Here is a 115,343-nt window from a genome sequence, read left to right as displayed (position 1 = left end):
TTCTATTCAGTGGCTGGAAAAAGTCTTAAAGCGTTATGACGGAGCAGTGCTTCTTGTTTCCCATGACCGTTATTTCTTGGATAGGATTGTGACGAAGGTCATTGACCTGGAACGAGGAAAGGTCAGAATGTACCAGGGAAATTACAGCGCTTATGCGGAAAAAAAGAGACAGCTTCGAGAAGCCGAGTGGAAAGCTTTTCAAAACCAGCAGGCAGAGATCAAGCATCAGGAGGCCGTGATTGAGAAGCTGAAGCAATTCAATCGGGAGAAGAGCATTAAGCGCGCGGAATCTCGAGAGAAGATGCTTTTGAAGGTGGAAAGACTGGAGAAGCCTGAGGAACTCGAGAATGAGATGAAGCTTCTTTTTTCTCCGAGGGAAAGCTCCGGAAACGATGTCTTAATGGCGAAAGAGCTCGGAAAAAGCTATGACGGAAAGCGTCTATTTTCCCATGGGACTTTTTCTCTGCAAAAAGGAGAGCATGTAGCGCTTATCGGAGATAACGGGACCGGAAAGACGACCTTACTGAAGATTTTAAACGGGCTTGTACAGGCGGATGAGGGAGAATTTCGTTTAGGCTCGAAGGTGAAGATTGCTTACTATGACCAGGAGCACGCTGTGCTCAACATGGAAAAAACCCTCTTTGATGAAATTCAGGATAGCTATCCGGATATGAATAACACGAAGGTGCGAAATGTTCTTGCCGCTTTTCTCTTTACCGGAGACGATGTGTATAAGCGGATTCAGGATCTTTCCGGAGGAGAACAAGGCAGGGTAAGCCTTGCAAAGCTCATGCTCTCCGATGCGAATTTTCTTATCTTGGACGAGCCGACGAACCACTTGGATATTCAGGGGAAGGAAGTTTTAGAGGAAGCGATTCGAAACTATGAGGGAACCGTCCTCTATGTTTCCCATGACCGTTATTTTATCAATAAAACGGCAACGAGAATTATAGAGCTCTTTTCTAACCGTTTTGATAATTACATCGGAAATTACGATTATTATATCGAAAAGAAGGAAGATGTTCGTGCCTACGGAGATTCACTACAAAAGGATAAGATGCCTTTAGAAGCGATAGATCCGGAAGAAGCACAAAGATTGGAAGAAAAGGAGAGCAAGAGACTCGACTGGGAAAGCCAGAAGGAGCTCTCCGCAAAGAGAAGAAAGTGGCAGAATGCCTTGCAAAAGGCGGAGGAGAAGATTGCCAAGCTGGAAGAGCGAAAAGAAGAGCTCACTGCCTCCATGGAAGAAGTCGGGTCCGATGTCGGGCGCCTCATGGAAATTCATAGAGAGCAGGAAGCAATAGATAAAGAGCTGGAAGAGCAATACGCCATCTGGGAGGAAAGCTCCCTGGAGCTTGAAAATTTAGAGTAACATAATAAAGTATAGTAAAAGGATATTGGAACAGGGGCACGCTCTCGCTAACTTCGCCTGACTGAGCATGGGCTCGGTAGCCCATTGCTCACTTTGCTTCGCAAAGCAACTTCCTTCAGAAGTTGGTCTTGTACAGGACAACTTTTCTGATGAAAAGTTGTCCTTTCGTATCAGTACTAAGCCTCAAGCATCACTTCGCTCGCTTTTGGCAAGTACTGACGGGCTCAGATTACCCCTTATTCCAATATCCTTTTAAAAAACCTTTTCTATTTTTATCCTGAACCTTTTCTGTTTTTTATCCTAAATCTTTCTACTCTATGGTTAACTACTCCGCATCTTTCATACTGAGTGAAATCTTCTTCCTCTCCATATCCACGGAGAGAATTTTTACTTTCACGATATCACCAAGCTTTACAACATCGAGAGGGTGCTTTACGAACTTTTTGGAAAGGGCGGAGATGTGTACCAAGCCGTCCTGGTGCACGCCGATATCGACAAAGGCTCCGAAGTCCAGGACATTTCGGACTGTACCCTCGAGAATCATCCCCTCTTTTAAGTCGGAAAGCTCTAAAACATCACTCCGCAAAATGGGTGCGGGCACATCTTCACGAGGATCTCTTCCCGGCTTTGCAAGAGCCTCCACAATATCCTTTAAGGTAAAGCTTCCGATAGCAAGCTTTTCTTCTAAAGCTTTCATTCCTCCGGGAAGGGCGGAAATCATCTTTGCAATATCCTTTCCCTTTCCCTCGGCAATGTCTTTTTCATTCAAGTTTAGAAGGGAGAGGAGTTCCTTTGTTTTCTGATAGGACTCAGGGTGCACGGAGGTTCTGTCCAGCACTTCCTTACCCTCTCGGATACGGAGAAAGCCGGCACTTTGCTCAAAGGCCTTGGGACCGAGCTTGGCCACCTTTAACAATTCTTTTCTACTTTTAAAAGCGCCGTTTTCTTCTCTATACACTACGATGTTCTTAGCCAGTGTCTTGTTGATACCGGAAATATAGGAAAGGAGGGCTGCGGATGCGGTATTCAGGTCTACACCTACATGGTTAACGCAGTCTTCCACGGTATTGTTCAGCTGTTCCTCCAGCTTGTTCTGATTCATGTCGTGCTGATACTGCCCGACACCGATGGCCTTTGGCTCAATCTTTACCAGCTCGGCAAGCGGATCTTGAAGTCGCCTTGCCATGGAGGTTGAACTTCTTTCTCCCGTGTCAAAGTTCGGGAACTCCTCTGTCGCAAGCTTACTTGCAGAGTAGACAGAGGCACCGGCTTCATTGACAATCACATACTGCACCTTACTTTTTGTCTCATGAATATAGTCGCTGATGACCTTTTCCGATTCACGAGAGGCCGTGCCATTTCCAAGGGCAATGATATCCACCTTATGTTTTTCAATCAGCTTATGAATCGCAGCCATTGCTTCTTTCACCTGATTTTTAGGCGGAGTAGGGTAAATGACCGTCGTGTCCAGTACCTTTCCGGTCGGATCGACTACGGCGATTTTACAGCCGGTACGGAAGCCCGGATCCCAGCCTAGCACGACTTTCCCGACAATGGGCGCCTGCATAAGAAGCTGTTTTAAATTATCTGCAAAAATGGCAATCGCACCGTCTTCCGCCTTTTCGGTTAAGATATTTCGGATTTCGGTTTCGATAGAGGGGGAAATAAGCCTCTTGAAGCTATCCTGCACCGCTTCCTGTAAGAGCCGGAGATTTTCTCCCTGCAAAGCCTTTCCGGCCTGCTTTTCGAGGTATGCCAAAATCTCCTCCTGCGGGAAATTCAGCTTTACAGATAGAACCTTTTCCTTTTCTCCGCGGTTTATGGCAAGCGTACGATAGCCGGGAATGGTTTTTACCTTTTCCTCATAATCAAAATACATCTCATAGGTCTTTGCATCGGGATTTTCCTCTGTTTCCTTTTTGGAGGAGGAAATACTGCCAAGTTCCATGGTCTTATTGCGAATCCATTCCCTATAGGAGGCATTTTCGGAGAACTCTTCCGCAAGAATGTCCTTTGCATAATTCAAGGCCTCTTCCACGCTGCAGACTTCCTTTTCCTCGGAAAGATACTTTTCCGCTTCCTTTACAGGATTTACACCGGGGGTGAGAATGGCCTTCGCCAGTCCCTCTAAGCCCTTTTCTCTGGCAATCATGCCTCTGGTTCTTCTCTTTTTCTTATAGGGAAGGTAGAGGTCTTCCAGACGCACTGCGGTATCGGCCGCCTCAATCTGCGCCTTCAGCTCTTCCGTGAGCTTCCCCTGTTCCGCGATACTGTTTAAAATGCTTTCGCGCCTCTCCTCGAGATTCCGAAGATATTGCAGCTTTTCCTCAAGGCTACGGAGTTCCTCGTCATTTAAACCGTGCGTTGCTTCCTTACGATAACGTGCAATAAAGGGAACGGTATTTCCCTCGTCTAAAAGCTGTACCGCCGCTTCCACCTGCATTTTTTTAAGAGATAAGTCCTCAGCTATTTTTTGGATTATGTTCATCTTGCTCCTTTAATTCTTAAATGAGTAACACTCATAATGTCGCTATATTTTATCAATAAAAATATATTTGTTGGAAGGCCGAATTTGCCGTTTGCAAAAACGCCTATGAATGCTAAGAAAGCACTACGCTAACAGTATACTATAAAAAAGTACTATAGGGCAGGAAAATGAGGGAGAAGAAAACGGGAAAACATAGCGGAGAAGAGGATAAAGAAAAACACTCATGCAAATGTAGGAGGTATTCTCCGTTCCAAAAAAATATTGACAAAAAGAGAGGGATTCAGTATCATAATTCTGTTGCATTGAAAGCGACGCAGTTGAGATTCCATCTTAACTTGCCGGCGTGGCGGAATAGGTAGACGCACAGGACTTAAAATCCTGCGAGACACAAATCTCATACCGGTTCGACCCCGGTCGCCGGCAGCAAAGGAGAATAATCGGTGAGTTATCTCGCCGGTTTTTTTATACCTTTTGTATTGCCTTTATAAGGAGATGTACCCAAGTGGTTGAAGGGTCCGCACTCGAAATGCGGTAGGTCGGGCAACCGGCGCATGGGTTCAAATCCCATCATCTCCGCGATAAAAAAGACCTGAGTTTAAGCAATAGTTGCGAAGAACTCAGGTCTTTTTTTTTTCCCCGAGAGGGATAAAGCTTTTAGTGGTTTTATTTTGGTAATACTATTTTGGTAATACTATTTTAGCAATACAATTTTTAGCCATACTATTTTAGCGATATCTCGTAATGTTCGGGAATAGAATATATTCGTTATAAATAAATATTAAATTGCATATATATTTTTGAAAATATTGCCGATAATATAATGCGAGAGGTGGATTTGGGTCTCAAAGAGTAGGAAAGGAGGGGAGGCAAGATGAAAGCTAGGGAAGTGCAAAGAGAACTTGCGATTTTTCGTATATTGGCAGTTTGCTTTTTTGCCTTCTGTTTTCTGTTAGGAAAATGGATGAATACAGCTGTGGTTTTTGCGGCCCCCAGACCGGCATCTTTAGAAATACCGATAGTGGCTGAAGTGGAAGGAGAACAAGTTCCGGCGGAAGCATTCCGTTTTATTATTGAGAAAGTGAGCCCTTCCTCGGCATTGCCCGTACCGGATACGATAGAGGGCGTATTTTCCGCACAAAATAAAAAAAGGACTCTTACATTTCCCGCTATGCAGTTTCATGAGGAGTCGTTTGCGGGAAATGAGAAATATGTGTATACCATTCGGCAGATTGCAGGGACGAATCCGCATATGGAGTATGACAGCCGTGTGTATACCGTGAAAATAAGAGTAGGGTTACAGACGCAAGATTCGATGGGGCACAGTTATCCTCCGTACTTGGCGGCTGCCATTGTTGTGACGGAGAATGACAATCCGGATCCTGCAAAGCAGGATGTGAAGCAGGGAGAAATCCTTTTTCATAATAAATATACCAAACCGCCGGAGCCCACTACAGAAACTCCGCCTAATCCGACGAGACCGCCTGATCCGACAAAGCCGCCTAACCCGAATAGACCCCCGGATCCAAAGGTGCCGGAGACTCCGCCCGTACCTTCCACACCGGAAACACCGCCCGCACCGTCTACTCCTCCGGGAGAGGACCCAAAGATATACGAACATAAAGATAAGGGTGATGTACTTGCAGAAGTTCCGAAAATTATGACCAAATTTTTTACAGTAACCAGAAAGGTAGTTACGGGAGATGAAAGCGGAATGTTCTTTTTCGGAACCTCTTTCAGTCTTTCCGTCTTCGGCCTTTTCCTATATTATTTTAATCGCGAACAGAAAAGAGAAAAGCGGAACAAACATGAGTGGGACTAGAAATAAACAATTTCTAAAGAACTTGACACCCTGTATACAGGGTGTTATTCTTTTAAAAGTGTTAGCACTCTATATATTTGACTGCTAACAACAAATATAGCTTTATCGAAACGGCTATGGAAATCTGTAAGTTGGATTACCTGAAAGAGTCCTTGGACTTTTAGGGAGATACTTTACAGCTTTTTCGCGTTGTTGACGCTATACAGTGCGGGAAATAACTACTCCCGTATATCATTGAAGCTAAAACGGGGAAGAAGAGCAGAAGCTTCTTTTCTGTTTTTAAGAGGATGTGTATGAAAATGAATCAATTAGTGGACGCACTAAAAAAATGGATAAGAGGAAGGAAAGAAGAGGCAGAAAAAAAAGAGAAAAAGAAAGGGATGATTTCTGCCATTTCCAGAGAAATTCCGAAAGAGAAGGAAATTGCAGCTTCCGAGAAAGCAGTCGAGGAGGTGCATTTTCCTAAAGACAAGCTGGAGCATGCCGGTAAGGTGGAGGAGGCTTTAAAGGTATTTTCCAAAGAAAAAAATAAGGAACGAGGAGGACAGGCTATGCGAGTAGTACCGGTTTACAACATGATGATTTTGCCGAATTCCACCATCTATTTTCAGATTGATAATTTTAGAACTCTGGCAGGAAAGACAGTAGAAGAAGGGGACAAGCTTCTTTTGGCTGTTTTACATAAAAATGAAGTGGATACCAAGGCACTTCATAAAGAGGAAGTGTATCCTGTAGCGGTAGAAGGTACAATCAAGGAAATCAGTCAGGACGGCTATGCAGTTGTTGCAACAGGCAATAGAGTAAGTATTGAGGAGCTTTCTCAGGAGGAAGGACAGCCCCTAGTTTTAAAGACAATCCCTCTTTATGATGTGGAGGACTTGGATCAGGAAGAGGCTGACAGAAAGCTTGGAGAAATTAAGGAAGAGCTGAAGGACTTGGTAGGGCGTTTTCATGCAGGGAAGGTTATGGCGGGTATGATTGAACGCCATAAGTCGATTCAAGAGGTCGGCTGTGTTCTGTCCCCCTGGCTTAGCATTAACAACGAAGAGCGGTACCATGTCCTGCAGGAGGATCGACTTTCCGTTCGTACGAAGATGCTGGAGCAGATTATCTATGAATATATCGAGGTGACGAAGGTTACCACCGATGCGAGAACCCAGCAGCAGGAGGATTATCAAAAACTCTATAAGGAGCAGGCCCTCCAAAAGCAGATTGATTACCTCCAGAAAGAGCTCGATGAGATGCATCCGGAGAAGGTTTCCGACCTCCGTAAGTTTGAACTTCGTATTGAAGAAGCCGGCATGAATGAGACGGCGAAAAAGGAAGCTACGAAGATTTTAAATCGCCTGAAAAATGAAGGCACAAACGGCCAGGAAGCCGGTATGCTTTATGACTATCTGGATTTCCTGACCGGACTATCCTGGAAGAAGGAAGAACAGAAGGAAATAGACCTTGATGAGGCGGAGAAGATCCTGTCCGAGGATCACTTCGGCTTAAAGAAGGTTAAGGAGAGAATGATTCAGCAGATTGCGGTCATGAATCTGAAAAAGCAGCAGTCCGGGTCTATTCTCCTCTTTGTGGGTGCACCCGGTACCGGTAAAACCAGTATTGGAAAAAGTATTGCGAAGGCTCTCGGAAGAAAATATGTTCGTGTAAGCCTTGGCGGTGTGCGAGATGAGGCAGATATTCGCGGACACAGAAGAACGTATCTTGGTGCTATGCCGGGAAGAATCATGGACGGGATACAGAAGTCCGGCGTTTCCAATCCGGTCATGGTGCTGGATGAGGTGGATAAACTGTCTTCGTCCTATAACGGAGATCCCGCGGCAGCCCTTCTTGAAGTTTTGGATCCGGAGCAAAACAATACCTTCACGGATCACTACATGAATGTGCCTTATGATTTATCCGATGTACTCTTTATCTGTACGGCGAACTCCCTGGATACCATTCCGGCGCCCCTCTTAAATCGTATGGAAGTGATTCAGTATCAGGGTTACACTCCGAGAGAGAAATTTGAGATTGGAAAGCGTCATCTCCTTAGGAAGTCATTAAAGGGTGTAGGATTACAAGCGGAAAATGTAGAACTTACGGATGAAGCCTTGGAAAATATTATTTCCGATTACACAAGAGAAGCCGGTGTCAGAGGCTTAAAGAAGAGACTTGACACCCTCTGCCGAATTGCGGCAGTTCATCTTGTTAAGGGAAAGGGAGAGAAGATTTCCGTAGGGAAGGAAGATTTGAGAGAATATCTGGACATGAATCCGCTTCACAGAAGAGAAGTCAAGGAAGAGGGAAAGCCGGGTATCGTTACCGGTCTTGCTTGGACCGCAGTCGGAGGAGAGATTCTCTATATTGAGAGTATGTTCACAAAGGGAGAAGGAAAGCTGAACATTACCGGACAGCTTGGTGACGTCATGAAGGAGTCGGCGCAGATTGCCATCAGCCTTGTGAAGTCTATGTTCCCCGATAAAGCAAAACTTTTCAAGGAAAATGATCTGCATATTCATGTGCCTGACGGAGCAACCCCGAAGGATGGGCCTTCTGCCGGAATTACCCTCACCATTGCCCTTGCCTCCTTAGTGACAGGACAGGCAGTCAGTCCGCGTATCGCGATGACCGGAGAGGTTTCTCTGGAAGGCCTCGTTAATCCGATCGGCGGACTTCCGGAAAAGCTTATGGCAGCGGAACGCGCCGGCGTAAAGACCGTTTTGATTCCTAAAGCAAACGAAGACGATCTTCGGGACGTCCCGGATGAGGTCAAGGAAAAGTTGCAGATTCTTCCAATTAAAACAGTGGAAGAAGGAATGGAGCTTTGTGAAATTCACTATGTGAAGCCCGGAGTGGAAACGGTGTAAAAGTATGTAAAATAGGATAGATGCTGTATAAAAAATCAAATAAATAAAGGGATTCTTTGCAATATAGGTCTGAATGAGGGGTAGTCTGAGCCCGTCGGTACTTGCGAAAAACAAGAGAAACGCAGTTTTTCGCTTAGTATCCGTTACGTGGCGAAGCTAGCGAGAGCGTGCCCCAAGTTCAGACCTATATTGCATAGAAAATCATTTTTTTTATATAGGGAAAACCTTTCTTTTGGTATAGGGAAAAGGTAGTATGTATTTTTTGACAAAGAGTATAAAATAAATTAATGCCTCTGTTTTTCTCTCCAAGCAGCAATGCATTATAAATGTCCCAAAATGAGACAAATACTAAGTTGCCTTGCCTAATTCGCTAATAATTTACCAAAAAAATTCAGTATAAAATTAACGAAATTAGTGAAAATGCACGAAAATGATGGATAATATCCTCCGGATACCATAAGATAGAATCATGCAAATAAGGAGAAAACAGAGCATGTTTTACTCGTCGTAAAAAAATTAGGAGGTGTGTTGATGAAGAAAAGAAGTTTAATTGCCGGCTTACTCTGCGCAGCATTATTGAGTGCCTGCGGCGGAGGAACAGCGAAAACAGAGAGTAGCGATGCAAAAGCAAGCGGAGATAAGATTCAAATTGCAGTTTGCGGACCTATGACCGGCGATAATTCAGAGTACGGAATCGGATTTTACAATGCTGCTGTATTGAAGGCGAAAGAGTGGAACGATAATGGCGGCGTTTTAGGAAAACAGATTGAAATCGTACAGTATGATGATAAAAACACCGCTGAGGAAGCAACAACCATTGCACAGAAGATTATTTCCGATAAGAAGGTAGTCGGCGTGATTGGTCACTTCTCCTCCGGAGTATGTATGACAGCGGCTCCTATCTATCAGGAGAACAAGATTATCGAAATTTCTCCGTCAGCGTCTCACCCGGATTACTCCGGAATCGGAGATTACATTTTCAGAAATAATACCGTCATTTCCAAAGAGGCTGCAGCAAGCATTGATATTGCGGTGAATGACTTAGGAAAGAAAAAGGTTGGTATCATCAGTATCATGACAGACTGGGGAACCAATACTTCCTCCATCATTAAGGAATTGATTGCCAAGACCGATGCGGAAGTGGTTGCACACGAGGAAGTTATGGAAGGATCCGACGACTATACGCCGGCTATTACCAAGTTAAACGAGGCAGGTGCGGATGTAGTTATTTGCTGCGGAATGTACAATCTGGTAGCACCTGTTGCAAAGCAGTATAAGCAGATTAATCCGGATATTAAGGTTGTAGGATTCTCCAACGCATACAGCCAGCAGTTAATCGAACTTGGCGGAAGTGCAGTGGAAGGCGTATGCTTCCCGGTTATCTTCTTCTCCGAGTCCGATGATCCGACGATTAAGTCTTATGTTGATTCCTATAAGGCAGCTTACGGCAATGCTCCGTCCGCTCTTACCTCTCAGGCTTATGATTCAGTAGGTATCCTTCTTACTGCTATCAAGGATGCAAATACAACTGATTCCGAAAAGGTAAAGGATCAGATTTATAAGACTACTTACCAGGGTGTAACCGGAGAAATCAAGTTTGATGAGAACGGTGATGTAGATAAGCAGTTCGTAAAGGTAACCATTAAAGACGGTAAGTTTGTGAAGATGGACAAGTAATAAAAGTTAGAACGATTCAAGGGGGATGGGAAAGAACATAGCTTATGTTTTTTCCCATTCTATTCTAAAGAGTATTTGATATTGAAATAGGAGTAGCTATGGTCACACAGCAGATTATAAATGGATTAGCACTGGGAATGGGATATGCCTTGATTGCTGTAGGATATTCCCTTGTATTCGGAATTCTTCGTTTGGTGAATTTTTCCCATGGTGCAATTTATGCTTTCGGTGCAGAGATGGCTATGGTTTTTATAGGGATGCAATTCGGAATAGTCCCGGGAATCATTGCTGCGATGCTGTTGACAGGAATTTTGGGAATTGTAATCGATAAAGTGGCATTGGAACCTTTAAGAAAGAAAAAGTCACCGCCAATCGCCTCCCTCATTACCACGATCGGTATTTCCAATATAATCACGAACCTCTTAATCATCTTCCTAGGTTCGGAAAAAAGAAACTTCCCCTCCGTATTTGGAGAAGGAACGGTAATGCTTGGAAAATTCCCCATTTCTGTCACCCAAATCATGATGTTTGTAGTATCGGTTCTTCTTATGGGAATCCTGATGTTCATCGTGTTTAAGACGAAAATAGGACTTGCCATGAGAGCCTGCGAACAAAACCCGAAAGCTGCCAATCTTATGGGAGTCAACGTGAATTTTATTATCTCTTTCACGTTTTTCCTCGCTGGTGTTTCGGCAACAATAGCCGGAGCATTGGTAAGCGGATATTACCAGATTGTCTATCCCAACATGGGATTTATGGCGGGACTGAAGGCCTTTGCGGCAGCGGTTTTAGGCGGAATCGGCAGCTTGCCGGGAGCATTGATAGGTGGACTTATGGTCGGAGTTTCGGAAAGTATGGCTGCGACCTTCCTGGGGTCAACCTATAGAGATTCCATCGCCTTTATCATTTTAATTCTTGTGCTCTTACTGAGACCGCAAGGATTATTCGGACGGAAAGGAATAACGAAGGTGTAAGTTATGGTAGAGAATAAAGATAAGAACATTTCTACAGCAAAAGAAAAGAAGAGCTTTGCTATTTCTGAAATGTTGAACTTGCATCAGATGGAAAAATGGGTACATGAGAAGAAGCGGATTTTGCTTCCGGCTTTAATTCTTTTTCTGCTGGCTTTTCCGTTTATTTTATCTAACCAGTATTTACTGACTGTTACTATAAAAATTGGAATTTACAGCATTTTGGCACTGGGATTAAATGTGCTAACAGGATATACCGGACTCGTTTCTCTGGGGCATGCAGGATTCGTGGCTATCGGAGCTTACTGCAGTGCGATTCTTTCCATGAAAGCCGGGATGCCATTCTTCCCATCTGTTCTTTTAGGGATGCTTTTAGCCGGTGTAATCGGTGTAGTTCTGGGGCTTCCAAGTCTTCGTGTAACAGGAACCTATCTCTCGATTATTACTTTGGGGTTCGGAGAGATTATGAAAATGATTCTGATGAACTGGCAAAGTGTTACCGGTGGAACTTTAGGAATAAAGAATATTCCGAAGCCTGAGATTTTTGGAATGGAACTGACCGTGCAGAACTATGGATTATACTATCTTGCTTTATTTTTCCTCCTTCTCGTCAGCCTATTCTGCTTCTTCCTAGTTCGTTCCAAGACAGGTAGAGCATTAAGAGGAATTAAGGGAGATGAACTTGCTTCCACTATGATGGGAGTAAATGTTAATTTTTATAAGATACTGGCTATGGTCATTTCCGCTATGATTTGTGCTCTGGGCGGTTCCCTGTATTCCCGCTTAATCGGCTATGTGGATCCGAATACCTTCAACTTTGACGTATCTACAATGATACTCAGTATCGTGATTTTAGGAGGGATGGGAACACAGAGAGGAATGTATATCGGCGCTATTTTGCTGATTGCCTTTCCGGAAGTATCTCGCTTCCTTATGGAGTACCGTTTCGTACTGTACGGCGTGATTCTGGTGCTGATGATGCGTTTCCGCCCGGCAGGCTTATTGGGCTGGAAATCCAGGCTACCCTATCCTCTTTCTCGTCAGGCAAAGGAGGATTTGGCAAAAGAGAGTAAGGAGCTGGTATGAGTACGGAAGAAATGCTTTTAGAGGTAAAAAATCTGTCCAAGCAATTCGGCGGTATTAAGGCTGTCGATAATGTGAATCTGCAGATAAGAAAAGGAGAAATCATCAGTGTTATCGGTCCCAACGGGGCAGGAAAAACAACTGTTTTCAATCTGTTGACAGGAATTTATAAACCGGATCACGGAGAAATTTATTTCAGAGGGGAAGCAATCCACCATCTTCCGCCGATTGAAATTGTGCACAAGGGGATAGCCAGAACCTTTCAGAATATTCGACTTTTTCATGACATGAGAGTCATTGAAAATGTTCTTGTGGGAACCCATCACAGAACAAAATATACATTTTTAGATTCCAGCTTACGAACGAAACGCTTTAGAAAAGAAGAAGATGAGAGAGTAGTACAGGCGATTAGACTTTTGCAACTTTTAAAGCTGGATCACAGAAGAGATGAGTATGCGGCAAATCTTCCTTATGGAGATCAAAGAAAGGTGGAAATCGCAAGAGCCATCGCAACGGGAGCGAAGTTGATTTTACTGGATGAGCCTGCAGCAGGGATGAACCCACAGGAGTCCTTAGAGCTTATGGGATTTATCCGTGAACTTCGAGACATGGGCTATACCATTTTGATGATTGAGCATGATATGAGCGTGGTCATGAACATTTCCGACAGAATCTATGTAATCGATCATGGAAAGCCTATTGCAGACGGTTTGCCTAAGGAAATTGCAAACAATAAAGAGGTAATAGAGGCGTACTTGGGAGGGTTGCAAAATGCTGAAAATTCAGGGACTTAATACGCATTATGGGGCAATTCACGCCTTAAAGGGAATAGACTTGGAAATTCATAAGGGAGAGGTTGTTTCTCTGATAGGAAGTAACGGTGCGGGAAAGAGTACCTTGCTAAGCACTGTAACGGGAATTCAGAAGGCCAGTAGCGGAAAAGTCATGCTCTATGATGAGGATATTACCAATATTGCTCCCTACCAGTTAAGTAAGAAGAAAATCAGTATTTCTCCGGAGGGAAGAGAAGTTTTCCCGGATTTGACGGTGCTTGAAAATTTAAGGATTGGAGCCTTTTCAATCAGCAATAAAGGAGAGATTGAGAAAAACTACGATAGAGTATTCACTTTGTTTCCAAGATTAAAAGAAAGAATCAAGCAACAGGCCGGAACCCTTTCCGGCGGTGAGCAGCAGATGCTTGCTGTCGGACGTGCACTGATGTCTTCTCCGGAGCTCTTGTTCTTAGATGAGCCGTCTCTGGGACTTGCTCCCAATATTGTTTTATTGATTTTTGACATGATTAAGGAAATACAGAAGCAGGGTGTAACTATACTTCTTGTAGAACAGAATGCAAACCTGGCACTACAGACTTCTAATCGTGCCTATGTTTTGGAAAATGGACTCATTACCATGCAGGGAGATGCAAGGGAAATCGCAAACAACCCCAAGGTAAAAGAAGCATATTTAGGAATAGGATAAAGAAAGGATAAAGCATGAAAAAGATAATTAACAAGCCGGAAGACGTAGTAAAAGAGTGCCTTATGGGCTTACAGATGGCAAACAGCGATACCTTGGAGTATATTCCGGAAAAGGAAGTGATATATCGCAAAAATATGGATAAGAAGGTTGCGGTTATCTCCGGGGGCGGAGCAGGCCATGAACCTCTTCATGCCGGCTTTGTAGGAAAAGGAATGCTGGATGCCGCAGTTTCCGGAAATGTGTTCTCCTCTCCGAGTCCGGATCGTATTGAAGCTGCTATTGAGAAGGTGGAAAAGGGGCAGGGTGTACTGTTTGTAATAAAGAACTATTCCGGTGATATCATGAACTTCGGTATGGCACAGGATATGGCGGAAATGGAAGGAATCCAGGTAGAAAGTGTTGTTGTAAAAGATGATGTGGCAGTACCGGACAGCACCTATTCTACCGGTAGAAGAGGAATCGCCGGCACCATGTTTGTTCATAAAATTGCCGGTGCCATGGCTGAGACAGGCGCTCCTCTTAGTGAAGTAGCAGGAGTAGCCAGAGAGGTGGTGGAAAACCTTAGAAGTATGGGCATGGCGATGAGCCCCTGTATTTTACCTGCTGTGGGAAGACCGGGATTTACCCTTGGGGAAAATGAAATCGAAATCGGAATGGGAATTCATGGAGAGCCCGGAGTAGAGAAGACTACCATGAAGACTGCGAAAGAGATTGCGGCCATTCTACTTCAGAAAATTTTGGATGACTATGACTATGAAGGCAGTGAAGTAGCGGTACTGGTCAATGGCTTAGGGGGAACACCGCTTATGGAACTTTATATCCTGAACTATGAAGTACAAAAATTATTAAAGGAAAAGAATATTACCGCATACAAGACTTTTGTGGGGAACTATACCACTTCCTTAGAGATGACAGGTTGCTCTCTTTCTTTATTAAAGCTGAATGACAAGATGAAGACGCTGTTGGATGCATCCTGCGACACTCCGGCTTTGAAGATCGATTAATGAGGAGGAAATATGAATTTTACATTAAACAGTAAAGATTATATGGACTATATTGTTGCCGTTAATCAGGAATTAAATGAAAAAGAGGAGTATATTACCAATCTTGATCTTGCGACAGGAGACGGAGATCATTGGGCAAACCTGCACATGGGCTTCACAAAACTCACCGAAGAAAAGGAAAGATTGGAGGCCATGGACTTAAGCTCCGAGTTAAAAGAAATCGGAAAAATCATGATGGCGGTGATCGGAGGTTCTTCCGGAGTGCTCTACGGCAGTGCTTACCTGCATGCCTCCAAAGTGATGAAGGATAAGGAAGCTATCCATAAAGAGGAACTTTTTGAGATTTTAAATGCAATGCTGAACGCCATTATGGAAAGAGGACAGGCTAAGCCCGGATTTAAAACCATGATTGACAGTTTGTACCCTGCGGTAGAAGCCTATAAGGCTACTTTGGAAGAGGGAGCAAGTGTCGAAGAGTTGTGTAAGAGGGTAGCGGCTGCAGCGGAAAAGGGTGCAGAAGAAACCAGAAATATGGAATCCATTAAAGGACGGGCAACTTATCAGAGCAATAAGGGAATGGGACATTTGGACCCCGGTGCGGTTACCATGGCACTGCAAATTAAGGTCTTAATGAACAAGGCATTAGAAAAAAGAGGAAAGTAGATGCAAGAATCCAAAAGAAATCTAGTTAAAATGGCTTTTTCCGGGGAAAAAATGCAGGAAGTACCTGCAGGATTCTGGCATCATTTCCTCCCGGAAAAGGAGCAGTTTGCCAAGCCCGGTGATAAGGCTGCACAAGAAAGAGCCATAGAAGGGCATAAAAAGTTTTTTGAGGAAGTTAAGCCCGATATCATGAAGATTATGAATGATGCATTTATCGGGCATCCGACTGTGATGGAAAATCCTCTCAGAAATGGGGAGGACCTTCTCACTATAAAAAGCCTCCCGGAAGATCATCCTTGGATTACGGAGCAGGTGGAGCATCTTAAAAAGATGACGGAGCTTTTTTCCGACAAGGTAATGTGCTTTTACAATATTTTTTCTCCTGTACAGTGGATTCGAATCCGATTGGAATTTTTTGATTTGGACTTTGAACGCTTTGTGTATCTGGCAGAGAATTATCCTAAAGAGTTGCAGCATGCGGGAAAAGAGCTCGGAAAGGATATTCAGACACTGGTAAGAAAACTCCTTACTGAAACAAAACTGGATGGCATTTATTACTGTGTGCAAAATGTACAGAGCCCGAAATATGATCAGAAGACCTACAAAGAAATCGTGGGAGAAGACGAGCTTGCCGTGTTAAAACTTGCAAATGAATTAAGTCCTTATAATATCCTCCATATTTGCGGCTATGCACATCACAAAAACAATTTAGACTTCTATAAAGACTACGAAGCAGGGGCGTATAACTGGGCAGTACATACGGAAGGCGTCAGTTTGTCGGAGGGAAGGAAATTATTCCCCGGAAAATGCATTCTCGGCGGTTTTGATAACAATCCTAAAACTTTGATAACAGAAGGTGATAGAGCGGATGTAGAGAAATTTGCAGAGGATTGCATAGAGGAGAGTGAATATCGCTCCTTCATCCTTGGAGCGGATTGCTCGGTACCGAACAGCATTGCAAATGAACGTCTGCGTTGGATAACCTACTGTGCACAGGAAAAGAATAGAGAACAGGGAGAGTAAACATGGAAAACAGAAAAGAATTAATGAATGCTTTTTTGGCAAATGAAGAAGGTGAAAGAGTTATTGGCGGATTCTGGCACCACTTTGTGTCCTTTCACAACCACTATGGATGGGAAGACCCAAGCATCATGAGGACAGTTGTTGCAGAACAAAAAAAATACATCGATGAGGCAAAGCCGGACTTTATAAAGATTATGTCTGACGGTTTCTTTGGACATCCGTCTCTTTGCAAGTCTACCATTACTACACTGGAGCAGTTAAAGGAAGTACAATCTGTCGGAGAGAATCACCCTTGGATTCAGGCACAGGTGGATTATGTAAAGGAAATCTGTGCTCATGCAGGAAAAGATGTCTATAAATACTATAATATCTTTTCTCCGCTACAGTATATTCGTCTCCGCTTTGAGGAATATGATGAGGACTTTACAAAGTTTACCAGACTCTTTAAGGAAGATCCTAAGGCAATGATTATGGTTGCAAAGCGCATCGCCGAGGATACAAAGGCGCTTGTAAAGAGGCTGTTTACGGAAACGGATGTAGACGGAATTTATTACAGTGTGCAGTGTGTACAGGACAAGAGCTTTACCGAGGAAGTGCATAAAGAAAGAGTACAGCCATTGGATCTGGAAGTTTTAAACGAGATTCTTCAATATACGGATAATGTACTCCTCCACATTTGCGGATATGGAAAGTATACAAACCGTTTGGAATGGTATAAAGATTATCCCGTAAAGGCTTTCAACTGGGCGATTTATTCTGAGAATATTTCTCTTGCAGAGGGAAAAAAGATATTGAATAATAAGCCGGTTTTCGGTGGATTTGATAATGCGGAAGGAAGCCTTCTGTATACCGGAACAAAGGAAGAGATTAAGAAAGAAATATATCGTATTCTGGATGAGAGTGGAACTAAGGGTGTGGGACTTGGTGCTGACTGTACCATCCGAGAGGATATTGATCTCGAAAGACTCCAGTGGATTAAAGATATTTCCGAAGAGTATGCAAAGGAAAAGAGATAAATTCTGAGAGTTGTATACAGTGCTGTATAAAATGTCACAAAGAAGGGGCTGTAAAAAATCAAAATAGTTTTCTTAACAATATAGGTCTGAACTTGGGCACGCTTTCGCTAGCTTCGCCTGACTGAGCAGTGGTTTTGTTAACCACTGCTCACTTTGCTTCGCAAAGCAAGTCCCTGCGGACCTTGGTCTTGTACAGGACAACTTTTCTGATGAAAAGTTTGTCCTTACATAACGGATACTAAGCGAAAAACTTCGATTCTCTTGTTTTTCGCAAGTACCGACGGGCTCAGACTACCCTGCATTCAGACCTATATTGCAAAAATTACTTTATTATTTTGATTTTTTACAGCCCCTTTTTAGTATAATGAATATATTCCCGGAACAAAAATAAAGTGGAAGAAATACGGTTCAGCTCTGCTTTGACAATGAATTAAAGCAATAGGAGAGTGCGATGGCAGTCAAGTCTTATTTGAATCAATTTGCAAATGTAGTCTCGGATGTATTAAATATCGATGTGATTATCGTGGATTCAGATTTGAATTTGCTAGGGCAAAAGCTGGTCTTTTATGATATGTATCAAAAAATTGACTATGGCTCTCTTATTTATACGGTCATAGAAAGTGGAGAACAGTTCTATGTAAAAAACAGAGAGTCTGTTCCGAAATGCAAAGAGTGTAAGGGATATGCGCAATGTAAAATTGACGGTTTTGTGGGAGTTCCTATCCGCGATAAGACGGAGGTGATAGGAGCTCTTGCTTTAATTGTCAGCAAAAAGAGAGGAAAAAAGTTCTTTGAAAAAATAGATTCCACTCTTATGTTTATGGATAACATGGCGGAGCTTATCGGAAAAAGAATCATAGAGCATCAATCGAAAAAGAAATTAAAAGAAAAGCTAACAAGAGTAGAATCCATTATTGCAGCTTTGCCGGATGCCCTACTCTACTGCGATCATTTTGGAAATATTATTTACCAAAATGCTTCATTCCATTCTATTTTTTCATTGGAACAGTCTATCGGTAATATTCGGGAATTATCCGAGGAACTGGATAAATATCTGCAAAAAGGGAAAGTAGTGGAAGAGGCTAAAATCACCATAGAAAGGGGAATTTTTTCATTTTATGGGACCATCAGCATTATTCCGATTGTTATAGAAGAAGAAAAGAAAGAATTCTTATGTAAGTTTAAGCCCTATAGCCAGATTCAAAAAGAACTGAATATCTTCTCGAACAGCACTATGGTTACCTTTTCATGGTTATCAAAATATGTAGGGAAAGAAACAATAGAAGAATGTAAAAATAGAGTCAGCAAAGAGGAGTGTATATTAATTCAAAGTGAAGATAATGCTCTGAATGAGTTGATAGGAAAAGCAATTGTAAATTACTCGGAACGACGCTTAAAGGAACTCCGAGTCATTTATATGCAGAATGTGTATAGAGAATTAATGACAAGCTTCATGTTCGGCGAGCGCGGTATGCTTTGGCAGATGCAGGGAGGGAGCCTTATTATTGTGCAACCGGAAAAGATGCTACTATCTGTACAGGAAAAATTAGCGTGTTATCTGGAAAAAGAAGTGGAGAAGGTGAAAAAAAGAGAGCAGGATGAGATTTCTATCCAATTTATTTTTTGTACTAACGAAAACTTGGAGGAATTGGTTCATGCACACCTGTTTTCTTATCGCTTATACAGCATTATTACAAAAAATAGAATAGTGGATTTTCAGAGCGTATACAATAACAGAGCTGTATTTGAACGCTTTTTCAGAAGCGGAGTACTTTACTACAGTAAAATGTATGGAGAGAAGGATATTAAGGGGATTGAGGAGCTATATCAAAAGCTTTGGCGAATGATTGGAAAGAAGGACTTAAGTACTATAGAAACTTGTCTGGAAAGCTATTTTAAAAATAATACAGCCATGAATAGAAGCTTTGCGTCTTTGGAAAATGAGGGCAGTATAAAAGAAATGGAGAGAGCCGGTTTGGAACAATTGATAAAAGGGGATTATACGGTACAGCAAATCTGCCATAGGCTTGGTATTTCCAGAAGTAGCTTTTATAGGAAAATAGAGAAGTATCAACTGGAATATAAAAGGCGGAGAGGGTGAAGGAGGAAGAAAGGAGTCGTTATACTCGCCCGAGTGTTGTTGAGATTGATGATGCAGACTCTTCCGATGCTTTTACTAAGAGCGGATTTCTTAATAAAAAGCATTTTGGAATACTTGGGGCATTGGAAGAGACAACAGAGAAAAAAGTTATAAATATAAAAAAACGATAAGTCTGTACAAATCGGATTTATCGTTTTTTTATAGAGTTCACTATGTAGTTATCTTGGATCATTAATCGGTTATTTTGCATAAAATCTCTTGGTATTCTTGTCTGATTCTACGAAAATCTTTTACAGTAATTGACATTTTTGAATAATAAGAATAAAGTGTTCATGAAATAAAAATTACTGTATATTTATTTCGTGAAACAAATATACAAGAAAGGAACGGAACGATTGTGCGCCAATCAGTGATTACAGAAATAAAGTCATTATATCCTCAAATGAATGAAGCAATGCAGAAGATTGCAGATTATCTAATAGATACGGATGAGATAGAAGGTGTCGAAAGGGCTAGCGAGTTAGCGCAAAGAAGTGGGGTTAGTACTGCATCTGTAAGTAGATTTGTAAAGATGATGGGGTACAAAGAATTTCGTGATTTTCGTTTACCTATTGTATTAGAGAAGCAAGGAGAGGAGAAAAGACAAGCTAAGAGTGAGCTGAATTATAATGGGGAAACAATTAGTGGAGACGCTTATTCAATTTGTAAAACTATCTTTTCAAAGAGTGTAAGAGAGTTGGAAGAAACTTGGGGGATTTTGGATTTTTCACTGATACAGAAGGTGGCAGACTTAATCCATAAGGCCAGAAGGATTGCGGTCATTGGAGTTGGAAGATCTAAGATTACAGTGGAAGCCCTTTTTTCAAGGCTTTATCGAATTGGTTATCCCATTATGAAGTTTAGTGATTCGCATGAAATTGTGAATATAACCTCGATTTTGGAAGAAAAAGACTTACTGATTTGTGTGAGTAATTTTGGCTTAAGTAAGTCTGTAGTAGAAGGTGCAAAAAGGGCAAAAAAAAGAGGAATAAAGGTAGTGGGAATTAGTAGCATTAAGGAGTCTCCACTGTCAAAGGTGTCGGATTATACTTTGTTCAGTGCATATGACTATAATGCACAGGATGGGAACCTATTTGATCCGTCGAGTGAGAATCTTGCACAGCTTGTCATGGTGGATTGTATATACATGCTGGTGGCAAGGAAAAATGAGAAGAAAAATATCAGCTATTTTAAAACTTTTTCCAATGAAATTCATGCTGAGCATGTGAAATAAAAAGAAAAGCAGGGAGGAAGGAAATGAATCGTATACATAATGGAACCGATCAAGCCGTTGAAGATATGATTAACGGGTATACGGAAACTTATCCGACGCTTTTCGAACGTCTGGAAGGGCAAAAAGTAATTCTCTACAAAGGTAAAAAAGCCGGTGTTTCTATTTTGATTGGGGCAGGAGCAGGGAATGAACCTTGGCCGATTGGCTACGTAGGAGAAGGACTGGCAGATGCCTGTGTTTTAGGGGACGTTTTTACTGCACCCGCAGCGGGAAGTATTTTGAAGACGATTCGTGCGCTTCCCCATGAGAAAGGCGTTCTGTGTATCGCAACGAACCATGCCGGAGATGTATTGAATTTTGAATTAGTTAGTGAACTTGCAGAATTGGAAGGAATAAAAACGAGACAAATTTATGTTTCAGATGATGTAGATTCTGCTGTTGACAGAGAAGAAAGACGAGGAATTGCCGGAGTTACCATTGTCTTAAAGGTTCTTTCCGCTGCGAGGGATGCAGGACTTAGTCTGGATGAACTGGTTTCTCTTGGGGAAGAGTTAAACCGGAATCTGGCGACAGCAAGTGTCACAACATCACCTGCGTTTGTCTTTGAAACAGGAAAAGAAGCCTATGATTTACCGGATGGTTTTGTAGAATACGGCATGGGATTTAACGGAGAGATGGGAAAAGAAAGGACAGAGCTTCCCCTTGCAGAGGAGATGATAGAAAAGTTGGCGGAACCTCTCATTCATGACTTACAGATAGAAGAAGGAAGTGAGATTGCAGTTTTTGTGAATCCCTTTCAGGCAACTACCGTTTTAGAGGAGTGTGTCTTACTACATAGCTTGCAGGAGTTCTTGCAGAGTAAAAAGATAAAGGTGTTTGATACTTTTGTTCAGTCTCTTTTTCCGACACAGGGAGCCGGAGGATTATCGCTCACCTTCTTAAAAATACAGGAGCAATATAGAGATTTTTATCGGCAAGAGGCATATTCTCCACTGTTCTATAAAAGAAAGATTTGAAAATTCGGATTACTTTAGCGGATGTAGGGTAGATAAACTATGAACGAATTGAATAAAGAACAACTAAAAGAAATGATGAAGTCCGTAGCGAAGAGAATTGTGGAAGCAGAGCCTTATCTTACGGAAATAGATTTAAAGATTGGGGATGGTGACCATGGTACGGGCATGAAGCGAGGGTTTCTTGCCGTGGAACGAATGTTGGAGACCTTCTATCCACGATCTTGTGAAGAGGTTTTCCAAGCCGTAGGAACTTGTTTGTTAGATACTATGGGCGGTGCATCGGGTGTACTTTTTGGAACGGTGTTTATCTCGGGCATTGTGAAACGAGAGGAAAGAGATACATTCTCTTTGAAGGATTTTGCAGAAGTATTCTTCACTTCCCTTGCTTCTCTAAAGAAAAGAGGAAAAGCGAAAGTGGGAGACAAGACCATGGTGGATGCGCTGGAGCCGGCTGTGCTTGCTTTGAAAGAAGGTAGTGAAGACGGTTTGGATTTAACAGAAGGCTTACAGAAGGCGGCTGAAGCAGCAAAGAAAGGTATGGAATATACCAAGACCATTAAGGCACGTTTTGGAAGGGCGAAGTATTTTGGGGAAAAGGCAATTGGACTGCAGGATGCCGGTGCAACTTCCGTGTATATTATCTTTCAGGCCATGGCTGATTTTGTAAAGGGGGAAGAGCAGTGATTCTGACAGTAACGTTAAACCCTTGCGTTGATCGCACCATTGAAATTGAAAAATTTCTATATGGAGGAACAAACAAAGTTTTAAGAACGCAAGAGGATATTTCCGGAAAAGGAATCAACGTTAGTCTTGCACTACAGAATCTGGGAATTCAGAATAAGGCGGCGGGTTTTTCTTATCAGGAGGATAAAGAAAAATTAGAACGATTTTTCAAGGAAATTCATTGCCCGTATACTTTATATTCTGTTCCGGGAGCATTGCGTGTCAATGTGAAGATTTTTGACACGGAAAAAAGAGTGATGAGTGAGTTTAATGATAAAGGGAGAGAAGTTACAGAACAAGATGTAGAGGGATTTCTTGCTCTATTGGACAAAGAGTGGGATAAAACGGATATTCTTGTTGTAGATGGGTCAGTCCCGCCCGGAGTACCGAGAAGTATTTATCGGGATTTAATCCAAAAGGCCAATGAAAAGGGAGTGAAAACAATTTTGGATGCCAGTGGGGATTTACTTTCTTTGGCGCTTCCGGCAAAGCCGTTTTTTGTGAAGCCAAATAGAGGGGAGTTGGAAATCCTATATGGGAAAGCTTTCCGAGATAAAGAGGAGATGCTTTCTTTTGGAAAGACTTTGATTCAGGGGGGAGTCCATTATCTTTGTATTTCGCTTGGAGAAGAAGGCGCCGTGTTCTTAACAGAAAGTAAGGTTTATCAGGCAAAGCCAGTGAAGGTTTTGGTGCAAGGTGTGCAAGGCGCGGGGGATTCTATGGTTGCAGGTGCTTGTCTTGCTATGATGGAAGGGCTTCCGGACAAAGAGGTTTTTCGTTATGCGGTAGCTTGTGCAACGGGATCTCTTCTTCACCCCGGGACAGAGCTATGTGAAAGGCAGGATTTGGAAGAGATGCTTTCAAAAGTGGAAATAGAGGAGATAAAGTAAGATTTCATCATAGGTTAGAGAAAGGGGAACAGAATGAGTTTAGTCAGTTCAAAAGATATTTTGTTAAAAGCACAAAGAGAGGGATATGCAGTAGGCGCTTTTAATGCAGAGAACATGGAGATGGTGCAGGCAATTGTGTCTGCAGCAGAAGAGTCGTCCTCTCCGGTGATTATTCAAACAACTCCGGGAAGCCTGCAGTATGCAGATACGGACCTATTTTTTGGAATGGTGAATGCGGTGGCAGGGAAAGCAAAGGTTCCTGTAGCATTACACTTGGATCATGGGAACAGCGCGGAACTTTGTGCGAAGGCGCTTCGCTCCGGCTATACTTCTATCATGATTGACGGTTCGAAACTTCCTTTTGCAGAAAATGTTGAACTTACAAAGAAGGTTGTGGAGTTTACTCACGCTATGGGAGTTCCGGTTGAGGGAGAGCTTGGAACAGTCGGAGGTAAAGAAGACACGCATGAAGTGAAGGATAGTGAAAAGGCCTACACCGATCCGCAGGAGGCAAAAGCGTTTGCAGAGCAGACGGGGGTGGATTTTCTAGCGGTTGGAATTGGAAATGCACATGGTTTTTATCAAGGGGTTCCAAAACTACGTTTTGATATCTTGGAGAAGACGAAAGGTTTGGTAAGTATTCCTATCGTATTACATGGAGCATCCGGAATACCGGATGAGGATGTAAAGAAATCTACAGGACTTGGAATTTGCAAGGTGAATTTTGCAACTGAGCTAAGAGATGCATTTACAAAGGGAGTGAAAGCGTTTATAGCGGAGAATCCGGATGCCTTTGATCCTAAGAAATATAATGGTGCAGGTAGAGCGAAAGTGAAAGAGCTTGTTATGCATAAGATGCAGGTTTTGAATAGCGTAAATAAGGCTTAGTTTTTACAATTTGTATCAAAACGGAAATGCAATTTTACTGCATCCGTTCTGAATATTACCAATTTAATTTAAAGAGGAGGAAAAATTGATGAAAAAAGGTATTTCTTTTGCACTCGCAGCCTTAATGGCAGTGTCCCTTATGGCTTGCGGTGGCGGTGCTGCAAAGAGTACAACAGCAGCAGGAACAGAGAAGCAAACAGAGCAGGCTAGTGAGAAAGCTACTGAGAAAGCTGGTGAGACAGAAGCTGCAAAAGAGCAAAGTAAAGGAGAGGCGAAGACCATTGGTGTGAGCCTTCTAAACAGTACACATGTGTTCTATAACAGCATTGAATCTGCTATGGAAGAGCAGGCAAAAGAGTATGGCTGGACCTTGGATGTACAGGATGCAGCCGGAGATGCAAACAAGCAGCTTGGTCAGGTACAGGACTTCATCACCAAGAAGGTAGATGCTATCGTGATTGCTCCGACAAACTCAGCCGGATCCAAGTCCATGATTGATTTGGCTGATAAGGCAGGCATTCCGGTATTTACCATGGATATCGCTTCTGATGGAAAGCCGGTTACCCATGTTGCTACAGATAACAAGAAGGGTGGACAGCTTGCTGCTGAATATGTAGTGAACAATATTCTTACCGACAAGAAAGGAAATGCAGCAGTCATCACATACTCTGAAATCGAGAGCTGTGTAGATAGAGAAAAAGGATTTACAGATTATCTGAAAGAAAATGCTCCGGACATCAAGATTGTAGATGTACAGAACTACTCCGGAGACCAGCAGAAAGCTGCAGATGTTATGCAGAATATGCTTTTAAAGAATGACAACATCGATGTTGTTTTCTGCGTAGGTGACCCTGCAGCAACAGGAGCACTTTCTTCCATTACAGCTGCCGGTGCAAAGACAAAGATTATTGGCTATGACGGAAATCCGGAAGGTGTTGCTGAAATTAAGAAGGGTGGAAACTGGGTTGCTGATGTAGCACAGGATCCTGCAGGAATTGGCAAGTCCACTCTGGAAGCAATTAAGAAGCATTTGGAAGGAGAGCAGGTAGATTCCGAGATTTTGATTGCGCCGTATATCATTGATGCGAAGAATGCAAAGTAATAAAAGACTGTTTACAAGGAGGCGTCCTTCTGGAAGGGCGCCTTTTTCAAAGAGTATGGAGTAAACGATGATGGATGAGAAAAGAGAGGCTTTAGTAGAGCTGAAACATATTCATAAAGAGTTTCCCGGCGTGAAAGTTCTGGAGGATATCTCCATTGCCTTTTATCCTGGAGAAGTACATGTGCTTTTAGGGGAAAATGGTGCAGGAAAGTCTACAATCATTAAGATTATTTCGGGCATTTATCAGCCGGATAAAGGTGAAGTGCTGATAGAAGGAGCACCCGGAGCGAAAAATATTCGTGAAGCCCAGCATCGCGGTATCAGTGTTATTCACCAGGAGTTAAGTGTCATCCCTGATTTGAAAGTTTACGAAAATGTTTTCCTAGGAAGGGAAAAGAAAAAATCCGGTTTTTTGGATAAAGGGAAGATGATTGCCGAATGCAAAAAAATTCTAGATGGAATGGATGTAGCGATTGATCCGACCACACCGGTCCATAAACTAAGTAACGGTGAGAAACAGATGGTGGAAATTGCCAGAGCCGTTTCGCAGAATAGTAAAATGGTTATCATGGATGAGCCTACGAGTTCCCTATCAGATCATGAAGTGCAGTCTCTTTTTCGCGTCATCCGTCAGCTGAAGAAAGACAATGTAGCAGTAATCTACATTTCCCATCGTTTAAAAGAAATTCTAGAGATGGGAGATACCCTTACAGTTCTTAGAGATGGTACAAAGATTGCAACGGTACCTGTTTCTACAGTAACAGAACAGAAAATGGTTGAAATGATGGTGGGTAGAGAAATTTCTCAATTCTATTATAAGGCAGAAGTGCCAGAGAAAAGAGAAGTTGTTTTAGAAGTAAAAGAGATATCTTCTGCTCATCGCTTTAAAAATGTTTCGTTCCAATTATATAAAGGTGAAGTTCTTGGTGTTGCAGGTTTAATTGGTGCAGGAAGAACAGAGTTAATGCGTGCTATTTTTGGTGCAGACACTTATGAGCATGGTGACGTGCTATTGTATGGAGAAAGTATTAAAGGGAAGAGTCCTAAAGAGATTATCCGAAGAGGAATTGGACTTATTCCGGAAGATAGAAGAGGACAGGGGCTATTACTGGAGAAAACAGTTCGTGAGAATACCAGTTTAGCTTCCTTAAAAGAGAATAGTCATAACGGTTTTATTGACTTTTTGTGGGAAAAGCAGGAAGCCGTATCTTATATAGAAAAGTTGAGAATCAAAACACCTTCCGATTTGGCGGTCACAAAGAATCTTTCAGGTGGAAATCAGCAAAAGGTGGTTATTGCAAAGTGGCTTCTTGCAAAGTCTAAAATTCTGATTATGGATGAGCCGACGAGAGGAATTGATGTCAATGCGAAAGCAGAAATATACGAACTTATGAAGAATTTCGTAGAAGGTGGTGGAAGTATAATTTTAGTCTCTTCGGAGTTACCGGAAGTGCTTGGTTGCTCGAATCGTATTATGGTGATGCGTGAAGGGTATGTAACAGGATTTTTAGATAGTGCAGAGGCAACGGAGGAAAATGTTATGCTCTTTGCAAGCAAGGGAAATGAGGAGGTAGCGTATGAATAAACAGAAAAATGGTATTGCAGGAGTCTTAAAAGGGGAAAATACCATGCTCCTATTTGCTGTTGCACTCTTTGCAGTTTGTTTAATTTTTGTTCCCCGTTTTGCAACTGGGGGAAACATCAAGAATATTCTGATTCAGATTTCCATCAACGCTTTAATTGCTTGTGGAATGACTTTTACCATCTTGTCAGACGGAATTGATCTTTCTGTAGGATCCGTTGCTGCCATTGCAGGTGTAGCAGGAGCATCTCTTGTAAAAACCATGCCAAATGCATCAGTACCGATGTCCATTCTGATTATAATTTTAACTTCCCTTGTGATTGGAACGATTTGTGGGGCAATCAATGGATTTTGTATTGCGAAGTTAAATGTGCCTCCTTTTATTGCAACGATGGCAATGATGAACGTAGCAAGAGGCTTAGCATATGTCTTTACTGACGCAAAGCCGGTTTTTGGACTTCCGGAAAGCTTTGGGTTCATTGGATTAAAGGAAATTGGTATTATTCCGGTTTGTGTTATCTTAATGGTTCTTATTATCTTACTAAGTTATGTTCTTCTGACTAAGACATGCTATGGCAGATATGTTTATGCAGTCGGGAGCAATAAAGAAGTTGCAAAGTTAACCGGAATCAATGTGGATCAGATTCGTTTTTCCGTGTATGTAATATCCGGCATTTTGTCTGCGCTTGCCGGTTTGGTTCTTGCTTCTAAGCTTCAGAACGGACAGGCTACTGCTGCTGTCGGTTACGAATTAAATGCGATTGCAGCCGTGGCTATGGGGGGAACGAGTATGTCCGGAGGCCGTGGTGGAATTCCACAAACGGTTATTGGACTTATTGTAATAGGAATTATAAATAATGCTTTAAGTCTACTAGGAGTTTCTGCTTACTGGCAGACAGTTGCCATGGGTGTAATTATTTTGATTGCGGTAGTGATTGACCAGGTAAGAAAGTAGAATTTAGATAATATAAGAAAGCAAAGTCTTTGGAATAGATAAAGAAAGGCCTTCTATGATGTTTTTTCATCATGGGAGGCCTAAAAAAGTGTAAATGGTAAATAACCTGTCATCTTTTTTCCATCTATTTGGTTGGAGTCCCTGCCGTAGACTCTCTGATTATTAATTCTGTAGAGAGAATCATGGAGTGCGGGGAAAGGCCGGAACTCAAAATATTTTCCACGAGAATCTCGCAAGCGGTAAATTCCAGTTGTTGCTTAGGCTGATTAAAGTAGGTTATGGTGGGGCTGGCTTCCTTTTTCTGGATAGCTATGAATGCTTCTTCCGATCCTGCGACTACCGGATCCAGCTTTGAAATGTATGCTATTGCAGCGGTGGTTTTAGGTGGAATCAGTATGTCGGGCGGAAAGGGAAAATGTCTGGGCATCTTATTCGGCTCTCTTTCTTATACGGTAATCGATAAAATCATTATCGCCTTAAAGATGAATTCTTTAATCAATGATGCGGTAAAAGGAATCATCTTGATTGTTGTAATTTTAATTCAAGTTGCCGGTCCTCAAATTAAGCAACGAATGGAAATTGCAAAAAGTAGAAAGAGGGAAGGATAGTATAATTCAGTAGGATTTTTATAAGAGAAATTCATGTTATGACAAAGCGGCTCCGGTTAAAAGGGAAGGTGATTCCATTTTGACCGGAGTTTTAGTGTTCATGGAATCTTGTCAGTATCTAGCTTGATATGAAATGATACACTGAGCCTAAAATGAATCTTCTAAAATCTCTCCACAATTATACACAAAATCACAAATCCATTTTTATAGGGAATAAACAAAAATGTTTATCTCTGTCATTATATTCTTGACACTTGTGCACTATATGTTTATATTCACGTTAATGGAACATAAATGAACAATTATGAACTATGCTTTTACATGTAAATTCAAAAATCGCGACAAAGAAATCGTTTTATAAAGGGGAGAAAGAATGGCAAAGTGCATTGTCATTGCAGATGATTTAACGGGAGCCAATGCCACGGGTGTTTTACTGCAAAAGATGAATTATAGCGCTTACACAGTGCTCAATACGGAACGCTTGGAGCTATCCATGCTGGAAAGTTGCGACTGCCTTTTATATCCCACAGATAGCCGTGGGATTGACAAGGACCTAGCCTACAGAAGAGTTTCCAATGTTTGCAACTTGCTAAAAAACGAGGAAACGAAGGTATACAGCAAACGAATAGACAGTACCTTAAGAGGAAATCTGGGGGCGGAAGTAGATGCCATGCTGGAGTCCCTCGGAGAAGAGTATGTGGCCATTGTGGTTGCTTGCTTCCCTACTTCGTCTCGTATTGTGCTTGGTGGCTACATGCTGGTAGAGGGACTTCCTCTACATAAGACGGATATTGCGATTGATCCGAAGACACCGGTAAATAATCCGGAGGTGGCGGAGCTTTTCCGAAAGCAGAGTAAATATTCCATTGCATCCATTTTGATGAAGGATTTACTTCATGGGAAGCATTATCTGGCGGATTGCATGAAGAGGCTCGTGGAAGAGGGAAATCGAATTCTGGTAGTGGATTGCGTAACCCAAGAGGATATTGATTTGATTGCGGATGCGGTGGAAACCTCAAAGCTAAAGGTTCTGGCGGTGGACCCGGGAGTATTTACCGCAAGTCTTGTGAGAAAACGGGTTCCTCCAAGTGAAAAGAAGGAGAAAAACAAGGTACTGGCTGTAGTGGGAAGTGTGAATCCGCATACCAGACTTCAGTTGGAAGATCTCTGGCTATCGCAAAGATGTAAAAATGTTTTTGTGGAGACAAGAGCCCTTTTGGAAGGCGAAGAGCAGTGGGAACAGGAAGTGCAGAGAGTCGTAGACGCAATTCTTAAAGATGTGGATAAGGATAGAGTATTTACGGTAACCGGAGACGGTATCTATCCGGAAAACAGAGTTGACCTTGCTCAACTTGCAGAGAGTAGAGCCTGTCAGATAGAAGAGATTTCCAACAAGATGAACTTGGCCTTTGCGGAAATAGCACATAGAATCTGTGAGAGAGAAAAGAGCTTTAAGGGAATTTACAGCAGTGGAGGAGATGTTACGGTTTCCATTTGCAAACGCTTCCAAACAGCAGGACTTAGCCTGAAGGAAGAGGTTTTACCGCTTGCTGCACATGGAGAGATGTTGATGGGAGATTTTCCCGGGATGCATATGGTTACAAAGGGAGGCAGTCAGGGCGGAAGAGATGCCATTATCCGTTGTATTTCCTTCTTGAAGGAGAAGCTCTTTGTATAAGTGCTTATGCTCGTTTTAAGGAAACTTACAGCTACTTGGCTCGAAAAGTTCTTTGTACAAGCGACTATATTAGTGGCCGGGCTAAGAAAAGAAATCTAAAAAACGAATATTCAAAAAGAATCATAAAGTAAGAGAGAAAGAAGGAGGATAAAAATGTCTAAAGCAATTATTGCGGTGCCGATGGGAGACCCTGCCGGTATCGGTCCGGAAATAGTAGTCAAAGCAATTTCAAAAAAAGAAATCCAAGATATTGCGAAGGTCTTGGTTATCGGAGATGGCAAGATTTTGGAGAAGGCAGTGGAAATCTGTAAGCTGCCGATTCGTTTACAACAAATTGAGAAAGTAGAAGAACTGGGAGAGGAAAAAGATACCCTGTACTACATGCAGGAGGGAGAGATTTCTTTAGAGAAATTTGCTTATGGAGAAGTGAGTGCCATGTGCGGTCAGGCGGCATTTTCCTATATCAAGAAATCCATTGAACTGGCAAATGAAAAGCTGGTTGATGCTGTGGCTACCACACCCATCAATAAGGAGTCTTTGAAGGCGGCAGGCGTTCCCTTTATAGGTCATACGGAGATTTTTGGGGCATTAACCCAGACAGAGGATCCCTTGACTATGTTTGAATGTAACGGTATGAGGGTGTTCTTCTTAACAAGACATGTTTCTCTTCGGAAAATGCTGGATATGATTACGAAGGAGAGAATCATGGACTATGTGAAACGCTGTCTTGAGGCTCTGAAGAAGCTTGGGGTTACAGATGGGAAAATGGCTATTGCCGGCCTGAATCCCCACTGCGGAGAGCACGGTTTGTTCGGAGACGAGGAAGTAAGGGAGATTATGCCTGCGGTAGAGGAATTGCAAAGAGAAGGATACCCTGTAGTAGGACCGATTGGAGCGGATTCGGTTTTCCATCAGGCTGCGCAGGGAAGATACAACTCCGTGCTTTCCCTCTACCATGATCAGGGGCATATTGCTACAAAGACACTGGACTTTGACAGAACCATTTCCGTTACCAACGGTATGCCAATCTTGAGAACTTCCGTGGATCATGGAACGGCTTTTGATATTGCGGGAACGGGTATTGCGGACAGCATCAGTATGGAAGAAGCAATTCGCCTTGCTGCAAAGTATGCAGAGGCTTTTAAACATTAGATTTTTTAATGCCTTGAAGTGTTTCGCTTAATGGGGCATTAAAGAACTAAAGTGTTAATTGAACAACGAAGGGGTAAAGGAAGAACTTTTTCTAAAGGAGGAAAGTATGGTTAACGGTTTACATGGAGAGCAAATGCTCCTGGGCTTGGCAATCGGTATCATTTTACTGATTTTCATGGTTTTAAAGACGAAGATTCAGGCCTTTTTGGCGCTGATTATCACTACAGTAGTGATTGGGGTTATCGGAGGAATGCCTTTGAACACAATCACTTTGGAAAACGGAACAAAGTTTGGTATTTTACAGTCTATTACCAGCGGTTTTGGAAATACCTTATCCGGTATCGGTATCATTATCGGCTTCGGCGTTATGTTGGGAGCAATTTTCGAGGAAACGGGAGCGGCTAAGCGAATGGCTCTTTGCTTCTTAAAGGTTTTTGGAAAGAATAAGGAAGAAGAGGCTTTGGCTTTTACCGGATTCTTGGTTTCTATTCCTATCTTCTGTGATTCCGGCTTTATTATCCTGTCTCCTATCGCAAAGGCTATTTCCAAGGTTGCCAAGAAATCCCTGATTTCTTTGGGAGTGGCTCTGGCAGCCGGCCTTGTAATCACGCATACCATGGTGCCGCCAACTCCCGGCCCCTTGGGAGTCTGCGGAATCTTCGGAGTAGATGTCGGACAGTTTATCTTACTGGCTTTAGTACTTTCCATCCCCATGACCATAGTGGCTATTTTCTATGCGAGAAAGTATATCGCAAAGAAAATGAACTGGATTGTAAATGAAAATGATGAGCTCGTGGAAGCTCCGGCAGGCGGTGTAGAGAGTGGAAAAGAGATCAATCTTGGAGCGGAAAAGCTTCCTTCTACATTTTCTTCCTTCCTTCCCATTGTTTTACCGGTCATTTTGATTTTAATGAATACCGTATTTACAGCAATGAAGATGACCGATGGATTCTTCCATGTCCTCATTTTCTTGGGACAGCCTATTGTTGCAGTAGGAATCGGATTATTAACAGCTATTTTCATCCTTGGTAGGAATATGAGCCGTAAGGAAATCTTGGCGTCCATGGAAAAGGGAATGATGTCTGCCGGTATTATCATGCTCGTAACCGGTGGTGGCGGAGCTTTAGGACAGATTATTAAGGATTCCGGTCTCGGTACTTATATGGCAGAGGGCATTACCGCTATGAATGTGCCTATTATCCTTCTTCCGCTTGTGATTTCCACTGTAATGCGTTTCATTCAGGGATCCGGAACAGTGGCAATGACCACCGCGGCAAGTATTTCCGCACCGATTATTCTGGCTACCGGAGCCAACCCTGTTGTTTCCGCTTTGGCTTGCTGTGTAGGCTCTTGCTTCTTCAGTTATTTTAACGACAGCTACTTCTGGGTAGTAAACAGAACTCTTGGTGTAAGTGAGGCAAAGGATCAGATTCGTGTTTGGTCCATTACCACAACCATTATCTGGGCAGTGGGTTGCTTAGAGGTTATTATCCTAAGCTTCATCCTGCACTAAAGAACAAATATAAAAGAGAAATTTCGCCTTTGTTTTTTGCAAGGGAGAGTTTCCTTTATGGAGATGTAAAAATAACGGATTTCTATCGGTACAAGGGCTGCTTCCCCCTTTCAGCCTTCTACTTTAGAAAAAAGTTTTTACATCTCCTTTTTGTTCCCAAAGAGAAACGAATGGGAAGTAAGCGGAATTTTATTTATCGAGAAGGAATAGCTTATTTATCGAAAAGAATGCGAAGCTTATTTATCGAAGAGAATGCGAAGCTTAGTTGTTAAAAAGAATAAATAGCCTTCTTGTATTAAAGATAGAATCCCCATATACTTTATCCATAAAACGGTTTTCTTGTTGAAACAAGGGAGTAAGAAATGAGACGAGAGAAGATTTTACTGGGAGAACGGCAGCAAATCATCCTATCTATTCTGGAGAAGGACGGTTCTGTATCCGTAGATGATTTGGCAAGGCAGTTTTCTGTCAGTGGAATGACAATTAGAAGAGACTTGAAATATTTGGAAGCCAAGAACCGGATAGAACGTTTTCATGGTGGTGCTGTTTTACGTGATGAAGTGCTTTATCAGGAAAAAGAGATACAAAATATAGAGGCGAAGAAGTTTATCGCAAAAAAGGCTTTGGAACTCTTGGATGATGTCAAGGTGATTTTTTTGGATGCAGGTACAACGAATAGGGAACTTGCTTTTTTATTAAAGGATAGAGAGACTCTTTCTGTGGTGACGACAGACCTTATGATTGCAGGGGTCTTACAAAGCGGAACTGCGCGCCTTTTCTTTTGTGGAGGAGAAATTCAAAAAAGCACGGGCTCGGCTTTGGGAAGCTATACCGTAAATCAGCTTAAGGATTATTCCTTTGATATCGCTTTTCTCGGGGCTTCTTCTATCAATAGTAAGCTGGAGCTGAGTACGCCGACTATGGAGAAGGTAGCCCTAAAGAAGACTATTTTGGAACAGTCCAAAAAAGCGGTTTTACTGGCGGATGAGAGTAAATTTGAAAAACAAGCTATGATGACAATCTGTGGTATTCAGGAATTTGACGTTTTGATTACGGATAAAACATTTTCCGAAAAAGAAAAAAAGGAACTGGAGAAAAAAGGGGTGGAGCTAAGATAGACTTGAGATCTTCAACAATGGGGTTTTGATTTATGGAGAAGGGCAACTATGCCATACAAGTCTCAGAGCGATAGAAAATCCTTTAGCAATATGATACCATGGAGCCATCTTTAACGGAGGAGGCACAGTATGCAAGTAAATATCAATGTATCTGAAAATATTCTTGACTGGGTAATGAAAAGAGTTGGTCCGTCTGTGCTTTCTTCAAAGCAGGGAGAACTGCTATATGCTTGGAAAGAAGGTAGAAAGGTGCCGACTTATAATCAAATAGAAAAAATGAGTAAGGTGACAGGCATTCCTTTAGGATACTTTTTTTTGGAAAAACCTCCTGTTGAGGAGTCTTCTTTTGTGGAATACAGGACGGTGGATAGCAAAGAGCTTGAACATCCCAGCAGGAATCTTATGGATACTTTGCATGATATGGAATTCGTGCAGGAATGGATAAGAAACGAATTACAAGCAACCGGATATGATGATTTAAGTTTTGTGGGGGGAATTAAAAAAAATATTCAGACCAATGATTTCGCTACTTTTGTACGGAAATGCCTTCAAATTGAAATAAACTGGTATGAAAGCTGTAAATCCGGTGAGGAAAGCTTTAAATTGCTCCGGAATTACATAAGTGACTTAGGTGTTGTGGTAATGATGAGCGGAATTGTAGGGAACAATACCCACCGAATATTGGATACGAATGAATTTCGTGCCTTTGCTTTAGTGGATAAGAAAGCGCCGCTGATTTTTATTAATTCTAATGATTCTTTTAATGGAAAGCTGTTTTCTTTATTACATGAATTTGCTCACATTTGTTTAGGTGAGAACAGCCTGTTCAACGATCGTTACGGAAGTATAGATAAAGTATCTGCTACGGAGAAAATATGCAATGCATTGGCGGCAGAGATTCTGGTTCCTGAACATATTTTTTTGGAAAAATGGAAAAAACAAATCCGAGAAAAAGATGAAGAAGCAACAATAAGAGAATTGGCAAAATATTTTAAATGCGGTTATACGGTTCTCGCGAGAAGAGCCTATGATCAGAAATTTATTGATTTCCAAAGCTATCAAAATTTTGCGAGAAAAGCCGTTCAGCAGTACTTAGAAAAAAAACAAACCGGCACCGGCGGAGGTGATTATTACAATACTGTTGCCAGCAGGGTGGACAGAAGATTTTTCGATTTACTCCTTGGAAGCGTATCAGAGGGTAGAACATTATATACTGATGCATTTCGATTGACCAACACAAATCGAACGACTTTTTCTAATATGGCAGAGAAGATGAGGGGTGTTGGATGATGGAAAAGGAACTGTTTTTAATTGATGCGAACTCGCTGATAACTCCATATCTAACATTTTATTCCTTCGATTTAGCAAAAACTTTTTGGAATCAAATGGAATGGCATATCCAAAATGGAAGTATTGCTATCTTGGACTTGGTGAAATTAGAAGTCCTCAAAGGAAAAGACAGCCTAAAAGAATGGATGGAAAATATAGAAGTAGGACAGTTGATTGATCATCGAGAACCGGCAATAATAGTGAAATATGGAGAAGTTCTTCGGCACATACAAGAGAATCCTGTATATAAGCCCGCAGCATTAACGGAGTGGTCACGTGAGGAAGTGGCTGACCCGTGGCTTATAGCTTCAGCAGTTGTTGGAAACTATACTATAGTATCTTTTGAAAATGAAAACAAAGGATTAAATACTCGAAACCCCAGCAAAAATGCTAAAATCCCTGATGTGGCTAAGGTGTTTAAGGTAGAAGTACAAAATCTATATTACATGATGCGAGTATTAAAATTTAGCTTATAGACCTTCTTAATTTATTGGGAAAAGATATGCTGCTGAACTATCAGACTCTAAGGAGAAAACAGGATTAGATTGTAAAAGAGGTAGATTAGAAGAAAATTACAGATGCAGAACAGAGAGTAGCTGCAAGGCATTTTGTAAATAAATGGCGGGGAAAAGGCTTTCCAGAGATTTGACGGAACGATACGGTAATAGCTTCGGAATGAGCAATATCAACAAGATGCGAAAGTTTTATTCGCTATACCCAATTTTGCAGACAGTGTCTGCAAAATTGAGTTGGAGCCATTACGTAGAGCCCTTGAATATTGAAGACTCTATTTTAGCTGAAAACAAAAATCTATCGGCGAAAAGAGAAAAACCAGCACTGTAGGAAAGGGCGGATCTTAGCTCGTCCACTAAGGAGGAACTCATATGTCTATGGTGAAAAAAGACACGATCGAAGCAAAAGGTTTTGCTATTCAAATTTATACTGAGGACTTTAAAAATGACTATATAAGTTTAACGGATATTGCAAGATACAAAAATGTGCATGAACCTAAAGATGTTGTTAAAAACTGGCTGAGAGTAAGAGATACAATTGAATTCCTTGGTCTCTGGGAGACTATTCATAATCCGAGTTTCAAAGGGGTCGAATTCGACTCCTTTAGAAAGGAGGCAGGAACAAATGCATTTACATTATCACCTCAAAGATGGATTGAAAATACAAATGCAATCGGGATTGTTTCTAAATCCGGGAGAGGTGGGGGAACGTTCGCTCATCCTGATATAGCGATGGAGTTCGCTTCATGGATTTCAGCAGAGTTTAAGCTCTATCTAATCCAAGATTATAAGAGGCTTAAGGCAGATGAAAACTCAAAATTATCATTAGGTTGGAATCTTAATAGAGAAATTTCTAAGATTAACTATAAAATCCATACAGATGCAATCAAAGAATATCTCTTAAAGGATCTTACCAGCGAGCAGTTATCTTATAAATACGCAAGTGTAATTTATTTTACGCAGAGTGGCTTAGGCTAGAATAGAAAGAGACTCTATTTTAGCCGAAGTTGTGTATTGTCTAAATACAAACTTTCGGCTAATATAGAATAAAATTACAAATTAGCCGAATAAGATAAAGAAGAATGAAGAAGATAGCCGTAACAATGCGGTGAATCTATCGTTTTACGATTCGAAATAGGAGGAAGATATGTCCTACATCAGAAGAAGTTTAGAAAAGATTGTTTTGCAAGTGACAAAAGAATATCCGGTACTGCTTCTTTCGGGACCGCGTCAAGTGGGAAAAACCACCATGCTTAAGAAACTGATGGAAGGGACAGTGCGAAATTATGTTTCTCTGGATGATTTGCAGGAAAGAGAGCTTGCGAGGACAGATCCGGAACTGTTTTTACAGTTGCATAAACCGCCTATTCTCATTGATGAAGTACAATATGCTCCCGAACTTTTCCCCTACATCAAGCTCATAGTGGATAAAGAACAGAACAAGGGAGATTTTTGGTTAACGGGCTCGCAGGTCTTTTCGCTTATGCGAGGCGTACAAGAATCCTTAGCAGGAAGAGTTGCCTTACTTTCTCTGTCTTCACTTTCTCAAGCGGAGGCCTACGGAGGAGAAGAGGAAATGTTCACGCTTGATACGGAAAGCCTGCTTTCCAGAAAAAAGGGGAGAAAGCTTGCCGATGCAGAAGAGATATTTAAACGTATTTTTAAAGGCTCCATGCCGGCTATTGTGAGTGGGGATATAAGCAGTCCCGGTATTTTCTATAACAGCTATTTAAGTACCTATATTGAGAGAGATGTAAAGAGTCTGTCGGATGCGATAGATTCCTTAAAGTTTTTACGCTTTATTACGGCACTTGCTGCAAGGTGCAGTCAGATGCTGAATATCAGTGAACTTGCAAGGGATGCGGAGTTGAATCAAAAGCAGGTAAAAGACTGGCTGGGTATCTTGGAAACCTTGGGAATTCTGTTTTACTTGTATCCGTATTCCAATAATTTATTAAAGCGTCTTGTTAAAACACCGAAAGTATATTTTTACGATACGGGACTCGTTGCCTATCTGACCAAGTGGAGCAGTCCGGAAACACTTGCAAGCGGCGCAATGAGCGGGTCTATTTTGGAGAATTACGTGGTTTCAGAAATACGAAAGACCTATTTGAATCAAGGGAAAGAGGCGTTTATCTATTACTATCGGGATAAAGATGCCAAAGAAATCGACCTTGTTCTGGAGCAGGACGGAGAGCTCCATCCTATAGAAATCAAAAAGTCCGCCAATCCGGCATCGGAAATTCTTCGTGTCTTTCCGGTCTTAGACAAGCCATCTTTAAAAAGGGGAAATGGAGCGGTCATCTGCTTAAAGACAGACTTATCTGCATTTAATAAAGAAAACTACATCGTTCCCGTTTGGATGATATAAAGAATCCCCTCCTTCCATTTCATATTCATTTTATAAATGCCCTGTATTCTGTTTAGAGAAACATTATGCCGGAAAAGGAATTCTTTCTTTTTTCGAGAGAGATAGTTTAAGAATTAGGGCGTATAATGATAAAGTGATTTAAGGAGGAAGATTTATGGTTAAGAATCAATTTAAGGGAGCATTTCTTTTACTTGGCTTATGTGTAAGCTTGAGCTTTACTGCATGTCAAAATAAGGGAGCTGCAGAGTCGACTTCGACGGAAACGAAGTCGGCAGAGGAAAAAGCTACAGGAGAACAAGGACTTGTAGTTAGTCCGGAAGAAGCGGGTGTTTCCGTAAATATGGACAGTAACGGCGACAGTTTTAAGCCTGCAGACTATACTCTTCCTGTAAAAGACGAGTATGTTTATGAGTATTTGGGACTGCAATTCAGTCTTTCCGAAAAAATAAAAGAAGCGATGAAGACAAAAGACATCGTGATGCTCGATGACCAAAGCCCTCTGGATCAGGACCTAAAGTATGCGCTTTTATACTTCAGTAAGCTTACGGATGAGCAGAAAAATGCGGAAATCGGGAAGATGGGAGACGGCTACGAAAAGTGGCAGGAGAGCCTTGAACGAATCGGTACCATCGGGATGTTCGAAAAGAGTCTTTCTGAAGAAGAAATCGGGAAGATTACAAAGTGCGACAGTCATACGAAGCTCGGAGATTCCAAAGACGGAAAATACAGCTATTACCTTAGTGTAAACAGCGGAGCTGATGCAGAGACTATTGAGGAATTGAAAAAGACGTCGGTAGAAATTACGGAAAAAAAAGATCGTCCGGAAAATGGTTTTGTCTTAGCGGAAAAGTCCGATTTGGCAGGGGATATGGTTTTTTCCGAGGATTCCGGAAATGCGGTGACCGACCTAAGTCATCTTCAGACAAAGGACATTCATGGAAAAGAGTTTAGCAGTAAAGACTTTGCAAATTACGACCTTACCATGGTCAATGTTTTCGCAACTTGGTGCACTGCTTGTATTCAGGAAATCCCGGACCTTGTCGAGGTGCAAAAGGAAATGCAGGCAAAGGGAGTTAATATCATCGGAATTGTGACCGATACCGTGGATGATACAGGAGAGAATCGGGAAGCACTGGAAAAGGCGAAGCTCATTCAGGAGAAAACCAAGGCGAATTACTCCTTCCTGATGCCAGATAAGACAAATTTCAACGGCAGATTAAACGGGATTCAGGCTCTTCCGGAGACCTTTTTTGTGGATAAGAACGGACAGATTGTTGGAGAGACCTATTCCGGTTCTCACAATAAGAAGGACTGGACAGAAATTATCGAGAAGGAACTTTCCGCTTTGAAGAACTAAAGTCCTTTATCGCTTACATTAGATACTATTTTAGAAAGTTAGATACTATTTTAAAAGGTATATCGTTGTAGGAAGAAAAGAAATGAACGAAAGGTAAAAGCGGAAGAAAAATATTAAAGAAACGTATAAGCGGAAGAAAAGAAATGAATGAAACATTAAACTGGAAAAAGTATAAATCATTAGTCTGAAATGAGGAAAAATGTACAGAAATATTTTTAAATCTCGTGTCCTTTCCGTGGCTCTCGTAGCACTCGGCGTCGCTATGATGTACATAGGGGCTCAGCGGGGAGAGGTACTAATAGTTTTAAATAAGGCAATCAAAGTTTGCATGGAGTGTATTGGCATTGGATAAGTTAAAAGAACTCATAAACGGAAAGTCAAAAAAAGATAAATATAAAGCAAGAAACAATGTAAGGCATGTTTTCCAATCCTTTTGGTTTCTGCTTACGAATTCCTTCTTTGAGGGATTTAAGACCGGAAAAATCTACGGAGGAAAATGGAAACAACTTTGTGTGCCCGGCATGAATTGCTATTCCTGTCCCGGAGCAAAGGGCTCCTGCCCTATTGGGGCTTTACAGGCGGTCATTGGAAGCCCGAAATTTAAGTTTAGCTACTATGTGGTAGGCTTCCTCTTTTTTGTGGGAGCACTTATCGGAAGAGGGGTCTGTGGTTATCTCTGTCCGTTCGGCTTGGTGCAGGATTTACTGCATAAGATTCCTTTTGTGAAAAAGATAGAAACCTTTAAGGGGGATAAGGCTTTACGAAAGGCAAAATATCTTATTTTGCTTGTTTTTGTAATACTCCTCCCTCTGTTTTTGGTGGATATTATAGGACAGGGAGCGCCTTATTTTTGTAAACTGATTTGTCCCGTGGGAATGCTGGAGGGAGGGATTCCTCTGGTTTGGATGAACACTAGTATGCGGGGAGCCGTAGGCTTTCTCTATGCATGGAAGGGCTTGATTTTGCTTCTTACTATCCTCCTTTCCATAATCATTTACAGACCCTTCTGTAAGTACATCTGTCCCTTGGGTGCGATTTATTCTCTCTTTAATTCCGTGTCCTTTTTCCGTTATACTTTGAATCATCAGAAGTGTATTCATTGCGGAAGATGTAAGGCAGTTTGCGAGATGCAATGTGATCCGGTACAAAACTGCAATGATTTGGAGTGTATCCGTTGCGGAAAATGTAAGAATGCCTGCCCGGTGGATGCCATTGCCTGCGGGGTAACGAAGCTGGATGTGTCGAAAGAAACGGCAAAAGCAAAGGTCTAGAGAGGGCAGTAGGGTAAAGTCTTGCCCCAAGCTCTAAGAGTATGGCACGAAAGAAGATGAACGAGGTGGGAGGGACTATGAACATCCTTGTCGTGGAAGATGATCAAAGTATCCGAGAGGGCATCGCAGCCTTCCTCTCGGAATTTGGCTACACTATGGTGGAAGCGAAAGACGGCCGGGAAGCTCTCTTGAAATTCAACAAAGAGCTTCATCTTGTTATTTTGGATATTCAGATTCCCTTTGTTAACGGTCTCGAGGTCTTAAAGGAGATTCGAAAGCAGAGTAAGCTCCCTGTCCTCATTCTGACCGCCTTTAGCGATGAGGAGTATAAGATTGATGCCTTTACAAGCCTTGCGGACGGCTATATGGAAAAGCCCTTTTCCCTGCCGCTTTTAAAGGCGAGAATCGATTCTATAATCAAAAAGAGTTACGGGCAGGCGGATAAGTTTCTTTATAAAAATGTAGAGATGGACTTTTCCGGCTACACTGCTAAATTGGATGGAAAGCCTGTGGACATGAATGCCAAGGAAGTGGAGATTTTAAAGTATCTTTCCGAAAATGAAGGTCGGGCACTCAGCAGGACGCAAATACTGGACCATGTGTGGAAAGAAACGGAAGAAATTCCCTTTGACAGAGTGATTGATGTGTATATCAAAGAGTTACGAAAAAAACTCAAGCTGGACTGCATTTTCACCATAAGAAATGTGGGCTATAAGTTGGAGAGAGAATGAAAAATCTAAAGCTATTTCCAAAAATGTTCATACAGCTTTTTTCTGTTCTCGGAATCATTATCCTCTTGATTCATCTCTTGGTCTTTTTCATTTTCCCCATTAGCTACTTAGAGCAGAGGAAGGAGGCCATTACGAATCGGGCAAATGAAGTTTCCGCCAGCATGGAGGGAAAGTCCCTTATAGAAATAGAGAAGACTTTGGCTCTTTACTCTAAAAGCAGCGATATTCAGGCTTTCGTGAAGAATGGTGCGGAGAGACAATCGGTTCCCGTTGACGCGAATATTCCCATAGATGATACGGTTCCCATTGATTTTGACAGTAAGACGAACTCGATGATTATAGAAGAAAGGGAGATTAAAACGAATACGGGAGAGAGGCTGAGCTTACTGTTTATTTCCACTGCGGATATGCAAAAGGAAGCGAAGGCACTAAGTCTCCAATTCTTGCCCTATTCTCTTACGATTTCTCTTTTGTTTTCCATAGTGGTTTCCTTAGTGTATGCGAAAGTGATTAAAAATAATATTTCGGAAATTAAAAACGAGACGGACAAGATGATTGCGTTAAACAAAGAGGCGTGTTTGCCGGTTGACACCAAAGACGAAGTTGGTGAGTTAAAAGCGCAAATCAATACCCTGTATCGAAGCCTCTTACAATCCATTGAAAATGTAGAAAAGAAAAATCAGGAAATTTTAAGGCTCGAAAAACTGAAATATGATTTTTTAAAGGGGGCTTCCCATGAGCTGAAAACACCGCTTGCAAGTCTAAAAATCATTTTGGAAAATATGCAGTACAATATCGGAAAGTATAAGGATAGAGACCTCTATATCGGGGAATGTATCGCCACTGTAGACAGTCTTAGCCAAAATATTTCCCAGATCCTCTCCGTGTCTTCTTTGGAAAATTTAAAAGAGGATGAAGAAAGTCTGGAGATTCAGCCTGTACTGCTTAGCGTTTTAGAAAAATACGAGGTTTTACTGCAGCAGAAAAAACTGCATTTACAAAATCGCTTAGCGGAGGAAAAGCTCTATATCGGAAAGCCGGCTCTAAAGATTATTTTATCCAACTTGCTGAGTAATGCGGTAAAATATACGGAGGAAGGCGGCTCTGTTGACATCTATGCCAAAGAGGGCTGGTTGTATGTGGAGAACAGCGTTCCAAAACGCTGTGCCATGAACTTTGATTTAAATAAGGAAAACAGCAACGGTTTGGGTTTATATATTGTGAGCACCTTATTAAACAACTATAAGATTCCCTATGAGAGCTTAGAACGAGACAGGAAATTTGTCTTTCGGATTCAGTGTTTACTCTAATGCGTTTAGGAAAAGTGTTGCATCAGAGCGGGTAAGGGATAAAGGAGGAAAGATGTTTATCTTAGAACTAAACCAAGAGGGTATAGGAACGGAAATCGGCTTGTTTCATACGATAGAAGAGGGAAGAGACTTTATTTCTAGAGTGGACGGCTACCGCTTCGAGGAAGAAGAGGGATTTGTCTATGAAAGTCTGGATATTCGGAAGCTTCCGGAGTATTTGGAGCTACATTATAAAGGAAATATAGTTCCCTTTAGTAAGTTTATGTTTACCGAAGAAGGCGATATCGACATTTTCTGGAAAGAAATACCGGATTTGAGTTCTCCCGGAAAAGGCATGGTGGAGGGCTGTACCCGAGTGGATGCTTATGCCATTTCCAATGAAGAAGTGAAAGACTATATCGAAAAGCGGGAACTTCAGTACAAAAAGATAAAAGGGCTCTTAGAGGAAAAAGGCTATGAGGCGGACAGAGCCTACTTCGGTTCGGAAGACGGAGAAGCCATGCTTTACAGAAAAAAAGGGACGGAAGACTGGCATTTTCTTACCCATATGGATCCGGGCTTTATCGAGGAAAGTGCGGAAGGGATTTTAAGGGAAAATTTGTAGGGGATTTTTTGAGGAATGAGTGTAAGTCGGTCCCACTGTAGTTGTTGCAACTTCAGATAGTGGAATCATACTTGTAAAGACATCTGCATCTGTACTATGCGACATCAAATAAGCGCTTCTAATATTTACAAAATCCTAAAATATGTTTATAATAGTAAACATTATATAGGAGGCGTGAAAAATGAAAAAAGCTGCATATAACATACTTCCGGGAACGGAAGAAATATTAAAAAGTATGGGAGAACAAATAAAGCTTGCCAGACTCAGACGAAGTCTGTCTGCTGAACTTGTGGCAGAACGTGCGGGAATCAGCAGAGCGTCTTTATGGAAAGTGGAAAGAGGGGAACCGGCTGTGGCTATGGGAATTTATGCAGCAGTTTTACATGCCTTAAACAATCTGGATAAGGACCTGCTTTTCCTTGCTAAAGATGATGAAATGGGAAGACGGTTGCAGGACTTAAATCTACTTACAAGAAAGCGTGCACCGAGGAGGAAAGGCTAATGGCATCCAAACAAAAGACCATTTATGTCTACGATGATTTCAGCTTTGACAAGACGAGTCTGATGGGATGTCTTTGGATAGATGTGCTCAAAGGAGAAGAGTCCTACTCTTTTGAGTTTGATAAAATCTGGTTGGAAAGAACCGGCCTAAAATTTACACCGGACCCGGAACTTATGCCATATTCCGGTAGACAATATCCTTCCGGAAAGGCTATTTTTGGTTTATTTTCAGATTCCTCCCCTGACCGTTGGGGCCGAGTTTTGATGAATAAGCGTGAAAGAATGTTGGCGGAGAAAGAGGGGTGTAAGCCTTCGAAGCTATATGACAGTGATTATCTTTTGGGAGTATATGATGAAACCAGAATGGGAGGGATTCGATTAAAAACAGACCCGGATGGGCCCTTTCTTTCTGCTGATCGAGGAGCTGTTGTTCCTCCTTGGGCTACTCTAAGAACTTTGGAGGAAGCTTCAAGAAAGCTTGAAAGTGATGATGGAGGGGCGATTGAAAAGTGGCTTAGACAGTTAATCAAGCCCGGTTCTTCACTAGGGGGAGCAAGACCTAAGGCAACAGTAAAAGATACCAAGAATCAGCTTTGGATTGCGAAGTTTCCCTCTAAAAATGATGAAAATAATACCGGTTCCCTACGGAGATGAGCTTTCACTCAATGTAGATGAACAAGATAACAGGATTTGTATTGAACTTGCGATTCAGACAGCTTACCGATTCGGAATAGCGGAGTCGGAAGCGGTAGATTTGGCCCATAATATCCTGGAGACTGTAAGAGAAAATTGGGAAAAGATAGCAAAATCTTATGGAATATCCCATGGACAAATAGAAGACATGAGACCGGCTTTCGATGTTTGTTATCAATAAAAGATAAGGAGCTCTGCTCCGTCTAAACATCTTTCCCCTTTTCTCTTTTTATGGTAGAATTTTCCAAGGCTTAGTATTGTAAAAGACGATAGGAGGGCTATATGGAAGACGAGAAGAACATTCAGATAGAGAGAAATAACAGTTTTGGAGATGTGGTGATTGCCGATGAGGTGCTTGCCATTATTGCCGGTATTGCGGCAACCGAGGTAGAAGGTGTGCATTCCATGGACGGAGGCTGGTCCGGACAGTTCATTTCCAAGCTCGGGATTAAGGATCTTGCAAGAGGTGTGAAGGTACAGGTAAGAGAGGGAGAGGTCAAGGTGGACTTAAGCCTCAATATGGAATACGGCTATGCTATCCCGAAGGTTTCCGACCTTGTGCAGGATAAGGTTTCCGCAAGCATCAACAATATGACGGGACTCAATGTTTCTGAAGTAAATATCAGGATTTCCGGAGTGGTAAATAAAGAGAATGAATAAGAGAGAAGAAAGAAGCCATAAGTTTAAGCTTTTATTTTCCACCCTCTTTTATGAGGGAGAGGAGAAGACAGAGAGAATCAGCCACTATTCCTTTGAAAAAGAGGAGGACGATGAGAGTATCATCGCCTTTGACTGTCTTCCCGATGAGGAAAAGGCATATTTAGAGGCAGAGGTGCTGAAGATTTTAGAGCAGCTTCCCGAGCTGGACAGCATGATTAATGCGGATACGGAAGGCTGGACCACAAAGAGAATGAGTAAGACAGACCTTACGGTGCTTCGCCTTTCTCTTTATGAGCTGAAGTTCCAAGAGGACATTCCGAAGAAGGTAGTCCTGAATGAGGCGGTGGAGATTGCGAAGAAGTACGGAGGCGCGGATTCCGGCTCTTTTGTGAACGGCGTGCTTGCGCGGATTCTTCCAAAGCTTTCTCCGGAACTTTCCGACTCTACTGAAAAGAAAGAAAAGAAGAGCGAAAAGAAGGGAAAGAAAGAGCAGAGAAATTCTTCTTTCCACATCGTTCTGAACAAGAAAGATTAGTTTATGGAAAGAGCTTCCAAGAAAGAATATACGGTCTCACAGGTCAATCGTTATCTTGCACGAATGATGCAGGAGGATTTCTTTCTTTCTCACCTAACGGTATCCGGAGAGATTTCCAACCTGAAAATGCACCCGTCGGGACATATTTATTTTACGCTTAAGGATCAAGCTTCGCAGCTTTCGGGCATCATGTTTGCCGGAAAGAGGGCGGGGCTTGGTTTTCGTTTGGAAAATGGTATGAAAGTGCTCTGCACGGGAAGAATCGGTCTCTATGAGCAGGGGGGAAGCTATCAGATTTATGCGGATTCCTTCCAGCTTGCAGGGCAGGGGGACCTTTACCTTCGATTTGAGGCACTGAAGAAAGAGCTTATGGAAATGGGACTCTTTGATCCCATGTATAAGAAGCCGATTCCAAAGTATGCCCGGCGTATCGGTGTGGTTACGGCAAGCTCCGGTGCGGCGGTAAGAGACATTGTGCAGATTGCAAGACGGAGAAATCCCTTTGTGGAAATTACGCTGTTCCCGGCTCTTGTGCAAGGAGAAGGCGCTGTGGCGTCCATTGTTAGGGGAATAGAGAGGCTGGACAAGCTTGGTCTGGACGCTCTCATTGTAGGGCGAGGAGGCGGCTCCATTGAAGATCTCTGGGCCTTCAATGAAGAAGCGGTAGCAAAGGCAATATTTAATGCTGAGACCCCCATTATCTCTGCTGTCGGGCATGAGACCGACACAACCATTTCGGATTTTGTCGCGGATTTACGCGCACCGACTCCCTCTGCCGCGGCGGAGCTTGCGGTCTTTGACTATATGCAGTTTGTGGATGATTTAAGTTCCTATACCTATAGTTTTCACGAGCGAATCGAGAAGAAAATCCTTTTCCTTAGGCAAAGGCTGAAGGAGAAGGAACTGAAATTCTCTGTTCTGCATCCCAAAGCCATTTTACAGGGAAAACAGCATCGGCTCTTGGATTTACAGAATCGCTTGCAAAATCAGATGATGAAGGCCCTGCAAAGCGCCAAGGAGAATTTGCAAGATTACGGCAATTTTGCAAAGCTTATGGAGCGGAGACTCAGTGAAGATAAGGCGCGCCTCAGTCGTTATCAGAGCTTTCCGCACCTTATGGAGGAAAAACTCTTAAAGGCAAGGCACAGTCTTACTGTTTATCAGGATTTTCCTCGCTTTATGGAGGAGAAGCTGCAGGAAAATAGACATAGAATGCAGCTTCTTTCGGAGCAGTTTGATGCACTTTCTCCCCTTCGCCTACTTTCAAACGGCTACTCCTATGTTCGAGATGAAGAAGGACACAGGATAAGCAGCGCAGGGAAGCTGACAAAGGGAGAGCTTTTGGAACTGCATTTCTCGGACGGCTCCGCGAAAGCCAGGGTGGAAGAGATTAGCAATAAAAAGTCTCGGTAAAGATGAAGATGCATGGATTTACGAAAGCCGATTTTAGTAGAAGATAAGAAAAATAGGTCAAAAAACTAAGAATTACTACGGAATAAAATAACAAATAAGAGGAGAGCTTAGGCTATGATAGAGGGAAATGAAGAGAAGAAAGTAGTAGTGGAGGATGGGCAAGTGGTGTTCACTCCGGATACAAAGGCGGATAAGGCAGACAATGCAAAAAAAGCGGAGCAGAAAAAGGATTTAAGCGAGATTTTTACGGATTTGGACAGCCTTTTGCAAAAGATGGAGGGCGAGGAAAGTCTGGAAAAGAGCTTTGCAATTTATGAAAAGGCGGTAGCGCTTCTAAAGGAAGCAAATTCCAGCATTGACCGTATCGAAAAGCAGGTTCGTATTTTAGACGGTGAAGAGGGAAAATAATGAGTATCAAAGAGGCACTCGGGAAAAAGAAAGAAGCGGTGGAAGTCATTTTACAGAGTTTCTTACCGGAAGAAAAGGGCTTTGACAGGACCGGAAGAGAAGCGATGAACTACAGTCTTATGGCGCCGGGAAAGAGGATTCGCCCGATTTTGGTGGGAGAGGCTTTTTCTCTTTGCAAAGGGGAAGAGGAGGAAGTTTTGCTTCCTGTTTTACACTCCTTTATGGCGGCCATCGAAATGATTCACAGCTTTTCCCTCTGCCATGATGATCTCCCTGCTATGGACAATGACCGCGTGCGGAGAGGGCAGGACTCCACCTGGGCACATTTTTCGGAGGCGCAAGGTATTCTTGCCGGAGACGCCCTCTCGCTCTATGCCTTTCAGGCAGTTTTGGAAACTTTTCAGAAAGAAAAGAGAAAGAATCCCGTGCTTTCCCGTTATGAAGGAAGAGTGCTCTCGGCGCTTCTTGTGCTCTCGAGAGAGTCCGGCATAGATGGTATGGTGGGCGGTCAGGTCGTAGACCTCGAAAAAGAGGGACAGCCTCTTTCCGAAGAGGAACTTTTCTTCATTATGGAGAAGAAGACGGCGGCACTGCTTCGGGCTTCTCTCCTCATGGGTGCCATCTTGGGCGGTGCCGGGGAAAAAGTGCAGGAGGAGATTGCGCTTTACGGAGAAAAGCTCGGACTTGCCTTTCAAATCCGGGATGATATTTTAGACGAAATCTCTACGACGGAGGAGCTTGGAAAGCCGGTGCATTCCGATACGGAGGAAGGAAAAACAACGGCTTATTCCCTCTATGGAAGAGAAAAGGCGGAAGAGAAGGTAAGGGAATACACGGAAGATGCGATTTCTGCGCTGAAAAGCCTTAAGGAGAAAGTCTTAGTTGAAGTAGATCATGCCTTCACAACTAAGGATAATGCTAGTGTAAATAGGGATAACGCTGAAAATACTATACTGGGAAATGCGGGTAAAAAGTCCGAAAGTATAATGCCTAAGAGGAAGTTGGTACTTTCCAAACAGGCTGAGGAATCCTATTTTTTCTTAAAGGAACTTGCGGTGTATCTTGCGAGCAGAAAGAACTAAAAATTGAAAAATCTTGTTTTGGGAGATGGTTTGGAACGTTTGCGAGCTATATCATGCAGACTAAAAAGAGGAAGAATTAAAACGGTAAAGGGTTGAGTTATGTTACTGGAGAATATCAGCGGGGCGGAGGATGTACGAAAGCTGTCCCTAAAAGAGCAAAAAATCTTAGCGAAGGAAGTCAGGCGCTTTATTATAGAGAAAATGTCCGACAATGGAGGGCACCTTGCCTCAAATCTTGGGGTAGTGGAGCTGACCATTGCTTTATTTCATACACTGAATCTTCCAAAGGACAAGATTGTCTGGGATGTAGGCCACCAGTGCTATACCCATAAGATTCTTTCCGGGAGAAGGGACGACTTTGCCTTACTTCGAAAATATAAGGGAATCAGCGGTTTCCCGAAGAGAGACGAAAGTCCTTATGACTGTTTTAATACCGGGCACAGTTCCACTTCCATTTCCGCAGCCCTCGGGATTGCGGAGGGACGGGATATTTTGGGAGAAGACTATACTGTTCTTGCTGTAATCGGAGACGGAGCTCTTACCGGCGGCATGGCGTATGAAGCCTTAAACAATGCGTCCAAGATGAAGAAGAATTTCATCATCATTTTAAATGACAACGAGATGTCGATTGCGAAAAATGTCGGCGGAATGTCCACCTATTTGAATGGTATTCGTTCAAATAAGGGCTATACGCGCTTTAAGGAAAATCTGGCTTCCGGCCTCGGAAAGATTCCTGTAGTTGGAAATCATCTGGTCGAGCGCTTGAAAAACACGAAGAACTCCATTAAGCAGCTTCTTGTGCCCGGTATGCTTTTTGAAAATATGGGACTGACGTATCTCGGACCGGTGGACGGGCATAACCTCCATGCCTTAGAGCAGGTCATCCATGAGGCAAAACGTATAGACCATGCGGTACTCGTGCATGTGGTTACCAAAAAAGGAAAGGGCTATGCTCCGGCGGAGAAAAATCCCAGTGCCTTTCATGGTGTGGGGCCTTTCCATATTGCTACGGGAAAAAGCAAGAAAGAGAGCAGTGAAAAGAGCTATACGGATATTTTTTCGGAAAGCCTCATAAAAGAAGGAAAAGAAAATAAAAAGATTGTAGCGATTACGGCAGCTATGCCGGACGGAACGGGTCTCGACAAGTTTGAAAAGCTCTTTCCGAAGCGTTTCTTTGACGTGGGAATTGCGGAGGCCCATGCGGTGACTTCTGCAGCAGGTCTTGCCAGTGCAGGTTTAAAGCCGGTCTTTGCAGTTTACTCGAGTTTCCTGCAAAGAGCTTATGACCAGCTGGTGCACGATGTCTGCCTGCAGAAGCTCCCCGTTGTTTTTGCCATTGACAGGGCAGGTCTTGTTGGAGCGGACGGAGAAACGCATCAGGGGATTTTTGACATTTCCTATCTAAGAAGTATTCCGAATATGACGGTTATGGCTCCAAAAAATGCAAGGGAGCTCACGGAAATGCTGCATTTTGCCTTGCAGTTTCAGGGACCGATTGCGATTCGCTACCCGAGAGGGACAGCCTACCGGGGATTTTCCGAAAAACAGGAGCCGATAGAGTACGGGAAGGCGGAGATACTAATAGAAGAGTCGAAGAAAAGGGAAGAGACACAGACAGTAGAGAAAACGGAACAGACAACGGAACGGACAGCAGAACAGACAGCCGAAGATAGAGAGAAAAAGACGGGAAAAATAGCGCTTCTTGCTCTTGGCTCCATGGTTTCAACCGGAGAGCATATCGTGGAGAAAATGGCAAAAAAAGGCGTGAACTTAAGCCTCGTGAATGCCCGCTTTGCAAAGCCGATTGACACGGAGATGCTGGACAAACTTTCCGAAAAAGGCTATAGAAAGATTCTCACATTGGAAGAGGGTGTACGCTCAGGAGGTTTCGGTGAAGCGGTACTCTCCTACATGGAAGCGCACCACAAGGATATTTTCGTGGAAAATATTACCCTGCCTGATGCCTATGTGGAGCACGGCGATGTTTCCACTCTGCGAAAAATGCTGAGGATCGATTCGGACAGCATTATAGAAGAGCTGGAGAAGAAGGGGTTTTTTGTGATATACTAAACAAAATTATTTGAAGGAAAGAGTATAAAAAGGAGGTGGATGTGAAACTATATCATGGGAGTAATCTTGTTGTAAATTCACCTCGCATACTTAGCAATCTTCGAGCTTTGGATTTTGGCGCAGGGTTTTATCTGACTTCCAGCAAAGAACAGGCGAGGAAATGGTCGAAAGCTGTTGCAAGGAGAAGGGGAGAAGGAGATAGTATAGTAAATATCTACGAATTAGAGGATGAGTTTTACTCGAAACTGTCTGTTTTGGAATTTCCAACAGCAAATGCGGAATGGCTGGATTTTGTAGTACAGAACAGAAAAGAAAAGCGTGTGAGTTCTTACGATTTAGTGATTGGACCTGTGGCAAATGACTCCACACTTCCGGTTATTGACGATTATATGGATGGAAAATATGATAAGGAAGAGGCCGTTAAGCGATTGTTGCCACAAAAACTGACAGACCAGTATGCATTTTTGACAGAAAAAGCAATTCGTTTTTTGACTTTTGAAGGGAGTGAAAAGGAGTGACCGAAGTTAATGCCAGAACAAGAGATTTTTTTGATCGGCAGGTAATCTATCTGATAAAAGCAAAATATGGTATGGAAGATATGAAAGCAATTCGCTCTTTTTTATTTTCAGAAACCTATCAGATGCTCCTAGATCCCTTGACGGAAGTGTATAGCTTTAGCCCGCAGATAGTTTTTGAAATGTGGGAAAGTGAGATGATTACCGGAAATCCCCGTAATTCTCAATATATACGAGGTGGAGAAAATGAGTAAAGAAGCAGAGTTTTTTATTTATCTCCTGGAGCGGTATGCGGATTACAAGAAGGAGAAGGCCAGTGAGATTTTAAAGATGTGGGATCAGAGCGGTATTACAAAGTTGATCTATGATTTATACGATATTTATCATGTAGAACGATTGGAAAATGCATTTGAAGATATAGACAAGCTCGTAGAAGAAAAATCAAGTCAAGTATAATGAAACTAAAAAGCGCTCGGATTCTGCATGATTGCCCTCAAAAAAGTTAGACTTTTGAGGGCACATCTGATATCCGGGCGCTTTTTCTTAAAAATGAGTGCCGGTTAAAAAACCGGGGTACTCATTTTTTATATTAAGTGTTCTTTTTAAGTCCGACGGCAATTACTCTTCTTCCCCAAGCATTACGGAAGTAGACTTTACAATGGCTACGGCGTGGCTTCCTACGCTGAGAGAAAGGTCCTTTACTGCTTCCATGGAAATGGTAGAACTGATGATTACACCCTCTTCGATTTCCAACTTCACGATAGCATTTACAGCGCCTTCCTTGATTTCCTTTATTACGCCCTTCCACTGGTTTCTTGCGGAAATACGAAGGTTTTCATTTGCCATCATAACTTCTGTGGCTTTTACAAAGATACAAGCCTTCTTACCTTCAACGAGCTTTAAATCTTCAACTGCCTCCAAAGAAATGGTGGAGCTTACCTTGTGGCCACCTGCGGTTTCCAGCTTTACGATGGCATTTACTGCCCCCTTACGAACTTCCTTAACAATTCCATGAAAATGGTTTCTAGCACTAATCATTTTTATCTACCTTTCTGTGTAAAACATTTTGCAAAGGACAGTCTATCGGATTTTAGGGAAATAGACCAGCTTATTCGGCGTAATTTATAAAAATTTAGTATATAATAGGAAAATCATTTGCAATGAAAAATCGGGTTCTGTTTAGAAGCTATAGTGTTTGGATAATATAAACTGGGCGTTATTAAATTGATAATATAAATTGGATACTATCTATTTGATAATACAAAATGTAGGAATAAGAGGATAGAGAAGAAGGAAAGAAAATGGGCGAGAAGAAAGAGCGTTTAGATGTACTTTTAGTGGAGAAAGGACATTTTGACAGTAGGGAGAAAGCGAAGCGTGCCATTATGGCAGGCCTCGTTTTTGTGAATGGGGAAAAGGAAGATAAGGCGGGAACGACCTTTCCCGTTACGGCGGAAATCCTGGTTAAGGGAAATCCCCTTCCCTATGTTTCCCGTGGAGGACTGAAGCTGGAAAAAGCACTGAAGAGCTTCCCGATTGCACTGCAAGACAGAGTTTGTATGGATATCGGGGCTTCTACCGGAGGCTTTACCGATTGTATGCTTCAAAACGGGGCAAAAGAAGTTTATGCCGTAGACGTTGGACACGGACAGTTGGACTGGAAATTAAGAAATGATGAGCGGGTGCATTGCATGGAAAAGTGCAATATTCGTTTCGTGGAAGAGACGGAACTCGGAGAAAAACCGAGCTTTTTCTCTATCGATGTTTCTTTTATTAGCTTAAGGCTCGTGCTTCCGGTGGTGAAGAAGCTTGCAAGTCTCCCCGGAGAAGTGGTCTGCCTGATTAAACCGCAGTTTGAAGCGGGAAGAGAACAGGTCGGAAAGAAGGGTGTAGTGCGAGACCCGAAGGTACATGAAGAGGTCATTCGGACGGTGCTCGAGTTTGCGGCAAGCATTGGATTTTCCGTAGAGGGACTCAGCTTCTCTCCGATAAAAGGACCGGAGGGAAATATTGAGTATTTGGCATATCTGAAATATGAAGGGGAGGAGAGCGGAAGCCTCCCGGAGGGAATGGAAGAGAGGATTCATGCGGTTACGGAGGAATCACATAGGATGCTGTAGCTTCAGTGCACCCCTAATAGAGAAGTTCTTATTCTTAACGCGTATCGTTCGTGTAGCGTGCGGTAATCCCATTGCGTGTTACGAAGTATTAAAAGTTTTTTCTAAAAAATCCCTTGACAGAATGAGGCAGATGGTGTTTGATGGTGGCGTAATTCGAACTAATTCCCAAGAATAAATCACGAGAGAAAGTGTATCTAGGGTTCCGGTAAAGCTGGTCCGAGCGATACACATACTGCACGGCAGTATGACACCTTAGGGATAAAAGCCCCGGAGGCAGGTTTCACTTGAAGCCTGCTTCCGAGGCTTCATTTATTTCTGGAGAACCATTTCAGTGAGTTTAAGGAGGAAATTATGCAGAAGATTTACACCGGAAAAACAAAGGATGTTTTTAAACTGGAAGACGGCAATCTGGTCTTAAAGTTTAAAGACGATGTCACCGGAGAGAATGGAGTATTTGATCCGGGGGCAAATGCCGTTGCCTTGACCATTGAGGGCGTTGGAAAAGAGGATTTGAAGTGCAGTAAGTACTTTTTTGAGCTCTTAAGAAAGAACGGCGTAAAGACACATTATGTGGATGCAAACGTAGCGGAAAAAACCATGACTGTGCTGCCCTGTGAGGTCTTCGGAAAGGGGCTGGAGGTGATTGCCCGCTTTATTGCAACAGGGTCATTCATCCGCAGGTACGGGGCGTATATCGAGGACAAAACGGTGCTTCCCGGGACTTTCGTAGAAGTTACTCTGAAGGATGATCAGAGAAATGACCCGCCGATTTCAAAGGATGCTTTGGCTATGCTCGGGATTTTGACAAAGGAAGAGTACAAAGAGCTGAAAGAGAAGACCAAAGAGATTGCCGGAATCATCAAAGAGGATCTGGCGAAGAGGGGACTGACGCTCTACGACATTAAGCTGGAATTTGGACGCTGTAATGGCGAAGTGATTCTAATCGATGAGCTGTCAGGCGGAAATATGCGTGTTTTTGACGGAGACAGTTACGTAGAGCCCTTAAAAATATATTCGTATTTAGACAAAGGAACTGTATAAAAGAGGAAATAAAGGAACAGTTTTCTCCTGTACAGGTCAATATCGGGAGTCCTTCCCGAGAAGGCCTGTACAAAGGACTGTCCGAGCCCTCTTTTTACGGTTCTTTTCTTGTTATGCCCTTTTGAAAGGAGAAATATGAAAGTCGCTTTGATTATGGGAAGTATTTCTGATGAGGAAATTGTAAAAAAGTCTGCCGCTGTTTTGAAGGATTTTTCCGTGGACTATGAATGCCGTGTGATTTCTGCCCATCGTTCTTTGAATCTTGTTTTGGATTATGTAGAGAGTATGGAGCAGAATAAGATTGATATTATCATTGCTTTTGCCGGAAAGGCGGCACACCTCGCCGGTGTGCTTGCGGGACTGTCCATCAAACCCGTGATTGGCGTACCGGTCCAGTCCTCCTGCTTGGACGGTATGGATGCGTTACTTAGTACGGTACAGATGCCAAAAGGCGTTCCGGTTGCCACCGTTGCCATCAATGGGGCGGAGAATGCAGCCATTCTTGCGATAGAGATGCTGGCGCTCTCCAATCCGGATTTAAAAGAGAAGTTAAGAGAATACAAGGGAAAAATGAAGCAGTCCGTTCAGGAGATGAATGAGCGGATTTGTCTCTAGGAGGTAGAGTGTGAGCGGACTGTGCGGCATTTTTTCTTTTGATAAAAAGAACGATATTACCGACCTTCTGGAGGTGGGACTCTATGCCTTACAGCACAGAGGACAGGAGGGATTCGGTATCACCACCATGGAGGGGCAAAGGGTCTGTGAATTAAAGCGAAAGGGTCTGCTTTCGGAAGTATTGAATCAACAGATTATCGAAGATATCTGCGGATCGGCCGGCATCGGTTTTGTGAAATATCTCTTTTCCCATAATACCAAATATGAGCCGATGATGCCCTTCGTATATCAGACAGACCATGGAAACTCCATGATTGCTCTGGACGGCACCATCTTAAATCGGAATTTTAATTTCTGCGAACTCGTGAATAAAATAAACGGTCCTTTGGAGAGCTTTCAGGACTATATAGAAAGTCTAAAGGGAACCTATAATCTGATCTACATTGATGAAAGGAAAATGCTGATTGCCAGAGATCCTTACGGCATAAAACCGATGTGTCTCGGGAAGCTGAAGGATACGTTCATTGCCGTTTCCGAAAGTTGTGCCTTGGATGCGATGAATGCAGAATTTTTAGAGGATGTAGAGCCCGGAGCGATGATTCTTGTAGAGAAGGGGGATTATTCCGTTCATCGTTTTTCGCAAAAACCCCATCATCTCTGCCTTTTTGAGATGATTTATATCGCCCGTCCGGATTCCATTATCGATGGTGTGAGCGTTTATCAGGCACGATATAAGATGGGAGAACGACTCTTTCAAGAGTGTCCGACAGAGGCGGATATCGTTATCGGCTCTCCCGATTCCGGATTAATTTCCGCGAAAGGCTATGCGAAAGCATCGGGGATTCCCTTTGTGGATGGGATTTTGAAGAATCGCTACATTCAAAGAACCTTCATTAAACCCACGCAGGAAGAGAGAGTCAGCAGTGTCAATATCAAGTTAAATGCCATAAAAGAAAATTTGAAAAATAAACGAGTCATCTTGGTGGATGATTCCATCGTTCGCGGGACGACCATAAAGAGAATCATCGAAATCTTAAAGGATGCAGGGGCGAAAGAGGTCCATATCCGGGTTGCCAGCCCCAAGGTGCTTTCCAATGATATCTATGCCATTGATATTCCGAAGAACGAGCAGCTTATCGGATACAACAAGACGGTAGAAGAGGTTCGGGACTATATTGGATGCGACAGCCTTTATTATCTGAGTCTTATGGGGCTGGAAGATTGTTGCGGCAATAAGGGCTATTATGAAAAATATTTTACAGGAGTGGATATTTTCCAAGAGGAGGCGGTATGGCACTAAGCTATAAGGAGGCGGGAGTTGACAAAGAGCAGGGTTATAAAGAGGTGGGGCTGATTAAGAAGTTCATCAAGGAGACCTATACTCCCGGTGTGTTATCGGATTTGGGGGGCTTTTCAGGTCTGTTTTCCTTGGAAGAGGAGAAGCTTTCCCATCCTGTTCTGGTGTCCGGTACAGACGGTGTGGGAACGAAAGTGGTACTCGCGCAGAAGCTCGATAGACATAAGACCATCGGGATTGACTGTGTGGCCATGTGCGTGAATGACATTCTTTGTCAGGGAGCAAAACCCTTATTTTTCCTGGATTATATTGCCTGCGGAAAACTCCATGCCGAGAAGATGGCAGGGATTGTGGAAGGGGTTGCGGAAGGCTGTAAAAGGGCAGGAGCGGCTTTAATTGGCGGAGAGACCGCGGAGATGCCCGGGGTGTACCGGGAGGAGGACTATGATCTTGCCGGATTTGCCGTGGGGATTGTTGATCGGGAGAAGATTATTGACGGAAAGCAGAAAGTGAAGGAAGGGGATCTTATCCTGGCACTTCCCTCTTCCGGAATCCACAGCAACGGTTTTTCTCTGGTTCGGAAAATCATTTTTGACAAGATGCATTTTGACCTGGAAAAGGAGCAGATTTCCGGAAAAAGCCTAGCAGATATTTTATTGGAACCGACTCGCATCTATGTTCGGGAAGTGCTTCCCGTGCTCAGTGCAGTAGATGTACACGCCATGGCCCACATTACCGGAGGAGGACTTCCGGAGAATCTCCCCCGGGTTTTACCGGAAGGACTTTCTGTGCTTATCGACGAAAGCGCTTTGCCCCGTCTTCCTATTTTCAGTAAATTACAGGAGTGGGGAGAATTAAGTCGGGAGGAAATGTTCGGCACCTTCAATATGGGGGTAGGATTTACCCTCTTTGTAAGAAAAGAGGATGAGAAGAAAGTTTTATCCATGCTTCCGGAGGCACGGCGAATCGGAGAAGTGGTGAGAGGAAAGGGAGAAGTGACCATTCAGTAGGCACCGAAGAAGTGAGCATTTAGTAGACGCAGGAAAAGTGAACATTCGGTAGGCACCGAAGAAGTGACAATTGAATAGACGCCGGAGGACTTCCGGCACTTAACATGTGGGAAAAGGTGGACTATGGATAAACGTATTTTTGTGCGAAAGAGAGAGCAGTACCGGCAGGAAGAGGAAAAACTGGTAGAGGAATTGTTCCGCAGCCTTTCTATCTTGGTGAAAAGCGCGGCCATTTACCAAATCTATGATGTGTATTCTATTGAAGAAGAAGTATTGAAGCGGGCGGAGCAGTCCGTGTTTTCCGAGGTGATGGTGAATGAAGTTTTCGAAGAGCTGTCCCTTCAGGAAGGCTTTTATTTTGCTTACGAAACCTTGCCGGCACAGTTTGACCAGCGGGCAGACAGTGCGATGCAGTGTATTCGACTCTTGGATGCGGAAAGTAAGGCATTTGTGCGCTCCGGAACCTTGCTTATTTTCGACCGTGCTCTCAGCCCCTCGGAATTGGAGAAGATTTCTAAGTATTTGGTAAATCCCATTGAATCCCAAGAGAAGGATATGTCCGTTCTTTCTTTCTCACCGGATGCAGAAAGAAAAGAAATGCGGGATATGAGCGGTTTCCGGAGGCTCAGCACAGAAGCGCTTGCTGCTTTAAAGACGGAGATGAATCTTTCCCTTCTGATGGAAGACCTCCTCTTTATTCAGGAGTTTTACAGGGAAGAAGAAAGAGACCCAAGCGAAACGGAGCTTTATGTATTGGATTGCTACTGGAGTGACCATTGTCGGCACACCACCTTTGAGACGGTGCTGGATAAGATTTCCGTGGAGTCTGAGCATTTTCAGAAGGAAATGGAAGAGGCTCTGCAGGAATACCTGAGTCTTCGAAAAGAACTGGGGACGGAGAAGCCCGTTACCCTTATGGATATGGCGACCATTGTGGGTAAGTATCATCGGATCATTCTGAAGGATCAGACCGTGGAGGTCAGTTCCGAGAACAATGCCTGTTCTTTCTTTACGACTGTCCCGCATGATGGGAAGGAAGAGCAGTGGCTGATTCAGTTTAAAAATGAAACCCACAATCATCCGACGGAAATTGAGCCATTTGGGGGAGCCAGTACCTGTATCGGCGGAGCGATTCGAGATCCCTTATCCGGACGGAGCTTCGTTTATCAGGCGATGCGGATCAGCGGAGCGGGAAATGTCCTGGAAGGGCGGGAGAAGACCCTTCCCAATAAGATTCCTCAGGCGGAGATTTCGAAGAAAGCCATGCAGGGCTATTCCTCTTACGGAAATCAAATTGGTCTTGCCACGAGCTTTGTACGGGAACTGTATGATGATTCCTATGTGGCAAAGCACATGGAAGTGGGCGCGGTAGTGGGGGCGAGTCCGGTTGAAAATGTGCGAAGAGAGCTTCCTGTGCCGGGAGATATTGTGGTGTTAATCGGTGGTCGAACCGGCCGGGACGGCATTCAGGGTGCATCCGGCTCCAGTGTGGTGCATACCAGTGCCTCTCTTCACACCATGGCGTCCCAGGTACAGAAGGGAAATGCCCCGGAAGAGCGGAAGATACAAAGACTTTTCCGCCGTCCGGAAGTCTCCCGTCTGATTAAAAAATGTAATGACTTCGGTGCCGGCGGGGTTGCCGTTGCCATCGGAGAAATCAGCCCCGGAATGGAGATTCATCTGGACAAGGTGCTTCTCAAGTATCAGGGCTTAAATGCCACGGAAATTGCGATTAGTGAATCTCAGGAAAGAATGGCGGTGGTGGTTTCGGAAAAGGACTACGCTTCATTCGTAAAAGCCTGTGAAGAGGAAAATATCGAATATGCCCATGTGGCGACGGTAACCGATCGAAATCGACTGGAAATGTTTATGGGAAAGGAAAAGGTGGTGGACTTAAAGGCGTCTTTCCTGGAGACCTCCGGGGTACGGCAGCATAGAGAGGCTGTTTTAACAGATCACCCTGAGGAGAATCCCTTTCTCCATAAGAGCTTTCATAAAGAGCAGGCAGTACAAGAGCTTTCGGAGAAAAATGTGGCGTCTCAGAAGGGACTTGCTACGAACTTTGACAGCAGTATCGGGGCAACAACGGTGCTAATGCCCTTTACGGGAAAAGAAGAATTAAGCCCGGTGCAGGCCTCCGTACAGGCGCTTCCCACTTTAGGCTTTGATAGTGACATTGCGACTGTTTTGACTTACGGCTTTATTCCGAAGATTTCCCACTATTCTCCCTTTTTATCCGCGCTTTATTCGGTTCTTCTCTCCGTGGAAAAGGTCTATGCGGTAGGAGGAGACAGAAAGACCCTCTATCTTTCCTGTCAGGAGTACTTTGAAAAGCTGGGAACAGATAGCAAGAAGTGGGGCATGGCGGCGGAAGCGTTGCTCGGCGCATTGCATGCCGAGAGAGCCATGGGAATCTCTGCCATCGGGGGAAAGGACAGTATGTCCGGTACCTTTAATGATCTTCATGTGGTAGAAACCTTGATTTCCTTTGCTTGCAGTACGGTGAAGGTGGATCAGGTGCTTACACCGGAGCTGAAAAACTGCGGGAATACCCTTTATTTCCTGCCGGTCCTTAAGGATGAGAGGGGCTTTCCAAATATCGGGGAGACGGTAGCACAGTATGATCTCCTGCACCGCTATATTCAGGAGAAAAAGGTCTGCTCCGTCTATGTTTTGGAGGAAGGCTCCGCATTTTCCGCCCTTTACAAGATGGCAGTGGGCAATGACTTAGGTTTTCATGTCACAATGGAAGACCTTGCAGACTTTCAGCCGGGCTCCATGGTATTTGAAGCCGGTGTCACCGACCTGCCTTTCCGTAAGATCGGAACGGTGGAAGAGGACATTTTGGCCAATGGAGAGCCGTTTGATAAGGAGACCTTACGGAGAGTCTATACCGGCACCTTTGAGTCACTTTATCCGGAGTATGTGAATTTGGAGAAGGGAAATTGCGAGAACCTGTCTACAGAAACGGAAAGAGAGTTTTTCTCTCAGGAAAAGGTGGATCAGGTGAAAGTCCTGATTCCCGTCTTCCCGGGAACGAACTGCGAGTATGACAGTGCCCGCGCCTTCCAAAAGGAGGGAGCAGAGGTGGAAACGGTCATTATCCGGAATAAAAGAGAGCATGATTTAAAGGAAAGCATGGAAGAGTTCGTGGAGAAGTTAAAGGACGCCCATATCCTGATGTTTGTTGGGGGCTTTTCCAGTGGAGATGAACCGGATGGCTCTGCCAAGTTTATTGTGAATTTCCTGAGAAATGAGAAGGTTAAAGAGGCGGTTCATCTGCATTTAAAGAAAAAGCGCCTCATCCTCGGAATCTGTAACGGCTTCCAGGCCCTCTTAAAATCCGGCTTACTTCCCTATGGAGAGATTCGGGATTTAACTGAGGAGGATTTAACGCTGTATCATAATGATTGTATGCATCATGTATCCACTACCGCCCTTACCAGAGTTTCCAATACAAACAGTCCGTGGACCCGGCATTTCCGCATAGGAGAGATGCATGACGTGGTATTTTCCCATGGCGAAGGGAAGCTCGTAGGAAAATCTATTGAGAAGTGGAAGCATCTTGCGGCGTTCCAGTATGCGGACTTTGACGGAAATGCAAGTCTGAATGGAAAGTTCAACCCGAACGGCTCTTTGTACGGTATCGAGGGCATGGTTTCGGAAGACGGCTTGATTTTAGGAAAAATGGGACACAGCGAACGCTATGGCGAGGGACTGTATCGGAATCGTCGAATTCCGAATCCCCAGAATCTGTTTTATAGCGGGGTACAGTATTTTAAGGGAGCAAAATGAAGAAAATAGCAGTATTTATTTCGGGAGGGGGAACGGATTTACAGTCGCTTATTGACAATGTGCATGAAAAGAGCGGCGAAATCCGCCTTGTGGTTAGCAGTCGGGGGGATGCCTATGGACTGGAAAGAGCGAAAATAAGGGGAATAGAGACTATGGTGCTTCCGAAAGGGGACTATGACAGCGCGCTTTTGGAAGAGTTGAAAAAGAGAGAAGTGGAGTGGATTGTGCTCGCCGGCTTTTTGAAGATTCTCTCTCCGGAGCTTATCCGGCATTTCTCCCGGCATATTGTAAATATTCATCCCTCTCTGATTCCGGCCTTCTCCGGGCCCGGGTTTTACGGGATGCGGGTGCATGAAGCGGTGTATCGTGCCGGCGTGAAATGGACCGGCGCGACGGTGCATTTTGTCAGTGAGGTAGTGGACGGCGGGGCAATCCTACTACAGGAGGTGGTTCCCGTTTTGGAAGCAGACGGTCCGGAAGAGATTGCAGGAAAGGTCTTGGAAGTGGAGCATCGCATTCTACCGGCTGCAGTGAGAGCGTGTTTGGAAGATCGGGTGTTTTGGCAGGGAGAACGTGCCTTTATTCGGGAGGAAGTATGAAGACAGCATTAATCAGTGTTTTTGACAAGAACGGCATAGTGGAATTTTGTAAAGGCTTAAAGGATTTAGGCTTTCAGCTGATTTCCACGGGAGGAACCTATCAATTAATGAAAAAAGAAGTGGAAGTGAAGGAGGTTTCCGAACTGACCGACTTTCCGGAAATTTTGGATGGGAGGGTGAAGACTCTGCATCCCCGTATTCATGCCGGGATTTTGTTTCGAAGAGAAGATGCAAAGCATCAAAAAACCGTGGAAGAACTGGGTATTGACTCCATTGACCTTGTGGTAAACAATCTTTATCCCTTTGAAAAGGTACTTAGGAAGGAAGGGGTAAGTGAAGAAGAACAGGTGGAAAATATTGATATCGGCGGACCTTCCATGATTCGTGCCGCAGCAAAGAATTTTCGGGATGTCCTCGTGGTGACCGATGCCGGAGATTATGAAGAGGTGCTTCTTCGTCTTCGGGAGGGAAGAAATGACCTTTCCTATCGGGAAAGCATGGCGGCGAAGGCCTTCCGCTATACCGCCTATTACGATGCGCTGATTTCCGAATACTTTAATAATCGACTCTCTGTGTCTGATCCGGAGTACCTAAGCCTGAGCTATCGCCTGGGGACAAGTCTTCGCTATGGCGAGAATCCCCATCAGAATGCCGCTTTCTACGAGAAGGTATACGAGGAGAATCCGGCAGAGTGGAAGCAACTTCACGGAAAAGAGCTGTCCTACAATAATTATACGGATATGTACAATGCGGTTCGCTTTGTAAAGGAATTTTCCGAGCCGGCAGTGGTGGGCACAAAGCATAACAATCCTGCCGGAATAGGAATCGGGGAAAATATTGACGAAGCCTTTGATAAGGCCTATGCCTGTGATGAAACTTCTCTCTTCGGAGGAATTTTCGCCTTGAATCGACCGGTGACCAAGCATATCGCAGAGGTTTTGCATTCCTTCTTTATGGAAATTGTGATTGCACCGGCTTATGAGGAAGAGGCTCTTTCCATCCTGGAAGAGAAGAAAAATCTTCGTGTGATTGTGATGCCGAACTTAGCTTCCTTCACCCTTCCGAAGAAGACGGTGAAAGAAGTGCTGGGAGGCATTCTGGTACAGGACTATGATGATGCGGATCTTACGGAAGAAATGGAAGTGGTCAGTGCGCGGAAGCCTACGGAAGAAGAAATGCGGGATCTCTGCTTTGGCTTTAAGGCGGTAAAAATGGTTGCCTCCAATGGGGCTGTACTGGTAAAGGACGGCGCGACTCTGGGAATCGGTCAGGGGCAGGTACGGCGTACCTGGGCAGTGGAGGATGCCCTTTCTCATGGGGAAGGCAAACACTCCGGGGCTGTGCTTGCTTCCGACGGCTTCTTCTTTGCCGATACGGTGGAGCTTTTGCAGAAACACGGCATCCGTGCGGCAATCCAGCCGGGAGGCTCCGTGAAGGATCCGGAGGTGATTGAACTCTGCAATCAGTACGGGATTGCTTTGGTAATGACGCATATTCGACATTTTAGACATTAAGAGAAAAGAAGAGTTGGGGGAATGTGGATTCCATGGGATTCTGATTTCAAGGAACTAAGTTTTTGAGGTATTAAGATTTCGTGGAATGAAGATATCGAGGAATGAAGATTCTATGACTTTAAAATAGGAGGTAGACCATGCGGGTATTGGTTGTGGGAAATGGCGGTCGAGAAGATGCGCTCTGCAAAAAAATACAGGAAAGTCCGCTCTGTGAAAAGCTGTATTGTTGTCCGGGAAATGCGGGGACAGCCCGCTATGCGGAGAATCTTTCCCTTGGGAGTAACGAGGAAATCGTAAGCTTTGCGAAGGAGTACGTTGACTTTGTTGTTGTCGGGCCGGAAAAACCGCTGTGTGAGGGAATTGTGGATATGCTCCATAAAGAGAGAATCAAGGCCTTTGGCCCAAAAAAGAAGGCGGCCCAATTAGAGGGAAGCAAGGATTTTACGAAGCTCTTTTTGGAGAAATATGACTTACCCACTGCCCGGTACAAAACGGTATTTTCTTATGAAGAAGGCGTGAAGGCGTTGCAGGACTTTTCTTATCCCCTTGTGATTAAGGCGGATGGGCTCTGCGCCGGAAAGGGAGTCGGGATTTTTCAGGAGGCAGCACAAGCAAAGCAGTATTTAGAGGATCTTTTTGTGAAAAAGATTTTCGGAGAAGAAGCGAAGAAGGTGGTCATAGAGGAATTTCTGGATGGAAAAGAGGTATCCCTTCTTTGCGTGGTATCCGGAAATCAGCTATTTCCTTTGGAATCGGCGAGAGATTATAAACGGATTTATGACGGAGACCTGGGAGACAATACCGGTGGCGTAGGCTGTTATTCTCCCAACGAGCTGTTTAACATGGAATTAAAGGCAAAGATTGCAAAGGTTCTTAAGAAGATATCCTATGGACTGGAGCAGGAAGAGCTGGAGTACAGCGGCATTCTTTTTATCGGATTTATGATAATGGGGGGAGAGCCGAAGATTCTGGAATTTAACGTCCGTTTTGGAGATCCGGAGACGGAAGTGATTTTGCCTCGTCTTGAGAGCGATTTGCTGTGTATTATGGACAAGGCGATTTCTCATAGTCTTCGGGAGGAAGACTTTCAGTGGTCGGAAAACACCTGTATGACGGTGGTCATGACCTCCAAGGGCTATCCCCATGCCTATGAAAAGTATAAGCGAATTACAGGAGAAATTACCGATCCGGATGTCTTTGTTTACCATAACAATACTATCATGGAAGATGGCGCAGCCTATTCCGACGGAGGAAGAGTGTTATCCGTTACGACAATGGGAGACAGCCTTTCCGCCTGTAGGGAAAAAATTTATGCCCATATCGGAGAAATCCAATTTGAGGGAGCCTGCTATCGGAAGGATATCGGGATTCCGGTAAAATAGGAAAAGCTATTTTAGGTCTGAACTCGGGGCATTGCGCTAAAGTCTGCTGCGACGTTTGTTTTTCAAAAAAGTCTATGCTATAGTACTGAAAAAATATTTTTCTGTGGGTTCATTTGGCTAAAGAAAAGAGGTGAAATATGGCAAAAATCATTGGAGAAGGCATTACATTTGATGATGTACTTCTGGTTCCGCATTATTCTGATATTATTCCGAATGAGGTAGACTTAAGTACGAATTTGACCAAGAATATCCGATTGAATATTCCTTTTATTTCTGCAGGAATGGATACCGTAACAGAGCATCAGATGGCAATCGCGATGGCCAGATGCGGAGGAATCGGTATTATTCATAAAAACATGTCGATTTCCGGCCAAGCGGAAGAAGTAGACATGGTGAAGCGTTCGGAAAATGGGGTCATTACCGACCCGTTTTTCTTGACCAAGGACCATACTCTGAAGGATGCCAACGACTTAATGGCGAAGTTTAAGATTTCCGGTGTGCCGATTACGGAAGGAAAGAAGCTCATCGGCATCATTACGAACCGAGATCTTGTTTTTGAAGAAGACTTTAATCGTCCGATTTCCGCCTGCATGACCTCGGAAAATCTGGTCACCGCAAAGGAAGGAACAACCCTAGAGGAGGCTAAGTCCATTTTGGCTCGTGCCAAGGTGGAAAAGCTCCCCATTGTGGATGATGCAGGGAATTTAAAGGGTCTCATTACCATCAAAGATATTGAGAAGCAGATTAAATATCCCAATGCGGCGAAGGATAAGCAGGGAAGACTTCTTTGCGGAGCAGCTATCGGGATTACCATGGATGTCTTGGACAGAGCACAAGAGCTCATTAATGCGCATGTGGATGTCATTGTACTGGATTCGGCCCATGGCCATTCCCAAAATGTCATTACCTGCGTTCGCAGTTTGAAGGAAAAATTTCCGGATCTTTCGGTGATTGCTGGAAATGTGGCAACTAAAGAGGCAACCAAGGCATTGATTGAAGCCGGTGCGGATTGTATTAAAATCGGAATCGGACCGGGTTCCATTTGTACAACCCGAGTGGTTGCCGGAATCGGTGTACCGCAGATTTCCGCAGTAATGGACGCCTATGCTGTTGCCAAAGAATACGGAATCCCCATTATTGCAGACGGCGGAATTCAGTATTCCGGAGATGTGACGAAGGCCCTTGCTGCAGGAGGCTCCTCGGTTATGATGGGCTCTGTATTTGCAGGCTGCGATGAAGCACCCGGTGAGTTCGAACTTTTCCAAGGAAGAAAATATAAGGTTTACCGCGGAATGGGATCCATTGGCGCCATGAAGCAGAAAAACGGTTCTTCTGACCGTTACTTCCAGGCCGGAGCGAAGAAGCTGGTTCCGGAAGGCGTGGAAGGAAGAGTAGCCTATAAGGGCAAGGTGGAGGATACTATTTTCCAGTATGTCGGAGGACTCCGCGCCGGTATGGGCTACTGCGGAGCAAAGGACATTCCGACCTTGCAGGAAACTTCCGAGTTTGTAAAGATTTCCTCCGCGTCCTTGAAGGAATCTCACCCGCACGATATTCATATCACGAAAGAGGCACCGAATTATTCTTCGGATTCCATCTAAGGCCAAGGCGGAAAACAAGAGAATATGAAAATATGAAAACAAGAGAATATGAAAACAAGAGAATATGAAAACAACTCTTGCGTCTTTTTCTTTTCTGTGGTATCGTATTTTGGCTAAAACGATTTAGCTTTATGAAAACCAAGTAATCCGATTGCGGATAGACGAATGCGCATGGTTGGAAACCATGCAGAAAGAGGGAAATTATGAGAGAAGACATTCATCCAAGCTACTACCAGGCAACCGTAACCTGCAACTGTGGAAACACCTTCGTAACCGGTTCCACAAAGCCGGAAATTCACGTGGAAATTTGCTCCAAGTGCCATCCGTTCTACACAGGAAACCAGAAGGCAGCAGCTGCTAAGGGTAGAATTGATAAGTTCAATAAGCGTTTTGGAATTCAGCAATAAGATGAAAAGAGCAGGGCTTTGGCTCTGCTTTTTTTATTCACTACTTTTTCATAAAAGAGTTATAGTATTATTTTGACTCTATAGTAACTTTGCTTTCTTAAAATGCTTGTGCGGTATCGAATTTGCCTGCAAAAGGCACTATAATCATTGTCAGGAGATTAGTTATATCTAACCCAAGAATTAAGAACACAATCTCTCAAAACAAGGAGAGCACAATGCAGGAATTAAAATATTTGATAGATAAGGAAATAATAAGGCGAGAGGAAGCCTTCATTACGGACATCATTTATCCTATGAAGAACGGAAGGGCGGATATTCATTTGTATGATGTGTTTCCCGGTGTTCAACTGATGATAACAACTTTTGAAAGTGAAACCTGTTATCAGGATGGTATGGAGCAGGATGTCATCAGCATAAACCATTGCTTCAAAGGGCGGTTTGAATGTGTTTTTGACAACAGAAACTGTGCGTATATGGGTGAAGGCGATATTGCAATCAATAATGTTTTACATTCTCCCATTGCCTCATCCTTCCCTTTGAATTATTACTCCGGTTCCACCATAATTCTTTATCCACGGCTATGCAAAACAGTACCGGAATTGAACAGCTTCGGCATAGATACAGATATTTTGACCAGGAAATATTCCCTGGATACTCGTTGTATGGTGTTTCGACGTAATGAGAATGTGGAACATATATACAGAGAATTGTATCGTAGCCTTACTCAACCGGAGTTGCCATATTTGCGCCTGAAAATATTGGAGCTGCTGTATCATTTCCAGGCCAGGCAGACTGTTCTGGAAGAAAATCACGAATATATGGCGAAACCATTGACTGAAAAAATTAAACATGTCAGGAACCATCTGATTGAAGATTTGGAACATTCTGTCAGCCTCAAGGAGCTGGCGGCAGAGCATGAAATCAGCCTGACGCAACTGAAAACCAGCTTCAAACAGGTTTATGGCGAAACCCCTTATGTCTATTTGAAAAGATATAAGATGCACATAGCTGCAAAATTGCTGTTGGAAACAAAGCAGCGTGTAATCGAAATTGCGGCGGCAATGGGGTATCAGAATCCAAGTAAGTTTACAGAGGCGTTTTTCTCCGTCATGGGAAAGAGACCTTTGGAATATCGAAAACAGAATGAAGAACAATAGATTGGAGTGTCATGTATGGCACTCCATTTTCTTTGACCTTTTGGATTATTTTTGTATTGCTGCGACTTTTCGGGGTAGATGAAGCAATCGTTTCTCGGTTAAAATGTGTTGTGGTTAGCAGATGCTAACTGCATACTACGTAAAAATGAAATGGCTTGGAATCCCCTGCCATTTTCAAGAAAGCGAAGGTGTCGTTATGAAAACAAAACTTACTACAAAAGACTTAATTTCCGCAGGTGCATTCGGAGCAATCTACCTTGTCCTGCTCACTGTATTGTCGTCAATGATACTGCCTATCGTTCCAATACTCTATCTGGCAACACCGCTGATTGCCGGCATTATATTAGGCTCGGTGTATATGCTGTATTCATTGAAAGTCCCCCGCACCGGCTCTATTTTTATTCTCGCTGTGCTTGTAGGACTGATTACCTCTATGGCTACATTTTATCCGCTGATTGCCGCTATCGTATGGGGCGTGATAGCAGAACTTATCGTAGCCGGAAAACGCCGCAATTCTGCCAAAGCTCTTATCGCAAGCTACTGTGTGTTTAACCTGACCTCGATGGGCCCGTTCTTTGCAATTTTGATTGCGAAAGATGCGTTTCTTTCCATCTGCACTACATATTATGGGGCTGAGTATGCTGCTACACTCGATTCTCTGACTCCGAATTGGATTATTGTAGTATTCATTGCACTGGCTCTGTTGGGCGGACTTCTGGGCGGTCTGTTCGGTAAGCGTATTCTGACCAAGCATTTTGTGAAAGCCGGTATTGTTGCGTAATGACGCAGAAAAATTCAAGAACTGTGTTAGATCCGAGAAGCAAGCTGGCGGTATTTGTCGCTGCTTGCTTCTCGACTTTTTCAGGTATGACGTATATTCAGGAGATTGCCCTGCTTCTGTTTTGCGGTATTACAATGCTGATTTGTAAAAAGTGGCGGTGGGCGTTGAATGTTTCTATTACATTTGCAGTTATGTTCTTATGTGACTTGTTTGTGGTGGGAAGATTGTCCGGCCCGCCCCAATATGCAGCCCTGTTGTTGTGCCATGTGCTTCGGTTTTTGCTTCCTCTGTTTGGCGCCTTTTATATTGTCACGAAAACCTCAACCGTGGGACAATATATCAGCGCGTTTATGGCGATGCACCTGCCAAATGTGGTTATTATTCCCATAGCGGTCATGTTTCGTTTTGTGCCCACGCTGACAGAGGAATGGCAGGTCATCACACAGGCAATGCGTCTGCGTGGAATGGCTCTATCCATAAAAAATGTACTGCGTCGCCCTCTGTATATGCTGGAAAATATGTTAGTGCCGTTTCTTTTGCAAAGTTCGGCGATTGTGGATGAAATGTCCGCAGCAGTTATGGCTCGTGGATTTGATAAAGACCATCCCCGAAGCAGTTTCCTTGAAGTGAAGATGAAGGCGCTGGATTGGATATTTGTTGCAGTTTCCGTCATTGTCCTTGTATGGAATCTGCTTTGGTGAGAGGGGAGGATTTTTATGGTAACATTTGAAAATGTATCATTTTCCTATCAGACGGGTATGGAAACGCCTGCTTCCTCTGTAGTATTAAAAGATGTGAATCTGCACATCAAAAAGGGCGAATGTATTGTCCTGTGCGGAAAAAGCGGCTGTGGAAAAACCACAATGCTGCGTCTTGTCAATGGGCTTGCACCACATTTTTACGCTGGAAACCTACAGGGAGCTGTAAGGGTACATGGCATGGACATCCCCTCGTCTGATCTGCCGAAAATCTCAAGATTTGTGGGAAGTGTTTTTCAAAATCCACGGACTCAGTTTTTTCACATGGATACCACAGGGGAAATGGCATTTAATCTGGAAAATCAAAATATGCCAAGGGAGAAAATGAAAAAGCGGCTTGAGGAAGTCGCTTATCATCTGCATTTGGAGGAACTGCTGGAACGGGACATTTTTGAACTGTCCGGCGGGGAAAAACAGCAGATTGCCTGTGGCTCTGTCTATGCGTCCTTGCCAGAGGTGGTGGTATTGGATGAGCCTTCGTCCAATCTGGACATGGAAAGCATACAAAAGCTGCAAAAGCTGATTCGCACCATGAAAGAGGACGGAAAGACAATTTTAATGTCCGAACATCGCCTATGGTATCTTAGCGGAATGACTGACCGATATATCTTAATGGATAACGGACGGATTATCAGGGAATACGAGCCGAAAGAAATAAATGCACTGACACAGCAGGAAAGGACTGCTTTGGGGCTTCGCGCAGTCAATCCGCAGCAGCTTCATATCATGCCCGAAACCGCGAATCGAAATTTGAATCAGGAACCGGCAATCGAAATCCACGGTCTGACCTTTAACCGTGGGCAGCGCCAGGTATTGGATATTCGCCACCTGGCAATTCCAAAAGGAGCGATTGTTGCGGTCATTGGCGAGAACGGTGCAGGTAAGTCCACGCTGAGTTTATGCCTTGCGGGGCTTCTCAGGCATAACGGAACGATTATGATAGAAGGAAAAACAGTTCCGAACAAAAGACTGCCGGAAACAGCTTTCCTTGTCATGCAGGAGGCAGGACACCAGCTTTTTAGCGACAGTGTAATGGGTGAGCTTACGCTAAACAATCCTTCTTTAACAGAGGAACAGGCACAGGCGGTACTCCGTGAGTTAGGGTTGGCGGGATTGGAAAACAGACACCCCGGTTCTCTTTCCGGCGGACAGCAGCAGCGGCTTGCTCTTGCAACAGCGATCTGTAACCGACGTCCGGTCATGCTGTATGATGAGCCAACCAGCGGACAGGATGGGGACAATCTGCTTCGCACTGTAGAAATCATACGAAAAGCGAACGAGAATGCCGTATGCTCTCTTATCGTATCCCATGACCCGGAGCTGATTGCCCGCTGTGCCACACATATTTTACATATTCATGCAGGAGAAGTAAAAAAGCTCCTGCCATTAGATGAAAGGGGGAACATCTATATGTGGAAAGTATTTAGAGAAGATGCACAGATAAGAAAACCGCAAAAAACCGGTATTCCAAGATTGTTGGAATTTACGGCTCCATTTGGTCCCATGCTCTTTCTCTCCCAGCTTCTTGCCGGAGCGAGTGCATTATTGCTGTTAGCGCCGTTTCTTTGTGTTTATTTTGCCGCAAGGGAGCTTTTGGATTTCCTGCTTGGCGGCAGCATAGATGCGTCTGCGTTGGCGTATTGGGGGCTTTGGGCGCTTGGGTTTGAACTGGCAGGCTTGATTGTCAATTTTATTGCCCTGCTTTTGTCTCACAAAGCTGCTTTTCATACGGAACAGAATTTGAAAATGGCAGTATTGGAACATCTGTCAAGGCTGCCTCTGGGATATTTTGAAGAAAACAACAGCGGAAAACTGCGGAAAATCATAGATGAAAACAGTAAACAGACAGAAAGCTATCTGGCACATCAGCTTCCTGACCTCGTAGGGGCACAGGTGTCTATGGCTGCTGCGGCGCTTCTCATGCTTGCGGTTGACTGGCGGATTGGACTTCCTGTGCTGGTGCTTATGATGATCGGTTTTGCGTTTCAAATGTCTATGATGGGTGAAGAAACCATGAATTTTATGAAACGCTATCAGGATGCGCAAGAGGACATGAGCCATGAAGCGGTGGAGTACGTCAGAGGAATTTCCGTCATTAAAATCTTTGGTCAGTCCGTTCATTCGCTGCGCCGTTTCAAAGAAGCCATCCATGCCTACCGGGATGACGCCTTAGCCTATACGATGGCCTGCAAGCCGGGGTATGTGGCGTTTAATACTGTGGTAAACTCCTCGTTTCTTGCCTTGATCCCGGCAGCCTTGATTGGTATGGCAGCCGCGGCAGATTTGGAAACATTTGCACAAAACTTTTTATTCTATTTGATTTTTGCACCTGCCTGTGCAGCTATGCTGAACAAATTGATGTATTTGACCAACTACAAGATGCAGGCTGTGGAATCCATGCGGCGCATTGATGAAATCCTGCTGACAAGGGAGCAGGCAGAGCCAAGAGAGTTCAAACTGCCGCAGGGTAATGATGTAAGATTCGACCATGTGACTTTTACTTATCCTACAGGCGAGGGCCCTGCCATTTCCGATGTCAGCTTCCTTGCGAAAGGCGGAACCGTGACTGCTTTGGTAGGACATTCCGGCTCAGGCAAAAGTACCATAGGCTCTTTAATTCCACGGTTTTATGATATTCAGGAGGGGTGCATTTCCATCGGAGGCGTAGCACTTTCTTCCATGAACAGGAAGGCGTTGATGGAAAGAGTTGCCTTTGTATTTCAAAATCCAAAGCTGCTGAAAGCAAGCATTGAAGAAAATGTCCGGGGCGGGAAAAAGAACGCAGCCGCAGAGGATATTTTGAACGCTCTGCATTTAGCTGGATGTGATGATATTCTCGAAAAACTCCCCGATGGAATCCATACGATGATTGGAGGAAAAGGTGTATATCTTTCCGGTGGCGAAATACAGCGGCTCGCTATTGCGAGAGCAATATTGAAGGATGCCCCTATCATCGTTTTGGACGAGGCCACCGCTTTTGCAGACCCGGAAAATGAAGCACAGATTCAACAGGCATTGAAAGAACTGACAAAAAACAAAACGGTAATTATGATTGCGCACCGTCTCTCTACCATTACCGATGCAGACCAAATCATCGTGATGAAGGGCGGACAGATAGCGGAGTACGGCAGACATGAGGAATTAGCTGCAAGACAGGGCGAATATGCCCGTATGTGGACAGAATATCAGAAGTCAATTCGCTGGCAGATGGATAACGCAGGAAACACCGCAGGGGTGCACCATGATGCCCTGAAAAGCGGGCAGGAACAGGAGGCTGCATCATGCTGAAGAATTTACTCGGATTGAGCGATGACGGAGTGCGTGAACTGAAAAGGGGTATCGCTGCCACAGCGATTTCCAATTTAGCGATTATGGCTCCCGTTTCGCTTTTAATGATGGTAACGATGGCGCTTTTAGATAAAATATGTGGCGGCGAAGGTTTTACCCTCCGGTCAGATGTCATTTTGCTGATGGCAATAGGGCTTTGTGGAATTATCTTTTTAACACAATGGGTGCAGTACCATCTTACCTATACGGTTGCCTATCGAGAAAGCGCAAACCGGCGAATTACTCTGGCAGAAAAGCTGCGGCGGCTTCCGCTCTCTTTCTTTGGGCAGCGTGACCTTTCCGACCTTACGTCCACGATGATGGGTGACTGCTCAAAACTGGAACGGATATTCTCAAATGCAGTTCCGGGGCTGTTTGGAACAATCGTGATGTTCCTTGTGGTTTCCGCCTGCCTGCTCTGTGTCGATTGGCGTATGGGACTTTGCATTGTCCTTCCCGTTCCTGTTGCCGGTGTGATTGTATTTGCCGGAAGAAGGATGCAGCAGAATGCGGAGGAAAAGAATTACGATGCCTATCGTGCCGCTTATGACGGTGTGCAGGAGTATCTTGATGTAGTTTCTGAACTTCGTTCTTCTGGAACGGAGCAGGAATATTTAGCCGGAGTAAGAAAAAAACTGGACAATGTAATTGCGTGTGCATTTCGCAATGAGCTTGTTCCCGGTACAGTAGTTACGCTTGCACAGTTTGTCCTTCGCTTCGGCCTGGTGACGGTGTTGCTTGTAGGCGGGGTTTTAATGACACAGGGAAGCCTCTCTGTTAATATGTTCCTGCTTTATCTGCTGATAGCAGGCAGGATTTATGAGCCGTTTGGCTCCTGCTTCATGCTGATGGCTGAAATGTTCTCCGCACTGGTCAGTATCCGCCGGACAAAAGAAATGGAGGCTACTTCGGAACAGACCGGTGCGAATGTATGCAATAATCAAGGCTTTGATATTGAATTTTCCAATGTGGAATTTTCCTATAAGGATACCCCTGTGTTGAAAGGCGTTTCCTTTGTAGCAAAGCAGGGGGAAATTACTGCGCTTGTAGGACATTCCGGCAGTGGAAAATCAACCGTATCCCGATTGGCAGCCCGCTTTTGGGATGCAGATAAGGGAAAGGTTCTGCTCGGCGGCGTGGATGTAACGACCATAGAGCCGGAGGTGTTGTATCGAAACTACTCCATTGTTTTTCAGGATGTTACCCTGTTTGACAATACCATAATGGAAAATATCCGGCTTGGTCGGCAAAACGCCACGGATGAGGAAGTGATAAAAGCTGCTAAAGCAGCAAGGTGTGAGGAATTTGTCTCCCGCTTGCCTGAGGGGTATCAAAGCAGAATCGGAGAAAACGGCTGTACCCTTTCCGGTGGCGAACGCCAGCGAATTTCCATCGCCCGTGCGATTTTGAAGGATGCGCCGGTCATTATTCTGGATGAAGCTACCGCATCTATGGATGTAGAAAATGAAAGCATGGTGCAGGAGGCGTTATCTGAACTTCTGCGCGACAAAACTGTACTCGTGATTGCTCACCGTATGCGTACTGTGGCAGGGGCAGACAAAATCGTGGTGCTAGAAGATGGCAAGGTTGCAGAACAGGGCAGACCGGAAGAGTTGATGAAGCATGGTGGTATTTTCAGCAATATGGTAAGGCTGCAGGCGGGAAGCTAATAAGATCATCTGTCATATGTTATTGGTTAAAGGACAAGGCAGCACCCTTTTTGCGTGCACTGCCTTGTCCTTTACTATTGATTTTTGGGAGAAAACCCCCTTGACAAATCTTGTCTCAGAATACAATCCTTCAGAAGTACGCCATTAATAACGGTGCAGACAGCGATGATCAGGCAGAAAACGACATGACACCATTCATCAATATTTTCAATGAGTTTTACGCCAAGGACAAGAAAGATTAGAGCTATTTTCAAAGCAAAGGGACAGGCGTGGAAATCCCTTAGTAGCACCGGCTTTGGCTCTGCTTTTTTTGTTCGATTTTTTCTTGCGCCGATTCTTTCTTTGTTCACTTCTTTTTCATAAAATAGAGATAGTATGGCTTGACTATATTGTATGAAGGAAGAAGTATCATTAGAATGATAGGAACAGATAGAACCAAATGCATAAGAAGTTGTACAGCATACCCGTTGCTTACAGAGTATAGGTAGAATTATAAAGTAAATAGATTTATAAAAGTGTAAGTAAAATAGAAAAAAGTGTAAGTAAAATAGAAAAGAGGAAAAGATTGAGTAAACAGGTATATAGCGGAATAGGCGGTCAGGCTGTAATAGAAGGCATCATGATGAAAAACGGAGAGAAATACTCCGTTGCGGTTCGGAAGCCAAGCGGAGAAATCGACGTTATGGAAAGCGAGTACCTTTCCCTTACGGATAAATATCCTTTTTTGAAGCTCCCCTTTTTAAGAGGAATCATTTCTTTTTACGACTCCATGGCTTTGGGAATGAAATGCTTAAGTCACAGTGCAAGTTTTTATGAGGATGATGAAGGCTCGGAACCGGGAGCTATTGAAAAAGCAATGGGTAAAATCTTTGGCGATAAGCTTGAGCAGGTCTTATCGGCTCTTGTGATGGTCTTCTCCTTTGCTGCTGCAATTTTTATTTTTGTAGCACTCCCGACCATATTGCTGAATTTCTTAAAGACAGTCCTCCCGATTGCACCGATGCTCGCCTTTTTGGAGGGACTGCTTCGTATCCTCATATTTATTATTTATATCAAGTTGATTTCTCGGGCGAAGGACATCCGAAGAACCTTTGAGTATCACGGAGCGGAGCATAAATGTATCAATTGTGTGGAGCATGGTCTTGATTTAACCGTGGAAAATGTTCTTCTTTCCTCCAAAGAGCATAAACGCTGCGGAACGAGTTTCATCGTTTATGTGATGATGATTTCCATTTTTCTCTTTATGTTCTTGCAATTTGACGGTCTGTGGATGAAAGTTTTGGCGCGTCTTCTTCTTATTCCCGTGATTGCCGGCATCAGCTATGAAGTACTTCGCCTTGTGGGTATGGTGGACAATGCTTTAACGCGCATTCTCTTTATCCCCGGTATGTGGATGCAGGGCCTGACGACGAAAGAGCCTGATGCCGAAGAGGTGGAAGTAGCCATTGCTGCTGTGGAAAAGGTCTTTGACTGGAGAGCTTTTCAGAAGGAGCATTTTTCGGAAAAGCCATAAAGGAAGTGCAAGTTTTTGATGAAAAAGTGGATGAAACTTGATAAAAGTAGGTGAAAAATATCGGGCTTGGGCAATACTTGATACAGAAATTGCCGGAGAGAAGGACAGGGTTTGAGAGAAGACGGGAAAGAAAAAAAGATGGCAAATAGTCTGAAAGAAGAGTTTTTAAGGAGTCAAGATGAGAAAGGGCAAAGCACTGCCTTTTCTTTTCTTGATTTGGAAAAATATGCGCTTCCTCTCCTGAAAGAAGCCGGTGTAGAAGAGGCAGAGTTGGACTTAAGACTTCTTTTACAGGAAGCCTTTTCTTTGGATACAAAGGACTATCTTTTAGGAAAAAGAGAGGCGGTTTTTACCTTATATAGGAAAAGAGCAGAAGAGAAGCCGGCACTTTCGTCTTCGCGAGTTACCGGAGATTTAGCGCTTTCTTCTTCTGCTGATGAAGAGCCGGATTCTGCTCTTAACCGTTTTTTCTCTTTTCTCGAAAAGCGACTTCATCGTATTCCGCTCTCTCAAATTCTCGGTAGACAAGAGTTCTTCGGTCTGTCTTTCTTGGTCAACGAAAATGTGCTTAGCCCAAGGCAAGATACGGAGTGCATTGTGGAGCGCATTTTGGAGGAAGAAGAAAAATGGAAAAGTCTCGGAGAGCAAGATAAGAGAAGCGGTAAGAAAATAGAATTAACAGACGAAAGTGTAGGAGTTGCCGGATGCAAAGCACTTAGTATTCTGGACCTCTGTACCGGTTCCGGCTGTATCGGCCTCACTCTGGCAAAAAATCTGCACTGCAAAACTGTGCTGCTTCTCGATAAGTCGGATAAAGCGCTGGAAGTCGCAAAAGAGAACTACAGGAGGCTTTTTTTAGAACAGGAAAGTGCCAAAGAAGAATGGCAATGCTCCGTGCTTTCTAGCGGAAGAGAACCGGATCCTAATCGAATACGAGAGCAAGGGCTTAATCCTTCCGTGCATTTTCTGGAATCGGACCTTTTTGATGCGCTTCCATCTTTTATGGAAGAAAAGGACATTTCCGCTTTTGACATTTTGGTTTCCAATCCACCCTATATAAGGCGTGATGTAATAGAAACACTCGATGCGGAAGTTGCTCTTCATGAGCCCGCTTTAGCTCTGGACGGAGGGGAGGACGGCCTTGATTTTTATAGAAGAATTGCAAAGGAGGGGAAGCGTTTTCTTTTTCCGGGAGGAAGAGTCTATGTGGAAATCGGCTATGACCAAGGGACTAGCGTGAAAGACATTTTCCAAAAAGAAGGTTTTTTCGATGTGGAAGTTTTTCAAGATTATGAAGGGCGAGACCGAGGTGTTCGAGGAACTTTTCTGTAGGTAATCGGGGAAATTGCCTGCAGGGCTGAGGTGTTTTTTCTGTAGGTCCGAGGTGGTTTTTCCGCCTTGACACAAATTAGACAATCCATTACTATTAGGAAGGTTCTTTTATGATGTGGGAGAAGGATTTTCCCTACATGATAAGTCTACGGTTTTAAGGTGTATATCGCCTTGAAATAAAAGGTAAATGTGGTTTATGCAAAGGATTTGCATAAGAAAGAGAGGGCATAATGAGCTACTTAGAGATTGAGAAGGTCATTGGAAGAGAGATTATTGACTCCAGAGGAAATCCTACCGTTGAGGCGGAGGTTACCTTAACTGACGGAACTGTTGGAAGAGGTACTGCACCGTCAGGTGCCTCCACCGGTGAGTTCGAGGCACTGGAGCTTCGTGACGGCGATAAGTCCCGTTTCGGCGGAAAGGGTGTTTCCAAGGCTGTTGAAAATATTAATACTATTATTAATGATGTTTTACTTGGCATGGATCCGATGGATATCTATGCAGTAGATCGCGCTATGATTGAAGCTGACGGAACAAAGGATAAGTCCAAGCTCGGTGCTAATGCTATCCTTGCTGTTTCTATCGCAACCTGCAAGGCTGCAGCCAATGCTTTAGATATTCCCCTTTATCGTTTCTTAGGCGGTGCAAACGGAAACCGTCTTCCTGTTCCGATGATGAACATCTTAAACGGTGGAGCACACGCTACCAACTCCGTTGATACACAGGAATTCATGATTATGCCGGCAGGCGCTCCTTCCTTCCGTGAGGGTCTTCGTTGGTGTACCGAGGTATTCCACGCTCTTCAGAAGATCTTAAAGGATGAGGGAAATACCACTGCAGTAGGTGACGAGGGTGGTTTCGCACCGAACTTGGCTTCCGATGAAGATACGATTGAGCACATCTTAAAGGCAATCAGGGCAGCAGGGTACGAGCCGGGTAAGGACTTCGTTCTGGCTATGGATGCAGCCTCCTCCGAGTGGAAGAGCGAAAAGGGTAAGGGCTTCTATCATCAGCCGAAGTCCGGAAAGGATTTCACTTCTGATGAGCTCATTGCTCACTGGAAGTCCCTAGTAGAGAAGTACCCGATTTACTCTATCGAGGATGGACTCGATGAGGAAGACTGGGAAGGCTGGGAGAAGATGACGAAGGAGCTTGGAGATAAGGTTCAGCTCGTTGGGGATGACCTTTTCGTAACCAATACAGAGCGTCTTTCCAAAGGAATCAAGCTTGGATGCGGAAATTCTATTCTCATTAAGCTAAACCAGATCGGTTCCGTTTCCGAGACTTTAGAGGCTATCAAGATGGCTCACAAGGCAGGATACACCGCTATTTCTTCTCACCGTTCCGGAGAGACGGAGGATACCACTATTGCTGACCTTGCGGTAGCATTAAATACCTGCCAGATCAAGACCGGTGCTCCTTCTCGTTCCGAGAGAGTAGCAAAGTATAACCAGCTTCTTCGTATTGAAGAGGAGCTTGGCGAGGGTGCTTGCTATCCCGGTTTCGGTGCTTTCAACAGAAAGTAATAATTAGGAATATGCGATGCTCATTTTGCGAGTATGAATAGAAAGTAAATGCTGTTTCGGCTTTATCTGTGACAGCTCATAAGAATAAAGAACCTGAGAGGAATCGAAATGAATCCCTCTCGGGTTCTTTTATTATTTCTTTCCGGAAAACTATTTAAAGTGAAAATGTAAAGGGATAGCATACAAAGAGGCATATTACTAAAGAAGTATCTTGCAAAGACATAGCTTGCAAAGGATCAGGTATATAAAGACGTAAGCATGTATAGCGATAAGTGAGGAAAGTATCTAAATTTAATCGTTTTTTAAGGATAATAAAAAATGTCATATTAATTTGAATTTTAAGAAAATAAATGTTAGAATGAAGAAGTATTTGTAGAGGTTACGGTAGGAGGTGCCTATGGGATTTTTTGATGAACTTGGAAAGAAGATTTCCGGTGCAAGTCAGGAAGTAGTGCAAAAGGGAAAGGAAATGGCAGATACTGCTAAGTTCAACTCCATGATTCATGATGAAGAAAGGAAGATTTCTGCTGTTTACGGGAAGATCGGTAAGAAGTATTTTGAAGATTTTCAGAATGCGCCTGCAGAAGGGTTTAAAGACTTCGTAGACGAGATTCATGCTGCTCAGGCTAAGATTGCCGAAATCCAGGAAAAGCTGAAGGCTTTGAAGGCTGACGTGACAGAAAAGGTAGAGAATGTTGCTGAGAAGGCAAAGGATGCTGCTGAGAAGGCAAAGGATGTTGCAAGCAGTACTGTGGAGCAGGTGGCGGAAGACGCAAAATCCGTAGGGACAGAGACTGCAGCCAAGGTAGAAGAAGCAGCAGCCAAAGTAGAAGATGCTGCAAGTGATGCGGCAGACGCTCTTTCTAAGGAATAGTTTTTTAGAGAAATAAATTAAAAAGGAATAATGTATAGGGTGTTTATATATTGAGTGGTGCGGGGATTCCGCACCATTTTTGTATACCGAAGAGATGTTCATCTCTCAAAGGGAATGCTTCTTAAGCCTATATCTTTTCTCTTAAATCAAGAAAAGACAAAACAGAAAGACTTTTTATTAGGTAAGCCTTTCTTTGGCTATAAGATTGACTTTAGATAAATTGGGAAAGATTGACTAACGAAAAATCTATGCTAGACTAGAATCGTTATTTTTTCGCTTTCCATTAAAGAAGAAAAGAATGGGGCGGAGCAGTTGAAAAGGGAAGAAAAAAGGAGAGTCCATGGAAAGAAAACCATACTACATTACCACGGCGATTGCTTATGCATCCGGAAAACCGCATATCGGAAATACCTATGAAATTATCCTTGCGGATGCGATGGCACGTTTTAAGCGCTACGAGGGATATGATGTGTTTTTTATGACCGGAACCGATGAGCATGGACAGAAGATAGAGGGAAAGGCGAAGGACGCCGGAAAGACACCGAAAGAGTTTGTCGATGAAGTTGTAGGAGAGATTCAGAGTATTTTTGATTTGATGAATACTTCCTACGATAAATTCATGCGTACAACGGAGCCATATCACGAGAAGCAAGTTCAGAGGATGTTTCGGAAGATGTATGAAAAAGGGGATATTTACAAGGGTAAATATGAGGGCTGGTACTGCACTCCCTGTGAATCCTTCTGGACAGATTCCCAGCTTGTAGACGGAAAATGCCCTGACTGCGGCCGTCCTGTGGAAAAGGCGAGTGAGGATGCCTATTTCTTTAAGATGTCCAAGTATGCGGACCGCTTAATGGAGCATATCGAGTCTCATCCTGAGTTTATTCAGCCTGTTTCTCGTAAAAATGAGATGGTGAACAACTTCTTAAAGCCGGGATTACAGGACCTTTGTGTTTCCCGTTCTTCCTTTACCTGGGGCATCCCTGTAGATTTCGATGAGAAAAACGTAGTTTATGTGTGGCTTGACGCGCTTACAAACTATATTACCGGCATCGGCTATGACACGGAAGGTGCACACGGTGAGAACTACAAAAAATATTGGCCGGCAGACTTACATCTCATCGGAAAGGATATTGTTCGTTTCCATACGATTTACTGGCCTATTTTCCTGATGAGCTTGGACGTTCCTCTACCCAAACAGGTATTCGGACACCCATGGCTTCTTACTGCGGCAGGAAAGGCGGAAGAAGGCACAAAGATGTCCAAGTCCAGAGGCAATGTAATCTATGCGGACGACCTCGTTCGGCTCTTTGGTGTAGATGCGGTTCGTTTCTTTGTTCTGCATGAGATGCCTTTTGAGAATGATGGCGTAATCTCTTGGGAGCTCATGGTAGAGCGCTACAATTCTCAGCTTGCGAACATTTTAGGAAACCTTGTGAAGCGTACCATTGCGATGAGCAATAAGTATTTTGAGGGAGTTGTAGAAAAAACCTCTGCAGTAGATCCGGTGGATGAAGATTTAAAGAATACAGTGCTTTCCCAGGCGAGGGTGGCTACTGAAAAGATGGAAGAGCACAGGGTTGCCGACGCGCTTACTGCTATTTTCGAGATATTTAGACGTTCCAACAAATATATTGATGAGACAGAGCCATGGGTTTTGGCAAGAGAAGAGGAGCTTGCTCCACGCCTTAAGACTGTGCTTTACAATTTGACGGAGTCTATTGTAATCGGAGCATCTCTCTTGGAGAGCTTTATGCCGGGTACTGCAAAGACGATTTTAGAAGAACTCTCTACGGAAAAGAGAGCCTTTGAACAGCTTAGCGAGTTTGGTCTTTATCCGTCCGGAACAAAGGTTTCCGAGAATCCTTCTACCTTATTTGACAGAAAAGATTGGAAGGAAATCGAAAAGGAAGTAGAGAAGATTACCGAAGAGCAGATTCGTAAGGCTTCTTTGGAAGAGGAGAAGCAGGAAGGAAAGAGCGGCGCTAAAGAAAGAACGGAAGAACCTGTAGCGGAAGGCGACGCAGCTAAGGATGCAAATCCTGTAGTGCTTCCTTATAAAGACGAAGTAAGCTATGAGGACTTTGAAAAGCTGGATTTCCGTATCGGCAAGATTCTCCATGCGGAAGAGGTGAAGAAATCCAAGAAACTTCTACTCTTCAAGGTACAAATTGGAGAAGAAGTTCGGCAGATTCTTTCCGGAATCAAGTCGGCCTACCATCCGGAGGATTTGGTTGGAAAGAAGGTAATGGTTCTTGTGAACTTAAAACCCAGAATGATTGCCGGCTATGAGTCTCAGGGTATGCTTCTGTCTGCAGCGTTTGAGCAGGACGGAGAAGAGATTTTATCACTTATGACCTCTTTGCGGGATATGCCTGCAGGAGCGGATATCGCATAATATGACTGCATTGACTGCACTGGACACAAAGAAAAAAGGGGGAGGGGTTTCAGCGGATTTGCTGAAGCTTCTTGCCCTTGTTTCCATGACCATAGATCATTATGCTGCTATCGTGATTTACAATGGGAATCTCTATGGCTTTTCTACAGAGTATCATGAAATGGCAATTGCTACAGCGGAAGGAAAACGCTTGATGCAGCTGTATCATATTTTCCGGACCATCGGAAGGCTGGCTTTTCCGATTTTTGCCTTCCTCTTAACAGAGGGCTTTATTCATACAAAAGATAGGAAGAAATATTTCTTCCGTGTACTTCTTATGGCTATTTTCTCGGAAGTCCCCTTTGATCTTTGTCTTTATAATCAATGGTATAATTTTTCCGCACAAAATATCGGTTTTACCTTATCTTTGGGAATTGCTGCAATGTATTTTATGAAGAAATTTCGGAGAAAGTCTATTTTGAAATGGACTTCGGTACTCATCTGTGCCGCTTTGGCAGAGCTACTACGATGCGATTACGGAGCTTTAGGAATTTTTCTTATTGCTTCTTTATATAATTTTCGAAAGGAAAAGGCACTTCGCATTGCTTCGGGAATATTTTTCTCCATATCACTGTCCTTGGCTAATTTTGGAGCGGCAGCCCTCAGTTTTATTCCTATCTTTTTCTACAATGGAGAAAAAGGGCGTATTCCCTTGGGAAGACTCTTTTATTTTTACTATCCTTTGCATTTAACTTTGTTTTATCTTTTGATTTATTTCGGTGCCAAAATCACAGCGTAGAATTTCATGATAAATGCTATTTAAAAATTTTCTTTTAGTCGAAATATATTTTGCAATAGGAATCAGGCAGTGTAACTGCGATGGTAGAGAAAAAGTAGTAGGGAGAAGATGATGATATTTGACACGCACTGTCATTACAATGACGAATCTTTTGATTCGGATAGAGATGACTTAATAAAAGGGCTTCCGGGAGAAGGAGTGGACCGAATTTGTGAAATCGGTTACAATTTGGAAAGCTCGGAGAAAGCCGTACATTTAGCCGAAGAATATCGGGGAACAGGCCTTTCGGTCTATAGCGCTGTGGGCTTTCATCCGCAAAATGCCAATGAATTCAATCCTGATTCTTTCCAAAAGCTGGAAGAGCTGAGTTATTCCGAGAGTGTAGTTGCAATCGGAGAGATTGGTTTGGATTACTATAGATTGGATAAGCGAAGTCCTATCGAAAAAGAGCAGGATGAGGAGAAGAAAAAAAGAGGGGAAGAAGTTTTTGAGGACTTTGACCCGGAGCCCGCAATGCAGAAGGAATGCTTCATTTCCATGATTGAACTTGCGAAAAAGAGAAATCTTCCGATTGTGATTCATTCGCGAGATGCGGCCTTGGATAGTTTTCGCATTGTAAGGGATCATAAGGCCTATAAAAACGGAGGCATTGTGCATTGTTTCTCCTATCCTTTGGAAGTGGCTAAGGACTTTGTATCGCTTGGTATGATGATTGGGATTGGCGGTGTATTGACTTTTACCAATGCAAAAAAGCTGAAGCAGGTGGCGGAGGAGATTCCCTTGGAGCATATTGTGCTTGAAACGGACTGTCCTTATATGGCTCCTGTTCCGGTAAGAGGTACGAGAAATTATTCTGGAAATCTTCGTTATGTAGTGGATTTTCTTGCTGATTTAAAAGGAATTTCTGCTGAGGAAGTGATTCGTGTAACAGCAGAGAATGGGGAAAAAGTGTATAGGATACAATAGACGAGTTTTGAAAATAAAAAACTTCGGGAACTCCACCCAGGATGACCCACGGCACATGAAAGGTTTACCTTAGTGCTGCTATGTTCCCATCCTGACACGGTTCGGTATCTCCCATTGCGTGGGGCCCAAGCTTCATTGCCCCCGAAGTAGTAGAAGTATAACGGATTTTCCAAGGCTTTGCAAGTCTATGCAGTTTTGCCGCACTTTCTCAATTTAGGACATAAAAAAGCTTGAATAGGAAAGAGGTATTAGGATCATAGAAAATGGAAAGTCAAAGATGAATGAGACATCAAGTAGAGAAATGATTTAATCAAGAGTAAGAGGGGACTATGCAATTTTCGGAAATGATATTTGTAGGGGCATTTCTTCCCCTGTTTCTATTTTTTTCTTTTATAAGTAAGAGTAGTAGAGGGAAAAATTTAGTTTTTCTCTTCTTTTCGATTGTTTTTTTGCTTTTTCAGGGGTTGATTTCCCTTGGTGTTTTGCTGTTACTTAGTTTGTTCAGCTTTTATGCCGCAAAGCGCTTAAAGACGGAGAAAAAGTATTTCTTTCCCTTTAGCATTGTTCTCCTTTTACTACCACTTCTCTTTTTTAAGTACAGTGTATTTTTTCGTTTCCTTCCGCAATGGATAAGAGGGCTTATGCCCTTTGGAATTTCTTTTTACAGTTTTCGTCTGATTTCTTATCTTGCGGACTGTAAGGAAGGCATGGAGCCGGAGGAGAATTTCTTCCATTTTGCAATTTATGCTTTTGCTTTTCCTGTTATTTCCCAAGGACCGATTCTTCGTTATAAAGAGATGAGAGGGGAGATTGTATCGAGAGAGAGTAATTTCACCAACCTTTCTCAGGGATTGTTCCGCTTTTCGTTCGGATTGTGGAAAAAAATGATTTTGGCGGATGAGCTGGGAAAGCTTTCCACTTCATTTCTTCCTATGGAGAGACTGACAGGTCTGGCAGTGCAGGGAAGCAATGCGCCTTCTTTTTTGGCGGTCTTTTTTTCAAGTCTTGCTTTTATGCTACAGATTTATCTTGATTTTTCAGCCTATACGGATATGGCAATCGGTATTGGTGAAATGGTGGGATTTAGCATTCCCGAGAACTTCCATTATCCTTATGAAGCAAAGAGCATCCGGGATTTCTGGCGTCGCTGGCATATTTCCCTTTCTTGCTTTTTTAGGGATTATATCTATATCCCCTTAGGCGGGAATCGTCTCTCCTTTGGGAGAAGAGTAATCAATCTTCTTGTGATCTGGATTCTTACCGGAATGTGGCATGGAGCAACAGCAAACTTCATTCTTTGGGGCTTATATTATTTTATGATTATCGTTATGGAGTTGCTTATGAAGCATATAATCCATAGATTTCCGATTCATCTTCCTGCTCGGAAAAAGGATGAGGCAAATATAAATGAGCCGGCTTTACATGAAAAAGAAATAGAGAAAAAATGCAAATGGAACATTTTTAATCCGGCTTATGGTAAGACGGTAGTGCTGCATATCTACACTCTTGTTGTTGTTTTTATTTCTTGGATTTTTTTCCGCTATTCGAATTTTGCTGTTTTGAAAAATGTTTTAAAGAGCCTTTTTCTCTTGAGCGGAAATGCATTTTCGGATGGAAGAAGTCTGATTTTATTTCGAAATCATATTTTCCTTTTTCTTTTAGCTGTCCTTTTTTCAACGAGTCTTTTTCAAAAGCTGAATGCTTTTTGCGAGGATTTAATGCTTCGCGGACGTATCCGGAAAGAGAAGAAAGGAAAGAGAGAAGAGGAAGGCTTCTACGGTATGGAGGAGGAAGCCGATATGGAAGAGATAAAAGATAGAGGCGCAATAGATGTCGGTACAATAGATGAAGATACAATAGATGAAGATGCAAGACCTAAGTTTGGTGTGGAAACTGAAGAAGATATCAAAGAAGATATCAAAGAAGATATCAAAGAAGATATCAAAGAAGATATCAAAGAAGATATTAAAGAAGATATTAAAGAAGATATTAAAGAAGATATCAAAGAAGATATTAAAGAGGCAATGCAGGAAGAATCCGGTCTTTCGGAGGAAGAGCTGAAACGACATAGCATAGCTTTAAAGAAGATTCAAAGAAAGACGAAGTGGACTATTTTCTTCTTGGATCATGGAGAGAAGATGTATTACTTTGTGAAAATACTGCTAGCTTTACTGGCTTTATGCATTTCTTTTGCAGCAATGGCTGGACAAAGTTATACCCCGTTTTTATATAATCAATTTTAATTAAGATTGTAGTTTGAAATAAAAAAGATTTAGTGACTATAAGAGTCATTTCAGGAAAAAGACCTTCTTAATAGGAGTGACAGAAATAGCAGAAAAGATAGAAATAGCAGAAAAAATGGCTGTGGAAGAAAAGATGGCTGTGGAAGAAAAGAGAGCTGTGGCGGAGTAAAAGAAGTAGCGGGAGGTAGGGGATGAATTGGAATAAAGAGAAGGGAACAATATATGAAGCGCTTGCAGTTTCTGTTATATTGCTCTTTTTCCTGTGCGTTTTTGTTCTCGGAATAGCTCTTCCTTTACGAAAAAGCTATTCCGATGAGGAAAAAAGGGAGCTGAAACATTTCCCTGCGTTTTCCGTTTATGCAGTATTAAACGGGCAATATTTTAAAGACATTTCCAGCTGGTACCAGGACAGCTATCCGGGCAAAGAGGAGTGGCTTTCTCTGTCCGGAAAGGTACAAAATCTTTATGGTTTTCAGGGAGATGTTTTGTATGGCGAAGGGAAAAATGTAGCGGAGAGCATTCCGGAAACAGGAGAGATGGCAGAAACCTTTGCTATAGAAAACATAGAAGAGACCAGTCCTGTTTCAAACGAGGGAAAGAATACGGAAAGGGAAGTAGAGACTGCTTCCGATTCGGCATCGTCGGATAATGGTTCTTCCTCGGAGAACAAGAAAGAACAAAATTTTGAAACGGATGCGGAAGGAAATCTTGAAATTCAAAAGGCGGATGCGGATGTTGCCTTACAGGGTGAAACGGTGGGGAGCCTGTATTTGAGTGGAAAGGAAGCCTTTGAGCTTTATTATTTCAGTGAAAAAGGAGTCAGAAGCTATGCTTCCCTTTTAAATACAGTAGAAAGCTTATACCCGAATCTCGAAATCAGCACCCTGATTGCACCGAATTCTTTCGGCATCCTCCTGGACCCGCAAATACAAGAAAAGTTGGCATCTTCCGGCATGGATCAGGCGATTTCCTATACCTACAGTTTGATGAATCCGAAAATCCATAGTATTGATGTGTTCAGTTCTCTTATGCGGCATAAAACGGAGTATATTTATTTTCGGACAGACCATCACTGGACACAGCTCGGGGCTTACTATGCCTACGCGGAGTTTTGTAAGGAGAGGGGACTTGCTGCAAAATCGCTGGAGAGCTTTACAAAGGCGGAGTATAAGGATTTTTACGGTACATTTTATTTTTATATGAACCGTCCTGAGGCTATGAAAGGAAATCCGGATACGGTCATTGCATATACCGGAGAAGTAAATGATATGCGATTTTTGGATGCCTCCGGGAAGGAGTATTCCGGCAATCTTATCAATGATGCGGAAAAGATGCTTCCGGGAAATAAATATAATTGCTTTATGTTGGGGGATCATCCTTATGCGGAAATCCACAATGAAAACGGAGAGAAGAATCTTATTGTCATTAAGGACTCCTATGGAAATGCAATCATCCCCTTTTTGGCCCAAAACTATAAAAATATTTATGTCATAGATTATAGGTATTATGATAAGAAATTACCGGAGCTTATAGAAGAGAAGGAAATTAATGAGATTTTATTCGTGAACAATGTGATGGGAGTGGGAGAAAGTCTGTCTGCGAAAATGATGAGCTTGTTCCGCTAATGTCGTTGACACATGTTTTCCGATACCTTAAAATAGATACGTTATATTGATGAATAAATATGGAATCCGTAAATTTCGCAAGAAAATATTTGCCTCACATATTTGTACATTAACAAAGGAATATTGAAGGAGGTAGTAACAGTGAACCAGCCATTGGCAATCGCCATTACCGTGATCGTGGCAGCTGTGGTAGGGGTCATCATGTTTATCCTCGGACAAAATAAAGAGCGGTCTATTTATGCAAAAACGGTAGGGAGTGCCGAGGAAAAGTCCAGAGAGATTATTGATGATGCCATCAGAACAGCAGAGAATAAAAAGAGAGAAGCCTTACTGGAAGCAAAAGAAGAAGCTTTAAAGGCGAAGAATGATCTGGATAAGGAACTGAAAGACAGAAGAAAAGAAGTTACTGAGTTAGAGAGAAGAATTTTAAAAAGGGAGGAAAGCTCCGAGAAGAAGGCGGCAAGTTTAGAACGAAAGGAAGCAGAGCTTTTAAGAAAAGAGGAAGGACTGCAGTCTAAAGAGGGAGAACTTGAGCAACTACATAATCAAAAATTGGTAGAGTTGGAAAGAGTATCCGGATTGACCAGAGATCAGGCCAAGCAGGAGCTTTTGGCGTCCGTGGAAGACAGTATCAAGCATGATACCGCTTTGATTATCAGAGAATATGATGCCAGAGCAAAGGAAGAGGCGGAAAAGACGGCAAGAGAATATATCGTGGAGGCTATCCAACGATGTGCGGCTGACCAGGTAACGGAATCTACCGTTTCCGTTGTGCAACTTCCTAATGATGAAATGAAGGGACGAATCATCGGACGTGAAGGAAGAAACATTCGCACCTTGGAACAGCTTACAGGAGTAGAGCTGATTGTAGATGATACACCGGAAGCGGTTGTACTTTCCGGTTTTGATCCGGTACGTAGAGAAGTGGCAAGAATCGCTCTGGAAAAGTTAATTGTGGACGGTCGTATTCATCCTGCCAGAATTGAAGAAGTGGTTGAGAAGAGTAGAAAAGAAGTAAATGATACCATAAAGGAAGAGGGAGAGTCCGCTACTTTGGAGCTGGGGCTTCACGGAATTCATCCGGAGCTTATTTTCCTTTTGGGAAGAATGAAGTTCCGTACTTCCTTCGGACAGAATGCGTTGCAGCATTCCATGGAGGTTGCACAGATATCCGGACTTTTGGCGCAGGAGTTGGGACTGGATACACGTCTTGCAAAGCGTGCAGGTCTGCTTCATGATATTGGAAAGGCGATTGACCATGAGGTGGAAGGAAGCCATGTTGACTTGGGAATCGAACTTTGTCAAAAGTATCATGAGCCGGAAGTAGTTATCAATGCGGTGGCATCTCACCATGGCGGAACAGAGCCGACATCCATGATTTCCTTTATTGTGGCAGCGGCAGATGCGATCTCTGCAGCAAGACCCGGTGCAAGAAGAAAGTCCTTAGAGACCTATACCAATCGTTTGAAGGAGCTGGAAGAGATTGCCAACTCTTATCAGGGTGTAGAAAAGTCCTTTGCTGTTCAGGCAGGTCGTGAAGTGCGAATCATGGTTGTTCCGGAAGAGGTCAGCGATGATGATATGACTATTATGGCAAGAAACATTTCTCAGCAGATTCAGGATCAGATGCAGTATCCCGGTGTGATTAAAGTCAATATTATTAGAGAGTCAAGAGCGGTAGATTATGCGAAGTAAGAGCTTTGGGCTTTCCTACATTATGGCTTAAGTAGAGCGGCACAAAGTCTTTAAGGGCTTTGTGCCGAATTTGTAATTCTTAAGGAGTATTACTCGCGAAGTGTGCAGTATCTTGTTTGTGGCAAGTATTGTTTGCAAAATCTGTGGTTTCTTTTGCATAAGCTATGTTGTGTGAAACTTGTGTGGAATTAGAACATGAGGTAAGAAATGGAAGAAAAGAGTAGAAAGGGTAGAAAGAGAGGAACAAAAAAACGTTCCCTGCTTGGATTTTTTGTAAAATTTTTCTTATCCATAGCAGCTATACTGACAGTTCTTTCCGTTGTGGGATTTGTTTTCTTTATCCAACCGGAATTGAGTCGTCTTCGAGGAATTGCGTATGAAAAGCTTGCAGGGAGCAATTTAAAGGATTTAACAAAACGCTCGGATACCGTGGTTTTGGATTATGAAGGGAAAACGCTGGGAACCATCAATGCCGGACATTTTGTCTACGTTACGATTGATCAGATTTCTCCCAATCTTCAACGTGCGTATATTGCACAGGAAGATAGAAAGTTCTTAAGCCACAATGGTGTGGATTACAAGGCTACATTAAGGGCTTTTGTGCAGCTGGTAAAAAATAAGGGAAAGATTACCCAAGGCGGATCCACTATTACGCAGCAGGTGGTAAAGAATACATATCTGACGGCGGAGCGGACCTATACTCGAAAAATTGTAGAAATCATCTTGGCACAGGAATTGGAAAAGCGTTACTCCAAGGCAGACATCATGGAGATTTATTGCAATACGAACTTCTATGGCAATAACTGCTATGGTGTAGAGGCTGCCAGTCAGTTTTATTTTGATAAAGCGGCAAAAGACCTGAGTATAGAAGAGGCGGCAACCTTGGCGGGAATATCGAATGCCCCCACTCGTTACGATCCTTTGCGTCATCCTGATAGGGCGGTTAAGAAGCGAAATCAAGTATTGAAATCAATGGAAACGGTGGGCTACCTTTCCGAAGAAGAGTATGAGAAAGCGATTTCTACTGAATTTACCATTTCAAAAAACACACAGAAGTCGACGGATGAAGATTATCTTAGTGCCTATGCTTTATACGCTGCAACGATTCGTATGATGGAGGTAAATCAGTTTCCCTTTACCTATCATTTTAAAGATCAGACGGAGAAGGAAAATTATCAGGAGCAGTACGAGGAAAGCTATGCATATTACAATAGGGAGCTTCGGGCGGGCGGATATACGATCTATACCTCTTTGAATCCGGAGATTCAAGCGCAGGCACAGGAAATTCTCGATCAAAGCCTTTCCAAATTCCAGGAAGTACAGGAAAATGGCAAGTTCTCCATGCAGGGAGCGGCTGTTATCATAGATAATAAAAGTGGATATGTGGTAGCAACAATCGGAGGTAGAGGAACGGAGGATAAGTACAATCGTGCTTATCTGAGTTTCCGGCAGCCGGGTTCTGCTATTAAGCCTTTACTGGATTATGCGCCGGCGCTGGATCTTGGGGTATTTCGTGCTGCAAGTTTGATTGATGACCATAAGTGGGAGGACGGTCCGTCCAATTCAGGTGGAAACTACCACGGGGAGGTCACACTCAGAGAAGCAACCAATCGCTCTTTAAATACAGTAGCTTGGCAGGTCTTGGAGGCTGTAGGAATCAAGAACGGATTAGAATATCTGGAAAAAATGCAATTTCTTGGAATCAGTCTCAGAGATTATGATGCAATGGCGGTTTCCATAGGAGGCTTCACAAATGGTCTTCGTATTGTTGACATGGCAAAGGGGTATTCCACTCTTGCAAATGGCGGAGTTTATGATGGAAAGACCTGTATTTTAAAAATAGAGTCGGAGAAGAACGGTGTTGTAGCGGATGAGAACAGTCTTCAAAGCACACAGGTATATAGTGAGGATACAGCGTTTATTATGACCGATATCCTGAAAGGAACTATAAATACGGAGTATGGAACCGGACGTGGACTTCAGTTGAAGAATAAGATGCCCGCAGCGGGTAAGACGGGGACCAGTAACGGCTCAAAGGACACCTGGTTCTGCGGCTACACCAAGTATTACAGTATGGCGGTCTGGGTAGGACACGATATGCCCGTGGAAATGCCGGGAATATACGGCGCAACTTATGCAGGAAAGATATGGAAAAATGTGATGGATACCATCCATGAAGGCCTTCCTGCGGAGGATTGGGTGCAACCCGATACAGTAGAAAAAGTTACGGATGAACAAAGCGGAATAATGGATTACGTTTCTTTAAGTGCGAAGAAAAAGGGAGAAGAAAGTCAAAAGAAGAAGGAAGAAAAGGATAATAAACAGACTGTAATGAGAGACTTGGAAAGATATGAAAATCTTAAGATTGCAAGTATCGAGGATATTTTTACAGCGAGAGCCCTTTTTTCTGAAATTCGGGAGCTCTTAAATGAGATTTCCGATGAAAAGTTTAAAGCGGAGTATCAGGAAAAGCTTTTTGCTAAGCAGAAGGAATTTCTAAAAATTGAGGAAGACCGGAAAGATGAAATTGAAGAATACTTAAAAAAGCAGGAAGAAGAGTCCAGTCGTAATGAGTCGATGGAAGAGAGTAAAGTAAAAGAGTCAGAGGATAAGACTTCCCGTAATATAAAGAGAGAGGCCTTTCTTTCTTCTCTTACCGCCCTGCAAAGCCTGGAATATCAGGATGGAGATACGGAAGCTCTTATTGCCGATGCAATAGAGCGCCTGAAAGACTTAAATGGTACGGAGGATTTTGCATCGCTTAGCCATCAACTGGAAAAAGCTATCAATCGAGTTCGAAAGCTTCCGACAAGAAGTTCGGACAGCGGTAGTTCAGGTGGAGGCTCGCCCTTTTATAACGGACCCGGAGAAGGGAATTTTCCCGGAGAGGCGGATAGTGAAAATGGACCCGGAGTAAGTCCGTAATATTGAGACGGAAGAAGGAGAGAGATGGAAGTATATAGGCTGGAAGCTGCGTGTAAGGATTACCTTTGGGGGGGAGAAAAATTAAAGAGCGAATATCATATTACTTACTCAGGGACAGCACTTGCAGAAGCATGGATGCTTTCCTGTCATAAAGATGGGGAAAGTCGGATTTTACCGGCAGAAGCACCATCTATTGATCCGTCACCGGCAGAGGGAAAGGAGAGGCTTTCTCTGTTTTTAGAGAGACACCCGGAAGCATTAGGGACAATAGCCGGACAATTTGCATTCTTTCCGATACTGATCAAACTGATAGATGCAAAGCTTCCTCTTTCTGTACAGGTCCATCCGGATGATGAGTATGCGCTTAAGTATGAGGGACAGCTGGGAAAGACGGAAATGTGGATCATCCTGGAAAGAGAGGAAGGCGCATTTCTTTATCTGGGTTTTAAAGAGGACTACAGTAAAGAAGAAATTCAGAAGGCAATTCAAGAAAACTATCTTACCGACTTACTCAAAAAAATCCCGGTAGAAAAGGGAGATGTATTCCTCATTGAGGCAGGAACAGTACATGCTATCGGTGCAGGAATTCTACTTGCGGAAGTACAGGAAAATTCAAATTTAACGTACCGCGTTTATGATTATGGACGGAAGGATAAGTATGGAAAAGAAAGAGAATTACACATTGAGAAAGCACTAAAGGTATTGCATACCGGAAGACTTGCAAAAATGCCTGCTCGGTTTACTTCGGAGAATATAGGAAACTGTGCATCTTCTGAAGGAATGAAAAAGCAGGAGAAACCTAGGCTGTCTTATATTGAACGTCTAGGATCTTGCAAATATTTTACGGTGGAACGGTTAAAGACCGCTTCGGAAGAAGTTTATAGGCGAAAAGTAAACGAAGATAGTTTTTTATTTGCAATGCTGGTGGATGGCAAGGCTGAGTTAAGTTGGCAGGAGAGCCCGGAATCACAAAATCCTATCCATTCTATAAAAGCGGAAAAAGGGAACGGATTTTTTATTCCGGCAGGAAGAGGAGAGTTGTTTTTTTCCGGAGAAGGAGAGTGGATACTCAGCTTTTTAGAACTATAGATAGAGACATCAAGGAGAGACTTTTTATGAAATTTGAGATTAAGGAATTACTCGTACTAGCTTTAATGACGGCAGTTATGGCAGTGCTGTCACCAATATCCATACCTGTCGGTCCTGTGCCGATTTCACTTGGTACATTTGCGGTTTGTTTAACGGTTGCGGTATTGGGGAGAAAAATGGGAACGATATCCTATTTGATCTACTTGCTTCTCGGCTTAATCGGGCTTCCGGTGTTTTCCAATTACGGAGCGGGACTTGGAAAGCTCTTGGGGCCTACAGGAGGATATCTTTTCGGAATGCTGTTTTTGAGCATTGTAGGAGGATTCGGTCTGGATCATTTCCCCGGACTTTTTGTTGTTCAGTACGCATTCTTCCTAATCGGCATTGCACTTTGCTATTTATTTGGAACTTTATGGCTTGCCAAGGTTCTTTCACTGGATACGGCAAAGGCAGTATCCCTTGGAGTGCTACCCTTTATTGTTCCGGATTGCATCAAAGTTTTTATTGCATTGAAGCTGGGTAAAAAGTTGCGCTCTGCAGTAAGGCTATGGAAAAACATATAGCACAATGTATAGAAATATACAGCGAATCCTATATATTACAATGCGTGATGAAGTGTGTGTAAAGTAGATATAGCAATCCATATAGTAGTGCATAGACGATAGCACGGATATAAATTATTGAAGGCTGAGTTTTCGTGAGAAACAAAGAGTAGGATAGAATGGAGTAAGGATGGCGGAACGCTTCGAAAGAACAGAGCTTTTGTTGGGTCGAGAAGCTATGGAAAAACTGAAAAAATCCAAGGTAATTGTTTTTGGCGTTGGAGGTGTAGGAGGCTATGCCGTGGAGGCCATGGCAAGAAGCGGAATAGGAAGAATTGATTTGGTAGACAATGATTTTGTCAGCCTAAGCAATATCAACAGACAGATTATTGCAACGGATTTAACAGTGGGAAAAAGTAAGGTAGAAGTGATGGCGGAGAGAATCCGAAGCATCAATCCTGACTGTGAAGTGCATTGTTTTCCGTGCTTTTATCTGCCGGAAAATAAAGATGAATTCTGTCTTTCCGACTATAATTATGTAATTGATGCGGTGGATACGGTAACGGCAAAGCTTGGCCTGATTATGGAAGCACATCGTCTGGGAGTTCCCGTTATCAGCGCTATGGGAGCGGGAAACAAACTGGATCCGACCGCTTTTAAGGTTTCGGATATCTATAAAACCAAAGTCTGCCCTTTGGCAAAAATTATGCGAAGAGAGTGCAAGAAACGCGGCATAGAGTCTTTGAAAGTGGTTTATTCAGAGGAAGAGCCTACTCGTCCTCTGAACAGAGAGGAAGAGAAGAAGAGAATAGACTCTTCTTCCCGCCTTGAAGAAGGGAGGACGTCTGCGTCTAGACGAGATACTCCCGGCTCGATAGCTTTTGTCCCTCCGATTTGCGGGTTTATATTAGGGGGAGAAGTTATAAAAGATTTACTGGGAAAAAAATAGTTCTGAAATTGTTGTGTCAGTAAGATATCTCCTTATTATCTTCCTTTAATTCGACGAAATTCTATTGTACGTAGTATAGAATTTGGGGAGTAGTGATGGAGCGAGTTCATAATGATGGACGGGATAAGAAAGGAATCCGCAGTTATACGCACTCCAAGAAGGAGAAGAGAAACCTTGCCCGTTTAGAGCTGGAAAAGCATATTGAATCTCATATCGAAGAAGCTATTGCAGAAAAACAGGTAAAAGTGTACTTGCAGCCCAATGTGCGTGGCTTAACACAGAGAGTGTGCGGAGCGGAGGCACTCTCCCGTTGGATTGACCCCAAATATGGGATGATTTATCCCGGTGACTTTATTTCCGTACTCGAAAAAACTTTAAAAATACATTTGTTGGATCTCTATGTTTTCCGTGAAATCTGTAAAAATCTGGGAGAAAGATTAGAACGAAAGGAAACGGTATTTCCGATTTCTTTAAATTTTTCGCGTTTGGATTTTAATATTGGCGATTTTTTGGATCAGCTGGAATCAATAGTAGAGCAATACCATGTACCAAAAAACTTACTGCATATTGAAGTGACTGAATCCGTGGTAATGCACAATGAAGGCTATATGAAGTATGTGGTGAAGAAATTACATGAGCTGGGCTATCAGGTTTGGATGGATGATTTCGGCTCAGGCTATTCTTCCCTAAATTTATTGAAAGAATTTGAATTTGATACTTTTAAGATAGATATGCGTTTCTTAAGTGATATGGGAAAGAAATCACTGATTATTATCTATTCCATTTTATATATGGCGAAGGAGATCGGCATACATACTGTTGCGGAAGGAGTGGAAACCGAGGAGCAATTTCGCTTTTTAAAGCATGCAGGCTGTGAGCGTATGCAGGGATATTATTTTGGAAGGCCGGAACCGATGGAAAACTGGCTTTCTGATTTGATTGAGAAAAATGGGGTAGAAAGCAGAAAGGAAGACTATCTTTTTGATCAAGTCGGACTGGTCAATATTATAAGTCCGACTCCGTTTGTATTGGATCGTTTGGATGATTCTCCAAATATTTACGGATTTGAAACAGTTATTCCTATAGCGGTTTGTTCTGAGACCGGGGGAAAGATATGCCATTTGAATTTCACTGAACCTTATCGAGATAATCTTTTGGACCTGGGCTATGCCGGAACTCATGACTTTCAGGATGCCTTAAACAACAGAAAAGTTTTGCTTGCGGAGAAAATACGAGATATTATGATGCTCGCAAGAGATTCCATGGAAGTGGAATCGATGGACTTCATTTCTTCCGGAAAGCATTGTCATCTGCAGGCAAGACTTGTGACCAGTATGGATGAATGCTTTATCTATCTGATTAGGATTGATGTTCTGACAAATAATCGTGTGTTCCGAAAGATTAAAGATATGAATGATACTCTTCGTACACTGTATTCAGTTTATGATATGGTCATTCTATTGAACCTAAGAAGCGATACTTTACTGCCGGTGTATATGTGTGAATTGTTTGATAGAATTGAAGAGAGTGACAATCTTTCCGCTGAAATCAATAAGTATGTCTATAAAAACGTACATCCTGAGGATAAGGAACATTGTAGGGCCTTTTTAAATCCTCAGGATATGTGGGAAAGACTGAAGGATTCGGAAGAGGGATTTTTATTATCGTATTTTAGAAGTAGAAACAAACACGGTAAATTTGTATGGAAACGTTTTGTTTTGGTTCGCTCTTATGATATAGGGGATGAAGAAAAAGTAGTACTGGGTGTCCATGCCTTAAGTATGGATAAGTTGTCTATACTTTTACAGGAAAGTAAGTCCTTCTTTTCTGAGGATTTCAATGAGGAATCGGAAGGAGCACTGGACTTCTTTAAGTAGAGAATAGCTTAGGAAGGCTTTGTTGTCCTCGTGCCCTTTGAAGAGATAAATAGAGCCAGAAAGTCCAGCGAAGCATAGAGAAAAATCGCTGTTTCAATCAATATGAGGAAGGGAAGATAGTCGTGTAATATAGAACTGCCTTTCCACAGATAAAGTAAAATCGGGAAAGCAATCATTAGGATAAGACCGAGCAGGACTTTTCTAAGTTCCTTTTTTGTACTATTCTTTTTTTTCACTTGTTTTTGTTCTTTAGATTCATAACGTATATTATCTATAGAGCGCAGTTTATCTTCTTTTTCTTTATTTTTGAAAAGATTTTTTAAGCCGAAGAGTAATTTGTTTTTTTTCTCTTCTTCTTTTTCTTTTCCTTTCTCTGTTTCTATATTACACTCACCTTCTACCGGCTGTGAAAGGGACATAAATTCAGAATTGTCCGGAGTAGAGGCAGTTGCATTTCCATCTATGTTTTTCATATAGTCTGCATATTTATAATCGGATAGATCCAGTTCCTGAAATGGAAGCGGATTTTTGAGAGACTTATTTTCAAAGGACTTATTTTCAAAGGACTTATTTAGGGAGATTTCTTCTATGGCATTCCCAAAGAAGTTTTTTTCGAGATTATTGAAGCGTTTTTCTTTTGTGTTGCTTGCCTTATCTTTTTGCGAATACAGAAGTTGTAAGATGGATTTAATTTGCAATGTTTCTGTTTTCTTTTTTTGGTGGAGCAGGTAGGCGGAAAGAATTGCTTGTTCATCCTTTTCATCAATATTATCAAAGATAAAGTCAATCAAATCTTTGATTTCTTCATCCGGATTTCCGGAAGCAGAGGGAATTAAAGGGAATAGAAAGCGGTTATTTTCAGCATCAAAGAATATTTCCTCTTTTTTCAATCCTAAGATTTCCGGAGAAAGAAGATATTCTTCCATCTGTAATAAAGTGCTGTGAATGGATTCAAACAGCGCAATAATATGTTTTAAATTCATCGGTTTTTCTGCGAAATAATCAACTATTTTTTCATAGGGGTAGAAATTATATTGAAAAATAGTTTCTGTTTCCTCTTGAATCAGGCGAAAGGGAAGAGTTCCCGGAATGAGGCATTGTTGAATGATTTTTTGTTCATGACTTTTTTCTTTCCACTCCATCCCGTGAAGATAGAGGTAGCTGTGTGTGAGATTTTTTTCAATTCTCAGAAAATTCCGAGGCATAGCTTTTCCTTTCTTGATGTAAAGTTTAAGAGGGGCTAGATTCTGTCTTACTTTTATCACTTTCCGTCTTTTTGTGGAGCAGTAAATCTTCCGCTACGGAGAAAAAACGGGTATAGAGTTCTACTTTAAAGAAGTCTTTATCTTTGTCCAAAGTATGACTGTTTAATTCTCGGGTAAATTCTTTTTCGCTTCTTTCCTTTATGGTTGTATGAAGAACAATGGTACTTTGGAGAAGCAAAACGATACAGACAAAGCTGATAAAAAGAACAAGACTGGTTTCAATACTGTGCATAATATTCCTTTCATTCGATGGAGCAGGAGAGTGGTGAGTGGTGTAAGTGGCGACGTATTGATTTTTTGAACAGCTGATTAGGAGGAGCTTTTTCTTTCGCTCTCACATTCATGCAGAGAATATTTGAATAAACAGGTATAATGCTCCGGGTATAAAACAGGGAATGAAGGGAAAGGAGAGTTCGTTCATCCTTTTCTTCTTTTTTCTATTGAGTAAAAAGAGCAGAATAGAAACAATAGCGGAGGAGAGCAGGGCGGAGAGAAAGAAGAAGAAAAAACTCATATAATTCATATATAGCGAAGAGCAGAGCAGGAAGTAAGCATCTCCCTCTCCCAGGGCGCCCTTAGACCACTTTGTAAAAGCTAGCATGAAGATTGAAAAAAATAGGGGATAAAAGCTGTATAGAAAGGGGAGCGTGAAGGAAAAGGAGCTTCTAAAAAAATAGTGCCATTCACTAAAAAGAAAGAAGGGAACTCCTACTATAAAAAATATCTGTATAAGATAGCGGGGCAAAGATTTGTTCCGAAAATCGTATACTACGGCGAGAAGAAAGAACAGAAAAAAACATAAGGACTTAAAAAACAGGAAAAAGAAAATATCTTGCATGGATACCTCCTGATGGAGAAAGTGAGTTGGAAGGACTTGGGGAAATAATTAGCCTCCACAGCGCGGACAGGCGTGTCTTCCTTCGGAAATTGCCTGCGATAGAGGGATTTCATGGACGGAAGAGCGCATTGCCGGACAATCGGTGCTACTGTGATACCTTCTTCCGGCCTCAGTATAATAAACTACGGCACTGTTTTTGGACGGTTTACAGGCTTTGCAAGGAGAGAATTTTCCTCCGTATTTTGCCTCACTTCCATCTAGAGCCACTGCACTACTGCGTATAAATTCGTTTGAGATGTAGGTACAGTCTCGGCTTTTATGGTAGACTTTAGAGGGACCGTCGATGACATACACTGTTTCCTCCTCTTCTTTTTCTTCTTCGGCATCTTTCTCCCACCTTGCTCCTTTTACTCCAATCCATGCTCTTCTATGTGCGATGATTTCCTGATAAATGGATTTTTTGTCGATAATGGAAAGGGGAATTAATTCTTCATATTCAAGGTCCAATAGAATTTCTTCTTTTGTAATTCGCGATTTCCAGCTGCGAATATTTTGCATTCCTTCCATATTCACTTCATTTGGAAGAATAAGATCTTCTAAGGCGGTTTCTCCAACGGCAAGTATTTCTTCAATGTTAGGAATATCCTGTACAGCGGTTTTCATGATGCCATAATGTTCTAAGTATTTATACATACTGATAGAGCGGGCATTTTTTTCCAAAATGGTAGAGATTTTAATGCTACGGTTTAGGATTAAAAGAGGCGTCATCAACATAACCATGGCTAGAATGAAAAGGCTTAGAGACAGAGAAGCTTCAATGGTCATGGAAGCGGAATAGGATTTCATAGAGACTCCTTTAGTGACTGAGATTTTTATATTTATAATCCGAGTGCAGGGTGAAGCGATATCTGCTATCACCGGGATTTACACCTATCATATCTAAAAATCCTCTATGATAGAGACTGTGCCTAGACTCTATTCCGGCATCGGTGGAAAGATAATATAAGCATTGCTTCATTTGAAAGGAAGCTTCTTTTTCTGAAACCGTAGTACGAATATTTTTCTCCATACAGTAGAGCATGGCATTGTTGATTTTGTCCTGATGAAGTAAGCCTTTTGTAAAGAGAAAAGCCCGAAGATAGTCAGTATAGGAAAAGCCTTGCCTCTCTTTTTTTTCATCTTCGCCGGATAATAGGGAAGAAAAATCCAAGAGCATACTAAGGCCAAGGTCCCAGGAATCTTCTCCATGCATTAGAGGTACTCTTTCGTCATTTAAAAGATGCTTTACATCCAATAAAGCTTGAGCAAAGGCCCATATTCCGATAACAAAGATACTAAAGACGGCTATCACGATAGGATTCGCTGTTGCTGCGAGAAAGCCGGTAACAAAGTTTTCCACTTCCTGCCGTTTCTCCGTATCACAGACGATATGGATAAAATTCATGGCTTCTCTTACTGCTAGAAGAGCGGTGACCTGCGCTGCGAGGTTCTCATAGTCGCTCTTTTTTCCGTGCAGTAAGTATTCCACCTCCAGTCCCTCTGCATTACTGAAAGGAATGGTGTTTCCATTATCCTCCTTGTGATAGGAGTGAAAGTAACGTAGGGAATATTCTCCCAATAATCCGACCTGCAAGGGGTTGGCGACGGATCCTGCCGTAAAAGGGGAGTCTGTGTAGCACTCTGTGGTACTGGGGCATTCCCTTCCTTTGGGAAGGAGTAATTCCAGGAGCTTCTTTTTTCCCAATTCTTGGATACTTTCGAGTATTTTTTTGTTTTTCTTATTGATTTTTGTGACGGAACCTCCGTATACAGGCATTTTGAGGTTTTGCCATTCTCCTGCAATACTTCGGTAAAAAGCATCGATTTCTGCTTGCAAGTCATCTTCATCTTCCTCCTCATCATCGTCTTCGTTTCTTCTTCTTTCGCGCTCTTCGCTAATATAGTCCTCAAAATTTTGGACGGTTTCTTCAATGTTTTGAATACTGCTACCGAGACTGTCACATTCTGCGGGGAAGAGGTCAATCATTTGGCGAACCTTTCCTCCTTCATTGACATATTCATCATAGCTTTGTAATTCCGATTCAATTGCACGGATTCCGTCTTCTTCTAAATTGACTTTTTCCAACTCGAAATCTTGTCGTAATTCCGCTATCTTTTCCTTAAGAATCTCTGCACGTGCATCATAACGCTGCACGGTGCTCTTTAATTGCTCTAAAGTGGAACGGAGAGAAGAAGAATGCCAAAAGAAACCGGAGGCATCCTTGCTATGGAGATCGGACAGGGATTGAGAATGAAGAGTGCTGCTGTTTTTACAACACTGATCAATGTCATTGATACAGTCTTCAAGATATTCCACATCATAGTGGTTTAAAACATATTTTTTCCGTAGACGTTGTATACTGTCCGCTTCCTTTTCTTTTTTACTGACTTCTTCTAAAAGAGAGGGAATATCTGTCCCGCTTTGTTTTTGTCCTATAAATTCCAAAGCATCTTTTGTGAGCAGTGCAGGGATATATTCTAAAACTTCTTCTTCGAAGTGATTTTGTTCTACGAGACTGCCCCTTCCGGAGAAGGAAAAATCATCTTTCACAACCTTTGCCGGAAAAAGATTTTGTGCCTCGGAATAGGGTTTAATAAATGTTTCCAATTCTTCCTGTAACAAGGCGTCATCTCGGTATTCCAGAGCATAGATACGGTAGTTTTCCCAAAGAGGCCTATGAAATTCAGAAAAGAGAGATTCCATGGCACTGTTTAAAGCAGTTTGCATATAATATCTTTGTGCGATTGTTCTTGCAGACTCCGTAATCGTCAGAATCAATGCGGCAATCAATACGAAGCTAAGGGAAAGAAATACCGTAATGGAGGCGGAAGACTTTCTTTTTATCATGATTTTTCCTTTCCATAAGAGAGGGGGGTTAGACGGATTTTGCGTTACTTTCGATTTTCTTTAAGATGTCATTAAGAACATTCTTAATTCTATCTCGGAAGATAACAACGAGGGATATAAGGACTACGATAATGAGAACCAACTCAATTGTTCCCAGTGCTTCATTTCCCTTGATTAAGTTCCGTCTCTTTTTCTTACATTGTTCCATGTGGGAAAAAAGCCAAGCGTCAAAGGCATATTGAGCCTTGACTAAGTTTTGTAACTGCATAATAACCTCCTTTTAGAAATGGCAAAATTGCCGGATAGCTTGCAACATGCAAGGCATGCTGTATATTACAAAGCAAAGAAGAGATTGCTGTTTGACAAGTTCTACTTTGCAGTAATATTGAATAAATATTTTTTTATCCCATAGATTGCATGGCAGGATAAATAATAATGAGCATGATGATAAAGAGCTGCATGAAGAGGGGAAGCAGGAGTTTGGTGCTTGCCTCTTCTCCGAGTCTTTTGGCTGTGGACTTTCGCATTTCGAAGGCTTCTTGCATTTCCACCTGTAATTGCAAACGAAGATGTTTACTTCCGTTTTTTCGGTTTTGTTCAATCACGCTGATAAGCTTGTTATAAGGACGTAGTGCAATCCTTTTGGAAAAATCAAGGTACGCTTTCCCTTCTCCCACATTGCTTTTTAATTGATTTAGCAAGGTGTGCAGTTCTTCGTATAAGGGATGGTTTTCCAGCCCGCATTGATTAACTAAGAAGCTGTATTGTTTACTGATTTCGGAAAAGGCATTTCGCAGAGCAAGTCCTGCACCAAGGTAGACAACCAGTTTGGATACCAGCTCGGAATAGTCAAGATTTAGGGAGTTTTCTCTCTCCTTTTGTTTTTCTTTTTTTTCTTCTCTTTCCTTTAGAGGGAGAAGAAGCGCAAGAAAAAGTCCAAGAAGGGGAATGAAGAGATAACGTCGAGATTGTTCTTCAGTAAAAATGATTTTCTTTCCTTCAATTTCCTGTGGTAGTTCCAGCTTGTCGCTTCCTCTGCCCTCGGAGTTTTGGGATGCTATTTTCTTTTCTAGGAGACTTCGTAAGCTTTCTAAAGAAGTTTTTTCTTCAGGATAGATTCGTATGGGAAAGAGATAGGTCGGAGATGAGTAGAGATAGTCTTCCGTAGTCCGAAAGTAATTCTCCAGCTCTGCATCGCCGGTATCTTCTTTGGGAGAAAGGATGTTGGTACTGAATTTTATTTCGAGCATTCCTTCCAGAATTTGATCCTGTTCCAAGAGCTCATGGTGTATTTTTCCCTTATCTCCCAAGATGGAGCGATAGTTTAGAATCAGATCTAAATTATCGTCTTCCGTGATTTTTTTAGTTCCGGTAATTAAAGCTGTAGGAGTAAAGCTCCAACTCATCTTGACATTTTCTTCAGGAAAATAATTTGTTAAATGAAGAGAAGTTTTTATCTCGTCAAAGCTTTCGTCCTCGGATAAAAGCAGGCTTTCGGATTTTTCATGCAGGGAGGAGAAAACTTGATCCGCTTCTTCCTTGGTATAAATTCTGGGAGAGACTTTGATATTCACATTTTCCTTTTTTTCGGGATTTATTCCCTCTACCTGAAGAGGGAGATTGTATTCGTTTCCGCCGATTCCTTCACGCTCCAAGATGTAACCGGATTGGATATGACCATCCTTTTGACTTTCCAAAAAGAGAAGAGAAGAAAGTATAAGAGAAACAATAAGGATGCCTGCCTGTTTTTTTATCATGGCTTCATCTTGGGAAGTGAAGAAGCGGAGTAGCTTATGCATGTAGGGAGTGATTATTTTCATTTTTTCACCGTGTATGAATTTGCAGAATTATATCGGAATCGAGATGATTTTTTGAGAAAGATAAATGGCAAAGAGATAAATAAGGAGAGCCACAGTCATGATAATCCTTCCCATAATGGAGCTGTATAAAATGGAAAAGAAATCCGGAGAAGAAGTATTGAGATAAAAGATGATAAAAAAGGGTATGCCGTTCATGATTTTTTGCTCAAAGCGCTTTGCGGCACTTAAGGTTAGGATTTCCTCTCGTATCGTTAGTTTGTCATGAATAATGGAACTGCTATGTTGAATGATTTCACACAGCTCTCCTCCGGACCGTTTTGCTACCAGAAAAATTTCTGAAAAATTATGAATGTCATCGAGTCCTGAACGAAAGGCAAACTGAGAGAGCGGTTCTTCTAGGGGACGATTCATGGAAAGGGCGTGTTTTATCAGTTTTAGTTCCTCCACCATATAGCTGTTTTCCCCTATTAGTGCGGAAAGGTCGGGAATAGTGGCAATAAAAGCATTTTCAATGGAATAGCCTGCACTAAGAAAGGAGCTTAGAATGGAAATCATCTCTTTAAATTGAAGCAGAAGTTGGTTTTGTCTTTTTTTTTCGAAGACCTGATCGAAGGAAAAAAGGAATAAGTAGAGAAAAAGGAATCAAAAAGAGAAAGAGCAGAAAGGAACGATAGAAGGTATAGCTGATGACAAGAAGCAGCAGTAAGGATTTTCCCAAGTGCCAAAGATATTCTCCTAAACTGATTTCATATTCCCTATAGTCTATGGAGGAGCTTTTCTTCGTGAGACAAATCCGACAGCTTTTCCAGAACTTTCCCATTGTACTGATACAGTTTTTTGAGTTTGACTTCTCCATTTTCCACTCCTACTACTTCACTGATTTCCAAGACTCTTCTTTTGTGATCCTTCGTTCTTCCAAGATGCACCATGATTTCTATTGCGGAGGCGATCATGTTTCGAATGGAACTCAAAGGAAGTTCCGCTCCCTGCAGGACCATAGTTTCCATTCTGCGCAGCATATCCTGACTGCTGTTTCCATGTCCGGTGGAAATGCTTCCATCGTGCCCGGTGTTCATGGCATTTAACATATCCAGACATTCCTTACCACGGACTTCTCCAACGATGATGCGGTTGGGACTCATTCGGAGAGAAGCCTTAATCAGATCGGAAATTGTGACAGCTCCCTCGCCTTCCGCATTCGCATTTCGGGTTTCCAAAGAAACCAAATTCTCTACGTCCTGAATCTGTAATTCCGCACTGTCTTCGATAGTGATGATTCGCTCACTTTTTGGAATGAATTGGGAAAGGGCATTTAAGAAAGTTGTCTTTCCGCTGTTCGTTCCGCCTGAAATGAAGATGTTGTAAGAACTTTTTACCAGACTCTTTAAAAAATCTGCGGCTTCTTCGCTAAGGCTTTCGAGCTGGATTAATTTTTCGATGGTAATGGGTTCCGGGAACTTTCGAATCGTGACGGTCGGTCCTTTTAGAGCGATAGGGGGAAGAACAACATGAACACGGGAACCGTCTTCCAGTCTGGCATCTACAATGGGACTTTTGGTATTGACTGCACGATTAATACGGGAGACAATCTGTTGAATTAAGTCGGAAAGCTGCTCTTCGTTTTGGAAAGAACGTTCCCAGCGCTCCATGTGCCCCTTCTTTTCTACAAAGATTTCTCGAGGACCGTTAATCATGATTTCCGTGACATTTTGATCGTCCAAGAGCTCGGATAGCAGATCCAGTCTACGGAAGCTGTCGAAGACTGCAGTTCGGAGATAAAGTTTTTCTCTTAATGCGATATCTTTTCGACTTAGTAAAGCGCTGTCGATTTCCTGATAGAGGTGAGAATCGGAGATTTGTCTCTCTTCCAGATCGGTAAGGAGTTCTTTTTTTATTTCCTGTTTAATGTTGTCTAAAGCTAACATAGTTCCTCCTAAAGCACCATTTTTCGATATTGTTCTCTTTCTTTATCCTCCTCTTCGTAGATGTAGTGTAAGAGTAGGGATTCCGCATATTCTTTAAGACTTGCGTAGGGGTAGTCCCTTGCGCTTGTCCTTCCGGTAGACTTGGATTTCCCGAGATAATCCGTATCTGCAGCGGATTCTGTTCCGTTTGATGTATTTTCCTCCTCCAATGGAAGACTGCATTGAACAAATTTTTCCTGGGTTTCCGGAGAAATATTTTTTTTCAGATAGTCTTCGAAAAATGCCAACTTATCCTTGGAGACTTTATCGGAAAGCACAGGCATAAAAATCTTTTTTGCTTGATGAAAGCAATCCAGATAGCGACTCATGGAACTGTCGGTATCAATAATCAGGGCGCTGACTCCGGCATCTTCCGCAATTTTATCGAGAAGAAGAGACAGTTCTCTTGAACTTAGGCTATTGATGTCTTCGGGACTCCGTACAGGTAAAATGGTAGAGTAACTCTCTCTTTCATAGGAAAGAGCACGAAGAATCATAGGATTCAGATTCTTTTCTTTAAAATGGTATAAGACTTCCGTTAAACATTCCCGCTCTATGGGAAGATGTTTTTTTGCTCCGGCTGACTCGGAAAGAGACAGATAGAGTGTTTTTCGATTTTTTCCTAAAAGCTTTGCTATCTCAAAAGACAGGGAGGTTTTACCGGAGCGACCGAGAGGGCTATAGACCATGAAGATATCCGCTTTTTGTTGTCTTCCGTCTTCTAAGAGCTCGATTTCCCCATATTGAAGAAGGATTTCACGCATGATCTGGTCTGCAGACTGATATTTATAGATGTGATTTTCTTTCTTCTTTTCAGATAGAAGGCTTTCATCGCTTAAATAGAGAACTCTTCCGCTTTTAGAGGAAAGAGGAAGCTTTTTTACATTCTTTTCGGATATAAGAAGGAGGTCGCTTTCCTTCTTTTTAGAAAATTGAGCAAAACTTTCCGGATCACTTATAGGATAAATCTGGAAGGGGAGCTTTGTATTTTGGCGGAGGTAAAGGGAAAGACGTTTTGCATAGAGGCTGTCTTCATCGTAAATAGTTAGTATTTTTTCCATGTCGGATCCTTTCATAAACGGGTTGGAGTAATTTTATGTATAATGAAAATATTTGCTGATATCAGGAGAAAAGACTTAAGAGGGGGACTGCAGAAAGAAAGAGAGAAAATGCAAAGGGAATATCTTCTTCAAGAATATAAAAAAGGAGAAGGGAAAAGGGGGTTGAAAGAAAAAGAAGAAAAATGCTTTTATCGAAGGGGAGGACGGATAGAATCAGGGAAAAGAGCTTCCAGTCCGCTCCCCCGCTTCCGGTAAAATAAAAGAGGGGATAGCTTAGTATAAGAATGAGAATGAGCTTAGAGGGAAAAAGAATGAGATCTGTGAAAGAGGTACCGCGCTGGATAAAACCGAAATACAGAAAAAAGAAAAGGAAGGAGAATAGAAAAAATAAATTCGAAATTTTTCTTTTTTGCAGGTCTTTTATTGCGGCGTAGAATAGAAAAACTAAGAGGATTTCATAGTTGGAATGAAGCATATCCACCTCCGTATCGGAAAGTGCAAGCTGCACTTGTATTCCGTGAGCTCAGTATAGAGGGAGAGAAAAGAATCTCCTATACTTCATATTCGGATAATATCCATTTATAGATATTATCCGAATATCTATAATACGAAAAAAAAGAATATTTTTCGCTTCTATGACATAATAATCCGCTTTTAAAACAGAGGAATGTAGGAAAAACAAAATGCTTGTGCTATTTTTACAAAAAATAAAAATGAGTTTTGTGCAGTAATTCCCGGAAAAACGATGCTATAATACATATTTATCTTAAAAAGGGATTTGGTCTGTATTTCGGATGGATAGCTGTATCTGCTATTGCAGAAGCTTCCGACGATACCCGGGGAGAATGAGAGAGCATGATTATTCGTTTGGCGAAAGAGGAAGATATTCGGGAAATCTGTCAAATCTATGACTTGGCAAGAGCTTATATGCGAAAAGAGGGGAACTTTGCGCAATGGAGGAATTATCCGAAAGAGGAGGATGCGAGACAGGACTTAATAAAGAGAGAGCTTTATGTACTGGAAGAGGAAGAGATTTTGGCTGTATTTGCCTTCTTTATCGGAGAAGAAACAAATTATAAAGAAATAGAAGGTGCCTGGAGAAGGGAAGATAGCTACGGAGTTATTCATAGAATTGCTTCTTCCGGGAAAAAATCAGGGATTACGAGGGCTTGCTTTTCCTTCTGCTTGGGAAAGATTCCCTATCTTCGAATTGATACCCATGAAAAAAACCGTTCCATGCAGGAAGCATTGAAGCGCTTCGGGTTTCAGTATTGTGGGATAGTGCATGTGGAGGACGGAAGTCCCAGGTTGGCTTTTGATTATATAGGGGAGTAGTATGTTCGTTTTAAACAGTGTTTTACTGGGAGTAGGACTTGCAATGGATGCGGTGGCTGTTTCTATGGCGGAGGGGATGCAGGAGCCGAATATGAAGCCTAAGAGAAGTCTTATGCTCTCCGGAACCTTCGGATTCTTTCAGTTCATCATGCCGGTGCTTGGATTTGCCCTTGTCGGTACAGTCTTTGGTTTTGCAAAGGTGCTTATGAAGTATGTTTCCGCTATTTCCACAATATTACTTCTCTATCTTTCTATAAAAATGTTTTACAGTGCATACTTGAAGTTTAGGAATAAGGAAACGGAGGAATTGCAGGGGAACCTGATGTTTCAGGCCATCGGGACATCAGTAGATGCTCTGTCTTTGGGATTTACCTTCTCTCATTATTCTTTAGGAAGAGTATTTTTGGCTTCGTTCATTATAGGAATTGTGACCTTTTTTCTTTGCCAAACCGGTATTTTTATCGGAAAGAAATTCGGTACGCTGTTCTCCGGGGAAGCGGATTTACTGGGAGGCGTAATCTTATTGCTTGTGATTTTCCTATTTTAACGGATCTATTTTAGAGGAAACATAAATGGGGGACTAAGTGTTCATTTGGTATGTAAGGCATAATGAAGAGTATGGAGTCTTCGTTTTTAAGAGTTTCGGGAGGGAATAAAAATAGACAGTTTTGCAAAAAGGCTTTTGAGCTGGTTTAGGGAAAATGGAAGAGAGCTTCCCTGGCGCGGCAAGAAAAACGCCTATTATACTTGGCTTTCGGAAATTATGTTGCAGCAAACAAGAGTTGAGGCGGTAAAAGGCTATTTTCATCGCTTTATTGCGCGTTTTCCGGATATAGAAAGTCTTGCTATAGCGAAAGAAGAAGAAGTTCTAAAACTCTGGGAGGGTCTGGGCTACTATTCTCGTGCAAGGAATCTTCATAAGGGTGCGAAGCAGATTGTAGAAAAATTTGGGGGAGAAATGCCGAAAAAGTATGAAGATATTCGTTCCCTTCCCGGGATAGGGGAATATACGGCGGCGGCTATTTCCTCTATTGTTTTTTCGGAGAAAATACCGGCAGTAGACGGCAATCTTCTTCGTATTTTTTCTCGCTGCAATCAGTATGATAAAGATATTCAGTCGAAAGAAGCGAAACTCTCTGCTTTCCGGTATTTTAAGGAGCGCATGACGGAGGAAGCGGCGGGAGACTTTAATGAAGCGCTCATGGATTTAGGAGCAACAGTTTGTATTCCCAAAGGAAATATTGCCTGTGAAGCCTGCCCCCTTTCCTTATTTTGTAAAAGTGCAAAGGAGGGCAATCCGGAAAACTATCCTGTAAAAAAGGAAAAGAAGGGTAGAACAGTCGAGCGGTACAGCATTTTCCTGATTCGACAGGGAGGGAGGCTGGTCTTGACAAAACGCCCGAAGAAAGGAGTTCTTGCCGGTCTCTACAGCTTTTACCAAAGGGAGGGGCATCTGAGTAAAAAGGAAGCACTGGAAGAGGTGGAGCGTCTGGGCTTTACTCCCATAAAGCTAAAAGAGCTCGGAAGTGCGAGGCATATTTTCACCCATAAGGAATGGGAAATGATCGGATATGAGGTGGAGTGTGGAGAGTTTCCGCTTCCCTTAGGAGTTAGAGAAGGGTTAGAATTATACACAAAGGAAGAGATAGAATCGAAGCTTAGTGTTCCGTCCGCCTATTCCTATTACAAGGCTTTTGTTTAAGTTATAGGGACTGGCAGAGCGGAATTTATAGCATAATGATTTTTTGGGAATATAGAGAAGAGTAGATGAAAGAAATATGAATTCAGAAAGATAGTTAGGGAAAAACACAGCCAAAGAAAAATTGCTTAAGAAGAATAAAAGGAGTGATTTCAGGGGAAGGAGAGAAAATGCCGGGGCAGTTCAAATACATTGATTTATATCAGACTCTCCGAAAGGACATTGTTGAAGGGCGCTATCGTTTTAGGGAAAAAATGCCGTCCAAGCGTCTCTTGGCTTCTACCATGGGGATATCCTTACTCACAGTGGAGCACAGCTATGCTCTTTTAGAGGAAGAGGGCTATATTGAGGGGAGGGAACGAAGCGGTTATTTTGTCTCTTATCAGGACGGGCTTCTTTTTCCTGTTGAGGAGCAGCAAGAGCAGAACTTATCTTTAACGTATTTTCAAAGCGGAGATAAGGAGGGAATGGCTTACTCGGCGATTGCGAAAACGGTCCGAAAGGTGCTCTCCAAATACGGAGAAGAGATTTTAAGTCCCTCGGAGAACCAGGGAAAATTTTTTTTACGAAGAGCGTTGAAGGATTATTTACGAAGGGCAAGGGGCATCTTTGTAGAGGAAGAGCAGATTTTGATCGGTTCCGGTGCAGAGCAGCTTTATGCTCTGCTTGTGCAGATTCTGGGAAGAGAGCAGAGTTTTGCGGTAGAGTATCCGTCCTATGAGAAAATGCAAAAGATTTACAAGGCAAATGGAATTACTCTCGAGTTTTTGGGAATGGGGAAAAATGGAATTCACAGTTCTGCATTGCAAAAGGCAAAGAGCAAGGTCCTGCACGTTACTCCTTTTCATAGCTTTCCAACCGGAATTACAGCAACGGCCGGAAAAAGAAGAGAGTATCTGGACTTTGTAAGGAGAAAAAAAGCAATCATTATAGAAGACGACTACGACTCGGAGTTTTCCGCTCTGGGAAAACCCGAGGACAGCCTTTTCAGTATGGATGAAAGTAATTCCGTATATTACATTAACAGTTTTTCAAAAACTATAGGTCCCGCTTTTCGTATGGCCTACCTGCTACTTCCTAAGGAAAGGACGAAGGAGGATCTTAAGAAAATTGCATTTTACAGTTGTTCCGTTCCTGTTTTGGAACAATGTATACTGACAGAACTTTTACAAAGTGGGGAGTTTGAACGACATATTAATCGGGTGAAGAGAAGGAGAAGAAGTGATGCGTAGTAGAATAAAATTTTTTTGGTTTTTGCCCAAAGGATTTTTCTGTCTGCTTCTTGTAGCGGCAGGAATCTTTGCGCTGGATCGAGTTTTGAAAGAGAAAATCAATTGTGCAAAGGAGGAGGATTTTCCCAAAAAGCTGAAAGGCAGCAGAGGACTTGTGGAAATCCGAAGAGCGTTTAATCCCGGTTTTTCCATGGGACGCTTGGGCCGTCATCCGAAGCTCGTTAAGGCCTTGTCCGTTTTGGCAACCATTTTTCTTGCTTTTGCACTTCCCTATATGAGTTATACAATGGGAGACGCTTATCTTTTACAAAAGTACGGGATGGCGATGGTTTTGGGCGGTGCGATGTCCAATACTTACGATAGGGTACGCTATGGAAAAGTAACGGATTATCTGTATATCCGAATCAGTGTTTTAAAAAAGATGATTATCAATATTGGAGATATCGCTCTATACTTTGGCGGAATTCTTTATGCTTTAGGTTCTCTTATGTCCTGGATTAGGAATAGATAAATGAGAAAGTCATATTATTTATTTTAAAAAAAATTTCTTTTTTAAAATAAATAGTAGAAAAATGTCTATTCCTTTGTTATGATTATCTGACAAACACGAATAGAAATCGTGTTGCTTTTCTTTAAGGGGGAAAACGAAATGGATAGTTTATTTTTTGCCGTACCTGTTTTGGGTGTCTTAGGGCTTCTGTTCGCCTTATTCCAGGGACAGAAGATTCTGAAAGAGGATTCCGGAAATGAGAGAATGAAGGAAATTGCGAAGGCGATTGCAGAAGGCGCGGAAGCATTTCTTTTTGCAGAGTATCGGATTCTTCTTTTTTTTGTTTGCAGCTTATTTTTATGTATCGGTTTTGGAACAAAAAGCTGGCTTAGTGCTGTAGCCTTTATCTTTGGTGCATTGTTATCGACTCTTGCAGGATATTTCGGTATGCGCTCCGCAACATCGGCAAATGTACGAACTGCAGAGGCTGCAAGACAGTATGGAATGAAGAAGGCACTTTCCATTGCCTTTTCCGGCGGTTCCGTTATGGGGATGTGTGTGGCCGGATTCGGTATCTTCGGAATCGGACTTTTCTATATGCTGACAAAGGATGTGGGCGTTCTTTCCGGATTTTCTTTGGGAGCATCCAGTATTGCTCTTTTTGCCCGTGTGGGCGGTGGAATCTATACGAAAGCGGCAGACGTGGGTGCTGACCTTGTAGGTAAGGTGGAAGCCGGAATTCCTGAAGATGATCCCAGAAATCCTGCGGTAATTGCGGATAATGTAGGAGACAATGTCGGCGATGTGGCAGGAATGGGTGCAGACCTTTTTGAGTCCTATGTGGGGGCTTTGGTTTCCGCGATGACACTCGGCTTCCTTTTGGAAGGGAAGTCGATAGAGGGTGTTGCATTCCCCTTATTACTGGCAGGACTTTCTTTGCTTGCATGCGTTCTCGGAAGTATTTTGGTACTGACTCTCGGAGGAGATAATCCGAGTAAAGTCTTAAAGATGGCGAGCTATTCCTCCGCTGCTGCGGTTCTGATATTTGCCTTTGCCCTGTCTCAGTATTTCTTCCGGGATTTACATGCAGCTTTTGCTGTTACGGCAGGGCTCATTGCAGGGCTTGCTATCGGCGCAGTTACAGAGTACTACACTTCTTCCTCCTATAATCCTGTAAAAGAAATTGCAAAGCAGTCCGAAACCGGTCCGGCTACCAATATTATTTCCGGTATGGCCATCGGAATGCGCTCAACGGCAGTTCCCATTGTATTGATTTCCGTTGCGATTTTTATTTCTTATAGTGTTCTTGGACTTTATGGAATTGCACTCGCAGCAGTAGGTATGCTATCCACAACAGCTATTACAGTTGCGGTAGATGCGTATGGTCCTATTGCGGACAATGCGGGCGGTATTGCAGAAATGTCCGGCCTTCCGGAAGAAGTAAGATGTATTACTGATCAGCTCGACGCGGTTGGAAATACCACTGCTGCCATGGGGAAGGGCTTTGCGATCGGTTCCGCTGCCTTAACTGCTCTGGCACTTTTTGCATCGTATGCACAAGCGGTAGGCTTAAACAATATCAATGTTTTGGACAGCCGTGTTTGCATCGGGCTTTTCATTGGAGCTATGCTTCCGTTCCTTTTCTCCGCCTTTACGATGAGTTCCGTAAGTAAGGCAGCCTTTTCTATGATTTCCGAGGTAAGAAGACAGTTTAGAGAGAAGCCGGGCATCATGGAAGGAACAGAAAAGCCGGATTACAAAACCTGTGTCAGTATTTCCACAAAGGCGGCTTTGCGTGAGATGATTGTTCCCGGTGTATTGGCTGTTCTTGCTCCTTTGGGAATCGGATTATTGCTCGGTGCGGAGTCTCTTGGCGGTTTACTTGCCGGAGCCCTCGTTTCCGGTGTAATGATGGCTATCTTTATGTCCAACTCCGGTGGAGCATGGGACAATGCGAAAAAGTATGTTGAGGAAGGACACAACGGCGGAAAAGGCTCGGATACGCATAAGGCGGCTGTTGTAGGAGATACGGTAGGAGATCCGTTTAAGGATACTTCAGGACCATCCATCAATATTCTGATTAAGCTGATGACTGTTATCGCTTTGGTTTTCGCTCCGCTTATTGTAGCTGTAGGTGGGATTTTATAAAAAACACTTGAAGCTGTAAAAAACACAATTATATATAACTTTTATGCAGTATAGGTCTGAAATGGGGGAATAGGAGCCCACCGGTACTTGCGAAAAACAAAGGTAATGCGGTTTTTCGCTTAGTGTCCGTTGCGTGGCGAGGTTAGCGAGAGCGTGCTCCCCTTTCAGACCTATATTGTATATAAAGAAATATTTTATTTTTGTACCTTTTCTTTATATTTATCAAGAATATAGCAGATTGTATTCTTGATGCATTTGATTTATATTTTTATTCGGTTCTTATGGCATAGACAAAAGAATTCTTTGTTTTTTTAGAAATTATAGATAGAGAGTTGAAAGGAAAGGAAATGAACGTTTTTAATATCATTGGTCCCATTATGATCGGTCCGAGCAGTTCACACACTGCAGGAGCTGTACGGCTTGGGAGAGTAGTTAATAAAGTGGCGGGCAGCTCGGATTTCAAAGAGCTGGATATTGAGCTTTCCGGATCCTTTGCAAGAACCTATAGAGGGCATGGAACGGATAGAGCTTTACTTGCGGGGATTATGGGCTACCACAGTTACTCGGAAGAAATCAGGGATGCCTTGAAGATTGCGAAGGATAGAGGGATTGATTATCGTTTCATAGAGAATGATATTCCCGGGGCACATCCCAATACGGCGAGGATTCATTATACCTTGGCCGGTGGCGAAAAGGGGATAGTAGAAGGTGCCAGTATCGGTGGAGGAAATATCAGGGTGGATTCCATTAACGGAATGAGAGTGGACTTTACCGGGGACAATAATACAATTCTGGTACTTCACAAGGATAAACCCGGTGTGATTGCGGAAGTTACACATATTATGTATGAAAAATATAAGGATTTGAATATCGGAAACTTTCGTCTCAGCCGTCCGGAAAAGGGAGGAACGGCTCTTATGACGATAGAAATTGATCAAATCCCCCCTCAAGAGTTAATGGAGGATATAAACCAGCTTGAAAATGTGGAGCATGCTTTGCTGATTCGGGCAATTTAAAAAGAAAACAAGAGGATAAAATGATTAAATATACCAGTATAAAAGAGCTCTGCGATGCTGCAACAAAGCGGGGCATAAAAATCAGTGAACTTTGTCTGGAGGATCAGGCAGAAGAGATGCAGCTTCCTAAGGAAGAGCTTTACGCCATGATGGAGAAAAACTTTGATGTCATGGTGGAATCGGTTAAGAAAGGAAATGATCCGAATCTTCTTTCGACCTCGGGGTTGACAGGCGGTGAGGGCGCAAAGATGCTGCGGTATTCTGATAGGACGGGTGGAGGACTCTCCGGTAGCTTTATGACAAGAGCAATTGGACGGGCAATGTGTGTTTCCAATTGTAATGCGGCCATGGGGCGTATTGTAGCAACACCTACTGCAGGTTCCTGCGGCATTCTCCCGGGTTGTCTTGTCTCCATGTATGAGGATAAGGGATTTTCGAAGAGAGATGTTGTGATGTCTATCTTTACTGCCGGTGCCTTCGGAATGGTCATTGCGCAGATGGCGTCCATTTCCGGCGCAGAAGGCGGTTGTCAGGCGGAGTGCGGTTCGGCATCCGGGATGGCAGCGGCAGCTTTGGTTGAACTGATGGGAGGTAGTCCTGCTTCATGCGGTGATGCCTTAGGGATGTCTATCATAAATCAGATGGGTCTGGTCTGTGATCCGGTAGCCGGTCTTGTGGAGATTCCCTGCATTAAGAGAAATGTTTCCGGAGTAGTGATTGCACTTTCCAGTGCGGATATGGCTCTAGCTGGAATTGACTTAAAAATACCGG

102 protein-coding genes, 2 tRNA genes, 1 other RNA gene and 1 pseudogene (2 of these 106 cut by a window edge) are annotated in these 115,343 nt (G+C 42.9%); 91 read left to right on the top strand and 15 right to left on the bottom strand.

Translation table 11 applies throughout. From position 1 onward, the window contains the following. On the top strand, window positions 1-1,372 hold the 3' portion of the coding sequence (locus tag HMPREF9625_RS04085; RefSeq protein WP_195891288.1) for an ABC-F family ATP-binding cassette domain-containing protein. Its footprint begins 359 nt before the window's first position; the window shows 1,372 of its 1,731 coding nt (coding positions 360-1,731); the start codon falls outside the window, past its left edge; its stop codon occupies window positions 1,370-1,372. 325 nt (window positions 1,373-1,697) lie between these two features. On the opposite strand, the gene HMPREF9625_RS04080 is transcribed toward HMPREF9625_RS04085, so the two are convergent. Then, window positions 1,698-3,860: a Tex family protein gene (locus HMPREF9625_RS04080; RefSeq protein ID WP_009535740.1), complete on the bottom strand. Its 2,163-nt coding sequence runs from the start codon at window positions 3,858-3,860 to the stop codon at window positions 1,698-1,700. 337 nt (window positions 3,861-4,197) lie between these two features. Between HMPREF9625_RS04080 and HMPREF9625_RS04075 the strand changes: the two genes are divergently transcribed. The 51 genes and pseudogenes from HMPREF9625_RS04075 (at window position 4,198) to HMPREF9625_RS03835 (ending at window position 51,867) form a co-directional block, all read left to right on the top strand. Next, window positions 4,198-4,283, top strand: a tRNA-Leu gene (locus HMPREF9625_RS04075). Between the two features lie 65 nt (window positions 4,284-4,348). Next, window positions 4,349-4,436 (top strand) — tRNA-Ser (locus HMPREF9625_RS04070). Between the two features lie 295 nt (window positions 4,437-4,731). Next, complete coding sequence (locus HMPREF9625_RS04065; protein ID WP_009535739.1) at window positions 4,732-5,679, top strand: Spy0128 family protein; 948 nt, start codon at window positions 4,732-4,734, stop codon at window positions 5,677-5,679. A gap of 293 nt (window positions 5,680-5,972) precedes the next feature. Continuing rightward, window positions 5,973-8,534: an endopeptidase La gene (gene lon / locus HMPREF9625_RS04060; protein ID WP_009535738.1), complete on the top strand. Its 2,562-nt coding sequence runs from the start codon at window positions 5,973-5,975 to the stop codon at window positions 8,532-8,534. A 531-nt stretch (window positions 8,535-9,065) separates the two neighbouring features. Continuing rightward, on the top strand, window positions 9,066-10,211 hold the full coding sequence (locus HMPREF9625_RS04055) for an ABC transporter substrate-binding protein (RefSeq protein ID WP_009535737.1): 1,146 nt from the start codon (window positions 9,066-9,068) through the stop codon (window positions 10,209-10,211). A gap of 98 nt (window positions 10,212-10,309) precedes the next feature. After that, a complete protein-coding gene (locus tag HMPREF9625_RS04050; RefSeq protein ID WP_009535736.1) occupies window positions 10,310-11,185 on the top strand; it encodes a branched-chain amino acid ABC transporter permease in 876 nt (291 codons plus the stop codon). Between the two features lie 3 nt (window positions 11,186-11,188). Further along, complete coding sequence (locus tag HMPREF9625_RS04045) at window positions 11,189-12,268, top strand: branched-chain amino acid ABC transporter permease (RefSeq protein WP_009535735.1); 1,080 nt, start codon at window positions 11,189-11,191, stop codon at window positions 12,266-12,268. Then, entirely contained in the window at window positions 12,265-13,059 is a 795-nt protein-coding gene (locus HMPREF9625_RS04040; RefSeq protein ID WP_009535734.1) for an ABC transporter ATP-binding protein, read from the top strand. The genes HMPREF9625_RS04045 and HMPREF9625_RS04040 overlap by 4 nt, the downstream gene beginning before the upstream one ends. Next, the gene (locus HMPREF9625_RS04035; protein ID WP_009535733.1) at window positions 13,037-13,744 is read left to right on the top strand and encodes an ABC transporter ATP-binding protein; all 708 of its coding nucleotides are present in this window, start codon (window positions 13,037-13,039) and stop codon (window positions 13,742-13,744) included. The genes HMPREF9625_RS04040 and HMPREF9625_RS04035 overlap by 23 nt, the downstream gene beginning before the upstream one ends. 14 nt (window positions 13,745-13,758) lie before the next feature. Further along, window positions 13,759-14,748 (top strand): dihydroxyacetone kinase subunit DhaK, encoded by a 990-nt coding sequence (dhaK, locus tag HMPREF9625_RS04030; RefSeq protein ID WP_009535732.1) that lies wholly within the window; start codon window positions 13,759-13,761, stop codon window positions 14,746-14,748. Between the two features lie 12 nt (window positions 14,749-14,760). Continuing rightward, the gene (gene dhaL, locus HMPREF9625_RS04025) at window positions 14,761-15,411 is read left to right on the top strand and encodes a dihydroxyacetone kinase subunit DhaL (protein ID WP_009535731.1); all 651 of its coding nucleotides are present in this window, start codon (window positions 14,761-14,763) and stop codon (window positions 15,409-15,411) included. Beyond that, complete coding sequence (locus tag HMPREF9625_RS04020; protein WP_009535730.1) at window positions 15,412-16,434, top strand: uroporphyrinogen decarboxylase/cobalamine-independent methonine synthase family protein; 1,023 nt, start codon at window positions 15,412-15,414, stop codon at window positions 16,432-16,434. It abuts the gene before it with no gap. Window positions 16,435-16,436: 2 nt separating this feature from the next. Continuing rightward, a complete protein-coding gene (locus HMPREF9625_RS04015; RefSeq protein ID WP_009535729.1) occupies window positions 16,437-17,450 on the top strand; it encodes a uroporphyrinogen decarboxylase family protein in 1,014 nt (337 codons plus the stop codon). Window positions 17,451-17,901: 451 nt separating this feature from the next. Further along, window positions 17,902-19,551 carry a sigma 54-interacting transcriptional regulator gene (locus tag HMPREF9625_RS04010; RefSeq protein WP_009535728.1) on the top strand — a complete coding sequence of 550 codons (1,650 nt, stop codon included), beginning with the start codon at window positions 17,902-17,904 and terminating at the stop codon, window positions 19,549-19,551. Further along, window positions 19,548-19,721, top strand: coding sequence for a hypothetical protein (locus tag HMPREF9625_RS11320; RefSeq protein WP_009535727.1), 174 nt, complete (start codon window positions 19,548-19,550; stop codon window positions 19,719-19,721). Before HMPREF9625_RS04010 ends, HMPREF9625_RS11320 begins: the two co-directional genes overlap by 4 nt. A 284-nt stretch (window positions 19,722-20,005) precedes the next feature. Further along, on the top strand, window positions 20,006-20,824 hold the full coding sequence (locus HMPREF9625_RS04005; RefSeq protein WP_242822680.1) for a MurR/RpiR family transcriptional regulator: 819 nt from the start codon (window positions 20,006-20,008) through the stop codon (window positions 20,822-20,824). Between the two features lie 23 nt (window positions 20,825-20,847). Further along, complete coding sequence (locus tag HMPREF9625_RS04000; RefSeq protein WP_009535725.1) at window positions 20,848-21,840, top strand: dihydroxyacetone kinase subunit DhaK; 993 nt, start codon at window positions 20,848-20,850, stop codon at window positions 21,838-21,840. 39 nt (window positions 21,841-21,879) lie between these two features. After that, window positions 21,880-22,524: a dihydroxyacetone kinase subunit DhaL gene (gene dhaL, locus HMPREF9625_RS03995; RefSeq protein ID WP_009535724.1), complete on the top strand. Its 645-nt coding sequence runs from the start codon at window positions 21,880-21,882 to the stop codon at window positions 22,522-22,524. After that, on the top strand, window positions 22,521-23,453 hold the full coding sequence (pfkB, locus tag HMPREF9625_RS03990) for a 1-phosphofructokinase (RefSeq protein ID WP_009535723.1): 933 nt from the start codon (window positions 22,521-22,523) through the stop codon (window positions 23,451-23,453). The genes dhaL (HMPREF9625_RS03995) and pfkB overlap by 4 nt, the downstream gene beginning before the upstream one ends. 33 nt (window positions 23,454-23,486) lie before the next feature. Further along, the gene (gene fba, locus HMPREF9625_RS03985; RefSeq protein ID WP_009535722.1) at window positions 23,487-24,341 is read left to right on the top strand and encodes a class II fructose-1,6-bisphosphate aldolase; all 855 of its coding nucleotides are present in this window, start codon (window positions 23,487-23,489) and stop codon (window positions 24,339-24,341) included. A gap of 88 nt (window positions 24,342-24,429) precedes the next feature. Beyond that, the gene (locus HMPREF9625_RS03980; RefSeq protein WP_009535721.1) at window positions 24,430-25,443 is read left to right on the top strand and encodes a substrate-binding domain-containing protein; all 1,014 of its coding nucleotides are present in this window, start codon (window positions 24,430-24,432) and stop codon (window positions 25,441-25,443) included. A gap of 67 nt (window positions 25,444-25,510) precedes the next feature. Next, the gene (locus tag HMPREF9625_RS03975; RefSeq protein WP_009535720.1) at window positions 25,511-27,028 is read left to right on the top strand and encodes a sugar ABC transporter ATP-binding protein; all 1,518 of its coding nucleotides are present in this window, start codon (window positions 25,511-25,513) and stop codon (window positions 27,026-27,028) included. Next, window positions 27,021-27,980, top strand: coding sequence for an ABC transporter permease (locus HMPREF9625_RS03970; protein WP_009535719.1), 960 nt, complete (start codon window positions 27,021-27,023; stop codon window positions 27,978-27,980). The genes HMPREF9625_RS03975 and HMPREF9625_RS03970 overlap by 8 nt, the downstream gene beginning before the upstream one ends. 311 nt (window positions 27,981-28,291) lie before the next feature. Continuing rightward, on the top strand, window positions 28,292-28,588 hold the full coding sequence (locus tag HMPREF9625_RS03965) for an ABC transporter permease subunit (RefSeq protein ID WP_242826662.1): 297 nt from the start codon (window positions 28,292-28,294) through the stop codon (window positions 28,586-28,588). 373 nt (window positions 28,589-28,961) lie between these two features. Next, window positions 28,962-30,266, top strand: coding sequence for a four-carbon acid sugar kinase family protein (locus tag HMPREF9625_RS03960; RefSeq protein WP_009535717.1), 1,305 nt, complete (start codon window positions 28,962-28,964; stop codon window positions 30,264-30,266). A gap of 153 nt (window positions 30,267-30,419) precedes the next feature. Then, window positions 30,420-31,418, top strand: a complete 999-nt coding sequence (gene pdxA / locus HMPREF9625_RS03955) for a 4-hydroxythreonine-4-phosphate dehydrogenase PdxA (protein WP_009535716.1) — start codon at window positions 30,420-30,422, stop codon at window positions 31,416-31,418. A gap of 106 nt (window positions 31,419-31,524) precedes the next feature. After that, window positions 31,525-32,931: a GntP family permease gene (locus HMPREF9625_RS03950; RefSeq protein WP_009535715.1), complete on the top strand. Its 1,407-nt coding sequence runs from the start codon at window positions 31,525-31,527 to the stop codon at window positions 32,929-32,931. Between the two features lie 362 nt (window positions 32,932-33,293). Further along, entirely contained in the window at window positions 33,294-34,049 is a 756-nt protein-coding gene (locus HMPREF9625_RS03940; protein WP_009535714.1) for a DeoR/GlpR family DNA-binding transcription regulator, read from the top strand. Window positions 34,050-34,451: 402 nt separating this feature from the next. Then, entirely contained in the window at window positions 34,452-35,339 is an 888-nt protein-coding gene (locus tag HMPREF9625_RS03935; protein WP_242826661.1) for an ImmA/IrrE family metallo-endopeptidase, read from the top strand. After that, the gene (locus HMPREF9625_RS03930; protein WP_009535712.1) at window positions 35,336-35,854 is read left to right on the top strand and encodes a DUF4411 family protein; all 519 of its coding nucleotides are present in this window, start codon (window positions 35,336-35,338) and stop codon (window positions 35,852-35,854) included. The genes HMPREF9625_RS03935 and HMPREF9625_RS03930 overlap by 4 nt, the downstream gene beginning before the upstream one ends. Window positions 35,855-35,996: 142 nt before the next feature. Further along, the gene (locus tag HMPREF9625_RS11665; RefSeq protein ID WP_081637156.1) at window positions 35,997-36,221 is read left to right on the top strand and encodes a DUF1016 N-terminal domain-containing protein; all 225 of its coding nucleotides are present in this window, start codon (window positions 35,997-35,999) and stop codon (window positions 36,219-36,221) included. 41 nt (window positions 36,222-36,262) lie between these two features. After that, window positions 36,263-36,835 (top strand): annotated as a pseudogene (locus HMPREF9625_RS03925) (KilA-N domain-containing protein); the annotation flags it as partial. Window positions 36,836-37,037: 202 nt separating this feature from the next. Continuing rightward, window positions 37,038-38,261 (top strand): ATP-binding protein, encoded by a 1,224-nt coding sequence (locus HMPREF9625_RS03920; RefSeq protein WP_009535710.1) that lies wholly within the window; start codon window positions 37,038-37,040, stop codon window positions 38,259-38,261. A gap of 154 nt (window positions 38,262-38,415) precedes the next feature. Beyond that, a complete protein-coding gene (locus tag HMPREF9625_RS03915) occupies window positions 38,416-39,618 on the top strand; it encodes a TlpA family protein disulfide reductase (protein ID WP_009535709.1) in 1,203 nt (400 codons plus the stop codon). Window positions 39,619-39,817: 199 nt separating this feature from the next. Continuing rightward, entirely contained in the window at window positions 39,818-39,970 is a 153-nt protein-coding gene (locus HMPREF9625_RS11660; protein WP_009535708.1) for a CD1871A family CXXC motif-containing protein, read from the top strand. Continuing rightward, window positions 39,963-40,889, top strand: a complete 927-nt coding sequence (locus HMPREF9625_RS03910; protein ID WP_009535707.1) for a 4Fe-4S binding protein — start codon at window positions 39,963-39,965, stop codon at window positions 40,887-40,889. The genes HMPREF9625_RS11660 and HMPREF9625_RS03910 overlap by 8 nt, the downstream gene beginning before the upstream one ends. A gap of 77 nt (window positions 40,890-40,966) precedes the next feature. Then, window positions 40,967-41,620, top strand: coding sequence for a response regulator transcription factor (locus HMPREF9625_RS03905; RefSeq protein ID WP_009535706.1), 654 nt, complete (start codon window positions 40,967-40,969; stop codon window positions 41,618-41,620). After that, the gene (locus HMPREF9625_RS03900; RefSeq protein ID WP_009535705.1) at window positions 41,617-42,930 is read left to right on the top strand and encodes a sensor histidine kinase; all 1,314 of its coding nucleotides are present in this window, start codon (window positions 41,617-41,619) and stop codon (window positions 42,928-42,930) included. Before HMPREF9625_RS03905 ends, HMPREF9625_RS03900 begins: the two co-directional genes overlap by 4 nt. A 52-nt stretch (window positions 42,931-42,982) precedes the next feature. Then, window positions 42,983-43,534, top strand: a complete 552-nt coding sequence (locus HMPREF9625_RS03895) for a hypothetical protein (protein ID WP_009535704.1) — start codon at window positions 42,983-42,985, stop codon at window positions 43,532-43,534. A 181-nt stretch (window positions 43,535-43,715) separates the two neighbouring features. After that, on the top strand, window positions 43,716-44,036 hold the full coding sequence (locus HMPREF9625_RS03890; protein WP_009535703.1) for a helix-turn-helix domain-containing protein: 321 nt from the start codon (window positions 43,716-43,718) through the stop codon (window positions 44,034-44,036). Then, window positions 44,036-44,689: a hypothetical protein gene (locus HMPREF9625_RS03885; protein ID WP_009535702.1), complete on the top strand. Its 654-nt coding sequence runs from the start codon at window positions 44,036-44,038 to the stop codon at window positions 44,687-44,689. The genes HMPREF9625_RS03890 and HMPREF9625_RS03885 overlap by 1 nt, the downstream gene beginning before the upstream one ends. Further along, window positions 44,655-44,909, top strand: coding sequence for a hypothetical protein (locus tag HMPREF9625_RS11475; RefSeq protein ID WP_009535701.1), 255 nt, complete (start codon window positions 44,655-44,657; stop codon window positions 44,907-44,909). The genes HMPREF9625_RS03885 and HMPREF9625_RS11475 overlap by 35 nt, the downstream gene beginning before the upstream one ends. Before the next feature lie 101 nt (window positions 44,910-45,010). Continuing rightward, window positions 45,011-45,388, top strand: a complete 378-nt coding sequence (locus HMPREF9625_RS03875; protein WP_009535700.1) for an Asp23/Gls24 family envelope stress response protein — start codon at window positions 45,011-45,013, stop codon at window positions 45,386-45,388. After that, window positions 45,381-45,923 carry a transcription antitermination factor NusB gene (nusB, locus tag HMPREF9625_RS03870; RefSeq protein WP_009535699.1) on the top strand — a complete coding sequence of 181 codons (543 nt, stop codon included), beginning with the start codon at window positions 45,381-45,383 and terminating at the stop codon, window positions 45,921-45,923. Before HMPREF9625_RS03875 ends, nusB begins: the two co-directional genes overlap by 8 nt. A 3-nt stretch (window positions 45,924-45,926) precedes the next feature. Continuing rightward, window positions 45,927-47,336 (top strand): exodeoxyribonuclease VII large subunit, encoded by a 1,410-nt coding sequence (gene xseA, locus HMPREF9625_RS03865; protein ID WP_009535698.1) that lies wholly within the window; start codon window positions 45,927-45,929, stop codon window positions 47,334-47,336. 114 nt (window positions 47,337-47,450) lie between these two features. After that, window positions 47,451-47,744: an exodeoxyribonuclease VII small subunit gene (locus HMPREF9625_RS03860; RefSeq protein ID WP_009535697.1), complete on the top strand. Its 294-nt coding sequence runs from the start codon at window positions 47,451-47,453 to the stop codon at window positions 47,742-47,744. Then, the gene (locus HMPREF9625_RS03855) at window positions 47,744-48,826 is read left to right on the top strand and encodes a polyprenyl synthetase family protein (protein WP_009535696.1); all 1,083 of its coding nucleotides are present in this window, start codon (window positions 47,744-47,746) and stop codon (window positions 48,824-48,826) included. Before HMPREF9625_RS03860 ends, HMPREF9625_RS03855 begins: the two co-directional genes overlap by 1 nt. 99 nt (window positions 48,827-48,925) lie before the next feature. Further along, window positions 48,926-50,896 (top strand): 1-deoxy-D-xylulose-5-phosphate synthase, encoded by a 1,971-nt coding sequence (dxs, locus tag HMPREF9625_RS03850; RefSeq protein WP_009535695.1) that lies wholly within the window; start codon window positions 48,926-48,928, stop codon window positions 50,894-50,896. 41 nt (window positions 50,897-50,937) lie between these two features. Then, a complete protein-coding gene (locus HMPREF9625_RS03845) occupies window positions 50,938-51,414 on the top strand; it encodes a DUF3990 domain-containing protein (protein ID WP_009535694.1) in 477 nt (158 codons plus the stop codon). Beyond that, entirely contained in the window at window positions 51,411-51,665 is a 255-nt protein-coding gene (locus HMPREF9625_RS03840) for a hypothetical protein (protein WP_009535693.1), read from the top strand. Before HMPREF9625_RS03845 ends, HMPREF9625_RS03840 begins: the two co-directional genes overlap by 4 nt. After that, window positions 51,658-51,867: a DUF3791 domain-containing protein gene (locus HMPREF9625_RS03835; protein WP_009535692.1), complete on the top strand. Its 210-nt coding sequence runs from the start codon at window positions 51,658-51,660 to the stop codon at window positions 51,865-51,867. Before HMPREF9625_RS03840 ends, HMPREF9625_RS03835 begins: the two co-directional genes overlap by 8 nt. 162 nt (window positions 51,868-52,029) lie before the next feature. On the opposite strand, the gene HMPREF9625_RS03830 is transcribed toward HMPREF9625_RS03835, so the two are convergent. Continuing rightward, window positions 52,030-52,449, bottom strand: coding sequence for a TOBE domain-containing protein (locus tag HMPREF9625_RS03830; RefSeq protein WP_009535691.1), 420 nt, complete (start codon window positions 52,447-52,449; stop codon window positions 52,030-52,032). A gap of 263 nt (window positions 52,450-52,712) precedes the next feature. Between HMPREF9625_RS03830 and HMPREF9625_RS03825 the strand changes: the two genes are divergently transcribed. The 16 genes from HMPREF9625_RS03825 to HMPREF9625_RS03750 all read left to right on the top strand — a co-directional run bounded on the left by HMPREF9625_RS03825 (window position 52,713) and on the right by HMPREF9625_RS03750 (window position 74,485). Then, complete coding sequence (locus HMPREF9625_RS03825) at window positions 52,713-53,531, top strand: TlyA family RNA methyltransferase (RefSeq protein WP_009535690.1); 819 nt, start codon at window positions 52,713-52,715, stop codon at window positions 53,529-53,531. Window positions 53,532-53,882: 351 nt separating this feature from the next. Continuing rightward, window positions 53,883-54,572 (top strand): phosphoribosylaminoimidazolesuccinocarboxamide synthase, encoded by a 690-nt coding sequence (locus HMPREF9625_RS03820; RefSeq protein WP_009535689.1) that lies wholly within the window; start codon window positions 53,883-53,885, stop codon window positions 54,570-54,572. 135 nt (window positions 54,573-54,707) lie between these two features. Then, the gene (gene purE, locus HMPREF9625_RS03815; protein WP_009535688.1) at window positions 54,708-55,187 is read left to right on the top strand and encodes a 5-(carboxyamino)imidazole ribonucleotide mutase; all 480 of its coding nucleotides are present in this window, start codon (window positions 54,708-54,710) and stop codon (window positions 55,185-55,187) included. Window positions 55,188-55,197: 10 nt separating this feature from the next. After that, window positions 55,198-56,487 (top strand): amidophosphoribosyltransferase, encoded by a 1,290-nt coding sequence (gene purF / locus HMPREF9625_RS03810; RefSeq protein WP_009535687.1) that lies wholly within the window; start codon window positions 55,198-55,200, stop codon window positions 56,485-56,487. Next, window positions 56,478-57,494, top strand: coding sequence for a phosphoribosylformylglycinamidine cyclo-ligase (purM, locus tag HMPREF9625_RS03805; protein WP_009535686.1), 1,017 nt, complete (start codon window positions 56,478-56,480; stop codon window positions 57,492-57,494). Before purF ends, purM begins: the two co-directional genes overlap by 10 nt. Window positions 57,495-57,617: 123 nt before the next feature. Next, a complete protein-coding gene (locus HMPREF9625_RS03800) occupies window positions 57,618-61,289 on the top strand; it encodes a phosphoribosylformylglycinamidine synthase (protein ID WP_009535685.1) in 3,672 nt (1,223 codons plus the stop codon). After that, window positions 61,286-61,888 carry a phosphoribosylglycinamide formyltransferase gene (gene purN, locus HMPREF9625_RS03795; RefSeq protein ID WP_009535684.1) on the top strand — a complete coding sequence of 201 codons (603 nt, stop codon included), beginning with the start codon at window positions 61,286-61,288 and terminating at the stop codon, window positions 61,886-61,888. The genes HMPREF9625_RS03800 and purN overlap by 4 nt, the downstream gene beginning before the upstream one ends. Beyond that, window positions 61,885-63,402 (top strand): bifunctional phosphoribosylaminoimidazolecarboxamide formyltransferase/IMP cyclohydrolase, encoded by a 1,518-nt coding sequence (gene purH / locus HMPREF9625_RS03790; protein WP_009535683.1) that lies wholly within the window; start codon window positions 61,885-61,887, stop codon window positions 63,400-63,402. The genes purN and purH overlap by 4 nt, the downstream gene beginning before the upstream one ends. A 137-nt stretch (window positions 63,403-63,539) precedes the next feature. Then, window positions 63,540-64,784 carry a phosphoribosylamine--glycine ligase gene (gene purD, locus HMPREF9625_RS03785; RefSeq protein WP_009535682.1) on the top strand — a complete coding sequence of 415 codons (1,245 nt, stop codon included), beginning with the start codon at window positions 63,540-63,542 and terminating at the stop codon, window positions 64,782-64,784. A 137-nt stretch (window positions 64,785-64,921) separates the two neighbouring features. Beyond that, complete coding sequence (guaB, locus tag HMPREF9625_RS03780; RefSeq protein ID WP_009535681.1) at window positions 64,922-66,385, top strand: IMP dehydrogenase; 1,464 nt, start codon at window positions 64,922-64,924, stop codon at window positions 66,383-66,385. Between the two features lie 203 nt (window positions 66,386-66,588). After that, a complete protein-coding gene (rpmE, locus tag HMPREF9625_RS03775) occupies window positions 66,589-66,792 on the top strand; it encodes a 50S ribosomal protein L31 (protein ID WP_009428743.1) in 204 nt (67 codons plus the stop codon). Window positions 66,793-67,007: 215 nt separating this feature from the next. Next, window positions 67,008-67,949 (top strand): helix-turn-helix domain-containing protein, encoded by a 942-nt coding sequence (locus HMPREF9625_RS03770; RefSeq protein ID WP_009535680.1) that lies wholly within the window; start codon window positions 67,008-67,010, stop codon window positions 67,947-67,949. Window positions 67,950-68,094: 145 nt separating this feature from the next. Then, window positions 68,095-68,730, top strand: a complete 636-nt coding sequence (locus HMPREF9625_RS03765) for an MptD family putative ECF transporter S component (protein WP_009538088.1) — start codon at window positions 68,095-68,097, stop codon at window positions 68,728-68,730. After that, window positions 68,730-69,431 (top strand): energy-coupling factor transporter transmembrane component T, encoded by a 702-nt coding sequence (locus tag HMPREF9625_RS03760; RefSeq protein ID WP_009535678.1) that lies wholly within the window; start codon window positions 68,730-68,732, stop codon window positions 69,429-69,431. The genes HMPREF9625_RS03765 and HMPREF9625_RS03760 overlap by 1 nt, the downstream gene beginning before the upstream one ends. A 15-nt stretch (window positions 69,432-69,446) precedes the next feature. Continuing rightward, entirely contained in the window at window positions 69,447-72,776 is a 3,330-nt protein-coding gene (locus tag HMPREF9625_RS03755) for an energy-coupling factor transporter ATPase (protein ID WP_009535677.1), read from the top strand. Then, entirely contained in the window at window positions 72,770-74,485 is a 1,716-nt protein-coding gene (locus HMPREF9625_RS03750; protein ID WP_009535676.1) for an ABC transporter ATP-binding protein, read from the top strand. Before HMPREF9625_RS03755 ends, HMPREF9625_RS03750 begins: the two co-directional genes overlap by 7 nt. 74 nt (window positions 74,486-74,559) lie before the next feature. Here the strand turns inward: HMPREF9625_RS03750 and HMPREF9625_RS11315 are convergent, their stop codons facing one another. Further along, window positions 74,560-74,835: a hypothetical protein gene (locus HMPREF9625_RS11315; protein ID WP_009538073.1), complete on the bottom strand. Its 276-nt coding sequence runs from the start codon at window positions 74,833-74,835 to the stop codon at window positions 74,560-74,562. Between the two features lie 215 nt (window positions 74,836-75,050). On the opposite strand from HMPREF9625_RS11315, the gene HMPREF9625_RS03745 reads away from it, so the two are divergent. The 7 genes from HMPREF9625_RS03745 (at window position 75,051) to HMPREF9625_RS03715 (ending at window position 83,872) form a co-directional block, all read left to right on the top strand. After that, entirely contained in the window at window positions 75,051-75,998 is a 948-nt protein-coding gene (locus tag HMPREF9625_RS03745; protein WP_009535675.1) for a DUF1385 domain-containing protein, read from the top strand. A 138-nt stretch (window positions 75,999-76,136) separates the two neighbouring features. Further along, complete coding sequence (locus HMPREF9625_RS03740) at window positions 76,137-77,330, top strand: N5-glutamine methyltransferase family protein (protein ID WP_242822682.1); 1,194 nt, start codon at window positions 76,137-76,139, stop codon at window positions 77,328-77,330. Between the two features lie 230 nt (window positions 77,331-77,560). Then, window positions 77,561-78,856 carry a phosphopyruvate hydratase gene (eno, locus tag HMPREF9625_RS03735; protein WP_009535673.1) on the top strand — a complete coding sequence of 432 codons (1,296 nt, stop codon included), beginning with the start codon at window positions 77,561-77,563 and terminating at the stop codon, window positions 78,854-78,856. Between the two features lie 397 nt (window positions 78,857-79,253). Next, a complete protein-coding gene (locus HMPREF9625_RS03730) occupies window positions 79,254-79,730 on the top strand; it encodes a hypothetical protein (RefSeq protein ID WP_009535672.1) in 477 nt (158 codons plus the stop codon). A gap of 340 nt (window positions 79,731-80,070) precedes the next feature. Next, on the top strand, window positions 80,071-82,128 hold the full coding sequence (gene metG / locus HMPREF9625_RS03725; RefSeq protein ID WP_009535671.1) for a methionine--tRNA ligase: 2,058 nt from the start codon (window positions 80,071-80,073) through the stop codon (window positions 82,126-82,128). A 1-nt stretch (window position 82,129) separates the two neighbouring features. Further along, window positions 82,130-82,906, top strand: a complete 777-nt coding sequence (locus HMPREF9625_RS03720; RefSeq protein WP_009535670.1) for a TraX family protein — start codon at window positions 82,130-82,132, stop codon at window positions 82,904-82,906. A 111-nt stretch (window positions 82,907-83,017) separates the two neighbouring features. After that, window positions 83,018-83,872: a TatD family hydrolase gene (locus HMPREF9625_RS03715; RefSeq protein ID WP_009535669.1), complete on the top strand. Its 855-nt coding sequence runs from the start codon at window positions 83,018-83,020 to the stop codon at window positions 83,870-83,872. Between the two features lie 31 nt (window positions 83,873-83,903). Here the strand turns inward: HMPREF9625_RS03715 and ffs are convergent. Next, window positions 83,904-84,003, bottom strand: an RNA gene (ffs, locus tag HMPREF9625_RS11150) — signal recognition particle sRNA small type. Between the two features lie 510 nt (window positions 84,004-84,513). Here ffs and HMPREF9625_RS03710 point away from each other — a divergent pair. The 8 genes from HMPREF9625_RS03710 to HMPREF9625_RS03675 all read left to right on the top strand — a co-directional run bounded on the left by HMPREF9625_RS03710 (window position 84,514) and on the right by HMPREF9625_RS03675 (window position 96,817). Then, a complete protein-coding gene (locus HMPREF9625_RS03710) occupies window positions 84,514-86,115 on the top strand; it encodes an MBOAT family O-acyltransferase (RefSeq protein ID WP_242826660.1) in 1,602 nt (533 codons plus the stop codon). A 191-nt stretch (window positions 86,116-86,306) separates the two neighbouring features. Beyond that, window positions 86,307-87,740, top strand: coding sequence for a DHHW family protein (locus HMPREF9625_RS03705; RefSeq protein ID WP_009535667.1), 1,434 nt, complete (start codon window positions 86,307-86,309; stop codon window positions 87,738-87,740). 141 nt (window positions 87,741-87,881) lie between these two features. Continuing rightward, complete coding sequence (gene rny, locus HMPREF9625_RS03700) at window positions 87,882-89,435, top strand: ribonuclease Y (RefSeq protein ID WP_009535666.1); 1,554 nt, start codon at window positions 87,882-87,884, stop codon at window positions 89,433-89,435. A 207-nt stretch (window positions 89,436-89,642) separates the two neighbouring features. After that, on the top strand, window positions 89,643-92,360 hold the full coding sequence (locus HMPREF9625_RS03695; RefSeq protein ID WP_009535665.1) for a transglycosylase domain-containing protein: 2,718 nt from the start codon (window positions 89,643-89,645) through the stop codon (window positions 92,358-92,360). A gap of 24 nt (window positions 92,361-92,384) precedes the next feature. After that, window positions 92,385-93,449, top strand: a complete 1,065-nt coding sequence (locus HMPREF9625_RS03690; protein WP_009535664.1) for a type I phosphomannose isomerase catalytic subunit — start codon at window positions 92,385-92,387, stop codon at window positions 93,447-93,449. Between the two features lie 26 nt (window positions 93,450-93,475). Continuing rightward, complete coding sequence (locus HMPREF9625_RS03685; RefSeq protein ID WP_009535663.1) at window positions 93,476-94,012, top strand: biotin transporter BioY; 537 nt, start codon at window positions 93,476-93,478, stop codon at window positions 94,010-94,012. 169 nt (window positions 94,013-94,181) lie between these two features. Further along, the gene (locus HMPREF9625_RS03680) at window positions 94,182-94,940 is read left to right on the top strand and encodes a tRNA threonylcarbamoyladenosine dehydratase (protein ID WP_009535662.1); all 759 of its coding nucleotides are present in this window, start codon (window positions 94,182-94,184) and stop codon (window positions 94,938-94,940) included. Between the two features lie 95 nt (window positions 94,941-95,035). Then, a complete protein-coding gene (locus HMPREF9625_RS03675; RefSeq protein ID WP_009535661.1) occupies window positions 95,036-96,817 on the top strand; it encodes an EAL domain-containing protein in 1,782 nt (593 codons plus the stop codon). Between the two features lie 8 nt (window positions 96,818-96,825). On the opposite strand, the gene HMPREF9625_RS03670 is transcribed toward HMPREF9625_RS03675, so the two are convergent. The 11 genes from HMPREF9625_RS03670 to HMPREF9625_RS11650 form a co-directional block, all read right to left on the bottom strand. Next, window positions 96,826-98,022, bottom strand: coding sequence for a DUF6382 domain-containing protein (locus HMPREF9625_RS03670; RefSeq protein WP_009535660.1), 1,197 nt, complete (start codon window positions 98,020-98,022; stop codon window positions 96,826-96,828). A 25-nt stretch (window positions 98,023-98,047) separates the two neighbouring features. Continuing rightward, a complete protein-coding gene (locus HMPREF9625_RS03665; RefSeq protein WP_009535659.1) occupies window positions 98,048-98,314 on the bottom strand; it encodes a hypothetical protein in 267 nt (88 codons plus the stop codon). A 108-nt stretch (window positions 98,315-98,422) separates the two neighbouring features. Next, window positions 98,423-98,920, bottom strand: coding sequence for a prepilin peptidase (locus HMPREF9625_RS11655; RefSeq protein WP_009535658.1), 498 nt, complete (start codon window positions 98,918-98,920; stop codon window positions 98,423-98,425). A gap of 48 nt (window positions 98,921-98,968) precedes the next feature. Next, window positions 98,969-99,766 carry a hypothetical protein gene (locus HMPREF9625_RS03655; RefSeq protein WP_009535657.1) on the bottom strand — a complete coding sequence of 266 codons (798 nt, stop codon included), beginning with the start codon at window positions 99,764-99,766 and terminating at the stop codon, window positions 98,969-98,971. Window positions 99,767-99,776: 10 nt separating this feature from the next. Then, on the bottom strand, window positions 99,777-101,807 hold the full coding sequence (locus HMPREF9625_RS03650; RefSeq protein ID WP_009535656.1) for a DUF5702 domain-containing protein: 2,031 nt from the start codon (window positions 101,805-101,807) through the stop codon (window positions 99,777-99,779). 28 nt (window positions 101,808-101,835) lie between these two features. Next, window positions 101,836-102,075: a Flp1 family type IVb pilin gene (locus tag HMPREF9625_RS03645; RefSeq protein ID WP_009535655.1), complete on the bottom strand. Its 240-nt coding sequence runs from the start codon at window positions 102,073-102,075 to the stop codon at window positions 101,836-101,838. 133 nt (window positions 102,076-102,208) lie between these two features. Then, window positions 102,209-103,627 (bottom strand): type II secretion system F family protein, encoded by a 1,419-nt coding sequence (locus HMPREF9625_RS03640; RefSeq protein WP_036569388.1) that lies wholly within the window; start codon window positions 103,625-103,627, stop codon window positions 102,209-102,211. Between the two features lie 27 nt (window positions 103,628-103,654). Then, entirely contained in the window at window positions 103,655-104,182 is a 528-nt protein-coding gene (locus tag HMPREF9625_RS03635) for a type II secretion system F family protein (protein ID WP_016361587.1), read from the bottom strand. 200 nt (window positions 104,183-104,382) lie between these two features. Continuing rightward, complete coding sequence (locus HMPREF9625_RS03630; protein ID WP_009535652.1) at window positions 104,383-105,552, bottom strand: TadA family conjugal transfer-associated ATPase; 1,170 nt, start codon at window positions 105,550-105,552, stop codon at window positions 104,383-104,385. 8 nt (window positions 105,553-105,560) lie between these two features. Beyond that, window positions 105,561-106,652, bottom strand: coding sequence for a P-loop NTPase family protein (locus HMPREF9625_RS03625; RefSeq protein ID WP_009535651.1), 1,092 nt, complete (start codon window positions 106,650-106,652; stop codon window positions 105,561-105,563). Between the two features lie 61 nt (window positions 106,653-106,713). Further along, window positions 106,714-107,127 carry a prepilin peptidase gene (locus tag HMPREF9625_RS11650; RefSeq protein WP_009535650.1) on the bottom strand — a complete coding sequence of 138 codons (414 nt, stop codon included), beginning with the start codon at window positions 107,125-107,127 and terminating at the stop codon, window positions 106,714-106,716. Between the two features lie 380 nt (window positions 107,128-107,507). Here HMPREF9625_RS11650 and HMPREF9625_RS03615 point away from each other — a divergent pair, with 380 nt between their 5' ends. From HMPREF9625_RS03615 to sdaAA, 8 genes are all read left to right on the top strand, one after another. Next, window positions 107,508-107,987, top strand: a complete 480-nt coding sequence (locus HMPREF9625_RS03615) for an acetyltransferase (RefSeq protein WP_009535649.1) — start codon at window positions 107,508-107,510, stop codon at window positions 107,985-107,987. A 1-nt stretch (window position 107,988) separates the two neighbouring features. Then, window positions 107,989-108,534 carry a manganese efflux pump MntP gene (locus tag HMPREF9625_RS03610; RefSeq protein WP_009535648.1) on the top strand — a complete coding sequence of 182 codons (546 nt, stop codon included), beginning with the start codon at window positions 107,989-107,991 and terminating at the stop codon, window positions 108,532-108,534. 105 nt (window positions 108,535-108,639) lie between these two features. Then, window positions 108,640-109,689 carry an A/G-specific adenine glycosylase gene (gene mutY, locus HMPREF9625_RS03605; protein ID WP_330361208.1) on the top strand — a complete coding sequence of 350 codons (1,050 nt, stop codon included), beginning with the start codon at window positions 108,640-108,642 and terminating at the stop codon, window positions 109,687-109,689. 167 nt (window positions 109,690-109,856) lie between these two features. After that, window positions 109,857-110,918: a MocR-like pyridoxine biosynthesis transcription factor PdxR gene (gene pdxR, locus HMPREF9625_RS03600; RefSeq protein ID WP_009535646.1), complete on the top strand. Its 1,062-nt coding sequence runs from the start codon at window positions 109,857-109,859 to the stop codon at window positions 110,916-110,918. Then, complete coding sequence (locus tag HMPREF9625_RS03595; protein WP_009535645.1) at window positions 110,911-111,429, top strand: signal peptidase II; 519 nt, start codon at window positions 110,911-110,913, stop codon at window positions 111,427-111,429. Before pdxR ends, HMPREF9625_RS03595 begins: the two co-directional genes overlap by 8 nt. Window positions 111,430-111,567: 138 nt before the next feature. Beyond that, on the top strand, window positions 111,568-113,556 hold the full coding sequence (locus tag HMPREF9625_RS03590; RefSeq protein WP_009535644.1) for a sodium-translocating pyrophosphatase: 1,989 nt from the start codon (window positions 111,568-111,570) through the stop codon (window positions 113,554-113,556). Window positions 113,557-113,903: 347 nt separating this feature from the next. After that, entirely contained in the window at window positions 113,904-114,572 is a 669-nt protein-coding gene (gene sdaAB, locus HMPREF9625_RS03585; protein WP_009535643.1) for an L-serine ammonia-lyase, iron-sulfur-dependent subunit beta, read from the top strand. A gap of 20 nt (window positions 114,573-114,592) precedes the next feature. Continuing rightward, a protein-coding gene (gene sdaAA, locus HMPREF9625_RS03580; RefSeq protein ID WP_009535642.1) for an L-serine ammonia-lyase, iron-sulfur-dependent, subunit alpha crosses the window boundary here: on the top strand, window positions 114,593-115,343 show its 5' portion. Its footprint extends 131 nt past the window's final position; the window shows 751 of its 882 coding nt (coding positions 1-751); the start codon lies at window positions 114,593-114,595; the stop codon falls past the right edge of the window.

The organism is Oribacterium parvum ACB1, assembly GCF_000238055.2.
In the GTDB taxonomy this organism is placed as follows: domain Bacteria; phylum Bacillota; class Clostridia; order Lachnospirales; family Lachnospiraceae; genus Oribacterium; species Oribacterium parvum.
The sequence above is the reverse complement of the archived record's forward strand: the minus strand, read 5'-3'. Positions and strand labels throughout refer to the sequence as shown.

Excerpts from the sequence above, each read along its gene's own strand:
- HMPREF9625_RS03770 (WP_009535680.1), top strand. The coding sequence starts at position 67,008 with ATGCAGGAATTAAAATATTTGATAGATAAGGAAATAATAAGGCGAGAG.
- HMPREF9625_RS03665 (WP_009535659.1), bottom strand. The coding sequence starts at position 98,314 with ATGCACAGTATTGAAACCAGTCTTGTTCTTTTTATCAGCTTTGTCTGT.
- HMPREF9625_RS03760 (WP_009535678.1), top strand. The coding sequence starts at position 68,730 with ATGACGCAGAAAAATTCAAGAACTGTGTTAGATCCGAGAAGCAAGCTG.
- HMPREF9625_RS03740 (WP_242822682.1), top strand. The coding sequence starts at position 76,137 with ATGGCAAATAGTCTGAAAGAAGAGTTTTTAAGGAGTCAAGATGAGAAA.
- xseA (WP_009535698.1), top strand. The coding sequence starts at position 45,927 with ATGGAAAGAGCTTCCAAGAAAGAATATACGGTCTCACAGGTCAATCGT.
- nusB (WP_009535699.1), top strand. The coding sequence starts at position 45,381 with ATGAATAAGAGAGAAGAAAGAAGCCATAAGTTTAAGCTTTTATTTTCC.
- HMPREF9625_RS03975 (WP_009535720.1), top strand. The coding sequence starts at position 25,511 with ATGATGGATGAGAAAAGAGAGGCTTTAGTAGAGCTGAAACATATTCAT.
- HMPREF9625_RS04040 (WP_009535734.1), top strand. The coding sequence starts at position 12,265 with ATGAGTACGGAAGAAATGCTTTTAGAGGTAAAAAATCTGTCCAAGCAA.
- HMPREF9625_RS03635 (WP_016361587.1), bottom strand. The coding sequence starts at position 104,182 with ATGATTTCCATTCTAAGCTCCTTTCTTAGTGCAGGCTATTCCATTGAA.
- pdxA (WP_009535716.1), top strand. The coding sequence starts at position 30,420 with ATGTCTAAAGCAATTATTGCGGTGCCGATGGGAGACCCTGCCGGTATC.
- HMPREF9625_RS11475 (WP_009535701.1), top strand. The coding sequence starts at position 44,655 with ATGATGAAAATAATACCGGTTCCCTACGGAGATGAGCTTTCACTCAAT.
- HMPREF9625_RS03765 (WP_009538088.1), top strand. The coding sequence starts at position 68,095 with ATGAAATGGCTTGGAATCCCCTGCCATTTTCAAGAAAGCGAAGGTGTC.
- HMPREF9625_RS03950 (WP_009535715.1), top strand. The coding sequence starts at position 31,525 with ATGGTTAACGGTTTACATGGAGAGCAAATGCTCCTGGGCTTGGCAATC.
- HMPREF9625_RS03825 (WP_009535690.1), top strand. The coding sequence starts at position 52,713 with ATGGGCGAGAAGAAAGAGCGTTTAGATGTACTTTTAGTGGAGAAAGGA.
- sdaAB (WP_009535643.1), top strand. The coding sequence starts at position 113,904 with ATGAACGTTTTTAATATCATTGGTCCCATTATGATCGGTCCGAGCAGT.
- HMPREF9625_RS03705 (WP_009535667.1), top strand. The coding sequence starts at position 86,307 with ATGAATTGGAATAAAGAGAAGGGAACAATATATGAAGCGCTTGCAGTT.
- HMPREF9625_RS03800 (WP_009535685.1), top strand. The coding sequence starts at position 57,618 with ATGGATAAACGTATTTTTGTGCGAAAGAGAGAGCAGTACCGGCAGGAA.
- HMPREF9625_RS04010 (WP_009535728.1), top strand. The coding sequence starts at position 17,902 with ATGGCAGTCAAGTCTTATTTGAATCAATTTGCAAATGTAGTCTCGGAT.
- HMPREF9625_RS03630 (WP_009535652.1), bottom strand. The coding sequence starts at position 105,552 with ATGTTAGCTTTAGACAACATTAAACAGGAAATAAAAAAAGAACTCCTT.
- HMPREF9625_RS03590 (WP_009535644.1), top strand. The coding sequence starts at position 111,568 with ATGGATAGTTTATTTTTTGCCGTACCTGTTTTGGGTGTCTTAGGGCTT.
- dhaL (WP_009535731.1), top strand. The coding sequence starts at position 14,761 with ATGAATTTTACATTAAACAGTAAAGATTATATGGACTATATTGTTGCC.
- HMPREF9625_RS04035 (WP_009535733.1), top strand. The coding sequence starts at position 13,037 with ATGCTGAAAATTCAGGGACTTAATACGCATTATGGGGCAATTCACGCC.
- HMPREF9625_RS03965 (WP_242826662.1), top strand. The coding sequence starts at position 28,292 with ATGAATGCTTCTTCCGATCCTGCGACTACCGGATCCAGCTTTGAAATG.
- HMPREF9625_RS03720 (WP_009535670.1), top strand. The coding sequence starts at position 82,130 with ATGACTGCATTGACTGCACTGGACACAAAGAAAAAAGGGGGAGGGGTT.
- HMPREF9625_RS03830 (WP_009535691.1), bottom strand. The coding sequence starts at position 52,449 with ATGATTAGTGCTAGAAACCATTTTCATGGAATTGTTAAGGAAGTTCGT.
- HMPREF9625_RS03645 (WP_009535655.1), bottom strand. The coding sequence starts at position 102,075 with ATGCAGTTACAAAACTTAGTCAAGGCTCAATATGCCTTTGACGCTTGG.
- HMPREF9625_RS03960 (WP_009535717.1), top strand. The coding sequence starts at position 28,962 with ATGGCAAAGTGCATTGTCATTGCAGATGATTTAACGGGAGCCAATGCC.
- dhaL (WP_009535724.1), top strand. The coding sequence starts at position 21,880 with ATGAACGAATTGAATAAAGAACAACTAAAAGAAATGATGAAGTCCGTA.
- HMPREF9625_RS04000 (WP_009535725.1), top strand. The coding sequence starts at position 20,848 with ATGAATCGTATACATAATGGAACCGATCAAGCCGTTGAAGATATGATT.
- HMPREF9625_RS03885 (WP_009535702.1), top strand. The coding sequence starts at position 44,036 with ATGGCATCCAAACAAAAGACCATTTATGTCTACGATGATTTCAGCTTT.
- HMPREF9625_RS03690 (WP_009535664.1), top strand. The coding sequence starts at position 92,385 with ATGGAAGTATATAGGCTGGAAGCTGCGTGTAAGGATTACCTTTGGGGG.
- HMPREF9625_RS03855 (WP_009535696.1), top strand. The coding sequence starts at position 47,744 with ATGAGTATCAAAGAGGCACTCGGGAAAAAGAAAGAAGCGGTGGAAGTC.
- pdxR (WP_009535646.1), top strand. The coding sequence starts at position 109,857 with ATGCCGGGGCAGTTCAAATACATTGATTTATATCAGACTCTCCGAAAG.
- HMPREF9625_RS03680 (WP_009535662.1), top strand. The coding sequence starts at position 94,182 with ATGGCGGAACGCTTCGAAAGAACAGAGCTTTTGTTGGGTCGAGAAGCT.
- purM (WP_009535686.1), top strand. The coding sequence starts at position 56,478 with ATGGCACTAAGCTATAAGGAGGCGGGAGTTGACAAAGAGCAGGGTTAT.
- HMPREF9625_RS03650 (WP_009535656.1), bottom strand. The coding sequence starts at position 101,807 with ATGATAAAAAGAAAGTCTTCCGCCTCCATTACGGTATTTCTTTCCCTT.
- HMPREF9625_RS11655 (WP_009535658.1), bottom strand. The coding sequence starts at position 98,920 with ATGCAAGATATTTTCTTTTTCCTGTTTTTTAAGTCCTTATGTTTTTTT.
- HMPREF9625_RS03895 (WP_009535704.1), top strand. The coding sequence starts at position 42,983 with ATGTTTATCTTAGAACTAAACCAAGAGGGTATAGGAACGGAAATCGGC.
- HMPREF9625_RS04045 (WP_009535735.1), top strand. The coding sequence starts at position 11,189 with ATGGTAGAGAATAAAGATAAGAACATTTCTACAGCAAAAGAAAAGAAG.
- guaB (WP_009535681.1), top strand. The coding sequence starts at position 64,922 with ATGGCAAAAATCATTGGAGAAGGCATTACATTTGATGATGTACTTCTG.
- HMPREF9625_RS03685 (WP_009535663.1), top strand. The coding sequence starts at position 93,476 with ATGAAATTTGAGATTAAGGAATTACTCGTACTAGCTTTAATGACGGCA.
- HMPREF9625_RS11650 (WP_009535650.1), bottom strand. The coding sequence starts at position 107,127 with ATGCTTCATTCCAACTATGAAATCCTCTTAGTTTTTCTATTCTACGCC.
- HMPREF9625_RS03750 (WP_009535676.1), top strand. The coding sequence starts at position 72,770 with ATGCTGAAGAATTTACTCGGATTGAGCGATGACGGAGTGCGTGAACTG.
- HMPREF9625_RS03610 (WP_009535648.1), top strand. The coding sequence starts at position 107,989 with ATGTTCGTTTTAAACAGTGTTTTACTGGGAGTAGGACTTGCAATGGAT.
- dxs (WP_009535695.1), top strand. The coding sequence starts at position 48,926 with ATGTTACTGGAGAATATCAGCGGGGCGGAGGATGTACGAAAGCTGTCC.
- HMPREF9625_RS03710 (WP_242826660.1), top strand. The coding sequence starts at position 84,514 with ATGCCCTTTGGAATTTCTTTTTACAGTTTTCGTCTGATTTCTTATCTT.
- HMPREF9625_RS03935 (WP_242826661.1), top strand. The coding sequence starts at position 34,452 with ATGGATACTTTGCATGATATGGAATTCGTGCAGGAATGGATAAGAAAC.
- lon (WP_009535738.1), top strand. The coding sequence starts at position 5,973 with ATGAAAATGAATCAATTAGTGGACGCACTAAAAAAATGGATAAGAGGA.
- HMPREF9625_RS03920 (WP_009535710.1), top strand. The coding sequence starts at position 37,038 with ATGTCCTACATCAGAAGAAGTTTAGAAAAGATTGTTTTGCAAGTGACA.
- HMPREF9625_RS04050 (WP_009535736.1), top strand. The coding sequence starts at position 10,310 with ATGGTCACACAGCAGATTATAAATGGATTAGCACTGGGAATGGGATAT.
- HMPREF9625_RS04020 (WP_009535730.1), top strand. The coding sequence starts at position 15,412 with ATGCAAGAATCCAAAAGAAATCTAGTTAAAATGGCTTTTTCCGGGGAA.
- purD (WP_009535682.1), top strand. The coding sequence starts at position 63,540 with ATGCGGGTATTGGTTGTGGGAAATGGCGGTCGAGAAGATGCGCTCTGC.
- HMPREF9625_RS03755 (WP_009535677.1), top strand. The coding sequence starts at position 69,447 with ATGGTAACATTTGAAAATGTATCATTTTCCTATCAGACGGGTATGGAA.
- HMPREF9625_RS04055 (WP_009535737.1), top strand. The coding sequence starts at position 9,066 with ATGAAGAAAAGAAGTTTAATTGCCGGCTTACTCTGCGCAGCATTATTG.
- dhaK (WP_009535732.1), top strand. The coding sequence starts at position 13,759 with ATGAAAAAGATAATTAACAAGCCGGAAGACGTAGTAAAAGAGTGCCTT.
- eno (WP_009535673.1), top strand. The coding sequence starts at position 77,561 with ATGAGCTACTTAGAGATTGAGAAGGTCATTGGAAGAGAGATTATTGAC.
- HMPREF9625_RS03695 (WP_009535665.1), top strand. The coding sequence starts at position 89,643 with ATGGAAGAAAAGAGTAGAAAGGGTAGAAAGAGAGGAACAAAAAAACGT.
- HMPREF9625_RS03615 (WP_009535649.1), top strand. The coding sequence starts at position 107,508 with ATGATTATTCGTTTGGCGAAAGAGGAAGATATTCGGGAAATCTGTCAA.
- purH (WP_009535683.1), top strand. The coding sequence starts at position 61,885 with ATGAAGACAGCATTAATCAGTGTTTTTGACAAGAACGGCATAGTGGAA.
- HMPREF9625_RS04005 (WP_242822680.1), top strand. The coding sequence starts at position 20,006 with ATGCAGAAGATTGCAGATTATCTAATAGATACGGATGAGATAGAAGGT.
- HMPREF9625_RS03860 (WP_009535697.1), top strand. The coding sequence starts at position 47,451 with ATGATAGAGGGAAATGAAGAGAAGAAAGTAGTAGTGGAGGATGGGCAA.
- metG (WP_009535671.1), top strand. The coding sequence starts at position 80,071 with ATGGAAAGAAAACCATACTACATTACCACGGCGATTGCTTATGCATCC.
- purN (WP_009535684.1), top strand. The coding sequence starts at position 61,286 with ATGAAGAAAATAGCAGTATTTATTTCGGGAGGGGGAACGGATTTACAG.
- HMPREF9625_RS03970 (WP_009535719.1), top strand. The coding sequence starts at position 27,021 with ATGAATAAACAGAAAAATGGTATTGCAGGAGTCTTAAAAGGGGAAAAT.
- HMPREF9625_RS04080 (WP_009535740.1), bottom strand. The coding sequence starts at position 3,860 with ATGAACATAATCCAAAAAATAGCTGAGGACTTATCTCTTAAAAAAATG.
- HMPREF9625_RS03980 (WP_009535721.1), top strand. The coding sequence starts at position 24,430 with ATGAAAAAAGGTATTTCTTTTGCACTCGCAGCCTTAATGGCAGTGTCC.
- HMPREF9625_RS03905 (WP_009535706.1), top strand. The coding sequence starts at position 40,967 with ATGAACATCCTTGTCGTGGAAGATGATCAAAGTATCCGAGAGGGCATC.
- HMPREF9625_RS03670 (WP_009535660.1), bottom strand. The coding sequence starts at position 98,022 with ATGCCTCGGAATTTTCTGAGAATTGAAAAAAATCTCACACACAGCTAC.
- HMPREF9625_RS03835 (WP_009535692.1), top strand. The coding sequence starts at position 51,658 with ATGAGTAAAGAAGCAGAGTTTTTTATTTATCTCCTGGAGCGGTATGCG.
- purE (WP_009535688.1), top strand. The coding sequence starts at position 54,708 with ATGAAAGTCGCTTTGATTATGGGAAGTATTTCTGATGAGGAAATTGTA.
- fba (WP_009535722.1), top strand. The coding sequence starts at position 23,487 with ATGAGTTTAGTCAGTTCAAAAGATATTTTGTTAAAAGCACAAAGAGAG.
- HMPREF9625_RS03730 (WP_009535672.1), top strand. The coding sequence starts at position 79,254 with ATGGGATTTTTTGATGAACTTGGAAAGAAGATTTCCGGTGCAAGTCAG.
- HMPREF9625_RS03625 (WP_009535651.1), bottom strand. The coding sequence starts at position 106,652 with ATGGAAAAAATACTAACTATTTACGATGAAGACAGCCTCTATGCAAAA.
- rpmE (WP_009428743.1), top strand. The coding sequence starts at position 66,589 with ATGAGAGAAGACATTCATCCAAGCTACTACCAGGCAACCGTAACCTGC.
- HMPREF9625_RS03640 (WP_036569388.1), bottom strand. The coding sequence starts at position 103,627 with ATGAAAATAATCACTCCCTACATGCATAAGCTACTCCGCTTCTTCACT.
- HMPREF9625_RS03655 (WP_009535657.1), bottom strand. The coding sequence starts at position 99,766 with ATGAAATCCTATTCCGCTTCCATGACCATTGAAGCTTCTCTGTCTCTA.
- HMPREF9625_RS03890 (WP_009535703.1), top strand. The coding sequence starts at position 43,716 with ATGAAAAAAGCTGCATATAACATACTTCCGGGAACGGAAGAAATATTA.
- HMPREF9625_RS04015 (WP_009535729.1), top strand. The coding sequence starts at position 16,437 with ATGGAAAACAGAAAAGAATTAATGAATGCTTTTTTGGCAAATGAAGAA.
- HMPREF9625_RS03675 (WP_009535661.1), top strand. The coding sequence starts at position 95,036 with ATGGAGCGAGTTCATAATGATGGACGGGATAAGAAAGGAATCCGCAGT.
- HMPREF9625_RS03820 (WP_009535689.1), top strand. The coding sequence starts at position 53,883 with ATGCAGAAGATTTACACCGGAAAAACAAAGGATGTTTTTAAACTGGAA.
- HMPREF9625_RS11665 (WP_081637156.1), top strand. The coding sequence starts at position 35,997 with ATGGCGGGGAAAAGGCTTTCCAGAGATTTGACGGAACGATACGGTAAT.
- HMPREF9625_RS03915 (WP_009535709.1), top strand. The coding sequence starts at position 38,416 with ATGGTTAAGAATCAATTTAAGGGAGCATTTCTTTTACTTGGCTTATGT.
- HMPREF9625_RS03940 (WP_009535714.1), top strand. The coding sequence starts at position 33,294 with ATGAGACGAGAGAAGATTTTACTGGGAGAACGGCAGCAAATCATCCTA.
- HMPREF9625_RS03875 (WP_009535700.1), top strand. The coding sequence starts at position 45,011 with ATGGAAGACGAGAAGAACATTCAGATAGAGAGAAATAACAGTTTTGGA.
- HMPREF9625_RS03715 (WP_009535669.1), top strand. The coding sequence starts at position 83,018 with ATGATATTTGACACGCACTGTCATTACAATGACGAATCTTTTGATTCG.
- HMPREF9625_RS11660 (WP_009535708.1), top strand. The coding sequence starts at position 39,818 with ATGTACAGAAATATTTTTAAATCTCGTGTCCTTTCCGTGGCTCTCGTA.
- HMPREF9625_RS03930 (WP_009535712.1), top strand. The coding sequence starts at position 35,336 with ATGATGGAAAAGGAACTGTTTTTAATTGATGCGAACTCGCTGATAACT.
- HMPREF9625_RS04065 (WP_009535739.1), top strand. The coding sequence starts at position 4,732 with ATGAAAGCTAGGGAAGTGCAAAGAGAACTTGCGATTTTTCGTATATTG.
- HMPREF9625_RS03595 (WP_009535645.1), top strand. The coding sequence starts at position 110,911 with ATGCGTAGTAGAATAAAATTTTTTTGGTTTTTGCCCAAAGGATTTTTC.
- HMPREF9625_RS03900 (WP_009535705.1), top strand. The coding sequence starts at position 41,617 with ATGAAAAATCTAAAGCTATTTCCAAAAATGTTCATACAGCTTTTTTCT.